The 99,080-nt window shown below is 63.0% G+C and carries 88 protein-coding genes and 3 pseudogenes; 40 read left to right on the top strand and 51 right to left on the bottom strand.

Features of this window, described 5'->3' with window-relative positions:
- Positions 1-364 precede the first annotated feature (364 nt).
- The 12 genes and pseudogenes from AB4Y44_RS16620 to AB4Y44_RS16565 all read left to right on the top strand — a co-directional run.
- Positions 365-547, top strand: a complete 183-nt coding sequence (locus tag AB4Y44_RS16620) for a hypothetical protein (protein ID WP_368700232.1) — start codon at positions 365-367, stop codon at positions 545-547.
- Positions 548-822: 275 nt separating this feature from the next.
- Positions 823-1,002 carry a hypothetical protein gene (locus tag AB4Y44_RS16615; RefSeq protein WP_342920136.1) on the top strand — a complete coding sequence of 60 codons (180 nt, stop codon included), beginning with the start codon at positions 823-825 and terminating at the stop codon, positions 1,000-1,002.
- Between the two features lie 924 nt (positions 1,003-1,926).
- Complete coding sequence (locus AB4Y44_RS16610; protein ID WP_342920135.1) at positions 1,927-2,358, top strand: hypothetical protein; 432 nt, start codon at positions 1,927-1,929, stop codon at positions 2,356-2,358.
- Positions 2,348-2,593 (top strand): hypothetical protein, encoded by a 246-nt coding sequence (locus AB4Y44_RS16605; RefSeq protein WP_342920134.1) that lies wholly within the window; start codon positions 2,348-2,350, stop codon positions 2,591-2,593. The genes AB4Y44_RS16610 and AB4Y44_RS16605 overlap by 11 nt, the downstream gene beginning before the upstream one ends.
- Before the next feature lie 106 nt (positions 2,594-2,699).
- A complete protein-coding gene (locus AB4Y44_RS16600) occupies positions 2,700-3,833 on the top strand; it encodes an amidinotransferase (protein ID WP_342920133.1) in 1,134 nt (377 codons plus the stop codon).
- Between the two features lie 480 nt (positions 3,834-4,313).
- Complete coding sequence (locus AB4Y44_RS16595; protein WP_368700231.1) at positions 4,314-5,834, top strand: efflux transporter outer membrane subunit; 1,521 nt, start codon at positions 4,314-4,316, stop codon at positions 5,832-5,834.
- A 15-nt stretch (positions 5,835-5,849) separates the two neighbouring features.
- On the top strand, positions 5,850-6,920 hold the full coding sequence (locus AB4Y44_RS16590) for an HlyD family secretion protein (protein WP_368700230.1): 1,071 nt from the start codon (positions 5,850-5,852) through the stop codon (positions 6,918-6,920).
- A complete protein-coding gene (rbbA, locus tag AB4Y44_RS16585) occupies positions 6,920-9,667 on the top strand; it encodes a ribosome-associated ATPase/putative transporter RbbA (protein ID WP_368700229.1) in 2,748 nt (915 codons plus the stop codon). The genes AB4Y44_RS16590 and rbbA overlap by 1 nt, the downstream gene beginning before the upstream one ends.
- Position 9,668: 1 nt before the next feature.
- Entirely contained in the window at positions 9,669-10,796 is a 1,128-nt protein-coding gene (locus AB4Y44_RS16580; protein WP_368700228.1) for an ABC transporter permease, read from the top strand.
- 159 nt (positions 10,797-10,955) lie between these two features.
- Positions 10,956-11,555 carry a LemA family protein gene (locus AB4Y44_RS16575; protein ID WP_368700227.1) on the top strand — a complete coding sequence of 200 codons (600 nt, stop codon included), beginning with the start codon at positions 10,956-10,958 and terminating at the stop codon, positions 11,553-11,555.
- Positions 11,556-11,607: 52 nt separating this feature from the next.
- A complete protein-coding gene (locus tag AB4Y44_RS16570; protein ID WP_368700226.1) occupies positions 11,608-13,584 on the top strand; it encodes a M48 family metallopeptidase in 1,977 nt (658 codons plus the stop codon).
- Positions 13,585-14,080: 496 nt separating this feature from the next.
- A pseudogene (locus AB4Y44_RS16565) lies at positions 14,081-14,299 on the top strand (MAPEG family protein); the annotation flags it as partial.
- 37 nt (positions 14,300-14,336) lie between these two features.
- Here AB4Y44_RS16565 and AB4Y44_RS16560 read toward each other — a convergent pair.
- The 12 genes from AB4Y44_RS16560 to AB4Y44_RS16505 are packed head-to-tail and all read right to left on the bottom strand — an operon-like array spanning position 14,337 to position 26,081.
- Complete coding sequence (locus tag AB4Y44_RS16560; protein WP_368700225.1) at positions 14,337-14,756, bottom strand: PaaI family thioesterase; 420 nt, start codon at positions 14,754-14,756, stop codon at positions 14,337-14,339.
- 29 nt (positions 14,757-14,785) lie between these two features.
- Positions 14,786-15,562 (bottom strand): enoyl-CoA hydratase/isomerase family protein, encoded by a 777-nt coding sequence (locus AB4Y44_RS16555; RefSeq protein WP_368700224.1) that lies wholly within the window; start codon positions 15,560-15,562, stop codon positions 14,786-14,788.
- A gap of 8 nt (positions 15,563-15,570) precedes the next feature.
- Positions 15,571-16,233, bottom strand: coding sequence for a 4-carboxy-4-hydroxy-2-oxoadipate aldolase/oxaloacetate decarboxylase (locus tag AB4Y44_RS16550; RefSeq protein WP_368700223.1), 663 nt, complete (start codon positions 16,231-16,233; stop codon positions 15,571-15,573).
- A 2-nt stretch (positions 16,234-16,235) separates the two neighbouring features.
- A complete protein-coding gene (locus AB4Y44_RS16545; RefSeq protein ID WP_368700222.1) occupies positions 16,236-16,916 on the bottom strand; it encodes an RraA family protein in 681 nt (226 codons plus the stop codon).
- Positions 16,917-16,958: 42 nt separating this feature from the next.
- Complete coding sequence (locus AB4Y44_RS16540; protein WP_342920122.1) at positions 16,959-17,612, bottom strand: RraA family protein; 654 nt, start codon at positions 17,610-17,612, stop codon at positions 16,959-16,961.
- Between the two features lie 42 nt (positions 17,613-17,654).
- On the bottom strand, positions 17,655-18,653 hold the full coding sequence (locus AB4Y44_RS16535) for a protocatechuate 3,4-dioxygenase (RefSeq protein WP_342920121.1): 999 nt from the start codon (positions 18,651-18,653) through the stop codon (positions 17,655-17,657).
- A 43-nt stretch (positions 18,654-18,696) separates the two neighbouring features.
- Positions 18,697-19,938 carry a CaiB/BaiF CoA transferase family protein gene (locus AB4Y44_RS16530; protein ID WP_368700221.1) on the bottom strand — a complete coding sequence of 414 codons (1,242 nt, stop codon included), beginning with the start codon at positions 19,936-19,938 and terminating at the stop codon, positions 18,697-18,699.
- A gap of 12 nt (positions 19,939-19,950) precedes the next feature.
- Positions 19,951-20,397, bottom strand: a complete 447-nt coding sequence (locus AB4Y44_RS16525) for a Zn-ribbon domain-containing OB-fold protein (RefSeq protein WP_368700220.1) — start codon at positions 20,395-20,397, stop codon at positions 19,951-19,953.
- A gap of 2 nt (positions 20,398-20,399) precedes the next feature.
- Positions 20,400-21,563, bottom strand: a complete 1,164-nt coding sequence (locus AB4Y44_RS16520; protein WP_368700219.1) for a thiolase domain-containing protein — start codon at positions 21,561-21,563, stop codon at positions 20,400-20,402.
- The gene (locus AB4Y44_RS16515) at positions 21,560-22,693 is read right to left on the bottom strand and encodes an acyl-CoA dehydrogenase family protein (RefSeq protein ID WP_368700218.1); all 1,134 of its coding nucleotides are present in this window, start codon (positions 22,691-22,693) and stop codon (positions 21,560-21,562) included. The genes AB4Y44_RS16520 and AB4Y44_RS16515 overlap by 4 nt, the downstream gene beginning before the upstream one ends.
- Positions 22,694-22,723: 30 nt before the next feature.
- Complete coding sequence (locus tag AB4Y44_RS16510) at positions 22,724-23,905, bottom strand: acyl-CoA dehydrogenase family protein (protein WP_368700217.1); 1,182 nt, start codon at positions 23,903-23,905, stop codon at positions 22,724-22,726.
- Between the two features lie 16 nt (positions 23,906-23,921).
- Positions 23,922-26,081 carry an acetate--CoA ligase family protein gene (locus AB4Y44_RS16505; protein ID WP_342920115.1) on the bottom strand — a complete coding sequence of 720 codons (2,160 nt, stop codon included), beginning with the start codon at positions 26,079-26,081 and terminating at the stop codon, positions 23,922-23,924.
- A 313-nt stretch (positions 26,082-26,394) separates the two neighbouring features.
- Between AB4Y44_RS16505 and AB4Y44_RS16500 the strand changes: the two genes are divergently transcribed.
- The 7 genes from AB4Y44_RS16500 to AB4Y44_RS16470 are packed head-to-tail and all read left to right on the top strand — an operon-like array spanning position 26,395 to position 33,060.
- The gene (locus tag AB4Y44_RS16500; RefSeq protein ID WP_342920114.1) at positions 26,395-27,138 is read left to right on the top strand and encodes a GntR family transcriptional regulator; all 744 of its coding nucleotides are present in this window, start codon (positions 26,395-26,397) and stop codon (positions 27,136-27,138) included.
- A gap of 38 nt (positions 27,139-27,176) precedes the next feature.
- Positions 27,177-27,557 (top strand): RidA family protein, encoded by a 381-nt coding sequence (locus AB4Y44_RS16495; RefSeq protein ID WP_254339357.1) that lies wholly within the window; start codon positions 27,177-27,179, stop codon positions 27,555-27,557.
- A gap of 60 nt (positions 27,558-27,617) precedes the next feature.
- Positions 27,618-28,622: an amidohydrolase family protein gene (locus AB4Y44_RS16490; RefSeq protein ID WP_342920113.1), complete on the top strand. Its 1,005-nt coding sequence runs from the start codon at positions 27,618-27,620 to the stop codon at positions 28,620-28,622.
- Positions 28,623-28,624: 2 nt separating this feature from the next.
- Positions 28,625-29,863, top strand: a complete 1,239-nt coding sequence (locus AB4Y44_RS16485) for a Rieske 2Fe-2S domain-containing protein (RefSeq protein ID WP_368700216.1) — start codon at positions 28,625-28,627, stop codon at positions 29,861-29,863.
- A 24-nt stretch (positions 29,864-29,887) separates the two neighbouring features.
- On the top strand, positions 29,888-30,877 hold the full coding sequence (locus AB4Y44_RS16480; RefSeq protein ID WP_368700215.1) for a 2Fe-2S iron-sulfur cluster-binding protein: 990 nt from the start codon (positions 29,888-29,890) through the stop codon (positions 30,875-30,877).
- 31 nt (positions 30,878-30,908) lie between these two features.
- Positions 30,909-31,712, top strand: a complete 804-nt coding sequence (locus AB4Y44_RS16475) for a crotonase/enoyl-CoA hydratase family protein (RefSeq protein ID WP_368700214.1) — start codon at positions 30,909-30,911, stop codon at positions 31,710-31,712.
- Between the two features lie 13 nt (positions 31,713-31,725).
- Positions 31,726-33,060: a 3-hydroxyacyl-CoA dehydrogenase NAD-binding domain-containing protein gene (locus AB4Y44_RS16470; protein WP_342920109.1), complete on the top strand. Its 1,335-nt coding sequence runs from the start codon at positions 31,726-31,728 to the stop codon at positions 33,058-33,060.
- 75 nt (positions 33,061-33,135) lie between these two features.
- On the opposite strand, the gene AB4Y44_RS16465 is transcribed toward AB4Y44_RS16470, so the two are convergent.
- From AB4Y44_RS16465 to AB4Y44_RS16435, 7 genes are all read right to left on the bottom strand, one after another.
- Positions 33,136-33,882: a GntR family transcriptional regulator gene (locus AB4Y44_RS16465; RefSeq protein WP_368700213.1), complete on the bottom strand. Its 747-nt coding sequence runs from the start codon at positions 33,880-33,882 to the stop codon at positions 33,136-33,138.
- Positions 33,883-34,306: 424 nt separating this feature from the next.
- Positions 34,307-35,701 carry a spinster family MFS transporter gene (locus tag AB4Y44_RS16460; RefSeq protein ID WP_368700212.1) on the bottom strand — a complete coding sequence of 465 codons (1,395 nt, stop codon included), beginning with the start codon at positions 35,699-35,701 and terminating at the stop codon, positions 34,307-34,309.
- A 101-nt stretch (positions 35,702-35,802) separates the two neighbouring features.
- Positions 35,803-36,765, bottom strand: a complete 963-nt coding sequence (locus AB4Y44_RS16455) for a fumarylacetoacetate hydrolase family protein (protein WP_368700211.1) — start codon at positions 36,763-36,765, stop codon at positions 35,803-35,805.
- Positions 36,762-37,535, bottom strand: a complete 774-nt coding sequence (locus AB4Y44_RS16450; RefSeq protein ID WP_368700210.1) for an HpcH/HpaI aldolase/citrate lyase family protein — start codon at positions 37,533-37,535, stop codon at positions 36,762-36,764. Before AB4Y44_RS16450 ends, AB4Y44_RS16455 begins: the two co-directional genes overlap by 4 nt.
- Entirely contained in the window at positions 37,532-38,437 is a 906-nt protein-coding gene (locus AB4Y44_RS16445; protein ID WP_368700209.1) for a VOC family protein, read from the bottom strand. Before AB4Y44_RS16445 ends, AB4Y44_RS16450 begins: the two co-directional genes overlap by 4 nt.
- A gap of 14 nt (positions 38,438-38,451) precedes the next feature.
- Positions 38,452-39,285: a hypothetical protein gene (locus AB4Y44_RS16440; protein ID WP_368700208.1), complete on the bottom strand. Its 834-nt coding sequence runs from the start codon at positions 39,283-39,285 to the stop codon at positions 38,452-38,454.
- A 124-nt stretch (positions 39,286-39,409) separates the two neighbouring features.
- Positions 39,410-40,678 (bottom strand): Rieske 2Fe-2S domain-containing protein, encoded by a 1,269-nt coding sequence (locus AB4Y44_RS16435; RefSeq protein WP_368700207.1) that lies wholly within the window; start codon positions 40,676-40,678, stop codon positions 39,410-39,412.
- A 208-nt stretch (positions 40,679-40,886) separates the two neighbouring features.
- Between AB4Y44_RS16435 and AB4Y44_RS16430 the strand changes: the two genes are divergently transcribed.
- Entirely contained in the window at positions 40,887-41,444 is a 558-nt protein-coding gene (locus AB4Y44_RS16430) for a carboxymuconolactone decarboxylase family protein (RefSeq protein ID WP_368700206.1), read from the top strand.
- An 85-nt stretch (positions 41,445-41,529) separates the two neighbouring features.
- Here the strand turns inward: AB4Y44_RS16430 and AB4Y44_RS16425 are convergent, their stop codons facing one another.
- From AB4Y44_RS16425 to AB4Y44_RS16395, 7 genes and pseudogenes are all read right to left on the bottom strand, one after another.
- Positions 41,530-42,309 (bottom strand): helix-turn-helix domain-containing protein, encoded by a 780-nt coding sequence (locus AB4Y44_RS16425; RefSeq protein ID WP_368700205.1) that lies wholly within the window; start codon positions 42,307-42,309, stop codon positions 41,530-41,532.
- A gap of 39 nt (positions 42,310-42,348) precedes the next feature.
- On the bottom strand, positions 42,349-43,638 hold the full coding sequence (locus AB4Y44_RS16420) for a Rieske 2Fe-2S domain-containing protein (RefSeq protein ID WP_368700204.1): 1,290 nt from the start codon (positions 43,636-43,638) through the stop codon (positions 42,349-42,351).
- 39 nt (positions 43,639-43,677) lie between these two features.
- A complete protein-coding gene (locus AB4Y44_RS16415; RefSeq protein WP_368700203.1) occupies positions 43,678-45,072 on the bottom strand; it encodes a spinster family MFS transporter in 1,395 nt (464 codons plus the stop codon).
- Between the two features lie 137 nt (positions 45,073-45,209).
- On the bottom strand, positions 45,210-46,352 hold the full coding sequence (locus AB4Y44_RS16410) for a porin (protein ID WP_368700202.1): 1,143 nt from the start codon (positions 46,350-46,352) through the stop codon (positions 45,210-45,212).
- Positions 46,353-46,432: 80 nt separating this feature from the next.
- On the bottom strand, positions 46,433-47,827 hold the full coding sequence (locus AB4Y44_RS16405) for a spinster family MFS transporter (protein ID WP_368700201.1): 1,395 nt from the start codon (positions 47,825-47,827) through the stop codon (positions 46,433-46,435).
- Positions 47,828-48,293: 466 nt separating this feature from the next.
- The gene (locus tag AB4Y44_RS16400) at positions 48,294-48,446 is read right to left on the bottom strand and encodes a hypothetical protein (protein ID WP_368700241.1); all 153 of its coding nucleotides are present in this window, start codon (positions 48,444-48,446) and stop codon (positions 48,294-48,296) included.
- 26 nt (positions 48,447-48,472) lie between these two features.
- Positions 48,473-48,628, bottom strand: a pseudogene (locus AB4Y44_RS16395) (LacI family transcriptional regulator); the annotation flags it as partial.
- Positions 48,629-49,264: 636 nt separating this feature from the next.
- On the opposite strand from AB4Y44_RS16395, the gene AB4Y44_RS16390 reads away from it, so the two are divergent.
- The gene (locus AB4Y44_RS16390) at positions 49,265-49,837 is read left to right on the top strand and encodes a cupin domain-containing protein (RefSeq protein WP_342920094.1); all 573 of its coding nucleotides are present in this window, start codon (positions 49,265-49,267) and stop codon (positions 49,835-49,837) included.
- A gap of 72 nt (positions 49,838-49,909) precedes the next feature.
- Here AB4Y44_RS16390 and AB4Y44_RS16385 read toward each other — a convergent pair whose 3' ends face one another.
- The 15 genes from AB4Y44_RS16385 to AB4Y44_RS16315 form a co-directional block, all read right to left on the bottom strand.
- Positions 49,910-53,065 (bottom strand): multidrug efflux RND transporter permease subunit, encoded by a 3,156-nt coding sequence (locus AB4Y44_RS16385; RefSeq protein WP_342920093.1) that lies wholly within the window; start codon positions 53,063-53,065, stop codon positions 49,910-49,912.
- A gap of 16 nt (positions 53,066-53,081) precedes the next feature.
- On the bottom strand, positions 53,082-53,639 hold the full coding sequence (locus AB4Y44_RS16380) for a GNAT family N-acetyltransferase (RefSeq protein ID WP_368700200.1): 558 nt from the start codon (positions 53,637-53,639) through the stop codon (positions 53,082-53,084).
- A 5-nt stretch (positions 53,640-53,644) separates the two neighbouring features.
- The gene (locus AB4Y44_RS16375; RefSeq protein WP_368700199.1) at positions 53,645-54,172 is read right to left on the bottom strand and encodes a GNAT family N-acetyltransferase; all 528 of its coding nucleotides are present in this window, start codon (positions 54,170-54,172) and stop codon (positions 53,645-53,647) included.
- Between the two features lie 37 nt (positions 54,173-54,209).
- Entirely contained in the window at positions 54,210-55,571 is a 1,362-nt protein-coding gene (locus AB4Y44_RS16370) for a TldD/PmbA family protein (protein WP_368700198.1), read from the bottom strand.
- Positions 55,571-57,007 carry a TldD/PmbA family protein gene (locus tag AB4Y44_RS16365; protein ID WP_368700197.1) on the bottom strand — a complete coding sequence of 479 codons (1,437 nt, stop codon included), beginning with the start codon at positions 57,005-57,007 and terminating at the stop codon, positions 55,571-55,573. Before AB4Y44_RS16365 ends, AB4Y44_RS16370 begins: the two co-directional genes overlap by 1 nt.
- Positions 57,004-58,635, bottom strand: a complete 1,632-nt coding sequence (locus AB4Y44_RS16360; protein WP_368700196.1) for an ABC transporter ATP-binding protein — start codon at positions 58,633-58,635, stop codon at positions 57,004-57,006. Before AB4Y44_RS16360 ends, AB4Y44_RS16365 begins: the two co-directional genes overlap by 4 nt.
- Complete coding sequence (locus tag AB4Y44_RS16355) at positions 58,635-59,747, bottom strand: ABC transporter permease (RefSeq protein WP_368700195.1); 1,113 nt, start codon at positions 59,745-59,747, stop codon at positions 58,635-58,637. Before AB4Y44_RS16355 ends, AB4Y44_RS16360 begins: the two co-directional genes overlap by 1 nt.
- Positions 59,701-60,756, bottom strand: a complete 1,056-nt coding sequence (locus AB4Y44_RS16350; RefSeq protein WP_368700194.1) for a microcin C ABC transporter permease YejB — start codon at positions 60,754-60,756, stop codon at positions 59,701-59,703. Before AB4Y44_RS16350 ends, AB4Y44_RS16355 begins: the two co-directional genes overlap by 47 nt.
- Before the next feature lie 8 nt (positions 60,757-60,764).
- Positions 60,765-62,588, bottom strand: coding sequence for an extracellular solute-binding protein (locus AB4Y44_RS16345; RefSeq protein WP_368700193.1), 1,824 nt, complete (start codon positions 62,586-62,588; stop codon positions 60,765-60,767).
- A gap of 232 nt (positions 62,589-62,820) precedes the next feature.
- Positions 62,821-65,577: a TonB-dependent receptor plug domain-containing protein gene (locus AB4Y44_RS16340; protein WP_368700192.1), complete on the bottom strand. Its 2,757-nt coding sequence runs from the start codon at positions 65,575-65,577 to the stop codon at positions 62,821-62,823.
- 285 nt (positions 65,578-65,862) lie between these two features.
- Positions 65,863-66,999 (bottom strand): tetratricopeptide repeat protein, encoded by a 1,137-nt coding sequence (locus tag AB4Y44_RS16335; RefSeq protein ID WP_368700239.1) that lies wholly within the window; start codon positions 66,997-66,999, stop codon positions 65,863-65,865.
- Between the two features lie 83 nt (positions 67,000-67,082).
- Entirely contained in the window at positions 67,083-67,511 is a 429-nt protein-coding gene (locus AB4Y44_RS16330; protein WP_368700191.1) for an ExbD/TolR family protein, read from the bottom strand.
- Positions 67,512-67,520: 9 nt separating this feature from the next.
- Positions 67,521-67,943 carry a biopolymer transporter ExbD gene (locus AB4Y44_RS16325; protein ID WP_028214230.1) on the bottom strand — a complete coding sequence of 141 codons (423 nt, stop codon included), beginning with the start codon at positions 67,941-67,943 and terminating at the stop codon, positions 67,521-67,523.
- Between the two features lie 10 nt (positions 67,944-67,953).
- Positions 67,954-68,865, bottom strand: a complete 912-nt coding sequence (locus AB4Y44_RS16320; protein ID WP_342920082.1) for a MotA/TolQ/ExbB proton channel family protein — start codon at positions 68,863-68,865, stop codon at positions 67,954-67,956.
- Positions 68,866-68,940: 75 nt separating this feature from the next.
- Positions 68,941-69,648 carry an energy transducer TonB gene (locus tag AB4Y44_RS16315; protein WP_368700190.1) on the bottom strand — a complete coding sequence of 236 codons (708 nt, stop codon included), beginning with the start codon at positions 69,646-69,648 and terminating at the stop codon, positions 68,941-68,943.
- A 1,283-nt stretch (positions 69,649-70,931) separates the two neighbouring features.
- Between AB4Y44_RS16315 and AB4Y44_RS16310 the strand changes: the two are divergent.
- The 9 genes and pseudogenes from AB4Y44_RS16310 to AB4Y44_RS16270 all read left to right on the top strand — a co-directional run.
- Positions 70,932-71,165, top strand: a pseudogene (locus AB4Y44_RS16310) (catechol 1,2-dioxygenase); the annotation flags it as partial.
- Positions 71,166-71,583: 418 nt separating this feature from the next.
- The gene (locus AB4Y44_RS16305; protein ID WP_368700189.1) at positions 71,584-71,988 is read left to right on the top strand and encodes a hypothetical protein; all 405 of its coding nucleotides are present in this window, start codon (positions 71,584-71,586) and stop codon (positions 71,986-71,988) included.
- 658 nt (positions 71,989-72,646) lie between these two features.
- Positions 72,647-72,943, top strand: coding sequence for a response regulator (locus tag AB4Y44_RS16300; protein WP_368700238.1), 297 nt, complete (start codon positions 72,647-72,649; stop codon positions 72,941-72,943).
- Between the two features lie 341 nt (positions 72,944-73,284).
- Positions 73,285-73,569, top strand: coding sequence for a hypothetical protein (locus AB4Y44_RS16295; RefSeq protein WP_342920079.1), 285 nt, complete (start codon positions 73,285-73,287; stop codon positions 73,567-73,569).
- A gap of 374 nt (positions 73,570-73,943) precedes the next feature.
- On the top strand, positions 73,944-74,897 hold the full coding sequence (locus AB4Y44_RS16290) for a hypothetical protein (protein WP_368700188.1): 954 nt from the start codon (positions 73,944-73,946) through the stop codon (positions 74,895-74,897).
- Positions 74,898-74,968: 71 nt separating this feature from the next.
- On the top strand, positions 74,969-76,768 hold the full coding sequence (locus AB4Y44_RS16285; RefSeq protein ID WP_368700187.1) for an alkaline phosphatase: 1,800 nt from the start codon (positions 74,969-74,971) through the stop codon (positions 76,766-76,768).
- Between the two features lie 514 nt (positions 76,769-77,282).
- Positions 77,283-77,555, top strand: coding sequence for a metal/formaldehyde-sensitive transcriptional repressor (locus AB4Y44_RS16280; RefSeq protein WP_028206235.1), 273 nt, complete (start codon positions 77,283-77,285; stop codon positions 77,553-77,555).
- Positions 77,556-77,564: 9 nt separating this feature from the next.
- Positions 77,565-78,872, top strand: a complete 1,308-nt coding sequence (gene dmeF, locus AB4Y44_RS16275) for a CDF family Co(II)/Ni(II) efflux transporter DmeF (protein ID WP_368700186.1) — start codon at positions 77,565-77,567, stop codon at positions 78,870-78,872.
- On the top strand, positions 78,832-79,047 hold the full coding sequence (locus AB4Y44_RS16270; RefSeq protein WP_368700237.1) for a DUF1289 domain-containing protein: 216 nt from the start codon (positions 78,832-78,834) through the stop codon (positions 79,045-79,047). Before dmeF ends, AB4Y44_RS16270 begins: the two co-directional genes overlap by 41 nt.
- 13 nt (positions 79,048-79,060) lie before the next feature.
- Here AB4Y44_RS16270 and AB4Y44_RS16265 read toward each other — a convergent pair whose 3' ends face one another.
- The 9 genes from AB4Y44_RS16265 to AB4Y44_RS16225 all read right to left on the bottom strand — a co-directional run bounded on the left by AB4Y44_RS16265 (position 79,061) and on the right by AB4Y44_RS16225 (position 88,622).
- Positions 79,061-80,056, bottom strand: a complete 996-nt coding sequence (locus AB4Y44_RS16265; protein WP_368700236.1) for a YncE family protein — start codon at positions 80,054-80,056, stop codon at positions 79,061-79,063.
- Positions 80,057-80,100: 44 nt separating this feature from the next.
- On the bottom strand, positions 80,101-81,342 hold the full coding sequence (locus tag AB4Y44_RS16260; protein ID WP_368700185.1) for an MFS transporter: 1,242 nt from the start codon (positions 81,340-81,342) through the stop codon (positions 80,101-80,103).
- A 260-nt stretch (positions 81,343-81,602) separates the two neighbouring features.
- Positions 81,603-82,787, bottom strand: coding sequence for a chromate transporter (locus tag AB4Y44_RS16255; protein WP_368700184.1), 1,185 nt, complete (start codon positions 82,785-82,787; stop codon positions 81,603-81,605).
- Positions 82,784-83,764, bottom strand: coding sequence for a chromate resistance protein ChrB domain-containing protein (locus AB4Y44_RS16250; protein ID WP_342920072.1), 981 nt, complete (start codon positions 83,762-83,764; stop codon positions 82,784-82,786). Before AB4Y44_RS16250 ends, AB4Y44_RS16255 begins: the two co-directional genes overlap by 4 nt.
- Positions 83,765-84,151: 387 nt before the next feature.
- Positions 84,152-85,801 (bottom strand): sialidase family protein, encoded by a 1,650-nt coding sequence (locus AB4Y44_RS16245; protein WP_368700183.1) that lies wholly within the window; start codon positions 85,799-85,801, stop codon positions 84,152-84,154.
- A gap of 604 nt (positions 85,802-86,405) precedes the next feature.
- On the bottom strand, positions 86,406-86,954 hold the full coding sequence (locus AB4Y44_RS16240) for an aspartate carbamoyltransferase (RefSeq protein WP_342920070.1): 549 nt from the start codon (positions 86,952-86,954) through the stop codon (positions 86,406-86,408).
- 318 nt (positions 86,955-87,272) lie between these two features.
- On the bottom strand, positions 87,273-87,494 hold the full coding sequence (locus tag AB4Y44_RS16235) for a hypothetical protein (protein WP_342920069.1): 222 nt from the start codon (positions 87,492-87,494) through the stop codon (positions 87,273-87,275).
- Between the two features lie 382 nt (positions 87,495-87,876).
- The gene (locus AB4Y44_RS16230) at positions 87,877-88,140 is read right to left on the bottom strand and encodes an HPr family phosphocarrier protein (protein WP_368700182.1); all 264 of its coding nucleotides are present in this window, start codon (positions 88,138-88,140) and stop codon (positions 87,877-87,879) included.
- A 35-nt stretch (positions 88,141-88,175) separates the two neighbouring features.
- Positions 88,176-88,622 carry a hypothetical protein gene (locus AB4Y44_RS16225; RefSeq protein ID WP_368700181.1) on the bottom strand — a complete coding sequence of 149 codons (447 nt, stop codon included), beginning with the start codon at positions 88,620-88,622 and terminating at the stop codon, positions 88,176-88,178.
- Between the two features lie 180 nt (positions 88,623-88,802).
- Here AB4Y44_RS16225 and AB4Y44_RS16220 point away from each other — a divergent pair, with 180 nt between their 5' ends.
- Both AB4Y44_RS16220 and AB4Y44_RS16215 read left to right on the top strand, forming a co-directional pair.
- Positions 88,803-89,147 carry a zinc ribbon domain-containing protein YjdM gene (locus AB4Y44_RS16220; RefSeq protein WP_342920207.1) on the top strand — a complete coding sequence of 115 codons (345 nt, stop codon included), beginning with the start codon at positions 88,803-88,805 and terminating at the stop codon, positions 89,145-89,147.
- 73 nt (positions 89,148-89,220) lie between these two features.
- Positions 89,221-90,057: a fused MFS/spermidine synthase gene (locus tag AB4Y44_RS16215; protein WP_368700180.1), complete on the top strand. Its 837-nt coding sequence runs from the start codon at positions 89,221-89,223 to the stop codon at positions 90,055-90,057.
- 20 nt (positions 90,058-90,077) lie between these two features.
- Here the strand turns inward: AB4Y44_RS16215 and AB4Y44_RS16210 are convergent, their stop codons facing one another.
- Complete coding sequence (locus AB4Y44_RS16210) at positions 90,078-90,275, bottom strand: ribbon-helix-helix protein, CopG family (protein ID WP_342920065.1); 198 nt, start codon at positions 90,273-90,275, stop codon at positions 90,078-90,080.
- Between the two features lie 509 nt (positions 90,276-90,784).
- Here AB4Y44_RS16210 and hyfB point away from each other — a divergent pair.
- The 8 genes from hyfB to AB4Y44_RS16170 all read left to right on the top strand — a co-directional run bounded on the left by hyfB (position 90,785) and on the right by AB4Y44_RS16170 (position 99,043).
- Positions 90,785-92,791, top strand: a complete 2,007-nt coding sequence (gene hyfB / locus AB4Y44_RS16205) for a hydrogenase 4 subunit B (protein ID WP_368700179.1) — start codon at positions 90,785-90,787, stop codon at positions 92,789-92,791.
- Entirely contained in the window at positions 92,785-93,735 is a 951-nt protein-coding gene (locus AB4Y44_RS16200; RefSeq protein WP_342920063.1) for an NADH-quinone oxidoreductase subunit H, read from the top strand. The genes hyfB and AB4Y44_RS16200 overlap by 7 nt, the downstream gene beginning before the upstream one ends.
- Positions 93,736-94,395 carry a formate hydrogenlyase gene (locus AB4Y44_RS16195; protein ID WP_368700178.1) on the top strand — a complete coding sequence of 220 codons (660 nt, stop codon included), beginning with the start codon at positions 93,736-93,738 and terminating at the stop codon, positions 94,393-94,395.
- A complete protein-coding gene (locus AB4Y44_RS16190; protein WP_368700177.1) occupies positions 94,388-95,851 on the top strand; it encodes a hydrogenase 4 subunit F in 1,464 nt (487 codons plus the stop codon). The genes AB4Y44_RS16195 and AB4Y44_RS16190 overlap by 8 nt, the downstream gene beginning before the upstream one ends.
- Positions 95,852-95,854: 3 nt before the next feature.
- On the top strand, positions 95,855-97,417 hold the full coding sequence (locus AB4Y44_RS16185; RefSeq protein ID WP_368700176.1) for an NADH-quinone oxidoreductase subunit C: 1,563 nt from the start codon (positions 95,855-95,857) through the stop codon (positions 97,415-97,417).
- Positions 97,417-97,926 (top strand): NADH-quinone oxidoreductase subunit B family protein, encoded by a 510-nt coding sequence (locus AB4Y44_RS16180; RefSeq protein ID WP_368700175.1) that lies wholly within the window; start codon positions 97,417-97,419, stop codon positions 97,924-97,926. Before AB4Y44_RS16185 ends, AB4Y44_RS16180 begins: the two co-directional genes overlap by 1 nt.
- Positions 97,927-97,997: 71 nt before the next feature.
- Positions 97,998-98,270, top strand: coding sequence for a hypothetical protein (locus AB4Y44_RS16175; RefSeq protein WP_342920058.1), 273 nt, complete (start codon positions 97,998-98,000; stop codon positions 98,268-98,270).
- A 170-nt stretch (positions 98,271-98,440) separates the two neighbouring features.
- Entirely contained in the window at positions 98,441-99,043 is a 603-nt protein-coding gene (locus tag AB4Y44_RS16170; protein ID WP_368700174.1) for a DUF1326 domain-containing protein, read from the top strand.
- Positions 99,044-99,080 lie beyond the last annotated feature (37 nt).

Genomic DNA, 99,080 nt, shown 5'->3' with positions numbered 1-99,080 from the left:
TCGGCCTCACAGCGCTTTAAAAAGGTTGATTCGCGTTGAAATTGCACAATGCGAAAGATTTAGCGGCAGTGGGCGCGTAAATCGTGGAAGGCCGCTGCCCGTCGAGGGGTATTTCCGCAACCTGCTAAGCCAGGGTACAGACCCATCAACCCTGCGCACAGGCTCCTGGTACGTTGGTTGAAGACTGCGTGCGACCTGCATGGGGTAATCGTGTGCGCCGATACCCCGGGATGTAAAACGATTGAATCGCACTCCAAAACAAACACGATTTGAGAAGGAGTTCGCCATGCAACACACGCGCAGTTTCACTCGCGGTCACTTTCGCGATTCTGCAGCGGCGTTCGTTTAAGGACAGAAGCCAATCATGAGCAACGTGAGATCACCAACTGCACCTTCGTTCCCTCACAAATTCCTCTTTGCGTGCAATCGCGATGGAGAGCAGCGCCGCACCCGGCTGGACGAACGTGCCAACGATTTCTTCGGAACCGAGGACCTGCTATCGCAGGCTTACGAAGATGCGGTGCATGTGGGAGTGATGGCTGACTAAACGATAACGATAGCGTGCCTCCGCTTCCTCGAAGCTTCTCGATTACCCGTGAGGTAATTGAATCGCGCTCTTGCGATCGCTAAGATTCCCCTGGATCCTCGGAAAAGAGGAACAAGAACGGTGCACTAGCTAGACAGGACGAGTGGTCAATCATGGAAAGACGAAATCAGACAGGCGAAACATCGCAGCGAATCAGCGAGAAAGCCGCCTTCGGTATCAAGTGGAAAGACATTGCGCGGGCCGTCCGTCGGCGGTCGATACGTTGGAGAGTTCAAATGGATGAACTGCATGATAAGGGGCTCTTTCATCCCCTGGTAGCAGGAGCCGCGATCTATCTCGCCGAGATCATGGCGAGTGTCGATTCGAGTATCGGTCGCGCGGTGATCGTGGTGATCGGCGGCCTCGCGCTTCAGATCTATCGCAAGCTCACGCGATGCAATTGCCGCGTCGAGTAACGCGTCGTGCGGAGCGCTTATGCGAGACTGTGATTCGGGCAGTCCCGAATGGCGATCGCGCTACGTATGTGCGGTATCGAACCAAATGACACCAATGCTTTGAAGGACCATCGGGTATTCCTCGCCCCATTCGAGCCGAAGGTGCGCTAGACGTGCACCTATCGGGCGGGCGGGTACTGACCTTCGTTCTCTCTACGTTTACAAACACCCGCTTCACGAGCACTGAAATCGCATCCAGTGGCGCAACTCAGTGAGTCGCAGGCGAAAAACGCACTTGCAATCGGGAAAGCTGCCGGATATAGGGAAACTGTGAGGCAATAGGCTGCCCTTTCAATCCAACGACTCACGGAAAATCCCGTCAATTTCGTAAAGAAAATGTCAGTCAGCAAGTAAAGATGCAAATTTTGGCTGCATATTACGGGCTCTGTTTCATAGCCGATCTCCAATTCAAGACCATAGGCTCAGGGTCCATCGTCCCGACAGAAAATTTATTCCGTGCTGGAAAATTCAGTCCGCGACCCCGAAAAATCGGATCTGGAAAAAATCGTCATTTTTTCATAGATTTTATTCACATTGCTCGAATTTGAATCGAGCGACACACCTGGCCTAGAAGGATGCATGCCGTTTATGCAATCCACATGAAAGACAGTGCTCCTTCGAATAATGGCAGAGTGGCAGTCGGCTCGATTCTCGCCATGGGCGGACTCGTGGCGGCCATCGCGCTCGTCGTCCTCAATGACCGACGCAGGTGCTGGCTGCTGTGACCCGGTTGGGCTGGAGTATCGCCGCAATCGTGGCAGTCCGTGTCCTCATCATCGCACTGACCTGTGTTGCATGGGGGATGATCGTTCGTCCCCTCATGAGAAGGGGTTTTGAACTGTTGAACTGTTCGTTTTCCTTCGCTGGGTGAGAGAGGCAATCAGCGTGTTCCTGCCTGTAGCGCCGGTCGGCGCACGGCTTCTGGCCTTCTCTGGCGTGCCCGCGGGCCCGGCCGGTGCGTCGATACTGGCGGACCTCCTGATCCAGTCGTTCTCCGGGTTGCTGTTCACTATCGCTGTACTTGTGCTTCTCGCGGCGAACGGTCGTGGGAGTTCCCTGACGGGTGGGCTGATGTTCGGAATCGTGTTCGGAATCGTGCTCGGAATCCTCGCCATTGGCGGTTTCTACGTGACACAGCGCGCTGGTTTGCTTGCGCCGGTCGAACGCGCCGTGCTTGCCGCTGCATGCTGGTCAAAGACAGGTTTCAGCGGCGAGCTGCAACTCCACGATAACCTGCAGCGCATCTACGAAAATGCTGTGGCGACCCTGCGCGCCGCCTGGCTTGCCGGAACAGCGGAAGTGTGGATTGGCCCTTGAATCCATGGGCGCCTCACCCGGCATTGTGGAAGCGATGGTGGTCGGGAGCCTCGGACAGGCCATGCGCGCTGCCAGCTTTCCTGTGCCGGGCGCGTTTGGCGTGCAGGAAGGAGGTTTTCTGCTGTTGGGTAAGGCGTACGGCTTCCCGCAGAGTTCGCCCTTGCGTTCGCGCTGTTCAAGCGGATACCCGACATTGTGCTGGGCCTTCTGCGGCTCTTTTTCTGGCATCTCGTGAAACCGTGCCGGCTTCTGTTGCCCAGTCATGCCTTATCTGCTAACGAGACCGCACGACAAGTTCTTCGGCAATCACGACTTCCAGAGGATCGGTGAAGGAGTCCAGAATGAATACCCCGTCGACAGCTTTCGCCGCGGCCGCGAGCTTCCACAGCCTGGCGCCTCCAAAACCGACGCCAGTCAATTCGTGGAATGAATGGGACCCGCTTGAAGAAGTGATTGTCGGCAGGCTGGATGGAGCGGTGATTCCTCCGCATCACGTCACGGTGACGTTCAACATCCCGAGCTTCACGGCCAGGCTTCACCGCTTTGTTGCCGGCCGACGCTATCCAAGGTGGATGATCAAACGGGCTCAAAGTGAACTCGACGGATTCATTCGCATCCTGGAGGAAGAAGGCGTCGGCGTTCGCCGTCCCGATATCGTCAATCACCGCGCCCGCTTTAGCACGACTGCCTGGTCCAGTCGCGGCTTCTGCGTCACCTGCCCACGTGACGGATATCTGGTCATCGGCGACGAGATCATCGAGACGCCCATGTGCTGGCGCTCCCGCTACTTCGAGGGCGACGCCTACCGAGCCCTCTTCAAGGAGTATTTCCACAAGGGTGCCCGCTGGACTTCGGCGCCGCGGCCGCAACTGACCGACGAGCTGTTCGACTACAGCTACCGTATTCCAGGAAAGGGTGAACCGCTGCGCTATATCGTCAACGAGTTCGAACCCGTGTTTGACGCCGCCGATTTTGTCCGCTGTGGTCGCGACCTGTTCGTCACCCGCTCGAACGTGACGAATCTGGCCGGCATCAACTGGTTACGGCGCCATCTCGGTGATGCCTTCCGTATTCACGAGATCGAAACCCGCTGCCGCCAACCGATGCATATTGACTCCAGCTTCAACCCGCTGTGTCCGGGAAAGGTACTGATCAACCCGGACTATATCGATAAGACCCGGCTGCCTGCGATATTGAAGACCTGGGACGTGCTGGTCGCGCCCCGCCCCGACCCTGTCGACGGCGTGATGTCGAAGATTTCGATGTGCAGTCCCTGGACCAGTATCAATACGTTGATGCTGGATGAGAAGCGACTGGTAGTCGACGCGTCACAGGTTTCGCTCATCAATGCGCTCAAGGGCTGGGGCTTCCAGCCAATTCCGTGTGCGTTCCTTAGCTATGGTCCGTTCGGTGGCGCGTTTCATTGTGCGACCCTCGATGTGCGCCGACGCGGCACGCTGCAATCGTACTTCTGAAGTGGCGGTCCTTGCGAAGATTGCTGCTGCCCGCGCACGGCGTCACAGGTTGCGCCCTGCGGCGACGCGCCGCGCACCCCTGCCGCAACACCGCGCAGCCTGCCACGACGCAGGTCAAGCTTCATGCAGGTTGCTAGCTACGGGTGTCATCAGGTCGCAGGCTGGGCACTTGTTACGCCATACCCCGTCAAACATATCGTGAAATCGCTCGCGATCCGGTTGAATGCACATGCAACCGGGATCGACGACCTTCGCGGCGTGCCCGTGCCGCATGGCGGACTCGCTCGTGCCCTTTGCCGCCTGTGCGCCCCGGCGAGCCGCGCAACCAATGTCCGACGGCCGCAGGTGCCCGGCACCCGCGCTCAGGTTTCGGTCCAACCGCACTTCGCGAACAGCGAGGTGCACGATGCCTCAGGCTGCATCGCGTTGATGCTGGTCCGCTACGGACGCCACAAGCTCACCCATAAGGAGAGAACAGTGATGATTGACCGCCAGAAACACCTGCGTTGGCCCGTCGTTGCCGCCAGGCAAATCCTTCTGGCGGTGCTCGTCGCCGTGCTGGCTGGGTGCGTGTCGCTTGCACCGCCCTTTGAGCAGCCGCCGCTGCCCGTCCCGTCCACATTCCCTGACGCGTATGGCAACCCTGCAACCGGTGGCGAAAACACCACCAGCGCCACCCTTGTCGGCTGGAAGGACTATTTCACCGACCCAACGCTCCAATCGCTCATTGGCGAAGCGCTCGACTACAACCGTGACCTGAGGCTCGCGATCCAGCGGGTGGAGGAAGCGCGCGCGATGTACGGCATTCGGCGCGCCGACCAGTTTCCGAGCATCGGCGTCTCCGCCGATCTTGCCCGCGCGCGCGTCCCCGCCGACCTCTCAGGCGTCGGCCGCCCCGTGACGGGAAACCAGTTTCAGGTCGGCGTGGGTCTCGCAAGCTGGGAGCTGGACTTCTGGGGCCGCGTGGCGAACCTCAAGGACGCAGCATTGCAGAACTACCTCGCGAGCGACGCCGCGCGCCAGGCCGTCACGCTCACTGTGATCGAGCAGGTCGCCAACGGTTACCTGAGCCTGCGCGAACTCGACGAGCGCATCATGCTCATGAATGCGACCATCGCGAGCCGGGAGAAGTCGTACCGTATCTTCAAGCACCGCTATGAAGCGGGCTCGACCTCGCGGCTCGATCTCAGGCAGGTCGAAACATTGTGGCGCCAGTCCGTCGCGCTCGGCGCCCAGCTCCAGCAGGAGCGAGCCACACGCGTGAACGCATTGCAGGTGCTGGTTGGCAAGCCGGTCGAGTTGCCGCACGAGGACGTCAGGCTCGACGACAACGCCGTGATGGCCGACCTGCCGGCGGGCCTGCCTTCAGACCTGCTCGTGAACCGCCCCGACATCGTCGCCGCCGAATTCCAGCTGCGCGCGGCCAACGCCAACATCGGTGCGGCGCGCGCCGAGTTCTTCCCGAAGATCACGTTGACGGGCTCGTTCGGCACCGCCAGCACGCAACTTGACAATCTGTTCACGGGACCAAGCCGCGCCTGGAGCTTCGGCCCGACCGTCTCGCTGCCCATCTTTGACATGGGCCGCCGCGAGGCGAACCTCGATGTCACGAAAGCGCAGCGCGACCAGGCCGTTACATCCTATGAACTGGCGGTGCAGTCGGCTTTTCGCGACGTAGCCGACGCCATCGCCGCGCGACAGTGGCTTGCCGAGCAGGTGGATGCGCTGCGCGCGACGCAGGAGGCGCAGGCCGAGCGCGCCCGCCTCGCGCAAATGCGCTACGACCACGGCGCCTCGCCGTTCCTCGAAGTGCTTGACGCGCAGCGCGACCTGCTCGCCGCGCAACAGCAACTCGTGGAAACACGGCGCGCGCTGCTTTCCAGCCGCGTTTCGCTCTTCTCGGCACTCGGCGGCAGTGGCTTCACTAACAATGTCGCCACGCCCACCCTCCCGCCAGCCACGCCTGCCTCACCTGCCGGTGGCGTGCAAAACCCATCCTGATCGAGGTTTCCCGTCATGCAGATTTCAGCCCGCAAACTCATTCCCGCCGCCGTCATCGCCATCGCATTAGCGGTGGGCGGCTATTTCGGCTGGCGCATGCTTGCGGATCGCGGTCCAGGCGCTGGCTTCGTAAGTGGCAACGGTCGCATCGAGGCGACCGAAATCGACATCGCCACCAAGCTCGCGGGACGTGTACGCGACGTGCTCGTGCGCGACGGCGACTTCGTGAGCGCGGGCCAGACGCTCGCACACATGCAGGTCGACACGCTGCAGGCGCAACGCAATGAAGCCGTCGCGCAACATCAGCAAGCGGTGAACACCGAAGCCAGCGCGAAGGCGCAGGTCGCCCTGCGCGAAAGCGATCAGCGCGCCGCCGAAGCCGGCGTGACGCAACGCGAAAGCGAACTCGATGCTGCGCGCCGCCGTCTCGCGCGTTCCGAAAAGCTCTCGAAGCAAGGCGCCTCATCGATGCAGGAACTCGACGACGACCGTGCGCGCGTGAAGAGCGCCCAGGCTGCGGTCGCCGCCGCGAAGGCCCAGGTCACTGCGGCCGCCGCGGCCGTGACTGCGGCGCGCGCGCAACAGACCGGCGCGGCTTCGGCCATTGCGGCAGCACAGGCCACCATCGACCGCGTTCAGGCCGATATTGCCGACAGCGATCTCAGGGCCCCTCGCGCCGGCCGCGTGCAGTTTCGCGTGGCGCAACCGGGTGAAGTACTCGGCGCGGGCGGCCGGGTCCTCAACATGGTCGACCTCGCCGACGTGTACATGACTTTCTTCCTGCCCACCAGCGCGGCGGGACGCGTGGCGCTCGGCCAGGACGTACATATCGTGCTCGACGCCGTGCCGCAGTATGTCATTCCCGCACGCATCACGTTCGTCTCGTCCACCGCGCAATTCACCCCGAAGACCGTCGAAACCCAGAGTGAGCGCGAGAAACTCATGTTCCGCGTGAAGGCGCAGATCGATCCTGAACTGCTGCAACAGCACCTCAAGTACGTCAAGACCGGCTTGCCCGGCGTGGCCTGGGTCAAGCTCGATGCTGATGAAGACTGGCCCGCCAACCTCCAGGTTCGGGTGCCCTGATGAGCGAGCCTGCTGTTCGCATCGAACATGTCAGCCTGCGCTACGGCAAGACCGTCGCGCTGCGCGACGTCACCCAGGACGTGCCCGCGGGCCGGATGGTCGGCCTGATCGGCCCGGACGGCGTGGGCAAGTCGAGTTTGCTCTCGCTCGTGGCGGGCTCACGCGCGGTGCAGCAAGGCACGGTCTGGGTGCTCGGCGGCGACATGGCGAGCAAGCAGCACCGCGACGAGGTATGCCCGCGTATTGCCTACATGCCGCAAGGGCTCGGCAAGAATCTGTACCCCACGCTCTCGGTCGAAGAGAACCTGCAATTCTTCGGTCGCCTGTTCGGTCACGACGCAGGCGAGCGCCGCCGCCGCATCGACGCACTCACGCGCAGCACCGGCCTCGACCCTTTTCTCGCGCGGCCTGCCGGGAAGCTCTCGGGCGGCATGAAGCAGAAACTCGGCCTGTGCTGCGCGCTGATCCACGATCCAGACCTTCTCGTCCTCGACGAACCCACTACGGGCGTCGATCCGCTCGCACGCTCGCAGTTCTGGGACCTCATCAACGGCATCCGCAAGGAGCGCCCTTCGATGAGCGTCATCGTCGCGACCGCCTACATGGACGAGGCGCAGCGCTTCGACTGGCTGATCGCGATGGACGACGGTGCGGTTCTCGCGACTGGCACGCCCGTTGATCTGCTTGAACGAACAACGACGGATTCGCTCGAAGAGGCCTTCATTGCGCTCTTGCCGGAGTCGAAGAAGCGCGGCCATCAGCCTGTGGAGATCGCCCCGCTGCAAGCCGACGAGCACGCGGAAATCGCCATCGAGGCGAAAGACCTGACGATGCGCTTTGGCGACTTCGTCGCGGTCGATCACGTCAGCTTTCGCATTCGCCGCGGCGAAATTTTCGGTTTTCTCGGCTCGAACGGCTGCGGCAAGTCCACCACGATGAAGATGCTCACGGGCCTGTTGCCCGCGAGCGAAGGCCACGCCTGGCTCTTCGGCCACGAAGTGAATCCGCGTGATCTCGACACGCGCCGCCGCGTGGGCTACATGTCGCAAGCGTTCTCGCTCTACGGCGAACTGACGGTGCGCCAGAACCTCGTGCTGCACGCACGGCTATTTCACGTGCCCGAGGCGCAGATCGAAGCACGCGTGAGCGAGATGGTCGAGCGCTTCGACCTGGCCGAAGTGCTCGACACGCTGCCTGAGAGCCTGCCGCTCGGCGTGCGGCAGCGCCTCTCGCTCGCCGTGGCGATGGTTCACAAGCCGGAATTGCTGATCCTCGACGAGCCCACCTCGGGCGTCGACCCGGTGGCGCGTGACAACTTCTGGCGCCTGCTCATCGCACTCGCGCGCGAAGATCAGGTGACGATCTTCATCTCCACGCACTTCATGAACGAGGCCGGGCGCTGCGACCGCATCTCGCTCATGCATGCAGGCCGCGTGCTCGTAAGCGATACCCCCGAGGCCATCAGGCAAAACCGCGGCGCGGCGACGCTCGAAGAGGCGTTCATCGCCTGGCTCGTCGACGCGGGCGCGGGCACCGAAGCCAGCGCGACAGACGAACTTGCCACGCTCGGCGAAAGCGCCGCGGAGAAAGACATCGCGAGCGCCGCGCACGCGACGCAGCGCCGCTTCAGCTTCCAGCGCGCGTTCAGCTACATGTGGCGCGAAACACTGGAACTGCGCCGCGACCCGGTGCGCGCCACGCTCGCGTTGGCAGGCTCGCTGCTGCTGCTCTTCGTGATGGGCTTCGGCATCAGCATGGACGTGGAAGACCTGCGCTTCGCCGTGCTCGACCACGACCGGACCACACTTTCCCGGAACTACGAATTGAATCTGGCGGGCTCACGCTACTTCGTCGAGCAGCCACCCATCGCAAACTACGGGGAGATGGACCGCCGGCTGCGTAGCGGTGAGCTTGCGGTCGCCCTGGAGATTCCGCCGGGCTTCGCGCGCGACGTAGCGCGCGGCAGGCCGGTTCAGATCGGCGTGTGGGTCGATGGCGCGAACCCGCAGCGCGCTGAGACCGTGCGCGGCTACGTGCTCGGCATGCACCAGGGGTGGCTGCTGCAACAGGCATCGCAGCGCCTGGGCACTGCCGTACAAGCGCCCGTCGCCATACAAACGCGCTTTAGGTACAACCCCGATGTGCGCAGCCTGCCCGCCATGGTGCCCGCCGTGATCCCCGTACTGCTGCTCATGATGCCAGCCATGCTCACGGCGCTCGCCGTGGTACGCGAGAAGGAACTGGGCTCGATCATCAACCTCTATGTGACGCCGGTCACGCGGCTCGAATTCCTGCTCGGCAAGCAGGCGCCCTACGTCCTGCTCGCGCTGCTCAACTTCCTGTTGATGACGCTGCTCGCCGTGACGGTGTTCGGCGTGCTAATCAAAGGGAGTTTCCTCACACTGCTCGCCGCCGCCGTGCTCTACAGCCTGTGCGCGACAGCCATCGGCCTGCTCGCTTCCACGTTCACGAAAAGCCAGATCGCCGCGCTCTTCTTCACGATGATCGGCACGATGGTGCCGGCCGTGCAATTCGCGGGGCTCCTCACGCCCGTTTCCTCGCTGGAGGGTGCGGGGCGCGTGATCGGCCAGATCTATCCGGCGAGCTACATGCTTACGATCAGCCGAGGCGTGTTCAACAAGGCACTGCATTTTGGCGACCTCTGGCAGTCGTTCTGGCCGCTCGTGCTCGCAACGCCCATTGTGATCGCCGTGACCGTCGCGCTGCTCAAGAAGCAGGAGACCTGACATGGGCCGTCATCTCGCCAACATCTATCGGCTGGGCGTGAAGGAACTCTGGAGCCTGGTGCGCGATCCCATGCTGCTGTTGCTCATCGTCTTCTCGTTCACGGCGATGATCTATTCCTCGGCAACGTCGCGACCAGAAACGCTCCACATGGCGCCTATCGCCGTGATCGACCACGATGTCTCGCCGCTCTCGCAGCGCATCATCGAAGCGTTCTTCCCGCCGCACTTCCTCGTGCCGACGCACGTCACACCCGCCGAGGCCGACGCAGGCATGGACGCTGGCCGCTATACCTTCGTGCTCAGCATTCCGCCCAACCTGCAGCGCGACGTGCTTGCGGGCCGTGCCGCCGAGGTGCAGCTCAACGTGGACGCCACGCGCATGAGCCAGGCGTTCACGGGCAACGGCTACATTCAGCAAATGATCGGCGATGAAGTGAGCACGTTCGTGAACCGCTATCGCGCGCCAACGGAGTCCCCGGTCGATCTCGCGGTACGCATGCGCTTCAACCCGAATCTCACGCAGGCGTGGTTCGGCTCGCTCATGGAGATCATCAACAACGTGACGATGCTCTCCATCATTCTCACGGGCGCGGCGCTCATCCGCGAGCGCGAGCACGGCACCATCGAGCACCTGCTCGTCATGCCCGTCACGCCCACTGAGATCATGCTCGCCAAGGTCTGGTCGATGGGACTCGTGGTGCTCGTGGCGGCGGCGTTCTCGCTCACCTTCATCGTACGCGGCGCGCTGCACGTGCCGATTGAAGGATCGGTTGCGCTCTTTCTCGCGGGCGCCGCACTGCACCTGTTCGCTACCACGGCGATGGGCATTTTTATGGCCACGCTCGCGCGCAGCATGCCGCAGTTTGGCATGCTGCTCGTGCTGGTCTTGCTGCCGTTGCAGATGCTCTCGGGCGGCAGCACACCGCGCGAGTCCATGCCGCAGTTCGTGCAGGACATCATGCTCATCGCACCGACCACGCATTTCGTCGAACTCGGTCAGGCTATTCTCTTTCGCGGGGCGGGCATTTCTGTTGTCTGGCAATCATTGCTCTGGCTCGCGGTGATCGGCAGCGTGCTGTTCGCATTCTCGCTCATGCGCTTTCGCAAAACCCTCAGTCAAATGGCCTGAATCCCGCGTACTGAGGATTTGATGCATTACGCTTAAATCTGCGCCGTACTTATATCAATGTCACGAATTGATTGAATTAAACGCCATTTCACTTATCCTGTTCCCATAGTGGCGCGATGGTCCAAACCAGCAGTCCTCTCATCGGAGGTCACGGCCAAAATGAGTCTCGCCATCATCATCCTGCTCGCGCTCCTGGGCGTCGGGGTACTGCTTGCTCTCTGGCTCATGGGCGTCTACAACGGGCTCGTGGTCGCCCGAAACCGCTTCAGGAACGCCTTCGCCCAGATCGACGTGCAGCTCAAACGCCGCTACGAGCTGATTCCGAACCTGATCGAAGCCGTCAAGGGCTACATGGGCCACGAGAGGGAGACGCTCGACGCTGTTATCAATGCCCGAAACAGCGCGATAGCGGCCGAACAGAAAGTCGCCACCAACCCCGGCGACCCGGCGGCCGTGAGGGAGCTTAACCAGGCCGAGACCCAGCTCGGTGGCACCCTGGGCCGGCTCTTTGCCCTGTCCGAGGCGTACCCGGACCTCAAGGCCAACCAGAACATGCTCGCCCTGCAGGAGGAGCTGACCTCGACCGAGAACAAGATCGGCTTCGCCCGGCAAGCGTTCAACGATGCCGCCACCGAGTACAACATCCGGCGCGAGGTTTTCCCGGCTGTCATGGTGGCTGGCATGTTCGGCTTCAAGGAGGCGGCGCTGCTCGAAACCGCAGAGACCGAGCGCTCAGCGCCCAAGGTGTCGTTCCGCTAGCCGGGAACCGCCATGGCTCCGTACGCTTCATGCTCTCATAGGCGCGCCGACCATGGCCACCAACTTCTTTGAGCAGCAGGATTCGGCACGACGCAAGACCCTCCAGCTCGGAGTCTATTTTGCACTGGCGGTCCTGATCCTGGTTGCGCTGGTGTACGGGCTGCTGGTGGGGTTCAGCATGTATGACGCCCACGCGCCGGTGCCCTGGTGGCAACCGGAGCTGCTTCTGCTTGCTGCGCTGGGGGTGGGCCTCGTGGTGGGCGGTGCCAGCGCGTTCAAGGTGACCCAGCTCGCGTCCGGCGGCCAGGCCGTGGCCCTGATGCTGGGCGGTGTCGAGGTGCCAGGCACGACCACCGACGCGCGACAGAAGCGGCTGCTCAACGTCGTCGAGGAAATGGCCCTCGCCGCGGGAGTGCCGGTGCCCCCCGTTTATGTTCTGGACGAGCCCGGCATCAATGCCTTCGCGGCCGGCTACGCGCCCGGCGATGCCGTGGTCGCCGTCTCCCAGGGCTGCCTCAACTACCTGACCCGCGACGAGCTGCAGGGCGTGGTGGCCCACGAGTTCAGCCACATCCTCAACGGCGACATGCGGCTCAATATCCGGCTGATCGGCCTGATCTTCGGGATCATGGCGTTGTCCATCATCGGGCGCAGCCTCATGTTCGCATCCCGCGGCCGCTCGTCGGGACGGCGCGACTCCCAGGGCGGCATGATGTTGCTGGGCCTGGGCGTGTTTGTGCTAGGACTGGTGGGAGCGTTCTTCGGGCGGCTGATCATGGCAGCAGTGTCCCGGCAGCGCGAGTACCTTGCTGACGCCAGTGCCGTCCAGTTCACGCGCAACCCCGACGGCATTGGCGGGGCGCTCAAGAAGATCGGCGGGCTGGCCGAAGGGTCACGCATCGAGAACCCCCAGGCCGCCGAAGCCGGTCACATGTTTTTCGCCAACGCATTCGCCGGCAAAGGGCTCGCCGGACTGCTTGCCACCCATCCCCCCCTGGTCGAGCGCATCCGCCAACTCGATCCCCAGTTCGATGGCCAGTTCCCGGAGGTGCAGCCGGTCGGTGTCGATCGGGAAGAACTCGAAGGTCCCCGCCCCGGCCGCGTCCCGCCATTCGCCGCGGCACCGACGTTACCGGGGCTTCCGCAGGTGCCGCTGCCCGTCCTGGGGCTCGCCGACGAGACAGCGTCCCGCGTCGGCCACATCGATCCGGAACTGATTAACTTCGCCCAGGGGCTACACGACGATATGCCAGACGTGCTCCGGCTCGCCGCCCGGGAACCCTTCAGTGCACGCGCCCTGGTCTACGCCCTTCTCATGGACCCGCGGGCGGACCTGCGGGAACGCCAGCTGAGCGGTCTGAGGACCGGCGCCGAGCCGCGGGACTTCGCCGAAACCTTGCGGCTCGTCGCCCCTGCCCAGGCTCTGTCGGACACACATCGATTGCCCCTCCTGGACCTGGCCCTGCCAGCCCTGCGGCAGATGTCGTCCCGGCAGCACCAGGCGTTCCGCGCCCAGGTGGAGGTGCTCATAAGTGCCGACCAGCGGCTGAGCCTGTTCGAGTACACGCTGCGCTGCGTGCTGCATCGGCATCTCGACGCCCAGTATCTGCCCCAGCGTCAGACGCGACCAGTACACAGCTCGCCGCAAAAACTGGCGCACCCGGTTGCGACTGTGTTGGCGCTATTGGCCTGGGAAGGCCAGGCGGAACCCGACCGGGCCGCCCGGGCGTTCGATGCGGGCATGCGCGGCTTCATTGGCGGCGACCACACCCACCGCTTGCCGCTCCGCGAGGAATGCTCCCTCGCCGGGTTTGACGCAGCGCTGCAAGCGCTCAATCAATCCATCCCGGCCATCAAGCGCCGGATGGTCGTCGGCTGTGCGGCCTGCATTGTGGCGGACCAACGGGTCACCGTCCGTGAATCAGAATTGCTCCGCGCCATTTGCGATACGCTCGACTGCCCGCTACCGCCGCTCGTCGCGGGGAACGCGCAATGGGCAATGAACGAGATGACATCCAGCGGTCTATGACAGATGCTACCGGGAGAACCAACGCTGGACTTGCACTCGAGGAGATGCAACCAGTGCCAGCGTGTCAGCACTGCGCGCCGGAACGATCGCCGCCCCTTGCCCATGATGGGCCGATTCCCGCGACGCCACGCGGCGCCGCGTTCGCGACCAGAATCAGTGCCGCGCCGCAAGTTGTGCATCAGACTGCAGCCGGCCACGCTGATGACGGCGTTTGGCTCGGCGTGGTATCACACGGCGCCGTCCGACGCGACGCTCGCCTTGCAGCTGATACACCAGTCGGCGTAGAAATCAATCATGACCGGCTGACCGCCTGATCCAGTTCGGGGTTTCCTGGGTGCACATGGGACAACGGGACATCCTCTTCGGAAGCCGTCCGGGTTGATGCGTCGGGCGTTCTTTGGCGCAAGCCCGAGAAGCGTCAGCGAAATGATGCGTGCCGCAGCTTCGAAATAGACACTGACCCGGCCGTGTGCGCTGTACGTCTCAGGAAATCGCGTACGTCCCCTCCCTTGCGGTGCTTTTTCTCTACCTGGGCACGCGCTCGCCTTTGCCTGCCACGCTGGCGCTGATGGTCGCCGCAACCGTGTGCCGCTGCCTCGAGGTGATCGGACTGCTCGCCTTTCGTACGATGGCCAAGCCCAATCCCGCGAGATTTCTCGGTGCGCTCGGCAAATATGCGGCCGGGATTCCCCTGAGTCTCGCGTTGCTGCGTTGAATCGTCGCGCCGCCTCGGACTGTCGCTGGGTCGGGCCTCAGCGCGCGACGACCATGCACACCGCCGTCGCCGTGGCGACGAGCTTATCGTCCTGCCAGAGTTCCCCGTTCACGTTACACACGCCGCGCCCCCTGCGCACGAGCGTCGCGCGGCCGATCAGCTTACCTGGCTTCGCGGGCCGCAGAAACGAGGTGTTCAGGTTCAGCGTCGCGCAGTGCTCGCCCTCGGCCAGCGTGGAAACGACGAGCGTCGCCGTTACGTCGTCGAGCATGGCGCACAGCATGCCGCCTTGTACCTGTCCAGCCGGGTTCAGGAATGCGGGCGCACCGACGTACTCCGCTTCGAGTGCATCGTCGGTGAACGAAACAAAGGTGCCGCCTAGCGTCGTGGTAATGGCCGGCAGTGAGCCATGCTCGCCGTAGACACGGGCAACCACCCGCTTTTCGTCGATTTCCATGGATGGTTTCCCTATTGGCGCTTCACGGATCATTCGCCACGAAAGACCGGCCTGCGCTTTTCCTTCCACGCGAGGGATCCTTCGCGAAGGTCGTGGGAAGCATCCACCCGCGCTACGTCGCGCTCGAATTCAGCCGCGTCGAGCGTGCCGTTCGCAATACGGTTCAGATGCTTCTTCATACCGAGCAGGGCAAGCGGCGCCATGTCAGTGAGTTCGCCGCTCAGCCGTTCAACTTCATCGGATAACGTTGCATGCGTAACGACCCTGTCGAGAAAGCCGCAGGCCAGCATTTGCGCGGCGTCGAGCGTGGCTGCGCGCAGCAGCAGTTGCTTCGCCACGTTCAAGCCAAGGCGCGAGACGTAACGCTGCAAACCGCCGCGGTAGAACAGCAGCCCGAGCCGCGCAGCCGGCACGAACATCTCACTGCTCTCCACGCCGATGCGAAAATCGCACGCAAGCGCAAGATCGGTCGCACCACCATAAACACCCCCGTTGATCGCGGCGATCGTCACGGGGCGCGCCTGCTCGAGCTCATCGGCAAGCGCCTCGAAACTCGCCGCCGCATTGTCGTCCGCCAGGCTGCCGATATTGAAGCCCGCGCAAAAGTGGCGGCCCTCGGCGCACAGGCGCAGCACCAGCACGTCGCGCTTCGTGTTCACGTCGCGGATGAAACCGCGCAGCGTGGCGAGGTCCTCCGGTTCGAGACGGTTCGCCCTATCCGGCCGGCGCAGCGTAATCGTCGCAATCGTGCCCGCGATGATGAGTTCGGGCGCAAGGCCCGGCGAGTGGGCGGGTTTCGAGGTCATGTCCGGGCTCAATGGAAGTTGTAGATCTGCATTGTCGTCTCCCCGGCCTCGATGCGCTTGCAGATCGCCGCTTCGTCGGCCTCGCGTTGCGCACCCTTCGCTACGACCTCGGCCGCGCGCGCTCGCGGAATCACCACCACGCCATCGCGATCGCCGACGATCAGATCGCCCGCGCTCACCGTCACGTTGCCGATCATCACCGGCTCGTTGATCCAGCCGATGGCTCCATAGTCCTTGCCGGTTCCGCGAATGGCAAACCCGCGCGAAAAGACCGGAAACCCGATCGACTCCAGCAGGTCGGCGTCGCGCACCGCGCCGTCGATCACGAGGCCCGCGAGCCCGCGCACTTTCGCGGCCGTCGTCATCACCTCGCCCCAGTAACCGTGCTCGTACACGCCGTTCGTGTAGACCACCAGCACGTCGCCCGGCTGCGCGAGCAGAATCGCGCGGTGCAGCCAGAGATTGTCGCCGCCGGGCGAGTGCACGGTAACGGCCGTGCCGCAAATCCGGAAGCCCGGCGCCACCGGCTTGATGGCGGCGGGCAATGCGCCGATCTTGCCGCCGGCTTCATGCAGCGTGGCTGCGGGCACGCAGCGCGCGTCCTCTACCACGCTCTTGTCGACGCGTTCTATCGCACTGCGAATCGTCGTGCTCGAATCGTGCTCTTTCATGTTCATTTCCCCCGCGTCTGCAACTGGTGATACTTGAACTGCTTGCGCGCTTCGTCAAGACGCATGCCACCACGGCACGCTTCGCGAATCGCTTCTTCCGCGTGATGGATCGTCTCCGCTGCTTCGAGCACGGCGTCTTCGTGCTCATGCGGAATCACGATCACGCCATCGGCGTCGCCGCGCAGAATGTCGCCGGGCTGCACGCGCGCCTCGCCGATATTCACAGGAATGTTGGTCGCTTCCACCTGCACGCGGTCTTTGCCCGTGCGCATCCAGTGATCGCGGCTGAAGATCGGATAGCCGAGCTTCAGGCACAACGCGACGTCGCGGCAGATGCCGTTGATGACCGTGCCTGCAATGCCGCGGCGGTGCGCGATCTCGGTGAGAATGTCGCCCCACACGGTCGCGTCTTCGCGGCCGCCGTTATCGAGGACGATGACCGCGCCTTCTGGCACGTCGTCGATATAGTCGCCCACCGTGCCGGGCGGATTGGCCGCGGGACCGTACTTGAGTGTCCATGCGCGCCCCGCGAGGCGGAAGTCCGTGCTGCGCGCCTTGACCTTGTAGCACTGGCCGTTGATGCCGAGTTTGTCGAGCGCGTCCGAGAGCGTGGCCGTGTCGAGCTTGCCGGCGCGCTCCACGTTGCGGTCGCTGCGCGTGGCGGGATTGTCGTTCGTCGTCATGGTTGGGGAATCTCTGCAGTGAGCTGGAAATGGGAGATGCGCTCAGGCGAGCATGTGTTCGTAGTTGCCGCCCATCACCTTGCCGGCCGGCGTGCCCGCGAGAATCGCCTTCGCCATCGCGGCTTCCTTCGCGACGATCGTCTCGGCGGTCTCCAGCACGGCATCGATGTCGGCTGCGCGGATGAAGATCACGGCGCTGTTGTCGGCCACGACATAGTCTCCGGCCTCAACCTGCACTTCCCCGATCTGCACCGGCACGTTGGTGCCCTTCTCGACCACGCGGCCACGCGCCGTGCGCGCCGTGGTCCAGCGGCTGAACACGGGCAGTTCATAGCCGATGGCTTCGTCGATATCGCGCACGTGGCCGTCCGCCACCACGCCCGCTACCTGGCGCACCTTGGCGGCGAGCGAGAGCAGGCCGCCCCAGCATCCGGCTTCCACGCCGCTGCGCTGCTCGACCACGATCACGTTGTCCGCGCCGGCCTGCTCGACGGCGGTGCAGCCCAGATGCACAGGCGGTCCCGGCGGCGCTTCGCCCGTGCCGAGCTTGACGGTGATCGCGCGGCCCGCAATGCGGCCCTGGCCCGAGCGCTGCGGCAGCCCGCTCACCACGCCGGGGAGTTTGAGTTTGTCGAGCGCGTCGGAGACGGCGCAGCAGTCGAGCCGTCGCAGACGCTGTACGTTTTGGTCAGCCATGTCGTTGTCTTTCCGTGAAAATCCTGTTCGAATGCGCGATGGTCAATCCAGCGTGTGCCACGCCGCGAAACACAGTCCCGTGCCGGTCAGCGCGGGACTGCGGTAGCCCGGTATGTACGAGACCCAGTCGAGCTCGAGCGACTTCACCGCTTCCACCGCGATGATCCAGTTGCGGATTTCCGAACTGCCCGCCTGCAGTTGCTTGGGGTCGAGGGCGGCGAGCCACGCGCTGTCCTTGCGGCGAATCGCTTCGATAATGCCGTTGTCGAGTTCCTCGTCCACCACGAAGTGCGAGAGGCCGCCCGAGGCGAGCACGCCCACGCGCAGGTCTTCGGGATAGGCCTCGATCAGTTCGCGCAACGCGGCGCCAAGCTGGATGCAGCGGCGCGGCGTGGGCTGGTTGGGCGGGTCGAATGTGTTGACGATCACCGGAATCACCGGCAAACCGGTGCCCTGCAGATAGCGGCGGTGAATGAACGAGAACGCGTGCCCCTCGTACTGGCCGCGCTCCAGACCGTCCATTGCCGCGATGTCGAAGTCGCGCTCGCAAAGCTCGCGGATCATCCAGCGCGCCATTTCCGCCTTGACGGGGTAGTGCACATCGGCGTCGGGTTCCTGGCGCATGGTGCGGGCGCGGGCGTACCAGCTGTCGTTGGGGCTCGTCTCGCGCTTCGCGTTGCGGATCGTCTCGCCATAATAGATCGCGAACGCCGGGTTGTTCGTGCTGCGAAACAACTCGGTCTGGTCGTCGCCCACCACGAACAACACGTCGAGCTTCGCAGCGCGAATGCGATCGCGCAGTTCATCCATGGCCGCTTCGGCCTGGTCGTAGCGTTCGCCCATTTTCTCCGGCGTGACCATCGCTTCGGCTTCGCTGGGCGCGCGCTCCAGCAGATCGCCGTAGCTGACGTGGTTGCCCGCCCTGTCGAAGTAATGCGGGTTCTTCGGGTCCACCGCGCGAAAACCGTGTTGCCAGTCTTCGCGCTGCGCCACCAGCATGATGCTGTGCGACGAGCCGAATGCGGCTACGAGGCGTGCCATTTCGTCTCCTTCTCCTGTACGTTGTTGCCCTGCGCGAACGTGTTCAAACCACGAACGCCGCGCGCCATTGTTCGATCTGCTCGTCCGCGTAGCCGAGTTCGCGCAGGATGGCCTCTGTATGCTCGCCCTGCTCGGGCGCGAGCCTGGGCGACGCTTCACGCGGATAACGCGAGAGGCGGAACGGCTGGCCCACGAAGGCCACCGCGCCCTTGCCGGGCAGCTCCACCGGCCACGCCATGCCGAGATGCTTGACCTGAGGGTCCTCGAACACTTCGTCGATGCGGTGAATCGGCCCGCACGGCACGCCCGCCTTGATGAGGACTGCCATCCATTCCTTCGTGGTACGAGTCTTGAACACTTCGCCCACGGCCCGGTTTACGGCGTCGCGGTTCGCCACGCGTGCCGGGTCCGAGTCGTAGCCCGGGGCGCGCGCGAGATGCTCGAGGCCGAGCGCTTCGCACAGGCGCGTCCACATCGTCTGCCCGATGGCCGCGAGGTTCAGGTAGCCGTCCTTCGTCCGGAACACGCCGGTCGGCACGGTCAGCGGGTGCTCGTTGCCCACCTGCTGCGGGACCTTCTTGTCCACGAGCCATTGCGCCGCCTGGAAGTCGAGCATCGCCAGTTGCGCTTCGAGCAGCGAGGTCTGCACCCACTGGCCCTCGCCGGACGCTTCGCGTTCGAGCAGCGCCGTGAGAATCGCCATTGCGCAGAAGTGGCCCGCGCAGAGATCAGCGATGGGAATGCCCACGCGCATCGGGCCTTCGCCGGGCTTGCCGGTCACGCTCATGAGGCCGCCCATGCCCTGCGCGATGGAGTCAAAGCCCGGCCAGTTCGCATACGGGCCGTCCTGGCCGAAGCCCGAGATGCTCGCGTAGACGAGGCGCGGATTGATCGCGCGCAGCGCGTCGGGGCCAATGCCGAGGCGGTCTTTCACGTCGGGCCGGAAGTTCTCGATGAACACGTCTGCGCGCTTGACGAGTTCGTGAAGAATCTCGCGGCCAGCGGGATCCTTCATGTTCAGCGTGAGGCTCTCCTTGTTGCGGTGCAGGTTCTCATAGTCGGCGCGGTTGTGGTCGCGCCCGCCGATCATGTCGTCGCCGCCGGGCGCACCGGGCGGAATTTCGAGCTTGATCACGCGCGCGCCCATGTCGGCGAAGAGGCGCATGGCCGTCGGGCCTGCGCGCACGCGCGAGGCGTCGATGATCGTGAAGCGCGAGAGCGCGCCTTTGCGGGCAGCCGCGTTTGCCTGGCGGCTTGCCTGGTAATCGTTGGATGCTTCGGTCATAGACGTTCTCCCTCAGGCCGGCGTGAACATCGCAACGGGGTAGCCGCCGTCGCTCGGCTTGAACGTCACCCGCACGCGTTGTCCGATGGCGAGCGCGGCCGGGTCGCAGTCCACGAGATTGGTGAGCATCGTCACGCCTTCGTCGAGCGTCACGTAGGCGAGCGTGTAGCGCGCGTCCTCCTTGCCCATCGTGCTATGCGAGTAAATCGTGCCCTGCCCGGCAGACTCGACCCACTCGGTGTCGGCGCTCAGACAGTGCGGGCAGATATCGCGCGGGTAGTAGTGCGTCTCGCCGCACGCGGCGCATCGCTTCAGGAGCAGGCGTCCTTCCTTCGCCGCCTCCCAGAACGGCAGCGCCTCGGGCAACAGACACGGCGGCGCAATGCGGCGCGGGCCAGCGGGCCTGGCGCCCTTCTCCGCGGCCTTCTCCACAGCGGGATTCTGATTAGTCGTACTCATCGTTAAACCCGTTCCAAAATGAGCGTTGCGGCCGTATGACGTGACCCGAGCGCGCCGCCGATGCCGTTGGCGAGCGCGATGTCGCAGTTCGGCACCTGCACGGCGGGGTGGGCTTCGCCGCGCAGCTGGCGCACGGCCTCGATCACCTTCGTCACGCCGCCGCGGTTCGCGGGATGGTTGTTGCACAGGCCGCCGCCATCGGTATTGAAGGGGAGCTTGCCCACGCCCGAAATCAGGCCGCCGTCCTGCACGAATCGGCCGCCTTCGCCTTTCTTGCAGAAGCCGAGGTCTTCGAGCTGCATGAGCACCGTGATCGTGAAGCTGTCGTAGAGCGACGCGTATTTGATATCGGCGGGAGTCACGCCGGCCTCTGCGAAAGCCGCCGCGCCCGACCACTTTGCCGCCGACCACGTGAGATCGATCTTGCCGCCTGCCGCATGTTTCGGCGCTTCGCCCGTACCGCGCACCTTCACGAGCGGACGCTCGAGCCGCTTCGCGATCTCGGGCCGCGCCACGATGAGCGCGCCGCCGCCATCGCTCATTACGCAGCAGTCCAGACGATGAAGCGGGTCGGACACCATCGGCGAATTCACGACGTCTTCGACGGTCACCACATTGCGCAGTATGGCGTGCGGGTTGTGCTGCGCATGATGCGAGGCCGCGACCTTGATCCAGGCGAGCTGTTCGCTCGTCGTGCCGAACTCGTACATATGGCGTTTCGCGACCATGCCGTAGAGGTTTTGCGTGGCCGGGCCGAACGGCAGCTCGAACTGCACGTCCGGTGCGTCGGGGTCAGGCGACTTGAGCGCGAGCGCCGCGCCTGCCGCACGAGGGCGGCCTGCGAGCGTAATCAGCGCCACGTTGCAGCGCCCCGCCGCGATGGCTTCCGCCGCATGCGCGACGTGGAGGATCGGCGCGGACCCGCCGCATTCGGTCGAATCGACGTGACGCAGCTTCAGGCCAAGGTACTCGGCAATCGTGGTGGTGCCGAGGCCCGGCGCGTCGCCCGCGCAGAAGTAGCCGTCGATATCGTCCTTCGTGAGGCCCGCGTCTTCCAGCGCGCCCCTCGCGACATCGGCGTGCAGGCGCGCGACGGAGAGGTCGTCGGCCTTGCGCGTGGGGTGCTCATAGGCGCCGACGATATACGCTTGTCCGTTCAGGCTCATGCGGCCTCCTGCGCAAGACGCTGCGCCGTGAAGCGGTTGAGATGCCATATCGCGTCGCCGTAGGTCAGGTTGATCACGAACATGCGCTTCGCGTAGTGGCCCGCGCGGCACTCTTCGGTCATGCCCATTGCGCCGTGCAGCTGGATCGCCCATTCGCCGGCGTTCTTGCAGGCGTCGCCGATGAACGCCTTCGCCGCCGACACGAAGCGGCTGCGGCGCGCGGGGTCGTTCTCGTCCACGGCCATGGCCGCGGCGCACGCCATCGATTTGCCCTGCTCCAGTGCGATCAACATGTCGGCGACGCGGTGTTGCAGCGCCTGGAACTTCGCGAGCGGCGCGCCGAACTGTGTGCGCGTCTTCAGGTGCTCCGCGGTCAGTTCGAGCAGCGTTTCGAGCGCGCCGACCGATTCCGCGCACAACGCAGCATTGGCGCGGTCGAGCGCCGCCTCGATGAGCGGGTAAGCCTCGCCCATCTCGCCGATCGCATCGGCCTTGCCCACAGCCACATTGGCGAAGCCCACATGCGCCGCCTCGCGCGCGTCGATCGTTTCGAAGCGGCGCAGCGAGACGCCTTGCGCTTTGGCATCGACGAGGAAGAGCGACAAGCCCTGCGTGTCCCCTCGCTCGCCCGAGGTCCGCACGGCCACCACGAAGGCATCGGCGATCGGGCCGTCGAACACGAGCGTCTTGGTGCCGTCGATGCGCCAGCCGTCGCCGGTCTCCTTCGCGCGCACCGCGATGCGTGCGAGGTCGTAGCGCGCATCGGCTTCGCCCACGGCGAGCGCGAGCACCTTTTCGCCGCATGCGGCCGCTTCGAGCCATTGCGAACGCTGCTGCGCGCTGCCCGCCGCGCCAATCAGAGCAGCGGCAGGCATGCCGCTCGAAAGCCAGCCCGCGCCGCCCAGCGCACGGCCCAATTGCTGCGCGACCAGCATCGTCTCCACCGCGCCATAGCCGCTGCCGCCCTGCTCGGGGTCGATGATGAGGCCGGTGATGCCGAGTTCCGCGAGACCCGCGCGGCGGCGCGCCGCGAGCGCCGCATCTTCGGCGTTGCCGCGCTGATGCGCGGGATATTCGCCGTCGCAGAAGCGGTGTACCGCGTCTTGCAGCGCGACGTGATCTTCAGTCAAGGAAAAGTCCATGTTTTATCGTGTCCCGCTTCAGGCGTTGAAGAACGCGCGGCTGATCAGGTTGCGCTGCACTTCGTTCGTGCCGCCGTAAATCGACAGCTTTCGCGCGTCGAAGTAATTGGCCGCGACGGCAATGAGTTCCTCGGGGCTCGGCGGCTCGTGGCCCGCCTGGTCGAGCAGCGCGGCTTCGTCGAACGCAATGCCTTCGGGACCGGCGATGTCCGCCAGCAGCGCGTAGATCGCCTGGCGCAGCTCGGTGCCGCGCACCTTGAGCATCGATGCCTCCACGGCGGGCAAGCGGCTCTGCTGGTTCGCGCTGAGCATGCGCAGGCCCGTGAATTCGAGCGCCATCAGTTCGATCTCGAAGCGGCTCACTCTCGCCTCGAAGAGCGGCTCGCTCGCGAGCCCTTGCTGCTTGCCGAGCGCCTTCGCTCGTGCAAGCTGCTGCTTGCACGAGCCGATGCCGGCAATGCCGGTGCGCTCGTGACCCAGCAGATACTTGCCGTACGACCAGCCCTTGTTCAGCTCGCCCACGAGGTTCTCGACGGGCACGCGCACGTTGTCGAGATAGACCTCGTTGAGATCGGTGCCGCCTTCGAGCATGCGGATCGGGCGCAGTTCCACGCCCGGCGATTTCATGTCGATGAGCAGGAACGAGATGCCTTCCTGCGGCTTCGCATGCGGGTCCGTGCGAACGAGCGCGAACATCATCTCGCACCAATGCGCGTACGAGGTCCACACCTTGTGCCCGTTCACGACGAAGTGGTCGCCGTCGAGAACGGCCGTCGTGCGTACGCTCGCGAGGTCCGAGCCCGCGCCCGGTTCCGTGAAACCCTGCGCCCACCACGTTTCGCTGCGGCGGATACCGGGCAGGTAGCGCGCCTTCTGCTCAGGCGTGCCGAACGCGTTGAGCACGGGGCCGAGCATATTGATGCCGCTCGCGATGATGCGCGGCGCGCCGCCTGTTAGCGTTTCCTCATCGAAAATGTAGCGCTGCAGCGGCGTCCAGCCCGGGCCGCCCGCTTCCTTCGGCCACGACGGCGTGATCCAGCCGCGCTCGTAAAGGTGCCTGTACCACTCGACATAGTCTGCGCGCTCCAGCCGCAAGCCCAGTTCGGCCTTGCGCTTGAGTCGCGGCGACAGGTGCGTCCTGACGAACTCGCGCACCTCGGCGCGGAACACTTCGTCTTCTGCGGAGAATTCCAGTCTCATTGCTTCATTGTCCTTATCAGTGGTGCGCGCCGCCGTGGCCGCCTTGCGAGCCGCAAACCACGAGCGCATCGAGTGCGAGCACGCGGTCGGGGTACGCAACGAGCGGGTTCACGTCGATTTCGGTGATCGCCTCGTTCGCGCGCATCTGCGCGCCGATCGCGGCCACGGCCCTGGCGATGGCGGCCACGTCCACGCCTTGCGCGCCGCGCACGCCGTCGAGCAGCGCCGCGGCCTTCAGGCGGCGCAGTTCCACCACGATGTCGTCTTCGGCCATGTCGGCGGGAATCAGGCGCACGTCCTTGAGCGCCTCGATCCAGATGCCGCCAAGGCCCACGAGCACGACCGGGCCCCACTCGGCGTCGCGCTTCGCGCCTACCACGAGTTCGAGACCGCGCGGGCCCATCGCCTCGACGAGCGCGCCGTCGAGTTCCAGTTCAGGACGATGCGCGGCCACGCTCGCATGCAGCTTGTCCCAGCCGGTGCGCAGCGCGGTCGCATCCGCGAGGCCGACCACCACGCCGCCCACGTCGCTCTTGTGCGGCAGGTCGCTCGCCTGCGCCTTCAGCACAACCGGATAGCCGATTTCGTCTGCAATCGTCAGTGCTTCGTCGAGCGTCTTCGCGAGACGCCCGGGCGGCACCGGCAGTCCGGCGGCGGCGAGCCATTGCTTGCCCCGGTATTCGGCATAGATGCCGTTGGCCGGCACGCCTCCTGGCAGCGGGATTGCGGGGGGCGGCGCGGTTTGCGCACGTTGTGCGCGCTGCAGCGATTCGCCATAGGCCGCCACGCGAGCGCACGCGCGCAGCGCGCGGTCGGGCGAGCGGAAGAGCGGCACGCCGCTTTGGGCAATCGCCTCGACAAAGAACGGCTGCAGCGCGTTGTTGTCGCCCATCACTGCAAGCACAGCGGGTTTGGTTGCGCGCGCAAGCGCCGGCACGAGGTGGTCCGCCTTGTCGCGCTGGGCGATGGGCGGGCCGCCCATGATCGAGAGCACGAGGCTGCCGATGTTCGGGTCAGCGAGCACCGTGTCGATCAGCTCGCCGATCAGCCCCGGATTGCGCACACCGATGGTCGTGTAGTCGAGCGGGTTGTCCGCCACGGCGAAGTCGGGCAGCAGTCCGGTGAGCTTCTTCAGGGTCGGCTCGGTGAGCGGCGGCAGGGTAAGGCCGATGTCGTCGGCAAAGTCGAGCGTGATGTTCTTCACCGCGCCCGATGCCGTCATCACGGCGGTGCCCGCAGCAGGGGGCACCGGAAAGCGCGCGAGGATGGTCGTGGTGTCGAACAGTTCGTCGAGCGAATCGACCACCACCACGCCCTCGCGGGCAAGCAGCACGCTCGCCGTGGCGTGGTCGCCCGCCAGCGCCCCCGTATGCGACTGTGCCGCTTCGCGCGCCCGCGCGCTCTTGCCCGGCATCAGCATGACGATCGGCTTGCCCGCCGCGCGCGCTTGGCGCGCCAGCGCGAGGAAGGTCTGAGGGCGGCGCACCTGCTCGGCGTAGACCGCAATCGCGCTCGTTTGCGCATCGGCGATGAACCAGGCGAGATAGTCCTCGATGCCCAGCACGGCTTCATTGCCCGTGGAAGCCGCCACTGTGATGGGCACGCCGCGCCCCATGAAGGCGTCGCGCAGATTCGCGGCCATGGCGCCGCTTTGCGCGACCACGCCCACGCCCTTGCGGCCCGCGCAAGGATACGGCGAGAGCGCCTCGAAAGTGACCGGCACACCGGCCTCGAAGTTGGTGAAGCCCATGCAGTTGGGGCCGATGAGCGCGATGCCCGCCGCGTTCGCGGCCTCCGTCAGCGCGTGCTGCTTCGCACGGCCGTCTTCTCCGGCTTCCGCATAGCCCGACGCGAAGATCACCGCCGCGCCCGTGCGCCGCGCGCCCAGCGTGCGCACGGCGTCGAGCACACCGGCCTCGGGAATGCAGAGCACGGCGAGATCGACGCCTTCGGGCAGCGCATCCACGCTGCTCACGCAGGGGCGGCCGTTGATCTCCTGGCTGCTGCGCGAGACGAGATGGACCTCGCCCGCGTAGCCGAAGCGCTCCAGGTTTTGCAGCACGAAATTGCCGAACGAGCGCGGGTCGGCGGAAGCGCCGACGATCGCAATCGAGCGCGGCTTCAGCACGCGGTCGACGGACAACACGCCATCGGCTTCGGAGAGTGACTTACTCATCAGGTCATGCCTCTTCTTGATTGGCGATCCCGGCGCTGGCTTACCAGGATCAGTTCGATTGGTAGCCATTCTGGCATACCAGAACTGCATTCTCAATACACCAGAGGTGGGTTTTGATGGGTAGTATTTTCCCCTAGCGCACTTGCCGGAGTCCGGCGCACTCCGCCTATGTTATTGATTTTTCGTGGTTTTTACCCAAACAAGGCCGCTATCCCGCAGCACGATGGGACGCATGACAAAATTACCATCTTGAATACCACTGGCGCGCCTTGGTATATTTAATCCACCCGACCACCGATCAACCCGCCCTTCCATGAAACCTGCAGTCGATCTGCCCGTCGAGCACCAGGGCGCCGCGCCCGACCTGCATGCTGCCGCACCGCGCATGCGAGCCAGTCTCGCAAACGACATTCGCGAGACGCTGCAGGCCGAGATCGAAACCGGCCAGATCGCGCCGGGTATGCCGATCGACGAGCGTGCGCTCGCGGCGCGTTTCAACGTATCGCGCACGCCGGTGCGCGAGGCGCTTCAGCATCTTGCGGCGCGCGACCTCGTGCTGATCTCGCCGCGCCAGGGCATCACCGTGGCGCGCCTGTCCATCGCGAAAGTGCGCTCGATGCTCGAATACATCGGGGAACTGGAGGCATTGTGCGCGCGCTTTTGTGCACGGCGCGCGAGCGACACCCTGCACGAAGCGCTCGACCGCGCGCTGATGGCGTGCCAGCAGGCCGCGGTGGAAGGCGATGCGGGCGAGTACGCCCGCGCCAACGAGGCCTTTCACGAGACCATTTACGACGGCAGCCGCAACGAGTGCCTGGCCGACCAGATCCGCGCGGCGCGCCGCCAGTCGGCGCGCTACCGCGTGGCCGACCTGCGCAACCGCAGCCAGATCAGCCGCTCGCTGCAGGAGCACTTCGAGATTGCCCGCGCGATCCAGGCCGGCGACGAAGCGAAGGCCGCCGACGTGATGCGGCGCCACGTTCCCGCGGGCACCACCGGCTTTTCCGAGTTCCTCGCGGCCGTGCCGCGTCATTTTTTCGACTTCGGCGCCGACTGAGAAGCCAGGTCGTCCTGAACAATTACCACGGAGACAACATGCCCCGCTCCATCGACGTCCCAGGCCTCGCGCACAACGCCCCGATACCCGTGGGCGCACGCGTCGGCAACGTGCTGTGCTCGTCGGCGATCGCCGGCAAGGACCCGGCGACCGGCAAGCTCGCCGCCTCGGCCGCCGACCAGGCACGCCTCGCGTTCGACAACCTCGAACGCTTTCTCGACGCGGGCGGCGCCACGCTCGCGGATGTCGTCAAGCTCGCCGTGTCCGTGAAAGACGACAGCGTGCGCGAGCACCTCAACACGCACTGGCTGGCGCGCTGGCCCGACCCGGCCCAGCGCCCCGCGCGCCATGTCGTCGTGCACGACCTCCAGCACGGCATGGTCCTGCAACTCGAAGTCATGGCCGTGGCGTCTTCCTGAGCGGTCCGCCAATTTCTCCAACGCAACGCAACGCATTCCCTCATTGAAAAAGGTCCCAACGTGATCATCGACTCCCACGCCCACGTCGTGATGCCGCCCGAGAGCTTCCGCTACATGGCCGAGCTGATCGGCGGGCGCGCCAACCCCTCCACCCGGCCCAATATTCCCGACGCCTCGGTGCGCAAGGTCGCCGAAGAACTCGTGCGCAGCATGGACTCGGTCGGCACCGACGTGCAGTTCATCTCGCCGCGCCCGTATCTGCAGATGCATTCGGTCAAGCCCGCGCGCGTGGCCGAACTATGGTCGCGCCACTGCAACGACCTGATCGCGCGCTTCGTCGCGATGTTCCCCGACCGCTTTCGCGGCGTGGCGGGCCTGCCGCAATTCATGAATGAGTCGCCGGAAGTGCGCGTCGTGGCCGAACTCGAGCGCTGCGTGAACGAGCTGGGCTTCGTGGGATGCCTGCTGAACCCGGACCCGACCGAAGGCGAAGGCCCGACGCCAGCGGGTCTCGGCGATCCGTTCTGGTATCCGCTCTATGAGGCGATGACGGTGCTCGACGTGCCCGCGCTGATCCACTCGGCCGGCAGCTGCAGCCCGCGCGAGTCGTACACGCTGAAGTTCATCAACGAAGAAAACATCGCGGTCATCTCGCTGCTCGAATCGGATGTCTTCCAGAAATTCCCGAACCTGAAGATCGTGGTCGGCCACGGCGGCGGTGCGATTCCCTACCAGATGGGCCGCTTTCGTTCGTGGGCCGTGCGCCGTAACCATCCGCAAAGCTTCGACGAACAACTGCGCAAGCTCTACTTCGACACCTGCAACTACTCGAAGGAATCGATCGAACTGCTGCTCAAGGTGGCCGGCACCGACAACGTGCTGTTCGGCACCGAAAAGCCGGGCACCGGCAGCTCGCGCGACCCGATCTCGGGCCGCGATTATGACGACATGAAGCCGGTGATCGAAAGCATCGAATGGCTCACCGAAGAACAGCGCCGCAACGTGTTCGAATGCAACTGCCAGCGCGTCTATCCGCGCGCGTTCCGTCACTATCAGGAAGCCTGAACATGGCCATGACCGCCGAAGAAAACGAGTTGCTCACGCGCGTCGAAAACGGCGCGCCGATGGGCGAAATGATCCGCCAGCACTACTGGATCCCGGCCGTGCCCTCGGTGAAGCTGGAGGCAGACGGTGCGCCCGTGCTGGTGCGCCTGCTGGGCAGGAACTACGTGGCGTTTCGCACGACCGACGGCAAGGCGGGCTTGATCGACGAGCTTTGCCCGCACCGCAAGACGTCGATGATGATGGCGCGCAACGAGAACAACGGCCTGCGCTGCATCTACCACGGCTGGAAAGTGAACGTGCAGGGCGAGGTGATCGAGGCGCCGAACCAGGTGGGCGACCAGGCGCAGTTCTGCAAGCGCGTGAAGACGAGCCAGTACGGCGTGGAAGATCGCGGCGGCATCGTGTGGGTGTGGCTCGGCAAGGGCGACACGCCGCCGCGCTTTCCCGACCTCCCGTTCACGCAGCTGCCCGTCGACCAGCGCTCGGTCACGAGCGTCGAAGTGCCGACGAACTGGGTGCAGGGCGTGGAAGCTTCGATGGACTCGTCGCACGTGGGCGTGCTGCACGAATCGACCACGCAGATCACGGCGGGCGGCGGCAACGAACGCATGCACATGACGAAGGCGCTCGCGCCCCGCCTCGAATTCGAGGAGCGCCCGTACGGCTATCGCTACGCGGCGCTGCGCGACCTGCCCGACGATAAGGTCTACGCGCGCGTGAACAACTTCGTGATGCCGTGGTACGGCATCATCTGCGCACCGGATGCGAACAGCCCGAGCACGGTGTTCTTCTCGACGCCCGTGGACGACGTCACGCACCGTGCCTGGTTCGTGCATTTCAACCCCACGCGCAAGCTCGGCATGACGGTGATGTCGGCCACGCCCGATGTCTGGAATTTTCCGCCGCTGCCGCCGGGCACGCGCGAAACCGGCTTCGGCCAGAACCGCGATCTCATGAGGCGCGGCCATGCCACGGGCTTCCATCAGCATCTGGGCACCGAAGACTTCGCGATGTTCCTGGGTCAAGGCCCGATAGCCGACCGCACCACCGAGCAACTCTGCTCCGCCGACGGCGCCGTGCTGCGCGTGCGCGCGCAACTGCTCAAATCGGCGCGCGAGTTCATGGCCGGCAAAACGCCCACGCTCGCGGACAGCCCCGAGCTGGACTATTCGCGTGCAATCTCCATTGGCGGCGTGCTGCCCGCGGGCACCGACTGGCGCTCGCTGGTCGAGACCGCCTGAACCCAGGTTGCCGGAATGACTTCGATGCTTGCTCCTCTGCTTCTCACGCTGCGCGTCGCCGCGATCGATGCCCCGACTTCGCTCATCAAGTCGATCACGCTCGAAGCCCACGACGGCGCGCTGCTGCCCGGCTTCGAGCCGGGCGCGCACCTCCAGGTCGAGATCCCGTCCGCGACGGCGGGCGGCGCGCCGCAGTGGCGCTCGTATTCGCTGATCCATGTGGACCCCGCCGTCGATCCGCGCGACGGCGTGCGGGTGTACCGGCTCGGCATTCGCCGCGAGGACGAGGGCCGCGGCGGCTCGCGCCACATGCACGCGCTGGCGGTCGGCGCGACGCTCTGCGTGCGCGCGCCCGTCAACCACTTCCCACTTGCCGCGCCACCGCGCGTGCTGCTCGTCGCGGGCGGAATCGGCATTACGCCGATCATCTCGATGGCGAGCGCGCTGGCCGCGCAGCAGCGCGACTACGCGCTCCATTTCAGCGGCCGCACGCGCGAGGCGCTGCCCTTCCTGGATGAACTGCGCGCGCTCGCGGGCGACAAGCTCACGCTGCACGCCGACGACGATCCCGCCACGCGCCTCTCGATCGACGCATTGCTCGACGGCGCGCAAGTGAACCAGCCGATCTATGTTTGCGGTCCGGCAGGCATGATCGACGCCATGCTCGCGGCGGCGCGCAAGCGCGGCTGGCACGAATGCGATCTGCACTACGAACTGTTCACCGAGGCCGCGCCTCAGGAAGGCGACACCGCCTTCGAAGTCGAACTCAAGTCGTCAGGCAAGCGGCTCACCGTGCCCGCCGACAAATCGCTGCTCGACGCGCTCATCGAAAGCGGCACGGACGTGATGTACGACTGCCGCTCGGGCTACTGCGGCCTGTGCACGACCAACGTGTGCAGCGGCGAGATCGAGCACCGCGACACCTACCTCTCCGGAGCGGAGAAGGCGGGCGGAAAGGTCATGCAGGTCTGCGTTTCGCGCTGCAAGAGCGGGCGCCTCGTGCTCGACCTTTAATACTTCTAACGAAATTGAAGCGGAATCCAGAATGAGCGAAATGCTGGTTACCTATGAACTCGATGGCCCGGTCGCGCTGATCGGGCTGAATCGCCCCGACAAGCGCAACGCCATCAACGAAGACGTGATCGCGCAGTTGCGCGCCACCGTGCTGCGCGCGGGCGAAGAGGCCGACGTTGGCGTGCTGTTCGGGCACGGCGGCAACTTCAGCGCGGGCCTCGATCTGCGCGAAGCGCTCGCGCGCGCGAGCGGCCAGAGCGCGCCGCCGCGCAAGCGCCGGCGCCATTCGTGGCACGAAGTGTTCGACATCATCGCGCGGGGGCCCATTCCATTCGTCGCGGCCCTGCACGGCGCCGTGGTGGGCGGCGGCCTCGAACTCGCCACCGCCGCACACGTGCGCGTGGGCGACACGACCGCGTTCTTCGGCCTGCCCGAAGGCCAGCGCGGCATTTTCGTGGGCGGCGGGGGCACGGTGCGCATCCAGCGCGTGATCGGCTACACCGTCATGGCGGATCTGATGCTCACGGGCCGCCTGCTCTCGGCCGAAGAGGGCTTGCGCGAGCACATCGTCACCTATGTCACTCCCGCGGGCGAAGCGCTCGCCAAGGCGAAGGAACTCGCCGCGAAGATCGCGCAAAACGCACCCGACACGAACTGGCGCATCACCAACCTGCTGCCGCGCGTGAACGACCTCTCGCACGAGGACGGCCTCTTCCTAGAATACATGAGCTCGAACATGGCGCGCTCGCCGGAGACCGCAAAGCGCCTCCAGGAATTCGTGGATGGCAAGGCGAAGCCGCTCGAACGTCCTGACGCTCACAAGACCAACGCATGAGGTGCACGAAACCATGAATGCAGCGAACGAACTGGATCCGCAGGAGGCAGCGGCGCGTGAAGCGGCGCTCGCGCATGTGAAGGCGGCCGAGAAAGCGGCCGCGCAGATTCCCGTCGGCAATGCCATGCCGCGCCCCATCGCACAGGCCGCCGTGATCGGCGCGGGCACCATGGGCGGCGGCATTGCCATGGCGCTGGCCGCCGCGGGCATTCCCGTCACGCTCATCGACGCGACCGCGGATGGCCTCGCGCGCGGCCTCGCCCGCATCCGCGACAACTACGAGAGCAGCGTGAAGCGCGGCAAGCTCGACGCCGCCTTGCGCGACGAGCGCCTCGCGCGCATCACGGGCTCCCTCGCGATTGCCGACGTGAAAGACGCCGACATCGTGATCGAAGCGGTGTTCGAAGACCTCGCGCTCAAGCAAGGCATCTTCCGCGAGCTGGACGTCCACGCAAAACCGGGCGCCGTGCTCGCCACCAACACGTCGGGTCTCGACATCGACGAAATCGCCGCCGTGACCAGGCGCCCCGCAGATGTGGTCGGCGCGCACTTCTTCAGCCCCGCCCACGTCATGCGCCTGCTCGAAGTCGTGCGCGCCGCGCAAACCGCCGACGACGTGATCGCCACGCTCATGGATCTCGGCCGCCGCATGGGCAAGGTATCGGTGCTCGCGCGCATTTATCCGGGCTTCATCGGCAATGCGCTCTTTCGCAATTACAACCGCGAAGCGCACTTTCTTGTCGAAGACGGCGCGCTGCCGCACGAGGTCGATGCGGCGCTCAAGGACTTCGGCTACGCGATGGGCATTTTCGCGGTGCACGACATGGCCGGCAACGATGTGGGCTACCAGACGCGCAAGGCGCAGATGGCGACGCGCCCCACCGACCGCCGCTGGAACGATCTCATCATGAAGCTCGTGGAGATGGGGCGCCTCGGCCAGAAGAGCGGCAAGGGCTGGTATCGCTATGAGCCGGGCAGCCGCGAACCGCAGCGCGACGAGGAACTCGAACGCTTCATCGTGGAAGAGTCGGCACGCCTAGGCATCGCGCGCCGTCCGATTTCCGCCGAAGAGATCGTCAAGCGCTGCGTGTACGGCATGATCAACGAAGGCGCGAAACTGCTGGAACAGGGCGTTGCCCTGCGCGCCAGCGACATCGACGTGGTGTACGTGACGGGCTACGGGTTTCCCGCGCATCGCGGCGGCCCCATGTACTACGCGGACCAGATCGGCCTCGCGAACGTCTACGAGGACGTCAAGCGACTTTACGAAGCGTATGGCTACTGGTGGAAGCCGGCGGCGCTGCTCGAAAAGCTCGCGGCCCGGAACGGCCGCTTCGCAGATCTTTGATCACGTCCCCTACCGCGCCCGTTTGGAGGGCGCGTTTCTCTGCATCGAGCGAGGCGGACCACCCGCCTCGCTCGATCATTCTTCGTCGTGCTCGCCGTTGAGCGGATCCGTCTCCACCGCGGCCGCCTCGCGCGAATGAACCATCGGCGCGTCGTTGAAAAACTCCGCGGGCAGTGTGGCGAGGAATTCCGAAAAGCCCGCGTCGCCGCCCGGCGAATGCTGGGCCATGACTTCCTCGGCGGTTGCCTCGTCGCCCGAGAGCAGCGCCTGCGCGAGGCGCTGGTGATCGGCGATCACCTTCTCGCGCCGGCTCGGCGCAAGAAAGAGCTTCGGACGGTAGCGCGAGATCAGGCGCCGGATCGCGCGGATCTGCTCGGCCAGGTAATCGTTGTGGCATGCCTGGCAGATCACTTCGTGGAATTCGGCGTTGCTGCGCGCGAAACGGCGGGCATCGCTCTGGTTCAGCGCTTCCACGCCTTCGTCGATCGTGCGCTGCAGCTCGACGCGCTGCGCGTCGTTCATGCGGCGAGCGGCAAGGCGCGCCGAAACGGCTTCCAGCTCGTGCAGGAGTTCGAGCATGTCGCGCAGCTGCGGGACCGTCATCTTGGTCACGAACACGCCCTGGCGCGGCACGATCTGCACGTACTGCTGCGCGGCGAGCTGCTGGAGCGCCTCGCGGATGGGCGTTCGCGAGACGTTGAAGCGCGCCGCGAGCGCGCGCTCGTCGAGCGCTGCGCCGGGCACGAGTTCGCCTCGCTCGATTTCCGATTCCAGGAGCGCCTTGATTTCGGCCGAACGGCTCAGTTTGGGTGGCTGACTCATTGAATGGCTGACTGTTGGGTTCGAAGGGCCGCGCTGGCGGCTCGGTACGGCCAGCGGCGTTCAAAATCCGTATCATACCTCGCAGGTATACCAAACGCCCAACTGTGTGTTACCCCAATGCGGCGCCTGCGCTGAAGGCGCTCATCGGGTCCCGCGCTTCGCACGCGGCAATCGGGGACAGGCGGCCAATGTCGTCGAACCGCATCTCGAGTTCGGTGTGGGCCAGCACAAGCGACGCAAGACGCCAAAAAGCCCGCTCCTGGCGGGCTTCCTGTGTCGGCATTCAATCAGCGACCCTAAAACAATGTGCGGAATTCGAGGGGTCGTTCGACTGTGCACCGTCGCATCACCCTGGCTCAGTGGCCTGGGTAGAAGTGCATGCTCGCTCTGGCGCTGACGGAATGCACGCCCCCCCGATTGGGCATCACTTGTTGCGAGACATGTGACGCGAGGCAAGGAAATAGTGCGCAGCCGACCATGCCAGCACGAGGCTCACAGCAAGCATCGCGTAGCGGACGCCATAAGCCGACGCACTGCGGCAAACCGCTCCGAGCGACCCCTGCAGGATCTCGGCCGCACCATGTGCGCCATGCGTATCGTGCGCTGCACACATCAAATGGTAGTTACCTTGCGCAAACAGGCGACCGGCAAAACGGTCGCTCAGAAAGCCAATCGCGGTCGGTCCCAGCCCCTGTCCAACCAGATTCATAAGGAGGAACACGAACGCCGAGGCAGTGGCACGCATGCGCGGCTCGACCACGCTATGTGCAATCGCGAACGTCGGTCCCGTCCACGTGCTGAGCGCGATCGTGGCCACGAAGAGCAGTGCGACGGCAGCCGGCCACGCGTTCATCGTGAACGCAGCGACGATCAGTACAAAGCCGGTCGCCGTACCAAGGGCCGGCACCCAGGCATACCAGCGCCGGTCCGTCGCACCCGCCAAATCTGCCGATATGCCGCCGAGCAAATTACCGAGGATGCCGCCGATACCGATCACGAGGCCGAAAGCCAGACCGGCTTGGGCAAAGCTCATGCCAAAAACGCGCACCAGATAAATCGGAATAAACATGTTGATGCCAAATTGCGCGAACCCGCCGATCACCGTGCCGAGCAGCATGTGTACGAAAGGCCGGCTATTCATCAGTACGGAAACCACCCGGCGCAACGGGGGCACCTGAGCCCCCGTTAGTTCGCCATCGTCCTCCGCCGCGCCACGCTTCGGTTCGCGAAGCGTGATCCAGGCCAGCAGGCCGAACACCAACCCGGGCAAACCCACAACGACGAACACCGGCCGCCAGCCCATGTGCTCCACCATCCAGCCGCCGCCGAGCGCGCCGGCCAGCACCCCGAGTGGCGCGCCAAGGCCGAAGATCGCCATCGCAATGGCCCGACGACGCGGCCCGAACTGATCAGAAATCAGCGAGTGCGCGGTCGGCAAACTGCCCCCCTCGCCGATCCCCACGCCGAGGCGGTAGAGCAGCAACTGCCCATACGCGCCGGCCGTACCGCACAGCGCTGTCATGGCCGACCATATCGCAACGCAAACGGCAATCAAGGTGACACGATTGAATCGATCGGCCAGCCGCGCAATCGGCAACCCGAGCACGGCATAGAAAAGTGAGAATGCCAGCCCCCCGAGCAGGCCAAGCTGCAGGTCAGTCAGACCCAGATCGATTTTCATTGCCTGCCCGACCACTGCGATGATGATCCGATCCACGAAATTCGATGCATAAATTAGCGTGAGAAGCAGCAGGAACCAACCGCGATACAAATTGCCTCCTACCCCCGATCCGGTGCGACTTGCTGCTATCTCGTTCATTGCATCGTCTCCAATAATCTTCCGATTTATGTAGTTATCCCAAGTTCTGAAAATTGGGTTTTCCGGCCGCTGGCACAGTAGAAAGGTGCTGTCCTACAGCATCAGCACGTTCTCCTCGTCACCCGATTGCGCAACACACCAAGTCCCTGCACTTCGAGTTCGACGACGTCGTCCTCCTGCAGAAATCGGCCGAACTCCAAACCGCAGCCATTGCCTACCGTGCCGCTGCCCAGGAATTCGCCAACATGCAATGTTTCCGATGCCGACACATGCGCGATCATTGCGTCAAAGCGGTGTTGCATCTCGCCGGAATATCCACGCCCCTGCTCTTCGCCATTGACACGCACCACCATCGTCAACGAATACGGATCCGTGAGTTCATCGGGCGTGACAATCCATGGCCCCATGGCATTGCCCGTATCGAAATCTTTGCCTTTTGCCGGCCCGAGCAGACCCGGCATCTCCAGGAACTGGGCATCGCGGGCGCTGAAGTCGTTGTAAATGCAGTAGCCAAAAACATGTCGAGACGCGCCACTGCGAGGGATGTCGCGACCCGCGGTGCCGATAAACACCCCGAATTCGAGTTCGTAATCTATCAGCCTCGAATAAGCAGGCCACTGAACGTCAGTATCCGTACCGATCACCGAGAAGCGATTGCCCTTGTAATACAAGGGCTGTTCGTACCATACCCTAGGCAGAGGGCCGGCTTTGGGGCCGCCGCCATTGCCGCTCAGACCGAGCCGGGATATCGCCTCCCCGCATTGCAGCAGATGTTTTTCAAAAACGGAGAAATCCCGCAATTGCGTGGGCACCGGTACGGGCGCCTGCAAACGAACCGCAGAAGCGGGATGAATCGCTTCGTCCACCGGGTGCTCGAGCATCCTGCGCGCGTGGTCGAGACCACGCTCACCCGCGTGCATCAGCGCCAGCATGTCGGCAAACCCGGCGTACGACGTGCCATGCAAGAAAGCATAGGCTTTATCAAGATCAATGACGTGGCCGCCATCGAGGCTCACTACACCAATGCGGCGCCCCGCCTCGCCGTCGAAAGTCACCAGTTTCATACAGGAGCGGCTCCGTTGAGCTGCTGACCGAGCGCCGCGGCGGCTTTGCCGAACATCAACGCATCGTTGCTGACCATCACGAACCTGAAGCCGCGTTCAGCCGCCTTGAGCGCAGTTGTGGCGTCTTGGGCCGCCGCGCCACAGGGCAGGTTGCGCGGCGCACATGCGGCCAGCAATCGGTCGACCAGCGACTGCAATTGCGGATCGCTGGCCGGCAGCCCCGTGGACAACTGAAGATCTCCCATGCCCAGGAAAACGGCATTGAGACCAGGCACATCCAGCACGACTTCGACATCCTCGAGCACCTGCCGGTCTTCGAGTTGCGCACAGCGCAGCAGCTCCTCACCGCCGATGCGCAAATACTCGCTCAGCGGCATCATGCCCCAGCGGCCTGCACGCGACGTAACGCCAAGGCCGCGCTGGCCTGCCGGATTGAATATCATGCGACTCATCGCAGTCCGAGCCTCCGCGGGAGTGCGCACCCGCGGAACCAATATGCCATCCGCACCGCTGTCGAGAAGCCGCTGATAATCATTGGAATCCTGGTCTGAAATGCGCACCAGGGCCGACATGCCTAGCCCCTGCGCGTGGGCGATCAGCCGGTAGACGGATTCAAGACTCAGCGGGGCATGCTCGGAATCGATGGCGACAAAGTCGAAGCCGGCAACCGCCAGCAGTTCCAGTGTCTCCAGGGTCGGCAACTTGACCCACGTGCCGAACAGACAGCGCCCGGCACGCTGCAAACGACGCACAAAACTTTCTCGACTCATGAGCGATCCTTCGTCGGGGTGGGCTTGCGATGGCCCCAGGCCAGGCCATCGCGCTTGAACTTGTCGGTTTCCCAAGTCGATTCATTGATGAAGCGCGTGCCGCAGGCGAGTTCGAAATCGAAGCCCTCCGGCGTCGCAACGTAGATCGACACCACGCCATCCAGGGGATGCGAACCGAGATCCCGGTTCAGCGCAACGCCCGCGTTGAGCAGACGGTCGCGCACAACACCGAGATGATCGAGTCCTGCGAGATCGGCCATCACATGCACCGTGCCAACGGGATGTCGCGGCATCTCGGCAAAGGCAAAACTGTGGTGACGCGGATTGCATCGGAGAAAATATACGCGCGAGTGCCCGTCCATCCAGGCGGCGTCGCTCAGCCGAAGCCCCATGGCACCCAGGTAAAACTTCAGTGTGTCCGATGCGTCGGACACGTTCATGGTCACATGGCCATTGCCGCAGGGCCCAGACTCAAAGCGCGTGCCCACCGGCGAATGGAACCGCTTGCGCAACGCAGAACTGGGCCCCCAATAAACTTCGTTGCGCACGCCGTCGGGATCGCGTACGGCGAACATATCTTCGACCTTGCGTGCGTCCTTCTCGTCGCGAGACACCTCTATCAGGGGCGTGTTATGAGCTACGAGACGCTTTCTGACCGCCTCCATGTCAGATGCGGTAGCCACCTCCCACCCAATAACCTGGACCCCGGGTTCGCCCGTTGCGACCAGCGCGAATCGATACTCGCGCTCCGCATCCGTGCGCAGTTGCAACTCACCGGGGGGAGCATCGACAACTGTGTCGAAACCGACGAGATTGGCAAACCGCTGCCACCAATCGAGGTCGTTTACACCGAGCCGGACATAACCGAGCTGGAGAATTTCGTTATCGCGTTGAATTTCCATTACCTGTCGCCTGTTCAGATCGGGTAGTCGGCCTCGTTGCACACCCAGCCAGGCTTCTCGACAAAATCGGCGCGCGGCGGCGAGAAAATATCGATCAACTGCGCCCACCCCTCACCGACGTCCTGGGTTGTATGCACTGCCTGCGCCGGAATGACGATCAGTGACGGGCTGCCCACCCCATGGTGACCATCGTCACGCCATGTCGACATATCGGATGTCCAGGGATAGCGCAGGTGATGAACAAAATTCCCCTGCAGCGCCAATGATGCCTGGTCGAAGTCACCATGCGCATGTGGCGTCATCTTGCGCGTGTCACGCCGAAAATCGCGAGGCACAAAGGCATTGATCAGCATGTTCGTCGAGCGGAACGGACGCGCCGGGCTGTCCGATTTCTTATGTTCATCCAGCCGGTAGTGGCGCAACCGGAAGCCACCAGGCGGCGCAGCCGGCGCTTCGTCGGCCTCCTGCGCAGGATGGTCCGCCGCATTGCTCGCGGCTGCCATCAAATCCACCGCTCGATGCGAGAAGATGCGCGTGACATAGCCGTCATCCTGCAGCGTTACACCGCTGCTTCCCGGCGGTACGATGACCAGCGAATCCCCTTCACCATCGATCGCCACATGATCTGCACCGGCCTGGACGATAGCCCGGATTCCATTGGGGACAAGCAACATGTATTCATCCGGGTTGTCGCTGCGCTCCAGACTCGAGTGCGCCATGGCGCGCGATATGGCAACTACGAACGTGCGTCCCCGTGACAGCCAGGTCGCGCTACCATCCGGACTCGTGACGCAGGCTGGGGTGTCATAAGGAGTACAAATACTGGCACTTGGAATTTGCTTGTTCATGGACACAATTGAAATCAGGTTGACCGAAAGGGACGTTCAACGCCGCCCCCCGCCTTCGCTGCGGCGGCCGACGAAAACGTGTGGATGACGCGCGTCGGATTGGCTGGCGACACGCAGAATTCACTCATTTTTGCGTTGCGAGAATACCTGATAGATCGCGGTGTTCCAGTAGCGACTGCCAGCTCTTGTCCGCTGAGAACAGACCGCCGAAAGAGACGATGTTTTTGTATTGCAGTGTTGCCCCCCGCGCCATCGTAGGCGCCTCCCCCGCCATGAATTCCCTGACCGACTTGAGGATGAGTTGGCGCACTCGTATCACGGCCATATCGGACGAACACAGGTTTTCCTTGCTCCGATCCAGTTGCGGCCCCTGACTCAGGAAGATCGCAAAGTCTTCGGTGGCGAAATGCTGAGGGAAACCCGAGAAATAGCCGCGTTTCATGAGGCTGCGGTTTTGGCCCCAGTTGCTCCTTTCATCACCAGGCGGCAGCGGCGGGAAGTTCATGACATCGGGAGAAATCGTGAACTGCGTGACACCGAGCGGTGCATGGAGATTGAAATGCACGAACCACGCACGATGGGTGTTGTCGTCCACCGGAACCGAAAAAAACACTGTCGACGGACCATCCGGCTCTGGCGCGGTGATGATTCCGTACCACGGCATCACGAAGTTGTTGACGCGGGCGTACTGGTTGCCGCCAGGCAGCGTTCGCACTGCAGCGTAGCGAAAGCCGTAGGGCGTGTCTTCAAATTCGAATTTTGGCTTTGAACTCTTGCTGAGATTGGCCCGTTCATTGTTTCCGCTCACGAGGGCCGTGAAACTCTGATGCAGTGCGCCGGCATGAGTGGTATCCATGGTGGCTTCCACTCCTTGCAGCCAGTTGCACTGCACCAGCGTGGATGTCACGAAGCGATGCGCCTCGGGCAGATAGGTAAAGGGGAGATCTGGGAAGACCGGCGGCTCACCCTGCCCGAACCAGGCCCAGACTATGCCGCCTGCTTCATGCGCCCGGTAGCGCGGCGACCTGATCGATTTGCAAAATTGCTCTTCGTTGCCACCATGATTTGGCGCTTCGATCAGTCGGCTATCGTCATCGACGCTAAACTTCCAACCATGAAAAATGCATCGCAGCCCATCGTGCTCGTTCATCGCCAGTGCCATGGATGCGCCGCGATGGGGGCACATCTTGTCGACAATGCCGATTTTGCCATTGCCGGCGCGATAGACGACGTACTCAATTCCCGTCAGCCTGGTCAGTATCGGTGCACCGCCCGGTTCCAGTGCCGCCGATGGGACGACCGGGATCCAGTAATGCTGGCGCAGCATCTCGCCGAGCGGCGCACCATGATCGGTACGCGTCAGGAGTTCGTTGTCTTCCCTTGAAATGGCCATTTTCCTCTCTCCTCCGTTTTAGTCCGGCTTTGCGTATTTTTCGGGAGGCGGACGGGAACATCAATTGGCACGAGTCCGCTTTCCGGCACGTGGAATTCAGTCCCTTCCGCCCTCATTCCGCTCTACAGAATCCTGGCGCAAAGCACTTGCCCCGCGCGTCCCGGCACATTCACACTGCGGATTCACTCGTTCATTCGTGAGGCAACTAATGTCGATCCAAATCGGTGAAACACCCGGCCGGCCCTACCGGCTGGCCCCCACTGACATGACGCAGGCCCAGGCGGATCTGGTGAGCCGCATACGCTCAGGCCCACGTAAGGACTTACCCGTCAACATGGAAATCTGGTTGCACAACCCCCAATTCGCTGAAGTTGCCAACCAGTTTGCCGAATATGTCGGGCATCTGGCACCCATGACACGACGCGTCAAGGAAATAACCATCCTCGTGGTTGCGGCCTACTGGAGTTCGGCGTTCGAGCAGTTCTGGCACGAACGGTTGGGAAGCAACTTGGGGCTGACGCGCGAACAATTGGAGAATTTGCGGGCGCGCAAATACACGTATTTCGATGACGAAATCGAGCAGACTGCCTATGAACTTGCGATCGGGCTGTTGGAGAAACGGAACGTGGATTACGCGCTATACCAACGGGCTATACGCGTGCTCGGGCACGGTGGCGTTTCCGATCTCGTTGGTCTTATCGGGCTCTACACGATGGTCGCGTTTTCGCTAGATTTTTACCGAGTGCCAATCCCGGATATTTCCTGAACAAGATGCGCTGGTGCGGCCGACCCGGGATGGATGGTGCGCGATAGCCATATTCCGAAAATTTCCCAGTCACAACGAAGCGTCTTCATTTCGCCCTGGAAATAGCGTCGCCATCGCGGTGATAGAAGCTTGCGGAAATCTCGTCGGCCGTTTCAAGAAGGCTGGGAAGCAAGCGTTCGATCGTGCTGCGCGTCATCAGTTTGCCGTAGGTGGTTATGCCTACGGCGGCTATTGCCGCGTTGCCCAGACAGATGGGTACGGCCAGCGTCGCAGAATCGCTTGCCATGCTCGGTTGGCGCACTGCCCATCCCTGAGCGACCACTTTGGCGATTTTCGATTCGAGTAACGCTCGCGCTACGTCTGGATTGGTCGCGCTGGCGTGCACTAGATCCATCACAATGCTCCGCTCCTGCGGACTGCACCAGGCAAGGTACGCCAAACCCATTGCCGAATTGTCCAGGCTCAACCGGTGTCCAACGGTCGTCGTATGTACGGCGACCGGACTGTAAGGCATTGTGCTGAATCCGACGACAAGTCCATCGTGCTCCCTGACGCCAATTGCGAGCGGCCATTTTATTTCCCGGGTGACTCTGATCGCGATAGGCGCAGCGACAGCGATAATCTCAGCCTTCTCTGTATAACCATCGCTTAACTCTCGGACCTTCCTGGTCAACGCATATTGCCCCCTGGCAACATCGACTTGAACATACCCCTCTGCCTGGAGAGTCGACAGAATCCGGAATAGAGTGGTTTTGGGCAGCGCCATTTTTTGGTGCAATTCATGCAGCGTCCAACGTTGTGCCGTATTCATCAATCGAAGCACGCTAAACGCACGTGCTACGGCGCGAATGTGGGTATCTTCCATAGATTACGTAGGCGCCTCCGTCGAGCCCATCGAACAACGTCATACCGCCACGGCTGCGCTCTCGACATCTTTCATCATCACTCCAGTGGCCGCTTCGCACGCGCGGCGGACTGCCTGGGGCTGCCCCGGATGGAACAGGAAGTGATGCAGTAGCTTGCTCCACTTGGGATGACGCTCATACTCGCTGCGAGGCAGGCTGTTCGCGAAGAAATCCCGCCAGTCACCGCAGGGCAACGCAATGCCCTGCGCGCCGGCAGGCTCCCGCAGCACGCCCTTCGGATCACGCCCCTGCGCTACGGCTTCCATGTCCCGGAAGTACTGTCGGCGAATCATCAAGATGCCCGCGTCGCTGGCGGCCAGGTTTTCACGGGTACGGTCTGCGATGCGCCCCTGTCCGCACCAGGCGATGATGTCCTGGTTGATCACGTGCGAACTAATCCATTGGCCGGTCCGAGGATCCGTGACCGGCGCGTGCCAGGTCGGGATGCTCTCCTGGACATAGGGCTCGGATTCGCGGGGCACGCGTATATACGACCAGGTCACATTGAGCGTATTTTCGTCGTCGATGGGCACCCGCCACTCGAAGTGATCCCCGAGGAAGAATCCGTTGGGCCAGAGACAGACACGACCAGCCGTCCAGAGCGGATGAGATTCGTCGGTATCCTCGGTCACACGGCGGTAGATGAAGCCGTGCTCGAATTCCTCGAACGCCACCTTGAGATGCGCCGGCGCATAGTCGCGCTCACCGCGCAGGCGACGTCCCCAGTTGGCGTGCATCCACTCGAAATGCAGCGGATCGATGGAATTTTCCTGGGTCTGCAGCCAGTTGCAGGGCACGTTCGCGAATGCCACCTGCACGAAGCCATTGCGCCAGTGGAACGGTTCCCAATCCGGAAGCTGCGGCGCCGGTTGAGGACCGAGATAGGCCCACAGCAAGCCGGCGCACGCGCGGACGTCATAGGCCTTCAGCCTGATCCGCTCACGCATGGTGCCCTGCGGCGCCACCAGATCCTGGTAAGGCTGCGCGACACACCGGCCACCATGATCGTATTGCCAGCCGTGATAGTTACAGCGCAGACCGCGTTCCTCGACAAAGCCGTACGCCAGGTCCGCACCGCGATGCGCGCAGTAGCGCTCCATCAGGCCGTAGTGTCCGCCCAGGTCCCTGTAGAGCACGAGATCCTCGCCAAGCAGGCGCACGGGCTTGATCGTCTCGCGCTCGAGTTCGTCAATGCCGGCGATCGGGTGCCAGTGCCGGCGCATCAACTCGCCCATCGGCGTGCCTGGCCCAACCTGAGTGAGCTGTCGATTCTGTTCTTCGGTAAGCATGATGATTTCGCTCGTATTGGTGAATGGACGACGTCTGGATCAACGCGATTTGTCGACGTGGCGCACGGCGCGAAAGTAGTGGAACGCCGCCCATAAGAGGAGCAAGCTCATAGCGAGCATCGCGTAGCGCAGACCTCTCGACGAGGCATCCGCACAGGCATGCGCGAGCGGCGAGTTCGCCACCGCCCCGAACGCACCATGAGCGCCATGCGGGATCCGGCAAACCTTCGAATAATCACCGTCCGTGAAGAGATGTGTGGCAATGCGATCGCTAAGGAATCCAATGAAAGTCGGACCTCCGCCCTGACCGATGAAGTTCATCATCAGAAACACGAACGCCGATGTCGTGGCGCGCATGCGCGGCGCGACGAGACCGTGGATCGCAGCGAATGTCGGGCCGTTCCAGGAACTCAGCAGGATCGTGGCGAGAAACAGCAGCCCCGCCGCGATATGCCAGTCGGACTGCATGAACGCGAGGGAGACTGGGACGAGCCCAAGCAGCGTGCCCCAGGCCGGCACCCAGGCGTACCAGCGCTTGTCGCTGGCTCCGGCCCTGTCGGCAATCCATCCGCCGAGGGTCGTGCCGATCGCGCCCCCAACGCCAATTGTGAGACCAAACGTCATGCCGGCCTGCGCTGCATTCAGGCCGAATTCACGCGTCAGATACGCCGGAATGAACAGGTTGATGCCATACTGGGCAAACGCACCGATTACCGTTCCCAGCAGCAGTTGCACGAACAACGGGCTACGCAAGAGGATCGCAGCGATGGTGCCCAACGAGGCATTGCGCTGCGCATCGACGGTGGAAATTCGGTCCATGGCACCGCGTTCGGGTTCGCGCAGGCTGAGGTACGCAATGATGGCGAGGATCAGGCCCGGCACGCCGACGACCCAGAAGGCCGGACGCCAGCCGAAATGCTGTGCAATCATGCCGCCGCCGATCGCGCCGCCGATCGCGCCAAGGGGAGGACCGAGGGCATAGATTGCCATGGCGGTGGCGCGGCGTCCCTCGGGGAACTCGTCCGAGATCAGCGAATGCGCCGTGGGCGTGCTACCAGCTTCACCGATACCGACACCAAGCCGGTACAGCAGCAACTGCGCGAAATTGCCCGCCATGCCGCACAGCACGGTCATCACCGACCATGCCGCAATCGACAGGGATATCAGCGTAACCCGGCTCATCCGGTCGGCGAGCCGGGCCATCGGGATGCCCAGCGTCGCGTAGAACAGCGAGAAAGCGAGGCCGCCCAGGACTCCAATCTGCAGGTCACTCAGGTTCATGTCGACCTTGATCGACTGCCCTACCACAGCGATGAAAATGCGATCGATGAAACTCGATGCGTAGATAAGGCTCAACATCAACAAGAGCCATGCACGATACCTCGATCCGCTCTTGACCCCAACAGCGGGCAGTGCTTTTCCGACGTTTTCCATGAACGCGTCGCCTCCAGGCGTCAATGGCGGGCATACAAACAAGCCAGCCTGAGCTACCTCATTTGCCAGATAGGATACCTAAAAAAATGCGCCGGATTCCAGGCTCTCATTCCCTTCACCGGCGCGCCGCGAAAACGTTAGAAGAGGTGGCGGATACCGACCTGCACAGCCAGCTGGTTGGCCGTGGTCGAAGCGTTGTTGCCGAACAGCGAGCCGCCCGGGCCCGGCACCGAGTACGGGGTCGAGACAAGGAAGTTGTCCGCGAACTTCTGGCCCGCGAAGGCGTGCTGCAAGACACCGAACACATAGACGTCGGTGCGCTTCGAGAGCCGATAGTCCACGCCCGCCGTGTAGAGGTCGTACTTGCCGAGCTTGTGCTGGTCCACGTACGTGAAGCCGCCGCCCAGCGTCAGCGCCGGTCCGAACCGGTAGCTCGTCCCCAGTTCGTAGGCGCTCACGGTCACTACGCCGCGCGGGCTTTGCGAAGCATTGGTGTAGGTGTATACGCCGTTGATCGACCACGCATCGGTCAGGCTATACATGCCGCCCGCCGCGATCGTATAGATCGATTGCGCATTGAGCGCGACCTGCGCCATCGTGCCCACGCCGCGCGCCGCGTTGCCGCCCTGCGTCTTCGTGTACGTGAGCGACCCCGAGTAAGGCGCGTTGAACGTGCCGGTCGGGCTGAACTTCACGCCCGCGCTGATCACGCGCGGGTTGCCCGTCGGCGTGCCCGCGAAGGCGCCTGGAATGTTGCTGAAGCCGTACATCACGCCCGCCGTGACGCCGTGCCAGGTCGGCGTTTCGTAGCGCACCATGTTGCTCACCGGCTCGCCCGCGAGACGATCGATGTCGTACGCCCCGTGGAACGCGTAGGACGGAGCGAACTGGGAGACGTTGGTGTAGTAAGAGACGTAGTCGTAGATGAAATCGTAATCGTAGCCGGCGATCAGCGTACCGAACGTCGTGCTCTGCAGCCCCACGAAAGCGCGGCGCCCGAAGAGCGCGCCGCCGTGGCTCGCGGTGCCCGTGTTCAGCGAAAAGCCGTTCTCCAGGGTGAAGATCGTCTTCAGGCCGCCGCCGAGATCCTCGACGCCGCGCAGGCCCCAGCGCGATGCCTGGTTGATGCCGTCATCGAGCTTGACTAGCGAGTGGCCGCCCGCGTTGTTCACATAGGTGAGGCCATCGCTGACGATCCCGTACAGCGTCACACTGCTTTGCGCGTGCGCGCCTCCCGCGATTGCGGCCGCTATCGCGCCCGCCAATACCTTCTTCTTCACTTGACGATCTCCGTGTGTACAGGCGTTGGCGCCCGTTTTTTATTGCCGGTCTATTTCCGTCGGCTGCCGACGGCTTTGAACTACTTGCTGCGAGAAAGATGACGTGAGGCGAGGAAGTAATGCGCGGCCGACCACAGCAGCACCACGCTCACGGCCAGCATGGCGTAGCGAATGCCGTAGGCCGAGGCGTCGTGGCACGCCGCCGCGAACGGCCCCTGCACCGCCGCTGCTGCGCCATGCGGACCGTGCGGGCCGCCCGCCGCGCAAACCAGCTTGAACTGGCCCTGCGTGAAGAAGCGCGAGGCAAGCCGGTCGCTCAGGAATCCTACGGTTGTGGGGCCGAGGCCCTGGCCCACGAGATTCATGAGCAGAAACACGCAGGCGGATGCCGTGGCGCGCATGCGCGGTTCGACGATGCCGTGCACGACGGCGAAGGTCGGGCCGTTCCACATGCTCAGCATGACGGTGGCGGTGAAGATCAGTGTCACGGCGGCGGGCCATTCCCCCAGAGTGAAGGCGAACGCGACGAGCGGGAAGCCGATCGCCGTGCCGAGCGCCGGCACCCAGGCATACCAGCGGCGGTTTCCCGCGCCCAACGAGTCGGCGAGCAGGCCGCCGAGCATGTTGCCCACAATGCCGCCCACGCCGATCACGAGGCCGAAGAGCAGGCCGGCCTGCGCGAAGCTGAGGCCATAGACGCGGTTGAGGTAGATCGGCATGAACAGGTTGATGCCGTACTGCGCGAATCCTCCGACGACGGTACCGAGCAGCATCTGCACGAACGCGCGGCTGCTGAACAGGACCTTGAGCACCTCGCTCAGCGGCGGTACCGCAGCCGCGGCGTGCATGCCACCCTCCTCCGCCCCGCCGCGCTTCGGTTCGCGCAGCGTGACCCAGGCGAGCAGGCCGAAGATGAGCCCCGGCAGGCCGACCACGAAGAACACCGGGCGCCAGCCCATGTGCTGGACCATCACGCCACCGCCGAGCGCACCGGCGAGCACGCCGATGGGCGGACCGAGCGCATAGATGGAGAGTGCGCTCGCGCGGCGGCGCGGGCCGAACTGATCGGAAATCAGCGAGTGCGCGGTAGGCGTGCTGCCCGCTTCGCCAATGCCGACGCCAAGGCGGTACAGAAGCAACTGCCAATAGGCGCCGGCCGTGCCGCACAGCGCCGTCATGATCGACCACGCGCCAATCGAAAGCGCGATCAGCGCGACGCGATTGAACCGCTCCGCTATGCGCGCGATCGGCAGGCCGAGCAGCGAATAGAAGATGGAGAACGCAAGCCCGTTGAGCAGACCCAGCTGCAGATCGCTCAGGTTCAGATCGATCTTCATCGCCTGACCCACGACGGCGATGATGATGCGGTCGACGAAACTCGATGCGTAGATCAAAACGAGAAGCAGCAGGAACCAGCTGCGATACCAGCCGGCTTCAGACCTGGCTCCCACGTTCTGGGCGGTCAGTTCCTTCATTTGTGGTGTCTCCGAGGTGAGCTTCAGGTAGCAGGTCGCTCGCCGCTTGTATGCCACAAAGCGTCTGTGGGATTTTTTATGGATTCTCTAGCATAACTTTTGGGCGCGCAAGAATAACTCGCGCCAAAGTCATCATCGTTTTCACTTAGGGGAACTCGTCTAATCAATGTGCCCGCTGGACACGGGACGAGTCGCGTCGGGCGCGAATGCCCGCGGGCCAATGCGATTGCGGCGGCGGGGCCGTCGAAGTGGCCGTCGACGGGACCGGCCACGCAAGCAGATGGGATGACTAGATGCAGGATACATCGATTCGTTGCTCACGCAACGAATTTGCCTTGCCCGAACCGCGAAAGCGTCGTGGCATATCGAGGGCCGGGCTCTGCCTTTATTCGATTGAAAGGCGCGCCCAAGCCTTGTGAAAGAGGAGAAACAGCGCGGCCCGCCCCAGGACCGCGCCCAACCCGGCTCACATGGCCGGGTCGATGGGAGGAGACGGCGGCGCGCCGCGCGCCTCGATAGCCTCGCCTGCCAGCAGGCACAGGTCCTCGCGGAAGTGCCCCGCCACGATCTGCACGCCCACCCGCACGTCCCTCAACCATGCCCGTAGGCGACGAGCCAAATGGCTTCGTCGCAGATCGGCCACCATCAGTAGAGGACGTTCTTCGCTTCCTGGGAGTCGAGGTTCGGTTTGTCGACCATGACTACACCGGTATCGACCAGCTTCGCGACGGGTTTGTGTTCGATGACGCCGATCACCGTCTGGACTCCCTTGTTTCCCATCTGCCACGACCCCTGAGCAGCCTCACGCAACAAGCAACGCTCAATGCAGAAGTCACGGGGCATGACGCGGCGGCGCAGGCCGCCGCGCTCAGCCGCGTACTGGGGAGCTCTCCGACCGCATCGCAGCGTCGATCAACGGACGCTGAGCCCGCACATGCGCATGCCTTCACCGCAACTGATCCCACGCATCGCCGACCCGGTGCTCGTGATCCACCATTTCATGGCTTGCGATTAACCGCAAGCGAACAAAGCGCTTTTCCATGTCGCCACTCTCTCAGTATTCCTCCATAATCGGAAACGAGACTCGAAAGGATGCTTGAAATGACGGATTCTTTTTAGCACGTTGCAGAACAGTGGTACGCTGCGGCTTTCATGCTATCGTTTATGAGCCGCAGACGGCGCGCCACGACAACGGCGCTTCCGTCAACTGGCGTCAAGGCATGATCGCCGACGTACGCAGGGGGAATTCGAATTGCAATCCCGGCGGTAATCGGCATATTCCATTACTTGTCGGCCGGTTTGTCTCTGAAATCGCAGGATATAGACCGTACCGGAGCAATGGAAATGAATGGAGACCCAAAGTGCACGACAAGATCGGGCTTTCGCCCAGTCCGGGTTTCGGATTAAAACATATTCAACAGACAACAATATTCCGTCATGGTTTCGAAACCCATTGAATCACTGAACGTCGTTTCCGTAGGCAGCAAGATTCGCGGACTGCGCCAGAGACAGGGCCGTACGCTCGATGACATCGCCAGCGCTGCGCAGCTCTCAAAGCCGTTTCTCTCGCAGGTTGAACGCGATCGCGCCACCCCCTCGATCACCTCGCTCGTGAGCATCGCGAAGGCGCTGGGCGTGCCGGTAAGCTATTTCGTCGATGCACCCACCGAAGCGGGCTGCGTGTGCCGTGGGCAGGATCTGAAATTTTTCGGCTTTGCCAATTCTGCCGACCTTTACGCACGCCTGACCAACCCGTCCGGCGGTCGCCAGCTCGAAGCCATTCTCGTGCGCATGCCGCCCGGCGAGCGCTCCAGCGAAGTCACCACGCACGCGGGTGAAGAATTCCTGCATGTGCTCTCCGGTGAAATGACCCTCACGCTGGAAGGACAGACATTCGTGGTCCGCGCGGGCGACAGCGCGCACTACGAATCGACAGTGCCACACGCCTGGAGCAATACGTCTGATCAGGAAACCGTACTGCTCTGGGTGGGCACGCCGCGTCTGTTCTGATTTCCGCCCACCCGCGCATTGGACCATCCGCCTGCTGCGCGGCGGCCAGTCAGCCATAGGCGCATGGGGAGGTCAGGGCGCCTCGGTTTCGGCCTCTTTCGTCTGCTGCGCTGTGTGCTCGCTTCGGCGCGGCGGTACCCGATGCACAGGTTTCGCCGCCACGCGCGATACCACCACGTAGTAGAGCACCGGTGTGAACACGATTCCAAGCAGCGTCGCCGCAATCACGCCGCCCAGGACTCCCGTACCGATGGCGTGCCGGCCTTGCGCGCCGCCGCCCTGCGAGAACGCGAGCGGCAGCACGCCGAGCACGAACGCCGCAGAAGTCATCACGATAGGCCGCAGCCGTTCGACGCTCGCGCCCACAACCGCGGCGCGCAACGGCAACCCGCCCGTGCGGCGCACGCTCGCGGCCTGCACGATCAGGATGGCGTTCTTCGCCGCAAGGCCGATTACGGTCACCATTCCGACCTTGAAGTAAATGTCGTTGGGCAGCCCGCGCACAAGCATCGCGCTCACTGCGCCGAGCGCACCGAGCGGAACGACCAGCAGCACGGAAAGCGGCGTGATCCAGCTCTCGTAGAGCGCCGCCAGCACCATGAACACCGCTAGCAGCGAGAGGCCGATGAGGAGCGGAGTCTGGCGAGCCGCCTGGACTTCTTCGAATGCGGCGTCGGTCCATTCGCCATACACGCCTTCGGGCAGAGCGAGCGCGAGCCGCGCCATTTCGGCCATCGCTTCGCCCGAGCTATGGCCCGGCGCCGCGCGCCCCGTCACGTCGAGCGACGGATAACCGTTGTAGCGGCTCAGCATCACGGGGCCGAGCGTCCAGTGCGTCGCCGCAATCGACGACATTGTCACGGTTGCGCCGAACGTGTTCTGCACAGGGAGGTCGAGCAACTGGCTGTCGTTCATGCGCGTGGGTGCGTCGGCTGCGACGATCACGCGGCGCATGCGCCCGCCCGCCGGAAAGTCGTCGACGTAGCTGGAGCCGAAGGTGCTGCCCAGCACGTCGGAGATGCGGTCGAACGATACGCCATACGCGTAGGCCTTGTCGCGGTCGACGTCGAGTTCCACGCGCGGCGCATCGGGCAGGTCCTCCGAGTGGATCTGCGCCACCACACGGCTGTTGCCGGCCGCCTCGATCAGTTGGTCGCGCGCGGCCTTCAACCCGCCCATGCCGATGCCGCCGCGATCCTCCAGCCGGTACGTAAAGCCCTCGGAGTGGCCGATGCCCGGCACCGCCGAAGGCAACATGGCCTGCACGTCGCCTTCGAGGAGGGTGCCGAATTGCGCGTTGAGCGCGTCGCGCACAGCCTGCGCGTCTATCTCGTCCTTGCCGCGCTGACCCCACGGCTTGAGTTCGACGAACGCCATCGCCACGTTCTGCCCGCTGCCTGCGAAGCTCCAGCCCACCACGCTCGTTACGTTGCCTACGGCCTGCTGCTTGCCGAGGATCGATTCCACGCGCTTTACCACGTCGAGCGTGCGGGCCTGCGTGGCGCCCGCGGGTAACTGAATCATCACCTGCAACTGCCCTTCGTCCTCGCTCGGCAGGAAACCCTGCGGCAGCCTCCAGTACAGCAGCGCCCCTAGCGCGCAGAGCAAGGCGTAGATCGCGAGCACGCGCGGGCCGCGCCGCAGCAGCGCAGCCACGAGCGCACGATAGCCGCGGGAGGCTCGTTCCGCTTGTGCCGTCAAACAGCGTTGGGGATACGGCACTCGCTTTGGCATCCTTAGCAAACTCGCGCAAAGGGCCGGCGTGAGCGTGAGCGCCATGAACGACGAACACAGCATCGACGCGATCATCGCCACCGCGAACTGCCGGTAGATGCCGCCCACGTTGCCGCTAAAGAACAGCATCGGCACGAACACGGCGGTGAGCACCGCCGTCACGCCGACGATCGCCCCGCCAATATGCTTCATCGCGGCGAACGTGGCCTCGCGCGGTGCGAGCGCACGCTCGTGCATCACGCGGTGCACGCTCTCCACCACGACGATGGCATCGTCCACCAGTATGCCGATTGCGAGCACCAGCCCGAACATGGTGAACACGTTGATCGACATCCCGGCCCAATACAGCGCCACGAATGCACCCATGAGCGTAACTGGGATCACCACCGTGGGCACGAGCGTGGAGCGCAGGTCGCGCAGGAACAGCCACATCACCGCAAAAACCAGCACCACGGCTTCGATGAGCGTGATCACTACTTCGTGGATCGCGACGCGCACGAAGTAAGCACTATCGAACGGAATCTCGATCGCCACGCCCGGCGGCAAACGCTTCGACACATCGGCCAGGCGCGCGCGGATCGCATGCGAGGTCTCCAGCGCGTTGCCGCGGGGCCCGAGATGGATACCCACGGTTGCGGCGGGTTTGCCGTTCAGCCGCGAGTAGAACGAGTAGTCGGCGCGGCCGAGTTCCACGCGCGCGATGTCGCGCAGGCGCACGAGCGAGCCATCCGTCTTCGCCTTCAGCACGATCTGTCCGAACTCGTCGGGCGTTTCGAGTTGTCCCTTCACGCTTACCGACTCGGTGATTTGCTGCCCATTCACGAACGGTGCGTTGCCGAGCGTGCCCGCCGTCACCGGCGAGTTCTGCGCGGCAATGGCCGCGTTGACCTCGGCGGCCGTGAGTCCGTATTCGCGCAGCTTCACCGGATCGAGCCAGATGCGCATGGCCTCGTCGGCGTCCCAGAGCTCCGCCGCGCCGACGCCCGGCGCGCGCTTGAGGTCGCGCAGGATGAAGCGGTTCAGGTAGTCGCTCAACTGCGCTGAATCGCGCGTGCCGTCGGTGGACGTGAGCGCGACGAGCATCAGGAACGTATTCGACGACTTCTCCACGTCGATGCCCTGCTGCACCACCTGCTGAGGCAGGCGCGCCTCGACCTGCTTCAGCCGGTTCTGCACGTCCACGAGGGCGATGTCGGGATTGGTGTCCGGCGTGAAGGTCACGTCGATTTCCAGGTCTCCCAGTGCATCGCTGGTTGTTTCGTAGTACTGCAGTCCCTCGGCGCCATCGAGGCTCTCCTCGATCACGCTCGCGACGTTGTTTGCCACCTCCTCCGCCGATGCGCCCGGATACTCGGCGCTGATGACGATGCGCGGCGGCGAGAGCTGCGGATACTGCGCGACCGGCAGCATGGGAATCGCGAGCACACCTGCCACCGTGACCGCGAGCGCGATGACCCATGCGAAGACCGGCCTGTCGATGAAGAAGAAGGGCACGCGCGGGTAGATTCGGTTACGAGGTCAAGGGGGAAGCGAACGATGGTGCTTCGGCGTAGCGCGCCATGTGAAGCGTATCGGCAAGCACGCCGTCGCGCATCGCGGCGCCGCGCGAGCGGCCCTCTACGACGAAGCCGGACTTGCGATAGAGCGCGATTGCGGCCTCGTTGTCTGCGAACACTTCGAGTTCGAGCCTGCGCAGGCCCAGCGACTGGTCGGCGCAGGCGATGATCGCCACCATCAGCGCGCTGCCTACGCCGCGGCGCTGCCAGGCATCGTGCACGCCGAAACCCACCGAAGCGCAGTGTGAGCGGCGCGGCTTCGCAACTTCGAGATGCGATTGCCCGACCACGCGTCCGTCGATTTCGGCACAAATCGTGATGCAGCCGGCTGGCCGGCTCTCATACCACGCACGCAGAGATTCGGGAGTGCGCCAGCCGCTCAATAGCGTGCCGTGGCGCACACCTGGCTGATTCATCAAGTCGGCGATCGCGTCGAAATCGGCGGGCTCACAGGTACGCACGCGAATCGCACCGGGTGATGGGAACGCGGGCGATGGTGTCGGGACATGCATGGGCATTACTCCGGGGCGAGAGGCAGCGGATCGTGCAGGCGCGCCATCAAGAAGAAGTCGGCGAGCACTCCGTCGCGCAATACGGCGCCGCGCAAACGTGCCTCGATTTCGAAGCCGCATTTTCGGTAGAGCGCTAACGCGGCCGCATTGTCGGTATAAGCGTGAAGTTCGAGCCGCCGCAGGCCGAGCCAGTTATCGGCGAAGTCCAGGATCTGCCCCATGAGGAACGTTCCGACGCCACGGCGCTGCCAGTCGTCGTGGACGCTGATGCCGATCTCGCCGACGTGCGCGCGGCGCAGCTTCTGCGGATGCAGTCCAGCCTCGCCCACGATGGTCTCGCCCACCCACGCGCCAATGATGACAGCTGGCGATACCACGCTCGCGATCCACTCGCGCGCGTGTGCGACTGAATCATACGGTGCGTCCGCATTGCCCCGCACGATTGACGGACTGTGCCGCAGCGCATGCAACGCTTCGGCATCGCCGGGGCGTAACGCGCGCACGACGATCCCCTCGGGTAAGCTCGACTGCATTCTTGTTTCCTTCGTGTTCGAGTCGTCAACAGGCACGCTACAGCGTCAGTTCAAACGACTTCACCAGCACCCCGGGGAGCTGCATGCCGCCCGTCGCGCGTTGGCCCCAGGTGTCTTCGGACAAGCGCAGTTCGGGCTGCGCACCGAGACGTTCGAGGCGCTCGCCCAGCAGGCCGTACAGACTGTCGTCGAAACGCATGGCATCTACCGGTGCAACGACACGCCCCTCCTCCACCCAGAACGTCGCAAAACGCGTCATGCCGGTCAGGCGGCAGCTCATGCGGTCCGAGAAGTTCACGTACCACAGGTTGCCCACGTAGAGCCCCGTGCCCAGCGCCGCGAGTACGTCCGCATCGGCGAGGTCGCCGCCCGGCATCGAAAGCGACGACGGCGCCTCGCTCGCCAGCGCACCGTTGGGTACGAGGCCATACTCTCGCGCCGTCCGTGCGTTCGCCAATTGCGCGACGCTCCTCCCCTCACGTACGAGCGGCACGCTTTCGCGCAAATAGCCGTCGTCGTTGAAGGCAGGAGTAATACCGAGGCCGAGGTCTTCAGTGATCGAGACGCGTGCGTCGAGTGAAAGCTCGCCGCCATGCAGCCGGTAAAGCGGGCTCTGCGATGTCGCCTGCGCGCGCGCCGAAAAGCCGCCCCACGCGGTAACGCCCAGCAGTTCTTCGAGCGCCGCCGGCGCGAGCCAGGCACGGTACCGGCCCGGCCCGAGCGCTCGCGGTGCGAGCGCCAGCACGGACAAGCGTGCCGCCGCCTCCTGCACCTTGCTGGCGAACTTCGCGTCGTCCCAGTTCTCGCCCGCATAAGTCGTTTTGACGGCGCGGCCGCCCGGATGATAGAGAGACCAGCTGAAGCAGAAGTTCTCGACTTCGTGCCAGCCACGGCTGCCGCAACTGGAGGCGAAACCGCGCGCGAGCATGCCGCCCGCATAGAAGCCCACGAAATCGAGGCCTCGCGCGCATTCAGCCACCACATGGATGAGCGCATGCGGATCGCGCAGCCGTCCCGTGCGCCGCGTCGAACGCTGCCACGCTGTCGTGTCGTAGAGCAGATGCGGATCATCAGGGGCGTCGCGCAGGCCCGAGCGAAGGGTCTGCAACGTGGCACCCACATCGCGCAGATCCTGATCGGCGTTGCCGCAGATGTCGAGCGTGGAATACGCCTGGCGAGCGCCATCGATCAGCCGGAGCGTGAGCCTGCCCTGCGAGACGAGGCCCATCTGCCGGACTTTGCCGCGGTTGAAACGAATAAAATCCGATTGCTCTCCGGCAAAGGAAGTGAGCGCCGTTTCACCAGCCAGCAACAACCCGTCGATCGCATCGGCGAGCATCATGAAATGCGAGTGCCAATCCACCGCCACACGCTCGCTTGCAAAGAGTGTGTCGTTCATCAGGCGCCTCCGAATACGTCTACGTTCCTGAAGACGCACGCGGGTGACGCGTGCCCCACACGAATCACCTGCGCGGGCTCTCCCTTGCCGCAATACGGCGTGCCGTAGACCTCGTGGGTGCTCGCGTCGCCTACGGCAACGAGACTGCGCCAGAAGCTCGCCGAGATCCCGCGATAATTAGGATGCTTGACGACCTGCGTGAGCTTGCCGTTCTCGATGAGCCGGCCGTATTCGCAACCGAACTGGAACTTGTTGCGATGGTCGTCGATCGACCATGACGTATTCGAAGTCATCAGAATGCCGTTTTCGATGTTTGCGATCATCTCGGCGAGTGTCTCTGCGCCGGGCTCGATGTTCAGGTTCGCCATGCGGTCGATAGGCGGGCGATTCCAGTTGGCCGCGCGCGAGTTCGAGACCCCTGGCAGCCCGGCACGCTGCTGCGAGAGCGCGCCGCCGAGCGGCCGCTCCAGCACGCCGTTTCGGATCAGGTATTGTTTGCTGGCCGAACTTCCTTCGTCGTCGAAGGCATAGCTAGCGGCTTCTTCGTGCAGCTCCGGGTCGAACGTCACGTTCAGCAACGGGGAACCGTACTGATAGCTGCCGAACATCTCCGGCTTCACGAAGCTCCAGCCAGCGAAGTTGCGCTCATCGCCGAGAATCCGGTCCAGTTCGAGTGGATGACCGATCGATTCGTGAATCTGCAGCATCATCTGGTCCGGCATCAGCAGCAGGTCGCGCGTGCCCGAGGGGCAATTCGGCGCCGCGACCAGTTGCAGCGCCTCGTCGGCCACACGGGCGCCCGCGCCACTGAAGCCGTGCCGTGCGAGTATCTCGATGCCTCCCTGCCCGAGCGCGCCGTGGTCGCCGGCCAGCGTTCGCACCTGGGTGTCGCCGTTGGCATGCGCGGCCACGCTCAGTCCTGGCATGAGGTAGCGAAAGCGCTGCTCGATACGCACGCCGTCGCTCGTGAGATAGAGCTGATCCGCGTGCGCAACGTGCATGCTCGCCACGCGCTCGACGATGCGCGCGTCGAGGTTCGCCGACGCGCATTCGTGCGCGAGCTGGCCGAGCCACTCGCGGCGGGTGGGAAGCGGCGCGTCGACGTTCGGCGAAGCGTAGCTGCCGCTCGCCACGGGCCGCGCAAGGCGGCGATGATCGATCAACGAAACTTGCGCACAGGCGAACGCCCGCGCCGTGGCGATGTCGAGCGCACGCTGGAGCCCCTCTGCACTGAGGTCGGCCGTCGCCGCATAGCCGGCGCCCGCACCGGCCCAGGCCGTCAGCATGGCGCCGCGCTCGCGCAGCGCACGCAGCGGCTGCGCGATGTCGTTGCGCACCACGTGGTCCTCGATGACTTCGTCCACCATGCGCATCGACCAGAAATCGGCGCTGCTCTTCAGCGTGCGCGCGCCCTGCACCCAACGCTCTTCGATCATGTGAACTTCTCCTGTAGCGCCGCCGGCTCGTCCAGCATCGACGAAGCCAGCAGCGATTGCGTGTAAGGATGAGACGGCGCGTGCAGCACGTCGAGCGTGTCACCCTGCTCGACGATACGGCCCGCTTTCATCACGATCACGCGATGCGCCATTGCGCGCATGACGGCCAGATCATGCGTGATGAACAAATAACTCAGCTTGTACTTCTTCTGCAAGTTCGTCAGCAGCGCGAGCACCTGTTTTTGAATCGAGACGTCGAGCGCGCTGGTCGGCTCGTCGAGCACGATCAGCTCCGGCTCGACCGCCAATGCACGCGCAATGGCGATACGCTGGCGCTGGCCGCCCGAAAATTCGTGGGGGTAGCGCTGCATCGAATCGGCGGGCAGTCCCACTTCCTCGAGCAGTGATGCAATACGCATGCGCCGAGCCGCGCCGTCGATCTCCGGCCTGTGCACGGCCAGCCCCTCCCCGACGATCTGTTCGATCGTCATGCGCGGAGAAAGCGAGCCGAACGGATCCTGAAATACCACCTGCATACGCGAGTACAGCGCGCGGCGCGCGCTCGTCTTGCGTTGCTCCGAAAGCGCGATGCCGTCGATGCGGATCTCGCCCGCCGCCGCGCCCTTCAGCCCGAGCACGGTGGCCGCGAGCGTCGATTTTCCGGAGCCCGACTCGCCGACGATGCCGAGGGTTTCGCCGCGCCGCAGACACAGATCCGCTTCGTGCAAGGCACGGAACGTCGAGTTGCCGAACAGCGAGCGCCAGCCCTTCGCGGCGGTACGGTAGTCCACGGCAAGGCGTTTCACTTCGAGAATGGGCGGCGCATCCACCGCGACCGGAGCCACCTCGCGACGCGGTTCGCTATCGAGCAGGCGCTGCGTGTAGGGATGCTGTGGGCTCGAAAAGAGCTCTGCGCTCGTGTTCGTCTCGACGAGGACGCCCTTTTCCATTACCGCGACGCGCTGCGCAAAGCGCCGCACGAGGTTCAGGTCATGCGTGATGAGCAATATGGCCATGCCACGCGCTGGCGCCTCCTGCTCCTGCAGGTCGATCAGCAGATCGACGATCTGCTGGCGGACGGTCACGTCCAGCGCAGTCGTGGGCTCGTCGGCGAGCAAGAGGCGTGGGCGGCACGCGAGCGCCATCGCGATCATCGCACGCTGGCGCTGTCCGCCGGACAGCTGATGCGGAAAGCTGTCGATGCGGCGCTCCGGTTCGGGAATGCCGGTCCGCCGCAGCAACTCGATACCGCGCTCACGCGCCGCGCCGGCGCTGAGCCCCTCGTGCAGACGCAGGCTTTCGGCAATTTGGTTGCCGATCGTGTACAGCGGATTCAGGGCGGTCATCGGCTCCTGAAAGACCATGGCGATATCGGCTCCACGAATGCCGCGCATCTCCTGCTCGGTTTTCTGCAGCAGATCCTCGCCGTCGAACAGCATGCGCCCAGTGAAACTTGCATGCTCGACGAGGCCGAGGATCGACAGCGCCGTCACGCTCTTGCCCGAGCCTGATTCGCCGACTAGCGCCACGCGTTCGCCGCGTGCAATCGAGAGATCCAGTTCGCGCACTGCCTGTTTCTCGCCGAAGCGTACGCTGAACCGCTCGATTTCCAGCAAAGGACGATTCATTATTTACCTCCGCCGAACGCCGAGCCACGCCTGCGCGTGTCGAGTGCGTTACGCAGAGCATCGCCCATGAACGTGAGCAGCAGCAGCGTAATGACGAGCGCCGCGAAAGCCGAGAGCGAGATCCACCATGCCTCGAGATTGTTCTTGCCCTCTTGCAGCAGTTCCCCAAGGCTTGGCGTGGGTGCCGGCACACCGAGCCCGAGGAAGTCCAGACTCGTGAGCGAGAGAATGGCCGCACTCATGCGAAAAGGCAGGAACGTGATGACCGGCGTAAGACTGTTGGGCAGCACGTGGCGCCACATGATCTGCCAGTTCGAGAGGCCCATCGTGCGCGCCGCCTTCACGTAGTCGAGCGAACGGTTGCGCAGGAACTCCGCGCGCACGTAGTCGGAAAGTACAAGCCATCCAAACATTGAAAGCAGGATAAAAAGCAGCCAAAGCGTAGGCTCGAAGATCGAGGCGAAGATGATGAGCAGGTAGAGATCGGGCATCGAACTCCAGATTTCGATGAGCCGCTGCCCAATGAGATCGGTGCGTCCTCCATAGAAACCCTGCACCGCGCCCGTCAACACGCCCAACGCGACGCCCGACACGGTCAGCGCCAGGGCCATCAGCACCGAAAGCCGGAAACCGTAAAGCAACCGCGAAAGCACGTCGCGGCCGAACTGATCGGTACCGAGCCAGTTCGTGGCAGAGGGCGCGGACGGATACGGTCGCGCCGCGAAGTAGTCGATCGTGTCGTAATGAAAATGATTGGGCGGATAGATCGCAAAATTGCCGTTCGATTCCAGACGTTGCCGGATATACGGGTCGAGATAGTTGGTCCTCGCCGGGAAGTCACCACCGAAGATCGTCTCCGGATAATCCTTCACGATCGGGAAATAGTATTGACCGTCGTAACGCACGACGAGCGGCCGGTCATTGGCAAGCACCTCGCCGAGCATGCTGATCGCAAACAGCGAGACGAAGATGACAAGGCTCCAATAGCCGAGCGGCTGCGCGCGAAAGCGATGCCACGTGCGGCGCCAGGGCGAGACCGACGGCGCGTGCGCAACGGCGGCGGTTTCAGCGGTCCAGGCGGTGGAACTGGATACGGGGGTCGACGAGGACATAGCAGACGTCAGCAATGAGTTTGGTTACGAGGCCAATCAGCGTGAACAGAAACAGCGAGCCCAGCACGACGGGGTAATCGCGGCGGATAACCGAGTCGTATGAAAGCTGCCCCATGCCGTCCAGTGAGAACAGCGTTTCGATGAGCAGGTTACCGTTCAGAAAGGCGCCAATGAACGCGGCGGGCAGGCCCGTGACGAGCGGAATGGCTGCGTTGCGCAAGACGTGTTTCCACAACACATCCCGCTCGGGCGCGCCTTTGGCCCGCGCGGTCAACACGTACTGGCGGCCGATCTCTTCGAGGAAAGTGTTCTTCGTGAGGATCGTGACGATCGCGAAGTTGCCGACCACCGAGGCCGTCACCGGCAGGACGATGTGCCACAAGTAGTCGAGCACCTTACCCGCGAGGCTCAGGTCCGCGAAGTCATCGGACGTGAGGCCCCGCATGGGGAACACCTGCCAGAACGAGCCGCCACCGAACAGCATCAGCAGAAGCACGCCGAGCACGAAGCCCGGCACCGCGTAGCCGGAGAGCACGAGTATGCTCGTCACCGTGTCGAATCGCGACCCGTTGCGCACCGCCTTGGCGATGCCGAGCGGCACGGATATCACGTAAGTTAGCAGCACTGTCCACAAGCCGAGCGTGGTGGAAACCGGCAGCTTCGAGCGGATTACGTTCCAGACGCTGTCGTGCTGGTAGTACGACTGCCCAAGATCGAACGTTGCGTAGTTCCTGAGCATGAGGAAATAGCGCGTGAGCGGCGGCTTGTCGAAGCCGAATTCCTTCTTGATCTGCTCGATCTGTTGCGGATCCACGCCCTGGCTGCCGTGATAGCCGCCGCCTCCTGCGCCGGTCTCGCCGCCGCGCGTCGCATTACCATGGCGCAGTTGCGCCATGATCTGCTCCACTGGGCCGCCGGGCACGAACTGCGTGACGACGAACGTGAGCGTGACGACGCCGATCAGCGTCGGCACCATCAGCAATAGACGTCGAAAAATGTAGGCGAACATGGTGATCCTCAGTGGACAGCCGCTTGCGCGGTCCGGGCGACCTGTGCGTTTTGCGGCTTGCGATACCAGTAGTCGATGATCCAGTCCTGGGCCCCGAACGATACGGGCACGACTGACGGATAACCGAGCGACGTCTTGTATGCGATGCGTGCGTTAGGTGGGTAGTACTCCGTCACGAGGTAGTACTCGTTCAGCAGCACACGATCGAGAGCACGCGTTGCCGCTTCGAGATCGTCGAGCGTGTTCGCGGCCTGCACCGCCTTCACGAGCGCGTCGACGGCCGGCGAGCGCACGCCCGGATAGTTTTCCGAGCCCACCTGCGAGGCAGCCGCGCTGCCAAAGCGGCGTTCAAGCTCCGCGCCGGGAATCGTCACCGGGCTGTAGAGCCAGGTGGTCATGTCGTAGTCGAAGTTGTCCAGGCGCTTCTGGTACAGCGCACTGTCGATTTCACGCAGATGCGCATTGATGCCCAGTGTCGCGAGGGCCTGCGTATAAGGGAGGATCACGCGGTCCATGCCCGGCTGGTCGTCGAGGATCTCGATGTTCATGGGCTCGCCAGCGGCATTGCGCAGCGCGCCGTCACGATAATGCCAACTAGCCTGCGCAAGCAGATCGCGCGCCTCGCGCAGATTGCCGCGCAGCGAATCGGGCGGCAGCGTCGTGGGCTGCCTGATCATCGGCCCGAACACTTCCGGCGGCAGGCTCGCACGCCACGGTTCGAGCAGCTTCAACTCCTTCTCGCCCGGCACGCCGGTCGCGCCGAAGGGACTTGCTTCGAAATAGCTGTGCAGGCGCAGGTACTGACCGTAGAACATCATGCGGTTCATCCAGTCGTAATCGAATGCGAGGGAAAGCGCGTGGCGCACGCGCACGTCCTGGAACATCGGCTTGCGCAGATTGAAGAGCATGCCCTGCATCTGTGCCGGTCCGTCCGGGAAATTGGTCTGTTTGAGCATGCCGTTACGGAAGTTCTTGCCCACATACTTGCGCGCCCATTGGGTCGCGCTGTCTTCCACGTGCACGTCCGCATCGCCGGCCTTGAACGCCTCGAGTTGTGTGTACAGGTCGAGGTAGAGCTTGAACGTGATGCGCTCGAAGTGGTACATGCCGCGGCGCGTGGGCAGATTGACCGCCCAGTACGCGGGATTGCGCCGATACGCAATCTGCTTGTCGTTCTTGCGTTCGGCGATCAGATACGCGCCGCTCGCTATGGGCGGCTCGTTCGAGAGCTGGTCGAACGGAACGCGCGTGCCGTCGGGTTTCATCCCCCACTTCGGCGAGAAGATGGGCAGGTCGCCTGCAATGAGCGGCGCGTCACGCTCCGCGCGACGGAACTCGAAACGGATTGTCGAGGCGTTCACCACGATCACGTTCTTGATCACCGAAAACTGCGCATTGAAGAGCGGCGAAGCCTGAGGGCTCGTGAGCGTATCGAACGAATATTTGACGTCGGCGGCCGTTATCGGATCGCCGTTCGAGAAGCGCGCAGCCGGGTTGATATGGAACGTCGCCGAAGCCAGGTCGGCCGCGACGTCAACGCGATCGGCGATCAGCGGATATTCGGACGCCAGCTCGTCCCAGCTGCGCTGCATTAGCGTGTCGAACATCAGATTCTGGATGTCCGGCGCGGGTGCGCCTCGCACGAGGAAAGGATTCAGCGAATCGTAACTTTGGAACTCATTGTAGTTTTCGAAACTCAGGACACCGTTCGAGGGCGCATCGGGGTCCGCGTAGTCGAAATGGGTGAAGCCGGCGGGATACTTCGGCTGGTCGTACTGCGCGAGCGCCGTAGCCGCTCGTGCCGGCCCCCCGGCAAGCGCACCCACTGCCATGACCAGTGCGCAAGCCGCACCTGACCAATGCGGCGACAATCGTGACAAGCTCAACTTCTTCAATCTCATCGTCTGTCTGCATGAGGACTTACACCGGCGCGTGGCCGATGCACGGTTCGTCTGTCCGACGTGGCAGGGGTTTGCCGCCGTCGCTCGCCACTACAGGAAATATTCGAGGCAGGCGGCCTTGGCCGCCTGCCTCATCAACTACCCACTACGTTGCACCGATCGCTCAGAACTTGTACGTCGCTCCGATCTGCGCGAAACGGCCGATATAGTTGTACAGCGACGTGTCGTAGCCGGTCTGGTCGAGCGCGCTGCTGGCAAAGATCGGATCGAACGGAGGCGTGCGGTTGAAGATGTTGTTGATGCCGCCGTAGATCGTCCAGTGCTTGATGCCCGTGTAGGTGACCATCAGGTTGAACTGGCTATACGAACCCACCTTGTCGGCGACCGGCGTGGGCGCGGCCACCGAAAGCGTCTGCGCGTACGGGCCCGTGAACATCCACGTAAGCGCCGCATTCCAGCCGTGATAGGCCCAGTCGAGCGTCGTATTGCCCTTCCAGCGCGGGAAGCTGCCGCCGAACGGCTGCGTGATCGTGAAGTTGTTGCCCGCACCGTTGATGGGACCCGTGGACTGCCCGAGCGTGAAGTCCTTCACGTACGCCCAGTCGGCCGTCAGCGTGAACGTGCCCACCTTCGTCGGCAACGCCTGGCGGAAGGTGCCTTCGAAGCCGTTTGTGTCGAGGTAGCCGAGGTTCTCGTACGGGAACACTTCATAAACCACCTGGCCCTGCGCATTCGTCACGACCTGCGACGGCGAAGCCGCCTCGCCGATGACGTGATCGACACGGATCTTGTACCAGTCGAAGCCGAAATCGGTCGTGCGCGTCGGCGAAGTCTGGAAGCCGAGGTTGATGTTGCGCGTGCGTTCAGGCTGCAGGTTCGGATTGCCCTCGGTGATCGTGGTGACCGTGCCGGTGGCCGACTGCTGGATACCGAGCGTCTGCGAAGTGCTGTTCTCGACGAATGTCGGCGCGCGGAAGCCGCGGTTATAGGAGCCGTACATCGTCAGCTCCTTCACGGGCTGATAGCGCAGGGCGAAGCGCGGCGAGAACGCACCCCCGAAGTCGCTGTAGTGGTCGTAGCGGCCCGACTGACTGAACGTCAGGTTGTGGATGATGGGCACGTCGATCTGGTAGTACACCGCCGCGACGTTGCGCTGGCCGTTGACGGTCTGCAGCATCGGGTTCGCCACGAGGCCCTGGGAAAACTCCGCACCCGGGTTAATGACTTCGCTCTGGTGCAGGAACTGGGCGCCGAAGCCGACACCGATATCGCCCGTTGGCAGATGGTACAGATTCGGCGTGGCGAGCGTTGCGTCAACCGTATCGAGCTTCGAGATGCCCTGGTTGTTCGCATCCATGTACAGGCCGTTCAGGCCGTTCGGCGTCGACGACGGATTGGCGAAGTTGAATGTGCCGTTCTGGTAGATGTTATTGAGCGTCGCAGCGTTGAGCTGGTTCGTGTAGGTATTCGAAACGTTGCTCTGCGAGTGGCTATAAGCAGTCGACCAGTCCCAGTCCCCATACTTCGGCACCGTGAACGAACCGCGAATGCCCGTGGACGCACGCCAGAAGTTCGCGTACGTCTCTTCTGCCACGGTACGCGGGAACGAATAGGTGAGCGGCGTGTCCACGCCATACGGGTTGTACGGGTTGCTTGCGGGAACGACGTTGTTGAACGGCGTCAGACCGACGCCCGGAGTATAGGTGAGCGTCGGGGTTTGCGGGCTGCCGACGATGTTGTTCCAGAGACCGTCGTTCGTGGTCGTCTGGGTGTAGCTTTCCCACAGATCGGCAAAGGCGGTGGTCGTGTCGTCGACCTTGAAGTCGGCGTGGACCTTTGCGCTCGCGCGAGTCGTCTCCGGCGCGATCGACATGCCGTTGGCGGTGTTGAACGCGCACACCGTGCCGCCCAGCCCAGCAGCCGCGCCCAGGAAATTGCTGCCGGCAGGATGGACGGAGCCGCCGTATGGGCACCCGCTCAACGCCTGTGCGGTGTTGGGCCCCGTTTGCCAATAGGACGGCGCGAGCAGCGAGAGGCCGCCCGGCTTGTTCGTGAAGTCCTGCGCCGCTGTGGAATCGCGGTCGGCCAGCGTCGAGCCCGCCGAGTGATAGACGCTCGCCGATGCGGTGACGTTGAAGCGGTCCGCATTGAGGTCGCCGAAGCCCGCCAGCACGCCGAACTTCGTCGTGCCGTTGCCGCCACCGTCGCTCACCGAACTGCCGTAGCTGCCGTCGAGTTGAAGGCCGCGGAAATCGTGCTTCGTGATGATGTTGACCACGCCCGCAATGGCGTCCGAGCCGTACTGCGACACAGCGCCGGTTTTCACGATCTCGATGCGATCGATCGCGTTGAGCGGGATGGTATTGAGGTCGAAGAAACTGTCGGTGCTGTTCGAATAGAAGGCGAACGGCGCAACGCGCTGGCCGTCGACGAGCACGAGGGTGTACTTCTCGCTCAAGCCGCGCAGCGCGATACCCGCCGCGCCGGCTGCGAAGTTGCCCGCCTGGCCTTCGCTCCAGCTATTGGCCGAGTTGGCCGAAACCGAGCGCAGATAGTCGGACACGGTCGTCGCGCCGCTATTCTGAATGTCCTTCGTGGTGATCGTTTGCACCTGCTGGAAGCCCGTCTTGTCCGATTGCCGGATCAGCGAACCGGTCACTTCGAACTTCTTCAGCTGCTTGACGGTGGCTTTGTCACCAGTCGTGGCGGCTGCGCCGCCCGTGCTGTCCGCACCCGTCTGCGCGCTCGCGCCCGACTGCTGCGCGGACGCTGGCGCGGTTGCATTATCCGCCGCGATCGCCGCGCCGCCGTTGGTCACGGGCTGGCTCTGCGCGAACGCCGGTACCGCAAACGCCGCTGAAAACGCCAATTCCGCCCAGATTATTCTTCGAATGGCAACAGCCAATGCTCTTTGTTTCACAGTTTCCCCTTCTCTCTCGTCGGTCACGTCTACTTCGTTATGCGAAGCAAGGTCTCGTGAACCCCCGCATTAGATTTGACGACGCTGTCGCATCGCGCCACTTTTTTTACCTGGATTCGCCCTCCCCAGGGCTCTTCCATTTACAGCCGACCACTTGCCCCCACAACTTCATGCTGCTTCACTTCCGTTACATCCACCCCTGTCGAGCCAGGCCGCGCCACTTTTTAATACGCATACCTAAGCACCCGTCGAGCTTGTAGGCGTTTTCGAGATTCACTTACGCGCTCACGGCTTCGACGCCACCACCACCCAGAGCTGCGCCAGATCAGCGCTGCCATCGTTGCCCTGTACCGCCTTGAAAGTCTGCACGGCTCGCGCTTTCTGCCCCGAGGCAAGATAAGCCTCACCTAGGCGCAGTCGCGCTAAATCCTGGTGATCAAGGCCGCCCTTCGCTATGAGCGATTCCATGGTCGCGAGACCTTGCTTCGCCTGCCCCGCATACACCTGATTGAACGCCGCATCGAACGGCGCGACGGGATTGGCCGGGTCGGGCGCGGTACTGGCGCGCTTCGCGGCCAGTGCCTGCAGGCGACGTTCGCGCTCGGCCCCGGCATCGTGGCCGAGCACGCCGGAGGCGAAACCCTGATCGATGACCTGCTTGCCTTCGGCCGTGGAGCCCGCAACGATCGCCAGTTGCGTCATCTCCATGTAGTCGTCGGCGCTCGCGAGCGAATCCGTTGCGCGACGCAGGCGATACGTGTCCAGATCGAGTGCGCCGAGATAGCCGGGCTTGCTGCGAATCGCGTGCAGCAGGTCATCCCAGTACGACTGCTTCGGGTGATAAGCCACGAGCTTTTCGAGCGCACCGCGATAAGCTTCCTGGTCGTTCGCATGCTGAGCGCAGGTGCCGAGCAGTTGCAGCTGCGCCTCGTCCGGCGCATGGCCGCTGCGTACCTGGGCTTCGACGCTCGCATTGAGCAGGCGCGTCGCGCTGGCGTAGTCGCCCGAGAGATAGTACGACTCGATCAGCAGCGTGGCCATCTGCGGGTCGCCGCCGCCCGCCTTCTGGTAGCGCTGCCCGACCTTGATCGCCTGGGCATAGTTCTTCTGCTGGAAGTAGATGCCCGCGAGCGCTGCCGCGGTGCGCTGCGCGTCCTCCCCCTTGAGCTGTCCGTTCGCGAGCAGCGATTCGTACGCCTGCGCAGCCACGCCGTTCTGGCCCGCCGCCATCGCCGCGGCGCCGCGCATCTCTTCGACCATGTACGTTTCGTACGGCGACTTGTTCGGAACAGCCGCAGCCTGCGCAATCTTGTTGAGCGCGTCCTCGTAGTGGTGCGCGCGGTACAGGGACTGCGCGTCGTTCAGCGGCTTCGCCACATCGGGACGCAGCGTGTCAGCTGCCCGCGCCGCTGTCGGCACCATGCTGAGCGTCGACAAGCCGCTCACTGCGAGCGCGAGCGCTGCCTGCCTGAATCGATAAGGAATGTTCATGGCTTTCGAATGCCTCACTGCATGTACTGTTCGTTGCCGATCAAGCCGATCTTTGTCGCACCTTCTCGCTGCGCTGCCGCCATCACTTCCGCCACGTCCTTGTACGGCGCCAGCCGGTTCGGACGCAGGTGAATCTCCGCCTGCTCCGGCTCCGCCGCGACCTGGGCAAACTTACGCTCCAGCGTCGCCTGGTCGGGCACCGGGGTGCCGTTCCAGGTCAGGGTCCCGTCGAAATCGATGTCGATCTGCACCACCTCCGGCTGCACGGCCGGCGGCGGATTGCCCACTGGCAGGTTCATCTTCACCGCGTGCATCTGGATCGGAATGGTGATGATCAGCATGATCAGCAACACCAGCATCACGTCGATCAGCGGCGTGGTGTTGATGTCCACCATCACTTCCGGTTCGCTGCTGCCGCCGCCCGACGATACGTTCATGCCCATAACCGCCCCTTAACCGCCGCGCGCCGGCGGCTCCGTAATGAATGACACTTTCGCGATTCCCGCCCGCTCGCACGAAGTGATCACGCGCCCGATGGCTTCATAGCGCGTCGCCTGATCGCCGCGGATATGCACTTCTGGCTGCGGCGTCTGGACGGATGCTGTCTTCAGACGTGCCAGCAGCGTCGGCGCATCGACGTGTTGCTCGTACCAGAAGAAGTCACCATCGCGATTCACCGCGATTTCGATGCTCTTCGGCTGCGTCTGCAGCGGCGTGACCGTCTGCTTCGGCAGCTGGAGCTGCACCGTATGCGTCACTACCGGAATCGTGATCAGAAAGATGATCAGCAACACCAGCATCACATCGACGAGCGGCGTCGTGTTGATTGCCGAGATGACCTCGTCGTCGCCCTCGCCTCCCACGCTCATGGCCATGGCGTGCTCCTCAGTCGGCCATGACGGCCGCGCGCGGCGCGCTGCGCGCGGCCCGCTTGCCGCCAGCCAGCAGCACCGTATGCAGTTGCGCGCCGAAGCCGCGGACACGCTCCATCACCGCCTTGTTGCGTCGCACGAGGAAGTTGTAGCCGAGCACCGCCGGCACAGCCACGCCCAGCCCGATTGCGGTCATGATGAGCGCCTCACCGACCGGGCCCGCGACCTTGTCGATCGAAGCCTGACCTGCAATGCCGATGGCGGTCAGCGCGTGATAGATGCCCCACACCGTCCCGAACAGGCCGACGAACGGCGCGGTAGAACCCACGGTGCCGAGGAACGCCAAGCCGTCCTGCAGGCGGTTCGACACGTTGGTGATCGCGCGCTCGACCGAAACGTCGATCCACGTGTTGCGGTCGACGGCTTCGAGCAGCGCTTCGTCGTGATGCTCGCCGGCCTCGATTGCGGTCTCCGCGATGAACCGGAACGGCGACGACTCCTCGAGCTGCTTTGCGCCTTCTGCGAGCGACGGTGCGCTCCAGAGCTGCTCGTCGGCGCTCTTCGCGCGACGATTGGCGCGGAACTGCTCGAAGAACTTGGTGATCATGATGTACCAGCTGCCCATCGACATCACCACGAGCAGCAACAGCACGAAGCGCGCGACGAAGTCGCCGTTCTTCCAGAGCGCGCCGAGACCGTACGGGTTCGTTACCGTCTCCGAGGTGGCCGGTGCGGGGGGCGGCGCCGGCTGGTCCGCGCTCGCGGCCGGTGCCGGCGCGGCGACCGCCGCAGTGGCGGGCGCCGACGCGACGGCCATGGGGGCGCTAGCCTGCGCGTTGGCAAGCTGGGGGGCGACAAAGGTATCGACCGTGGCGACGGCGATCAACATGCTTGCCGCGAGTGCGGCGTAGGAACGCTTTTTCATGCCTGCTCCAAATCATCCGTTGAACAACTAAAAATCCGGGTATTGACTCGCCACCCGATGACTGCAGTCCGCGCGTCAGTTGAGACTGAACGAGAACGGAACCTGAACGCGTACCGGCTGGCCCTGCGAAATACAGTCGAACTTCTTGACCGCGTTGAATGCAGCGGCATCCAGGCTGTCGTCGTTGGCCGACTGCGCCACTCGCTCGTTCGCAACGTGACCTTGCGGATCCACCACGAATTCAATGAGCACGTCGCCGGTCACGCCGTTGTCCTGTGCCTCCTTCGGATAGCGGATCGACGAACGGATCTCATCCGAGTTGGGACACACGACGCCCACTTCGTGGCTCACCGGCTTCTGCGCGGGTGCGGGCGGCGCAGGCGGTGCGGGCGGCGCGGTGACAGGCGCGCTGACCACGGGCGCGGCCGTATGCGCGATCGCTTGCTGCGGCGGCGCCTGCACCGGCACTTCGGGAGGCGGCACGAAAGGCGGCGGCGGCGGCGCGAATTTCGGCGGCGGCAGTTGTACGGTAGGCAGCGGGGGCGGCGGCGGCGGTGCGACGGGCTGGATGATCTTCGTTTCGATCGGACGCTGGATGATCTGCACGACCTTGTTGGCAAGACCATTGACCAACGCGTAGATGAGCACGATGTGCAAAACGATTACTGCGCCAATTCCGCCGTAGCGGCGCACAGGATTCTGCTGCGTACGCCCGAATTCGCGCGGGCGGCCCGGACCGCCCGACCGCGCGCCTTGAACTGACGCTCCCACTTGCACTTTCATCACCACCTTCGCTCCCTCGGCGCAGTACGCCCAATCCTGCCGCAGAAAACCCTCGTCACGCCATGATCACAAGTCGCGCGTGACAGAAACCAACTTGATGCGAAATTACATTCGCACTACGAATTAGAAAAGGTAGCCCATGCGCCAATTTCCTGGCCGCTCATGAGCCCGCAATGCTTCTTTGCTTATCGATAATCGATAGTTGTACTAACCCAATACATTTCGCTTCGGCACCAACGCGGCCGACTATCCGTCATTTGCCTTCCGCCTGAACGCCATCAGGGGTCTCGGACCGCCAGATCTATGTGTCAGTTTTGTTGAAGCGGATCGAAGATAGCAAAAAAAAATGCCGGTGAGAAAACTTTTTTTGATGGAGCAATATCATGTTTAGGTATTTGCTCTCTAATTGCGAATTCCGGCACCAATGTGGTTCAAGCGCTTTCTGTCGATCATCGTAACGGTGCAAATATTCATTAATTACAAAATCATTATTTAATGATTTCACGTTTACAGCGTTAATTCAGGCGGCTCTGATGGCGGCACATGCGAGCGTTTCGTGAAAGTGTGCAGATGTTGTCGCTCGCAATTTCCGCTAGCGGCGTCCACGGGAGCGGACGAGATCGGGGGGAGTCGACCGCGAAAAATCTATCTGGAGCGGCAAGGAACGGAAGAAAGGGGCACTGTCGGCGCTGTGCGACGACCGGTTGAAGGCGCAACGACTGTGGATTTCGGCTTATCCCTGGCGGCCCTGCAACAGCTCGTTGCACAAGATCAGATCCGCGCTTATGACGTGCTCCGCCGAACATGTAGGCATTGCGGCAGGTAACGGCGGATCAAGGATTGGCGTATCCGGACTTTCGCGACCGGCCTCGGCAAAGTAAGGGTGAAAGTGCCGAGAGTGATTTCCTGCTTGTGCACACCCGAGCCGTTGGACGACAACGATGACTCCACCGACCTACGATTCTCTGAATGTTCCGTGGAGCCACTTCCGCCGGCGCACCGGACGCCCGAAGTCACGTATCTGTGCGCCAAACACGGAGCATCCGTCTCTTATCGCGAAGCGGCCCGTCACGTCGCGTGAGTACCACTGCAAGAAGTGCGCATATTCGAAGTAATCGCTGGTCGCGTCGAACGCGATGGAAAATCGCACGACGATTTGTGTCTGCCATGCGGCGTTGTTCCGTTAATCGGGCATAGAGACAACATGGCCCCTGTGTTTTCGATCTCAGGCGATACGGACGGACTTCAACCTGCGCGGCGCGGTACGAACCGGCGAGAGCCAGCGCGAGCTGACGACGCAATTCAACATCGAAGGCGATCCGTTGATCTGGGACGATTTCGCCTACGCCACGCGTGAAGACCTGATTCCTCACGTCGTAGAAAAGACCGGCGGTACGGCGTTGGGCCTGAAGACCGACACGTACAAGGACATCGAATTCAACATTTCTCTGACCCCGCTGGTCCAGGGCAAGGATAACCAGATCGTCAATCGCCTACGCGCTTCAGCCACAGCGTAATTGGCCAAGCCGGCGGCGGCACCGCAACGCGGCCGCCGGTCAGTGTAGTGATTTATCCGCTGCTGCCCGCGAGACGCGTGCTAGCTGATGAACCGACGGGCGAAAGTCGGCCGTAGATGGCGTGGGATCGGGCGCTGCTGAAGCGCTCGCCTGCCGCCAGGCGTTTGGCGACTACGGAAGCGACATCCCGCCTGACGAGGCACTCATTGACGGTGCGAATGACCAGGTCGGATGTAAGGGAATGCTCATCGGAACCACGCGCCGTTTCGCATGACCGCCCGTGTTGAGGTCTGTCTCGGCCTCCCGCGGGCGTTTTTTAGGCTACACAGATAGCCTCGGCACATTTGTTTTTTTTGTCTTTTTTGGCCGGCGAAGCTCCAGCTATCCAGCTACCTTGGGACAAAGGAGACAGAGGGTGATGGCCATCCTTATCGACCCATATGCAACAACGATCAGAAAGATCAGGTGCAACGGCGACTACGAGCAAATATCCCGACTCATAGAATGCACGCTGTTCGATGCCGTGCTGCTACCCAACGGGGACGCGATCTACGTCGACAGCGAAAGGCTCCTCACGCCCATTGCGGAGCGGCGTTTCTGGGCCATTCGGAAGTTCTACCCGGGAGAGCTCTTTCCGGGTAAGGGCCTCCTGCTGGGCTCGGACAGTATTGGCAATTCCATCGCACCGCAGATGCCGATCGAGAAGATCAAGGTGCTCGTCACGTTCCTCCGAGAGGCGCCCTTGCAGGAGACGCCGCCTGACAGATCGCTCGCCACGCGCATAATCGGCGTTGCGCGCAAGCGGGCAAAGCTGTCCAGATGAGTGCTGGTGGGAACGTGTCGCGCCCGCTACGGAAGAGAAGGTCACCGGCGAGGCCTGTCACGGCTCGCACAAGGGTCTCGCTCACGGCGAACTGAAATAATATGGATTATTGTGTGAGCGGCGGAAGTTTTCGCCAGAAATGAAGACACTATGGCGATATTAGGATAACTTTAATTATCATGATGTGTTTATTTTTTCGTCAAACTTTACTATATAAAAACACACTGCAACCCGTTATCGGTCCCCTCCCCTACCGAACCAGTCAGCCTCCCGTAGCTCTCAACGCAGAGCAACTATAGTTGCGGATATTCCGTCGATAAACAAATGCATTCGCGCAAAGGCGACTACCCCTGAATCATCTTTCCAGGGCCGTGATGTAGCGGCTGAATGGCGGCGAATACGTGCGCCCCCTTCTGTAGAGCCGTCAGGATATCCAGGGTCTGGGAAAACAGGACGAGGCCAGCAACACACACGAACGTCGCACGCGAGCGGCCAGTCGATGCAATCTGCTCTGGACACACAAACACAGTTTCGCGGGCATCCCCCGCAGTCACCGTGTCCTGAAGGATCCGCAACTGATGGATGATCCTGGCCAGAAATATGAGCCCCTCGCTCTCATGCTGAAGAGTCGTTGACAAGCGTGCGAGGTCGTCAATAGATCCGGGCTCCCGGTACCGGCAGGGAAGCGCTTGAGGTTGCGGGACAGTTCCAGCCGGACATGGTCTTCCTCGACCTCCGTCTGCACCACATGTCGGGCCTGGATGTCGCGACGCAGCTCTCGGCCCGGCCGAAATCCGGCCGCCCGGTTCTCGTGGCCCTCACAGGCTACGGCCAGCCAGAGGACAGAGAGCGAACGCGCGAGGCAGGCTTCGATCACCATTTTGTCAAGCCCGTGCCGGCGGAGGACATCCTGAGCCCCGTCGCGCGCTTCAAGGAAACGCCGGATCCGTCTTGACCGGTGCTTGCGTGCTGCCGGCCTACCTGCAGGGAACGTGTCGCACGGCGTACGCGGGAAGCGACGCGCTTGATATGTACGACGAAAATAAGCTCTACGCCGAAACACGGAAACGTTTACTTTGTTGGGCGCTACGGTCACTGCGGTTGTCCGCCAGCGTATTCTCCGCTTTCCTCGCGTGGCTCACGGCTGTCCTTGCTGATGAACATCGCGCTTGCTACAAATGGAAATGGCGAGACAGTTCCCGCGTTTCGCCCGCTCGCCTGGGGCGCCTGACCTGGCATATCGACTCAGTCAAGGGATAGCTTCGATCCGTTTGAACCTGGGTCCCGGAGATCATCATGCAGTACGAGTACGGCGGCTGGATCATTGACGCAACGCCGGAATTTTTCCCCGGAAAATACCTTGCGCATGCACGTCTGACCCGGGTGTCGCCGGATGACGGCGAGGAACCGGAGTTGCATATTGAGCGTAATATCGCCTGTTTTGAGAGTAAGGACCTGGCAGTCCAGTGTGCATACCAGTGGGCAATTGCGTGGATCGACGAACGGGAGGGCGGTGTCGCCAGCGCGCAAGAAAGGCCGCTTGATCGCGCAACGCCATCCAGAGCGCAGCAGGTCCGGTAACGAGCCGGGCGCCCGTCGATCCTCCCGCAATCTGTCGCCTGGCTAACATTCGCCTCCAGGATCAGACGGTCCCCGGATCACGTCGACCCATCCTGCCCGATGGGCCGTTTTTTTTCTGCAACCGGCGCAACACCACGATGCCAGGGTCACCGAAGGCACCGCTGCCCGTCCGCGTAGACCGCATGTCGCAGCTGCACGGCTACGGGAAAGGCGACCCGACTGCCACGACGGACATGGAACTGCGTGGGATCCACCCGGCGCCAAAACCTGAATGCAAGTCTTTATCAACTGCCCGCAAGGCATGACCCTTGCGCGGAACCAGAAGAACAGGCATTGATTCGTGGATGGTGGCCATCCTAATTTTCAGGACGCTTATGTCCGGTTTTATCCAATCGGAAATTCATCGGTCTCGCAGATGCCACGCCGCAGCGCTGGTGCGAACGCTGGCCATACTTGCGGCAAGCTGTTCGCCGTGCGCGGAGCTGTCTGCTCAGCCAACTCCAACTGACAATGCCACCAGCTTGCGCGCCACCTACGAGAGCCTGAAACCACAACTCGACCATGCCGCGTTTCATCGCAGGCTGTATCTGGATTCCCGCGAGTCCCCCTCCACAGTCACAGGCGAAATCTACGCTGTGATGGACTACCCATTCGGGACCGTCAGCGATGTCCTCAATGACCCGATACAGAGCCCGAAGAACTGGTGCGATGTGTTGATCCTGCATCCCAATGTCAAGTACTGTCACGCCTCTGCCAGCAGCAGTGGCGACACGCTGACCGTATATGTCAGCCAGGAGGAAGTCGCTGCAGAACTCGCAGCCACCTACCGCCTGCAATTCGATTACGAACCGGCGACCACCAGCCCGGGATACTTCCAGCTAAAACTTCACTCCGATAGCGGGCCGCTGAACACCCGCGATTATCAGATCGTTCTGGAAGCAGCGTCGCTCGGGAGCGGTCGCACGTTCCTGCACCTGACGTATGCGTACAGCTACGGGGTAATCGGGCGTCTTGCCATGAAAGGCTATCTCGCAACTTTCGGTCGCGGCAAGGTCGGCTTTACCAACCTCGCCGATTCCTCCGCGGCAGAGCCGAAATTCGTCGACGGAGTGCGCGGTCTGGTGGAGCGCAATACCATGCGCTACTACCTGGCCATCGATGCCTATCTCGGTGAACCGTCGAGCCTACCGGACAATCGCGTCGACCAGCGTCTGAGCAACTGGTTCAGCGCCAGCGAGCAATACCCGCGGCAACTGCACGAAATTGACCGGCAGCAGTACATGGAGATGAAACAGGAGGAATGCCGGCGCCAACAGGCGCAACCGTAGGGGCTTGCCGCGCGCTGCCGCGGCGCCGCTATTTTCTGCCTGCATCCCTTGCATGTCGATCAGGAGGATCGATGGATCGCCGCTGTTTCCTCAAGTCATCGGCCTTTTTCACGATTGCTGCAGTCGGCACGGGCGGCGCTCCACCGCAGGTCAGGCCAGCCAGCGCAGCACCGAGAGGTCGCTACCGGTTTCCACAGGGCCTCGCCAGCGGTGATCCGCGCGAGCGCTCCGTCGTGTTCTGGACGCGGTGCGTGGCGGTGCCTGACGACGCAAGCAATCGCGCGGGAGGCGATGCGAGCACGATCCCGCTACGACTCGAGGTATCCACTCGACCGGACTTCCCGGCCCTCGTCGCTAGCGTACCGCTCAGTGCGCTGGCTACCTATGATTTCACCGTTCGCGCTAAGGTGACGGGGCTCTCACCGAAGACCCCGTACTACTACCGGTTCGTCGCAGGCGACGACAGCAGTGCCACGGGAGTCGCGCGCACGGCTCCGGATCCAGACGAAGCCAACGCCCGGGTTCGCTTCGCGTGGCTCAACTGTCAGGACTGGAGCGTCAACCACTGGGAGGCCATGAGCCTGCTGGTAGCCGAAAGCGATCTCGATTTCGTGGTGCATGTGGGCGACTACATCTATGAAACGATTGGCGGGGCGAGGCACGACGCTGTCGAAACGAGGCACCTGGCGTTACGATTTCCGGATGGAATGTCGCTTCCCGGCGGACGCGTTTGTGCCAATACGCTCGAAGACTACAGGACGCTCTATCGCACCTATCGTACGGACCCGCGCTTGCAGATGCTGCATCAGCGCCTGCCGATGATCGCAATATGGGACGACCATGAATTTTCCGACGACTGCTGGCAGGATCATGAGGTCTACACCAATGCGGAAAGGCAGGAGACGCAGCGCCGGCGCGACGCCAGCCGTGCGTGGGCGGAGTACATGCCCGTGGACTGGAGCGACGTACGCTTCGAACCGGAAAATCCGTCGTACAACAACATTCGCATCTACCGCGATTTTCGCTTCGGCATGCTGATGCATCTTGTGATGTCGGACGAGCGACTGTATCGCGACGACCATGTGGTGAGCGAGGCGGCCGTCGCCCGCGCGCACGGCCACGACCCGGTGCATGGCAACGACGCAGTCGGCTCGCGCTACTTCGTCAAGCAGGACGTGCTGCAGCGCTTCGAGGCCCGGGATGCCGCGCAGACTGGCCGCGCCCCGTCGATGCTCGGCCCGCAGCAAACACTATGGTGGAAGGCCACGATGAAGGGCTCGCCCGCCACCTGGAAGGTTTGGGGCAACGAGGTGATGCTGAACCGCCTCTGGGCGGTGATGCCAGGTGCGCCAATGACCCCTGCAGCACGCCTCGTGGTCGATTGCGACGCCTGGGACGGCTATCCGGCTCACAAGCACGATCTGCTCTCGTACCTGAAGGAATGGGCAATCCATAACGTCATCGCGATCACCGGAGACCTGCATGCGTTTCAGTGCGGCATCGTGCGGGACGATCCGGACCCCGCTATGGGTACCCCGGTGATCGTCGATTTCGTCTGCGCCGGTATCAGCAGCACATCCTTCTACGCCGACCTGAAAGCCGCATGGCGCGGCACGCCTCTCGCGTCGCTCACGGCCACCCCGGCGAGACTCGACGCCTTCCTGATGACAAACAACCCCGATCTGCGCCACGCCGACCACGACGCGCACGGCTACGCGTCAGCGACCGTCACGCCAGAGAGCTTTTCCGTTGTGTTCAACAAGGTGAAGCCGTTGAACCTGGACGGCACCACGCCGGCAGATGCCCTGCTCGACCGCACGCGGTTGACCGTGCAGAGGGATTCGGTCGACGTGCGTGTTGAGCGCTTCTAGCATCCATCGCTCGAGATCGTTGTGAAGGACGCCCGTGAAACGCAGCTACAGCGAGCTGGTTTCCGCCAGACACTCGCCGTCGCCGGGTCGCACCGCTTCAGCGCCCCGACGCAACGACGGTTCGCGTGGGCCTATTCATTCGGATAGTTATGCGCCGACGCGGCACAGGCTAGAGTAATCATAGAGGGTATCCCGGTATCCCTCGGTCTCCAAAGGAATTGTGCCCGCCCAGTGCGGGCATTTTTTTGATTCATGGCGGATTATCACGAAGCACGGCAAAGACGGCCCGAGTCGGACCAGTTCGAGTCGTTCTCGAACAATGCGGCGCAGGCATCGCAATGTCTCCATGGACGCGTAGTCATCGAGTTCGGACGCACCGTACCTGGCAGAATGCGGTCCTCTGGCCCCAAAGCTGCTCTGGCAACATTCCACACATATTCTGCGCAACCTGAATGTATACCCCCGTACCCTATCCATGGTAATATAGCCCCCTACCGTATTCAGGGGGCTAGCCGTGAGCCATACGATTCGCGAAAAACAGAAGCTACTCAACCGGGTTCGCCGCATCAAGGGACAGGTTGAAGCCATCGAGCGTGCACTTGAAGAAGAGCGCGGCTGCATGGACGTGCTCCAGCTCATCACCAGCAGCCGTGGCGCGATGAACGGGTTGCTTGCTGTGGTACTCGAGGATCACATCCGGACGCATCTCGTCGACGCGGAGCCGGACGACGAGCACGGCAGCGGCACCGAGCAGCTGATTGAAGTAGTCCACAGCTACTTCAAGTAAGAGGGAACCATGAGTCAATTCGAAAATGCTGCTTTCGGAGCGGGGCACGACCACATCTTTCTGGGCGCGGCCCATGAAGACAACGAGCGCAGGACGTGGATGGTCATCGCACTGTGCAGTGCGATGATGGTGGCTGAAATTGTTGGCGGAAGCCTTTTCGGCTCGCTGGCGCTCGTCGCCGATGGTCTGCACATGTCGACACACGCCGGCGCGATGCTGATCGCCGCTTTGGCATACACCTACGCGCGCAGACACGCGAGCGACAGCCGCTTCGTGTTTGGCACCGGCAAGCTGGGCGACCTGGCCGGCTTTACCAGCGCCATCGTGCTCGCCATGATTGCGCTGCTGATCGGGTACGAGGCCGTTTCGCGCTTTCTCTCTCCCGTGCCTATCCACTTCGGCCAGGCGATCCCCATCGCGGTTCTCGGCCTGCTGGTGAATCTCGCCAGCGTCTGGCTGCTCAGCGGCAGCCATCACGGCCACAGTCATGGACATGGCCACAGTCATGGTCACGGGCATGAACATGAAGACGAACACGGTCATGAGGAGGAGGCGCATCGCCTCCTCGGTAGCGCGGGCGTATTCGCTGTGTCTGTCTTCGAAGATGGTGTGCCGCCCGTTTTCCGCATTACGCCTGAAACGGCTTCTTCGAGGCTGACCACTGACGCGGTATCAATCACGACGGTTCGCCCCGACGGTTCCCGCCAGACCTTCACGTTTGCAGACCGTGGGAGCTATCTGGAGTCGAAAGAAGACATTCCCGAGCCACATGCATTCAAGGCCATTGTCAGCTTGCCCGATGGAGAACACTCAATCGAGTTCGAAGAACACGATCACAGTCACGACGAAGCGCATGCAGCGGCGAATCGCGATCACAACATTCGCTCGGCCTACATTCACGTCATCGCAGACGCGGCCGTTTCCGTGCTCGCGATCATCGGCCTCCTGCTGGCCCGTGCGTTCGGCTGGGTCTGGATGGACCCGCTTGCGGGCATCATCGGCGCCCTCGTCATTGCAAACTGGTCGTGGGGCCTGATGCGCGATACCGGACGCATCCTGCTCGACATGAACCCGGACCGGCGCATCGCCGAAAACGTCCGCCATGTCATCGAGGACAACGGGGACACCGTGCTTGACCTCCATGTCTGGCGCGTCGGCCCCGGGCACATGAGCGCGATCCTGTCGGTAGCCACCCGGGAGGCACAACGCAGCCCAGGCTACTACCACGAGGCACTCAGGCGTTTCAAGGATCTGTCGCATCTGACAGTCGAAGTGAATCCGCCCCGTACCGCGGGCCGTCAAGTCTCCTTGTATTGATCTGTGCGCGTTTGACGGCAAAACGGGGTTCTGCACGGGCTGTTATCGAACGCGGGGAGAAGCCCGCGACTGGAAAAAGATGACCGACCACCGGCGCCATCAGATCCTCAATGAAAGGCCACGACGGCAGGAAAAGCTGGGACGTGGAGCGACACAGGCGTCGAAGCACGACTGAACGGGCTCACACGCTATCGCGGCGCCATGATTCGCAACACCGGATGCCCGTCGACGTCCTTCAGCGGAAAGTACGACCGGTGTGTCGCTGCATCGACATCGACAACGTGCGCATTGGGTCCCACGTGCCCGTCGCCAATCTTCGACAGGCGTGACGCGTTCACGCTGAACATCGAGACGACGCCTGCCTCGCCGGCCACATAGACTGTGCGTAATGGTGGGTCGAACGCCAGGACATCCGGGGCGTCACCGACATCGAACGCCGAGACAACCTTCATCGAACGCATGTCGAGCACCAGCAGGCGATCGTTGCCCTCGCAGGCAATCAATGCGAGGCGAGATTCCGGGACGATGAGCAGCCCGTGATTGCCTTTCGCGCCCGGCAAATCGGTACGGGAAACGATCGCGTTGGTGCCTGGGTCGATTTCAACAAGCTGGCGTCGCGTCTGCACATTGACGAAGATGTGCCGCGACACCGGATCAAACTGCGAATTGCCAACTTCCCCGTCGAGCGGAATTGTTGCAACACGGCGGTTACCCGGAACATCGATCACGGTCTCCGTTTCCCCGGTCTCATCTGAAATATAGAGTCTGCGGATGTCAGGCGCATATGCCATGCCGTCGGGATAGACGCCGCCGGGTGTCCTGGCAATGACCATCAGGGTGCGCTCGTCGATTGCGACAATCTCGTTTGTGCCGGTCGCCGATGCATACACACGGGACAGTTCGGGCACTACGAGCACGCCATGCACAGACGAGATGCCGGGTATGCGCGCGACAACACGGAACACGAGTGTATCGAACACCACAATTTCACTGTCCCCGAGATGCGCGATGAACAGCAGATGCGTGCGAGGATCATAGCTTTCGTAGTCGAATCGTGACGCTCGCCCAGGCAGTGGAACGTCCTCGACGTGCTTCAGTGGCAGATTGCCGGTTGCTGCGTCATCCGCTCCATGTGCGACGCAACCAGCAACGCTACCGGCCACAGTCACGATTGCGAAAAGCATGCCGAAGAGCTGCGCAACGAAGCGACGGGATGCGCTGGCGCGATTCACGACGACTCTCTATCTAGCCTGATATGACGGAAAGCGGCGAGCACCGAGAGATCGTAGGCGATCTTGAGCACGCCGCACGCTATCAGTGGCGCGCCGAGCCATCCGGCTCCCAGCAGCCCTCCAGCGATCGTCGGCGCGACCGCCGCCGCGAGACTACGCGGTACCGCCGTAAAGCTCGCAGCGGCCGGTCGTTCGGATGGTGTCACCACCGCCATTACATAGGCGCTCCGGGTCGGCACATCGAGCTGCGACAGTGCGCTGCGCACAAGCAACAAGCCCAGGGTCAGTGGTAGCGTCGGCGCGAAGGCGGCAGCGATCAGGCTCACACTCGACGGAATGTGTGTGAACACCATCGTGTTGAGCAGGCCGATCCTTCGCGCGATCGGTGCGGCGGCCAGTTGTGAGCCTGCGCTGAGCAGCCCCGACCAGAAAAAGAACTGCCCTGCTGACGCGAGCGAAAGGCCAAAGCGCTGGATCAGCCACAGCGTGAGCAGCGAGTTCACGAGCAAACCTCCCGCAAACGCATCGACACTGAACAGTAGCGCGAGCCGCGTGACGATCGCGCGCGACGGGCCGAGCGGCGCCCGGGCAGTTGCCGCGTGCGCCTTACGCCTTGGCAGCCGGAGATACAGCAGGAAGACGACGAAGCCCGTGATTGCATAGACGATGAACATCGCGCGTATGACGACGAGTGCGGAAAGGTCGGAATGGGCTACAGCCCAGTCCGGTAATCCGGCGAGCAGCGCGCCTAGTGCAGCCGAGAGCCCACCCACGAGGCTGTAACGGGCGAAGAGCGCGGTTCGGACGTCGCCGTTGGCGGATTCGGCGAGACATGTGTGCTCAAGCGGCAGAAACAGGCTGACGTCACCCGAACTCGGGTTGAGCGTGCCGACAAACGCCACCACGAGCAGCGGCCAGAGTGACGACAGGAATCCAAATGCCAGGCCGGTTGCCGCCATCAGCGCGGCAGCGAAGAGCAGCAGCGCGCGCTGCGGGTAACGGCCACCCATCAAGCCGACAGCGATCGTCGCGACGGCAGAGCCCAGCAGTGTGGCGGTGCCGATCAGGCCAACCGTGAGCTTCCCGAAACCCAACGACAGCAGATACGCTGGCAGCAGTACGGCAATGAAGCCGTCGCAGATCCCGCGCAGGCTCCGTGCAACGAGCAGCAGCCTCGCGCTCCGGTCCACGCCCGCTGGAGGAAGCAGGATTGAGCGTGGCGCCCTGGCAGCAGTCATTTCAGTACCCGGGTATCCGCATCGACGTCGCGCCTGGCGCGTGCATCACGCCGTCGCGCGTGACGGCATCGCGGCTTGAAGTCTCATTGCAGCACTATCCCAATTGATGATGCTGAAAAGCTGGTTGACGTAGTCACTGATAGGCCAGTTCCCTGGTATGAATATGGGACAGCATCATTGCTGCACCGACTGCGACGGTATCGTGCAGAAAGGTACGTCGCGATTTCATAGGCATTCCTCGCGGTAATCCCGCACGCGGGTTACCAGGCGTGCAGATGGAGAACCGGATAGAGCACGAGGCCGATCAGGGCGGCTGCGACGACGATCACGGGCTCTGGAAGTTTCCTGAAGCGCCACAGCAGCAGCACGGTTGCAAGTGCGATCAGCGCGGTTGGCCAGTCGATGACCGAACGCCTGGCTATGACGACGACCGAACCCGAAATCGCCCCGACGGCAGCAGCGGTAATGCCATCGACAAACGCCTTCACGGCAGGCAGCCGCCCGTACTTCTTGAAGTACGGTGCGGGCAACACAGTGAACAGGTAGCACGGCAGAAACGTGCCGAGCGCGGCGACGCAGGCACCGGCCAGCCCTGCAACCAGATAGCCGATAAAACCGACTGTGATGACGACCGGCCCCGGCGTGATCATCGCAACGGCCACCGTATCGACGAACTGTTTGTCGTTGAGCCAGTGGTGCTCGGTCACGACGCCGCCGTAGAGAAACGGCACGATCGCCAGGCCCGAGCCGAACACGAACGCACCGGCCTTCGTGAAGAAAAGACCAATCTGGCCGAGCAACGGGAGATCCAGTCCGCTGAAGATGTCAGCAAGTGCGGGCGCCTGTGTCACGGCTAATGCGTTGACGCCGCCTTTACCCAGCCATCGAGGCGGAGAACGGCGCAGCCAGTTGACGATACCGCCCGCGATGAAGAGCCACGCGATTTCGGATTCTGTGACGACTGTTACCGCCGCAAGGGTCAGATAGATGATCCAGAGCAGCCGGTCCGCGCCGAGCGTCTTTGTCGTCAGCCTGTACGCGCTCATGGCAATGATGCCGACGACTGTCGCACCGACACCGTAGAAGACCGCCTGCATCCACGACAGTCCGCCGAAATGCAAATAGGCCCAGCCCAATGCGACGACCATCAGGAACGAGGGCAGCACGAATGCAAGTCCTGCGACCGTGGCGCCCAGAAGGCGGTAGTGCACGAAGCCGAGATAGATGCCAAGTTGCGCGGCAAGCGGGCCGGGCATCATCTGCGCCAGTGCCAGCCCTTCACGGTAGTCCGCTTCGGCAATCCAGCCTCGCTGCTCGACCAGATCGCGACGCATGTAGCCGACGAGCGCAACCGGTCCGCCAAAGCCCACAGTGCCAAGCTTCAGCATGTAAAGTGCCATTTGGCCAAGCGTGTAACTGGGCACGTGCGCGGTGGTCGTGCTCATTGGCGTTTTTCCGTCTCGCTGAATCTTTCGCTGGCCACGAAATGCGTGTACATCGAGTCGAGCACCGGGCTCATCGCGGCGAGCAGTTGGTCGTCGTCAGCCGCACGCTCGCGTGTCCCGGCCATGACCGCTTCAAACCCGATGGCTTCTGGCACGCTCGCACCACCTACGTCGAGCGCGTGGACCATTGCGCCCAGCCGCACTAGCGCCGGGTCCCTGTCCAGGCCGAAGCTCGCCAGCAGCACTTCGAACGTGACGCGGTCTCCAACATGGGTAAAGGCTGCACCATCGAAATCGAAGCCGAGCGCGTTGGCTGGGCAGGCGTCTGGCGACGGCAACCAGACAAAGCGCGCGTCGCGGTCGATAAAACGGCGGATCAGCCATGCGGTCGCCACCCGGTCGACCCACATGCGCCTGCGAGTCGCCCAGGTCCGCCCCTGATAATCCTCGACGGCTAGCGAACGGATTGCGCGGTCTGCTGCGTGTGGCTCGCCAGGCGAGAGCACCGTATCGACGTGCGCCACAAAATCCTGCCAGGCCGCCTCGGCACGCGTGGCCGCCTCACCTGGGAAGAAGTCGATGGCGACGATGGTCTCGTAGTCCTTGCGCAGGCGCCGCATCCCCTTTGTTAATTCGGCGGCGGACTGGCCCGAAACCGCTTTTCGGGCGTCGGCGAGTGTCCGGATGAGACCCTCGTACTCGTCGGTACGATCAAACAGCGCGCGAAATTCCGTGTCCTGCGACGCGTCCAGACTGGGCGCGCGCAACAGATGGGCCGTACCGCCGCTTTCGCTAATCGCGACCGAAAGTTCGCGCAGCACGCCCTCACGCTCTTCCGTGTAAGGCAGCAGGTAGATGCCGTCGCGCAGAACGGCGCAGCCCCGCGCCTTGAGTGCCCGCCAGAAGCGCATGCGCGCCGTCGCATTCTCGGTGGGCAGCGTCAGTACAAGGACCGACCAGGCCGATAATGATTTCATGTAGATTATGCTACTTCCTTGTAGCGGAATCTACAAGTTTACTTTTCTTCGATCAGAGCCCCGTCGAACGACGAGCGGCGTGACCGGACAGCGCGCTCTTGCGCGCGATTCCTGTCCAGCGCCGAAAGCCGTCAAGATGCATGGTGGAACGATCGACTGTTGTCCTCGAAGAAGCGTAGCTCTCCGCTTCACGCCCTGAGTCACTCAGTCAAGCTTTTGGAGGGGGAACCGTGAGGTTTGCAAGAAGGGGCGAGCCTCGCTTCCTCAGTGCGTTCAGGTAGATGCTCTCATCGTATCGCGTCCGCTCTGCCCATGCGTCAATGCCGATACCTTGTTTGCCCTTGATGCTCGGGCGGCGACTTCTCGTCCAGTCGCCGCCGCTTGCGCTCACGGCAATGTGATCTTGCGGGTGAATTCGGACGTCACGTTTGGACTCGTGGCGACGCCGAACAAGGGGTAAATAGTCTTGGCTCCGCTCGCGCTCAGGCCCATGTAGTCGCCGAGGAAATGGCCGCCACCCGCCAAGGGAGCATTAAGGATGTTGAACGAAGAATCGGTCAGCTTCCGTTCGTTACCCCAGTTCGCAGAGTTCGTGCACGAAGTAGCGGTCGAACAGACCACCGCGAAATAATCGGTGCCCTCGAACCCGGCAGGCGTGTTCGTGTCATTTCGAAAATCGTAGTAGGTCACCACAATCGTGCTGCCGTCGCCAGACGGCACTACCGCCGGAATGAAGGCCTGTTGACGACAGGGGTTCGTCGCGTTTGGCGGCGTCTTGTTGACCATCACCGGTTGTGACCAGGTCGCCCCGCCGTCATCCGACTCGCTGAATGCGATTCCGTCGATCGGGATCGACCCAGTGGGCGTAGTGCACTTCCCGGACGAAAAGCGGTCGTCCTGCCAGGCGAGATAGATTGCGCCCGAGACCGGGTTCACAGCGGCACTGTAGAGAATGGCGGCATCGCGTATCGGCTGCGCGCTGTCGGGGGCGACCACGCCGACGGACTGAATATCGTTGGCGAACGTCGGCCCCGACCAGCTCCCACCTTTATCCGAGGACTTGATATAACCGATGCTCAGGCCCGACGGCGTAACGTTGATCGCACTGAAGAAATCGAGCAGGGTCCCATCAGGTAACACGCGCACCATGTTATCGATTGTCTGTGCGTTCGTCCCCGGCTGGTAGATCGGTGCTGCTGCGCTCCATGTCACGCCATTGTCGGTGGACCGCGAGAAGAAACTCGGGCCGGTAAAGTTAAACTTGAAGACGGGGGCGCCACCTGCTGCAGCGTTACGCAACTGGCGGGCAATCGCGACACCATCGTTTTGCGCGAGCAGACGGGCACCTTCCTTCGTTGGTGGGAAGACGCTCAACTGATCCCAGACTGCGTAGACGTATTTGTTCGCGGTCGGATCCGCAGTGAGCGAGTTCTTGTCGTTGAGCACATGCGGCGAGTTGGTGCGGATCAGAGTAACGGGTGTCTGCCACGTCGCGCCGTGGTCACTGGAGCGGCTGACCAGCATCCCACTATTTCGGGCTCCGAATGGAGTCGTCGGCTGCGCAGGGTCCAGTACCAGAGAGAAGAAAAATGCCGTTCCGTCTTGCGCGAAATCTACCCAGGGATCGGAAGCGCGCCGAAATTTTCCTCCGGTGCAGGCGGTTACGCCGGATGGCACTGAATTGGACCAGGTGCTGCCTGCATCAGTGGAGACGACGCCTACCAGCCCGCGTGAACCGCCGTCGTCCCAGCGGTCCTGCTGGTGGCCGGCGAGAAGGCGGGAAGGATCGGTTGGATCAACCGCAACCCAGGGCTCGATCGAGGTGGCGGGATACAGGACGCTGCCGAATGCCGACTCCTGCGCGTGCACCTGGTCGGCAGTGCAACCACTAAACGGGTCGCCCGCGGCGACCTGGACAAGCGCCCCCAGCGTTTGCGCGTGCACGCCTGGTCCGACCGAGCACGCGAGCGCAATGACGCCACCGCCTGTCATGGTCTGAAAAGCAAACCGGGATAAGCGTCTGATATTGATTTTCATTCTGAGCCTCGCGAAAAAGGGAAAACGCCCGTGCACTGCCGGCTGTCCATCACCGGCGCCATGACTTCCGCACCTTGATCTTCCGATACATGTGAAAACGACTTGCCCTACCGCAAAACCAACGCTTGTTACCGTCCTCTGCGACACATGGCGATGCATCTACGGAAACACACTAGGTCGCGATAGCCGCATTTGTGTGAAAAATTCATTACGGATGCCAGTTCACCACGTGGCGCCCCCGTGTCTGTTGGCGTGGTATGAGGATTGCAGAACAACGGTCAAGCATGTATGCGCTTGCAGAAGCGTGGCGCCAGACTTCCATCAGCGGGCTGGACGGCATGAGCTGACCCAGTTATCGCGCTTCTCTCGCAACGTTATTTTATTCGGAATGCTTATTTAACAGGGACGGCGAAAAAACTGCGTTGCCGGATATGTCCAGCGAGTGTTATCGGTCGGCGTCGAAGCAAGTCAGAGGGTATCCCTCAAGCGACGCGGCAGCGACCGCGGTGAGCGGAAGCGAAATGAGAAGCAGATAGAGCCGCAACTGGACGACCGTCGCAGCGGTATTCATCCACATCAGTGGCATCCTGTTCGCCTGCGCGGCCTATTCTGCGGTCGAAGCGTCCATCGAATGATGATGCATCATGCCGGAATCGTGCCCCTCCATCGCGTCGTGGCCGTGATCGGACAACTGCGCATCAAACCATACGTGCAGTGCGGCGACGAGGCGAGGCTCGTCCGTGCGATACACGATTTCGCCGCCATTGGGCAAGTCACGATAGTCGATCTTCAGTTCGCCCGGCTGGGCTGTACGCAGGACAGCGAGGCCCGGCATATCGTTGCCATGGATCTGCTCCGGTGCTTCAAAGTCACCGGCGGCGAATTGATGCGCGATCCCGGCCAGATGCCCGCGGATCATGGCGACCTGCTTCGGATCATGATGCTTCGTGACGACCTGCTGGATCCCGCCGTCTGCAGTCTTCGTAAAGATGTGAGTGGTAGCGGCAAGCGAGAATGGCATCACCTTTGCGCCCTGTTGTGCAACATCTCGCTGGCGTGCCGTGACTTCGGCGATGGCGGCCGCGGAAAGAGCGGCGGCGCCGAGCAGAACGGCAGTCCATGCCACGATTACAATGGCTGAAGGGCGTTTCATCGGGTACTCCAGTCGAAAGTGCGCAAGGCGCCTGGCGTCAACATCCTGCTCAATCCATGACTGCAATCATACGGGGAGTACGCCGTTCGCAGGCGAGCTCAGCTTTCGCGCATCCGTTGTATACGCCACGTCATGGGCGACGCGGCGGCTGTCGTGTCCGCCGACGGCGATTTCAACCGGGAATAGCCCCGCGCCCGCGCACTGCTTTGCGGCAGGCCGCGTCACCTGAGAACGACGATGCTCTCTGCACCAGGCCGAATACGCAATCGAACCTCTCGTACAGGATGTACCAGGCAATCACTTCCGTGATGGGGGGACCTACTTCCGGCTTTTCAGGAATGCCCGTCCGGCAGCCGTAATCGCAATACTGGAGCGTGCACCGGATGGGTAGCTAACGAAGCCCGCGCTGATCAATTCCCGCGTGACCGACCAGCCGAGCGCCGGGGCGTCTCTCCCATAGCGAACTTCGGCGAGGCGTTCCAGTGCCCAGATTGAGGAAGCGGATAGGGTTTGCTCGTCTGGCGTGTCATTGTCGATCATTGCTTCTCCAAAGAATTCACGGGTACTTGTTGCGCATTGCGGGGCGCTACGCCATCAGTGGAAAGCCGACATTCCCTGTCGCGTCCAGTCGTAGCGCGCACCCATCCCGATGCGTACGGCTGTTTCCGCGAGGTCAGCGCCATGTTGCCCGGCGTGTTGATCTACCTGCTTAATCAAAGCCTCGAGTGACGGTAACGGGACACCGTTCTTCCACGCGCAAGCGCATCCGGCGCCGCGCGCAGCATGGTGCTTTGCATGCCGCGGCCGTCAAAGTACAGCGAGACGAGATGTTCGGATTCCATAACGACCGGGATATCCGGAGCAGCGCCTGGGCCACGGGCACGGATATTCGGGAGTGGCCAGTTGAACCGGGGCATGCGGTTCACCCCTGCTGTAGCAGCGGTAAAAGCGCGTGAAGTGCTGCCTCTTCGTCCGGGCCCGCGACCAGCACCTGAGCAGTGGTCCCGCCGCGCACCCGTAGTGCGTCGATTGCCATGCCATCCTTCGCGTTGCCGCGGCGTCCATTCGCGACCAGCAGGATGTCGCTTTCGAAACGGCGCGCCACATTGACGAATACCTTCCGGGCAGCGTCCGACCCATTCCGGTTCCACCCGGAACCGGCTTCAACATCCACAACGGTTGCCATGTTCTTTTCCAAAATCTCGGGACAGCTCCCTGGATTCAGTGCGAAATATCGATCTGGCAGTCCGTGAGAAACGCCCTGAGTTCGCCTTCCCACGTTGTGTCCTGCAGATCGATGCTGACGCCGGCAAGGCGCGTCATTTCGAGGTTCAGGTGAACCGCTTCAAGCGATCGCGGCCATACGGCCTGCGCAAAACACCGGCGCTCTACGTCCAGAAGGAGCCGTGGATGGTGCCGGAACCGCGCGCTGGCGACTGAGATCGCGTCCAGCACGTGCCGGGCCGATTCGCGCGGATAGACGAAGGCCAGGTGAATGCCGGCCGCCGCGAGTTGCTCACCAACGTCATGGAAGCGGTGGATCATCTGGAACCCGCGTTCGCCACCGCGCCCAACACCTACCAGGACCAGACCGCGGCTTCCCACGATTTCCTGCACGCGAACCAGGCGACGGTCAGGCGACAGCAGCGCTCCATCCAGATCGAACATGACGACATCCTCAGCGAATCCGCCCTCAAGTTCGCTGAAGGGCGGCGATCGTCATTATAATACAACAACAATATTATGTGCCTTACATTATAATGTTGTGTGCGCGAAAAGATGATCGCCTCCGGCGAAGCACGCATCTTCTTCCTGACTGACCCGAAACTGTTTTCACCGGAATCCGCAATGAACGCCGCCCCCGCATGCCCGCAATGCTCAATGGAAAACACCTACCCGGACGCCGCGTTGTATGTGTGCGCGGACTGCGGCCATGAATGGTCAGAGAGCGGGGGTGTGGAAACCGTGGGTGAGCCGGAAAGAGGCGTGGTGAGGGACGCAAACGGAAACGTCCTCTCAGACGGCGACACGGTGGTGCTGATCAAGGATCTGCGCGTCAAGGGCTCCTCGATCACGCTGAAGATGGGCACCAGGGTGAAAAATATCCGGATCGTCGGCGGCGATCACGAGATTGACTGCAGGACCGATACTGGCAACTTCATGCTCAAGGCCTGCTTCCTGAAGAAGTCCTGACCGGGAGGCCTGCAGCCGCGCGCGAAGCGCTGCGGTTTTTTACGCACTTGCCTGACTACGGGTTATATCGAGAATGGACGGCGACCAGACATCCTGTGACGCATTCGTCGAGTTCCTCTCGACGCCACTGAATGACAGGCGACCCTTCGTGCTGGAAACGCAGCACGCCGTGTCCCTGCACTTCGATCACTTTGCCACCCAGAGCTGCATGTCGCTTCGTGCGCCGGACAGGCTCACGCTCGGCTATACGCGCACGATGATGGGGTTCCTGCTGCTGCAGCCCGCTCCCAGGCACATCTGCATGATCGGGCTGGGCGGGGGCTCACTGGCGAAGTACTGCTATCTGCATCTGCCTGAAGTGGTGATCACTGCGGTCGAGATCGACCCTGAGGTGATTGCGCTGCGCGACGTGTTCAGAATTCCGGCAGACGACGCGCGCTTCAGGGTGGTGTGCGCCGATGGAGCAGACCACATCCGGAATGAGGGCGCCGCAGCCGATGTCATCCTGGTTGATGCCTACGTGTCGGGCGGGGTCGCGAGCCAGTGCACGGATATCGCGTTCTTCTCTGCCTGTCGCGAACGGTTGACAGAGACGGGCGTACTTGCGATGAATTTCACCGATGACGAACCCGCGCTGGACCTTTACGTTGAACGGCTGAAATCCGTGTTCGGCGCCTCATACGCATTGGTCCGATGCGGGGACGACAGCAATTTCATCGCTTTCGCCTGGAAAGGCAGAAGCCGTCTGCCGTCTTCGCGCGTCCTGCTCGATCGCGCCTTCTCGTATGCGTGGGCGGATGACCTGAGGCTACCGGTTACCGCCAGACGACTGAAGGGCGGCGTGAGCCTCGACCCGAAACGGTTGATCTGGCGTGAGAACGGCCACGCACACTGGGAGCATGGTGCGTGAACGTGCTGGCCCGGTGAGCTTCAGTCAGCGCTGCGCCCGACCCGCTTGCCTAGCGCGCTCTTCGTCTTGTAGGTCACGCCGTGACGTTCGAGATATTCGCGGATCAACTGCCGGACAACCTGCGAAGACGTCAGATCCTGCGCAGCACAGAGCTTCTCGAATGCCTCCTTCTTGGCGGGATCGATCAGGATGGTCAGACGCGCGGTTTTCGTTTCCATTGGGAGAGGCAGGAAAGGCAAGTATGATAATCGAATTATAATACACTCACGTTCAATGCCAATGCCCGCGCAAGCGCGCGAGGCCGTCCCGATAGTCACGACGCCCTGGACATTGATTCCCTGCACAAAGCAGTTCCGGTAACACTGCCGGGGCCCACGCACTACAGCCACTCCCCCGCTTCACGCTCCTTACGCAGACCAGCGTGCCCGGTTGCTGCCTGCGGAAACAGGCGAACACGTCGTCGGCGACAAAGGTGAGCGACAACCCGGGCCGACGGTTTGCGCTTGCACTGCGCCCACAGCGAGCCCTTCGGGCGCTGTGCGAGGCGTGCGCCAGCACACCTGGTGCATTGGCCTTTTCGGCTTCATGTAGCTCACATGATAACGTTATTATCATGGTCTGCTAGCCGTATGCATCTTTCGATGTAATATTATGCGCAGGACTGGTCCGGTGTGCCGGGCTCGGTCCATGCCCCTCGTTCAATCCGAGCGCACTGGAGACAATCCGGATGGCAAGCGTGCCTGGCGTCCATTTCGTCCTGCTGGTCGTGGTTGTCTGGCTCGCGCTCGGCGCGCTGGGCCTTGGGGTTCTGCATCGCACGAGGCTGGTCGCGCACAGCCTGTTTCCGCTCGGCGCGCTGGCTGGCTTGCTGCTGGGCGCGGCAGGTGTGGTTGGTGTCTTCGCCGAACCGTCCGCCATGCTGCTGCCGGTCGGCCTGCCCGGCCTTCCGTTCCATCTGCGCCTCGACCGGCTGTCGGGCTATTTCCTGTTCGTGCTCGGCGTCGTCAGCGCGGGGATCGGCGCCTTTTCCGCCGGCTATTTCCGCAAGGGCGAAGGGACCGCGCCCGGACTCATCTGTTTCGAATACCACGTGTGTATCGCGAGCATCGCGCTCGTGCTCATCGCAGACGACGCCTACGCGTTCATGGTTGCCTGGGAAACGCTGACGCTGTCCGCCACGTTCCTCGTCATGACCAACCACCGGATCGGCGAGATCCGCCGCGCCGCCTACCTGTACTTCCTGATTTCGCACATCGGCGCGCTCGCGCTGCTCCTGTGCTTCGGCATTCTCCAGGCGCGCACCGGCGACTACACCTTCGCCAACATGCGGGCTCAGTCGCCCGCCCCATTCTGGGCGTCGCTCGCGTTCCTGTTCGCGATCATCGGATTCGGCGCCAAGGCCGGCGTGTTCCCGCTGCATGTCTGGCTGCCGGAGGCGCATCCGGCAGCGCCGTCGCCCGTGTCGGCGCTCCTGAGCGGATTCGTGCTGAAAGCCGGCCTGTACGGCATGCTGCGTACCGTGTTCGACCTCCTGCACGTGCAGATCGCGTGGTGGGGCGTGCTGCTGCTCGTGCTCGGCGTTGGCACCACGCTGCTTGGCGTGGTGTTCAGCACGATCCAGGTCGACATGAAGCGCCTGCTCGCGTATTCGTCGATCGACAACGTTGGCCTGATGATCGCAGCACTCGGACTCGCGGTGCTGTTTCGTGCTTGCGGCATGCCGCTTCTGTCAGCCCTGGCGCTGACCGCGATGCTCTACCAGATTGCCGCACACGCGTGTTTCAAGAGCCTTCTGTTCCTGGGTACGGGCGCTGTGCTGCACGCCACCGGAGAGCGTAACCTTGGCAGGCTGGGCGGCCTGATCCGGTTCATGCCGTGGACCGCGTGGGCCGTGCTTGCGGGCGTCGCGGCCAGCGCAGGCCTGCCGCCGCTGAGTGGCTTCGTCGCGGAGTGGCTTCTGCTGCAGAGTTTCCTGTTCGCGCCGGGCTTGCCCAATTCCCTGCTCGCCATGACGGTGCCGATCGTGGCCGCGCTGGTCGCGATGTCGGCGGCGCTCGCCGGCTACACGATGGTCAAGTTCTTCGGCATCGTGTTCCTCGGGCAGCCGAGGGAAGCGAAACTGGCCCGTGCACGCGACGCGAATGTATGGGAGCGGCTCGCGTTCTGCTGGTTCGCCGCGGCCGGCGTGCTGCTCGGGCTGATGCCCGTTCAGTTCGTCAAGGTGCTGGACCCGGTCACGCGTGCGCTGGTTGGGAGGGGCGTCGCTGCGAACAACCAGGGCTGGCTGCTGTTCGCGCCGGTGTCCACTGCACGGGCGAGTTACATGCCCGGCGTGTTCGTGCTTTTCTTCATTGCCTGCTGCGCGCTTGCCTGGATCCTGGTGCGGCGCTTCTACCACGGCCGGCTGCGTCGCGCGGCGCCCTGGAGCTGCGGCTTTCCGTTCACGACAGCACGGATGCAGGACACCGCCGAAGGCTTCGGGCAACCGATCCGGGAGATCTTCGCGCCGCTGCTACGCGTCGAGCGGCAATTGCCATCGCCATACGATACGCAACCGGTCTACCGCGTGTCAGTCACCGACCGCACATGGTCCCTGCTCTATGATCGAATCGCGGCACTCACGCAGCGCACGGCACAATGGGCTGGCCGGCTGCAGACCGGCAGGATTGCCGTGTACCTGACCTACAGCTTCGCCGTCCTGATCCTGCTCCTGATGCTGGTGAGGCAATGGTGAGCCTGTCCGGCGTGATCTCGCAGGCCCTCGAGATTCTCGTGGCGCTTGCCGGCGCCCCGCTGCTCACGGGCTGGATCAACCAGTGCCGCGCATGGCTGCAAAACCGGCGCGCGCCATCCATCTGGCAGCCGTACCGGACGCTCCACAAGCTCTTCAACAAGGAATCGGTCGTCGCGCACAGTGCAAGTCCGGTGTTCCGTGGGGCCCCCTACGTCGTCTGGGCCGCGATGACGCTCGCGTGTGCGATCGTGCCCACGCTGTCGACTGAACTGCCGCTGTCACCTGCTGCGGACGCAATCGCGCTCGTCGGCCTGTTTGCGCTCGCGCGAGTCGCGTTGTCGCTCGCTGCGATGGACATCGGCACCGCGTTCGGCACGCTCGGCGCCCGCCGCGAGATGCTGATCGGCTTCCTCGCAGAGCCGGCTCTGCTGATGGTGCTGTTCTCTGCCTCGCTGATCACGCAGTCGACACAGCTCACGAACATCGTCGCAACGCTGGGCCGGAGTGAACTCACGATCTATCCGAGCCTGGCCTTCGCGGGTATTGCGTTCACGCTGGTGTCGCTCGCCGAGAACGCGCGCCTTCCGGTCGACAATCCCACCACTCACCTCGAGCTGACGATGATCCACGAGGCGCTGATCCTCGAATATTCAGGACGACACCTCGCGCTGATGGAATGGGCGGCGAGCCTGAAGCTGTTCGCGTACTCATGCATTGGACTGGCGCTGTTCGTACCTTGGGGCATCGCCGGGGCAGGCAGCCCGTTTGCGCTGCTGCTCGCGCTGCCGGTGCTTTTCATCAAGCTCATGGCGGGCGGTGCTGCACTTGCCGCGGTCGAAACCGCAAACGCGAAAATGCGCATTTTCCGCGTTCCCGAGTTTCTCGCCACCGCTTTCCTGCTCGCGGTCATCGGCATGCTCGTGCATATCCTGCTGGGGGCGTGAATGCACGGTTACGCGACGCAACTCATCAACTTCCTCGCGGCCGTGCTGCTCGCACTGTCGTTCGCGATGCTGAGCCAGCGCCGGATCCTCTCGCTGATTCACCTCTATACGCTGCAGGGCGTCGTACTCGTGCTGGCAAACCTGATCCTCGGATTCGTGACGGGCGATGCAAACCTGTACGTGTCCGCGGGCCTCACGCTCGTGCTGAAGGTCGGTGTGATTCCGTGGATCCTGTACCGGCTTGTGCGAATGCTCGACGTGCGGGCCGACGTCGAGCCGCTCATCAACATTCCGACGACGATGCTCATTGGTATCGTGCTCGTCATCATCGCGTTCACCGTCGCCTCGCCAATCAGCCAGCTCGCGACCTCGGTCGCGCACGGCACACTCGGGATCGCACTCGCGTGCGTGCTGCTGTCGTTCATGGCGATGATCACGCGCGCGAAGGCGATTCCCCAGGTGATCGGCTTCCTGTCGATGGAGAACGGCCTGTTCTTCGCGGCAACGGCCGCGACCAACGGCATGCCGATGATCGTTGAGCTCGGCATCGGGCTGGACGTGCTGGTCGGCATCCTGATTCTGGGCGTGTTCATGTTCCAGATCCGGGAGCAGTTCGACAGCCTGGACATCCATCACATCGAGAAACTCAGGGATGAGTGACGCCCACGTCGTGCTCGCCGTACTCGGCATTCCGCTCCTGGCCGCCGCATGCCTGGCGCTCACTCGAACGAGCCGTGTCGCACGGCACCTGAACGTCGCATTCAGCGTCGCGACGTTTGCTGCCACGCTCGTACTCGCGGCGCGTACCGTCGAACACGGCCCGTCGTTTGCGTTCGGTCGGGCATTTTTCGTCGATCCGCTCAACGTGTACCTCGTCGCGCTGACCGCATTCGTTGGCTGGACGACGTCACTGTTCTCGCGACCGTACATGCAGGTCGAAGAGGACCGTGCCCGGATGACGGCCAAGCGCATGCGCCTGTATCACAGCATGTACCAGCTATTCATCTTCGCCATGCTGCTTGCCCTGCTGACCAACAATCTCGGGGTACTCTGGGTCGCGATGGAAGCCGCCACGCTCGCGACCGTGCTGCTGGTCAGCATCTACCGCACAGCTGCGAGCCTCGAGGCCGCATGGAAGTACTTCATCCTGTGTGGAGTCGGCATCGCGCAGGCCTTGTTCGGCACAATCCTGCTTTACCTCGCGGCGAGCCGGCAGTTGAGCGGCGATGATGCGCTGCTCTGGACAAGCCTGGCAGCGGCCAGGATCCACCTTGACCGCAACATCGTATCGATCGCCTTCGTCTTCCTGCTCGTAGGCTACGGCACCAAGGTCGGACTGGTACCAATGCATAGCTGGTTACCGGACGCCCACGCCGAAGGCCCGACACCGATTTCGGCCGTGCTTTCTGGTCTTCTGCTGAACGTCGCGCTGTACGTGGTGCTACGCTGCAAGGTACTTGCCGATGGTGCCCTGGGCAATGGCCTGCCGGGGCGGCTGCTGGTCGGCTTCGGGCTCGTGTCGGTACTGGTTGCGTCGTTCTCGCTGTTTCGCCAGAAGGACGTCAAGCGGCTGTTCTCCTGGTCCTCGATCGAGCACATGGGGCTGATGACCTTCGCGTTCGGACTTGGCGGCCCGATCGCGACGTTTGCCGGGCTGCTTCATATGACCGTCCATTCGCTCGTCAAGTCGGCCATCTTCTTCACCGTGGGCCACGCGGCGCAGAAGGCAGGCACGCAGGCGATCGACGGGATTCGCGGGCTGCTGCAGGTCAGCCCGACGGTCAGCTGGGCAATGATGCTCGGCTCGCTCGCGATCCTCGGCCTGCCGCCGTTCGGCGTGTTTGCGAGCGAGTTCCTGATCCTGACGACCGCCATGAATACGATACCGTGGACGGCACCCCTGCTCCTGCTCGGCCTCGCCGTCGCTTTTGCGGCAATCTTCGCGCGCGTGCAGCGGATGGTGTTTGGTGGAACGACCACGGCAAAACCGCTCGAGCATCGCCCTGCCCTGCTGCCGGTCTTCGTGCATCTGGGCCTCGGGCTGATGCTCGGCCTCTATGTGCCCCCTTACCTGGCAACGTGGTATCGCCAGGCCGCAACGATGCTGGGGGGCTGAAGCATGCGACTTGACACGGTACAGATCGAAGGCGCGATCCGGCTGTCGCACGCAACGGGACAGATTCCGGCAGCCATCGTGGAGGTCAACGAAGCGCGGTGGCTCGAAGTCGCGCACATGGCGCACTCGCAGCAGAGCCGGCTCATCACGATGTGGGGCTGCGAAGCACCCGACGGGGGTTTTTCGGCAAACGCGGCGTACGAGTGCGAAGACGGGATCATGTGGGTGCGTCTTGCGACGGGGTGCAGCCCTCAGGCCGGTGGGAGCTTCCCTGATCTTGCCGCCATTTTTCCGTACGCGGCGCGCATGCAGCGCGCGATCTTCGATCTCACCGGCCTGCGGGCGCGTGATGCGCAGGACACCCGCCCGTGGCTCAATCACGGCAGCTGGCCCGATGACTATTTCCCGTTGCAAAGACAGGCATCAGGCGTCGAGACGTTCGAGTCCAGCGAGGCGGATTACCCCTTCGTGCAGGTCGCGGGAGACGGCGTACACGAAATCGCGGTCGGGCCGATCCACGCCGGCACCATCGAGCCGGGGCACTTCCGCTTTTCGGTCGTTGGGGAAAAGGTGCTGCGCCTTGAAGAGCGCCTGGGTTATGTGCACCGCGGAGTCGAGCGCCTCTTCGAACGAACGCCGGCCTCAAATGGCTATCGGGTCGCGGCACGGATTGCAGGCGACTCGACAGTTGCGTTTTCATGGGCATACTGTATGGCGCTTGAACAGGCGTGCGGTGTCACGGTGTCGAACCGTGCGTTGTATGTGCGCGCCCTCCTGCTCGAAAGGGAGCGGGTCGCCAATCATCTGGGCGACCTTGGTGCGCTCGGCAACGATGCCGGCTTCGCCTTCGGACTCGCACAGTTCTCACGACTCAAGGAGGACTGGATACGGATGAACGCGCACGCCTTTGGGCATCGCTATCTGATAGACCGGATCGTGCCGGGTGGCGCGTCAGTCGACATTCGTCCGGAGACAATAACCGCCCTGGTGAAGCAGTGTGACGCTATCGGGCGTGAAGCCCGCATCATGCGCAAGATCTACGAAGACCAGTCGGGATTGCAGGACCGGTTTGCTGGTGCCGGTCGGTTGACTGCCGATGTCGCTGGACATTTCGGCATGCGCGGCATGGCCGCTCGCGCCAGCGGTCATACATTCGATTTGCGCGCGGCCTTGCGACCCGCTCCGTACGACGATGTGTCCGTCAAGGCTGCAAGCGACGCTCGGGGCGACGTCGCGGCGCGCGTTGCCGTGCGATTTGCCGAAATCGACGAGTCCCTGCGCCTGATACGTGTACTGCTCACCAGCCTTCCTGCCGGATCCGTTGCCGTCGACGTGAAGCCGGTCTGCGAACCGTCGCGCGGGACGGGCTGGGTGGAAGGATGGCGCGGCGACGTATTTGTCGCGCTCGAGCTGGACGCACGCGATGTGGTTTCGCGCTGCCATTGCCATGATCCATCGTGGCAGGGCTGGCCAGCACTCGAGCACGCGATCATTGGAAACATCGTTGCTGATTTTCCGTTGATCAACAAGTCGTTCAACCTGAACTATGCGGGGCACGACCTCTGATGTGGCAGCTTATCCGGCAATTCGCGCGCTCCGGCCTTCCGGGCGAATCAGCGCCAACGGGGGACGATTCATGGCGACACGAGGAGCGAGAGATTCGTCGCGAAATACTCGATCTCCTCGGGCGAGCCCTATGCATCCGGCAGATCGACGCAGGCTCCTGTAACGGCTGCGAGCTGGAGATCCATGCGCTCAGCAATCCTTACTACAACATTGAAGGTCTGGGGATCAGGTTCGTTGCGAGCCCGCGGCATGCTGACCTGCTGCTCGTGACCGGACCCGTGACGCTGAACATGCAGGCGGCCGTGCTTGCCGCATATGACGCGACGCCAGCCCCGAAACTCGTCGTGGCGGCAGGAGAATGCGCATGCACGGGTGGCATATTTGCCGGCAGCTATGCCGTATGCGGCCCGGTTTCGTCGATCCTGCCGGTTGATGTGACCATCCCTGGTTGTCCACCACCACCCATCGATTTGCTGCGGGGCATCCTGACGGCCTGCCGGGCACGTTAGCGCAATTCAGGAAGATCGACATCCAGGCGGGTATGCGCCGTGCCGTACCTCCACATACCGGGACGCGCTCAATGCATGATGACGATTTCGAAGAATTGCGCGCGAGCCTCGCACTCGTGCGCCTGGCGTGGCCTCAACTCGTCACGATGTTCGGCTTCCTGTTTGCCGTTCTGCTTCGCTACCCGACGTGGTTTGTTGCCCTGTCCGTTCTTGCTGTGACGGTTTCGATCTTGCACGTCGCCATGAATGTCGCGAGAAATCCCGCCAGGTCGTTCGACTGCGCCCGGCGTACCCCATCGCCTCGTAGGCCCGGCAAGCTAGTTTGCGGACGTATATTGGTCTGACGTAATCACCTTGCTGGAGGCATGAAATCCGCTCTCCTTTGGCGGTTCCGACCTAGACTTGAATGGATTCGTAAGCTAGGCCCGGCATCCCGGAACCAATACTGACGCACGTGGATGTCCGGCCCGAATGTGAGCACTCTTGCCCATGACCGACGACGGAGGTGAACAAAATGGCCGAGACCTGGAAGGTTGCCGGTACGTACTTCGAGAGCTGCAATTGCTACGCCCCATGCAGCTGCGTTTGCCTCGGGCCGCCGTCGGATGGAGACTGCGCGGTGCTTATCGGTTGGCACATCGATCAGGGAACGTTCGCTGCCGTCACACTGGACGGACTCAACATCGCCCTCTTTGCATATTCGCCGGGCCATATGTTGCAAAACAAATGGAAAGTCGCGCTCTACCTTGACGAACGCGGCACATCTGAACAGCAAGAGGCGTTGGGCAAGATCTTTTCCGGCCAGGCCGGCGGCCCACTTTCGGCGCTTGGCCCGATGATTGGCGAAGTCATGGGCGTCAGGGCGGCCACCATCGATTACCAGCTGGACGGGAAGCGACGTAGCCTCCACATCCCCAATATCGCAGACATGGAGATCGAGGCCTTGTCTGGACAGGACGGTGGCGAGGTAACGATCAGCAATCACCCGTTTACGCCGGTCCCCGGGTTTGCGGCAGTGGTAGGAAAATCGAAGGAATTTCGCTTCACCGACCACGGCTTCACCAGAGAAGTCTCCGATCGCAACGGATTTTATTCTCCGTTCAACTACCATGGCTGAGCCTGGCTTACTGGTTGGGAGCGTGACGCGACGGCGG

This window comes from Paraburkholderia sp. BR10937 (assembly GCF_040965695.1).
Taxonomy (GTDB): Bacteria; Pseudomonadota; Gammaproteobacteria; order Burkholderiales; family Burkholderiaceae; genus Paraburkholderia.
Note: the sequence above shows the minus strand (reverse complement) of the source record. Positions and strands in the feature narration are given on the sequence as shown.

Excerpts from the sequence above, each read along its gene's own strand:
- AB4Y44_RS16525 (WP_368700220.1), bottom strand. The coding sequence starts at position 20,397 with ATGAGTACGACTAATCAGAATCCCGCTGTGGAGAAGGCCGCGGAGAAG.
- AB4Y44_RS16560 (WP_368700225.1), bottom strand. The coding sequence starts at position 14,756 with ATGGAAATCGACGAAAAGCGGGTGGTTGCCCGTGTCTACGGCGAGCAT.
- AB4Y44_RS16500 (WP_342920114.1), top strand. The coding sequence starts at position 26,395 with ATGAAACCTGCAGTCGATCTGCCCGTCGAGCACCAGGGCGCCGCGCCC.
- AB4Y44_RS16445 (WP_368700209.1), bottom strand. The coding sequence starts at position 38,437 with ATGGAAATTCAACGCGATAACGAAATTCTCCAGCTCGGTTATGTCCGG.
- AB4Y44_RS16620 (WP_368700232.1), top strand. The coding sequence starts at position 365 with ATGAGCAACGTGAGATCACCAACTGCACCTTCGTTCCCTCACAAATTC.
- dmeF (WP_368700186.1), top strand. The coding sequence starts at position 77,565 with ATGAGTCAATTCGAAAATGCTGCTTTCGGAGCGGGGCACGACCACATC.
- AB4Y44_RS16535 (WP_342920121.1), bottom strand. The coding sequence starts at position 18,653 with ATGGCACGCCTCGTAGCCGCATTCGGCTCGTCGCACAGCATCATGCTG.
- AB4Y44_RS16380 (WP_368700200.1), bottom strand. The coding sequence starts at position 53,639 with ATGCATGTCCCGACACCATCGCCCGCGTTCCCATCACCCGGTGCGATT.
- AB4Y44_RS16295 (WP_342920079.1), top strand. The coding sequence starts at position 73,285 with ATGCAGTACGAGTACGGCGGCTGGATCATTGACGCAACGCCGGAATTT.
- AB4Y44_RS16305 (WP_368700189.1), top strand. The coding sequence starts at position 71,584 with ATGGCCATCCTTATCGACCCATATGCAACAACGATCAGAAAGATCAGG.
- AB4Y44_RS16190 (WP_368700177.1), top strand. The coding sequence starts at position 94,388 with ATGAGTGACGCCCACGTCGTGCTCGCCGTACTCGGCATTCCGCTCCTG.
- AB4Y44_RS16365 (WP_368700197.1), bottom strand. The coding sequence starts at position 57,007 with ATGATCGAAGAGCGTTGGGTGCAGGGCGCGCGCACGCTGAAGAGCAGC.
- AB4Y44_RS16465 (WP_368700213.1), bottom strand. The coding sequence starts at position 33,882 with ATGAGTCAGCCACCCAAACTGAGCCGTTCGGCCGAAATCAAGGCGCTC.
- AB4Y44_RS16600 (WP_342920133.1), top strand. The coding sequence starts at position 2,700 with ATGAATACCCCGTCGACAGCTTTCGCCGCGGCCGCGAGCTTCCACAGC.
- AB4Y44_RS16520 (WP_368700219.1), bottom strand. The coding sequence starts at position 21,563 with ATGAGCCTGAACGGACAAGCGTATATCGTCGGCGCCTATGAGCACCCC.
- AB4Y44_RS16180 (WP_368700175.1), top strand. The coding sequence starts at position 97,417 with ATGTGGCAGCTTATCCGGCAATTCGCGCGCTCCGGCCTTCCGGGCGAA.
- AB4Y44_RS16415 (WP_368700203.1), bottom strand. The coding sequence starts at position 45,072 with ATGGAAAACGTCGGAAAAGCACTGCCCGCTGTTGGGGTCAAGAGCGGA.
- AB4Y44_RS16405 (WP_368700201.1), bottom strand. The coding sequence starts at position 47,827 with ATGAAGGAACTGACCGCCCAGAACGTGGGAGCCAGGTCTGAAGCCGGC.
- AB4Y44_RS16580 (WP_368700228.1), top strand. The coding sequence starts at position 9,669 with ATGGGCCGTCATCTCGCCAACATCTATCGGCTGGGCGTGAAGGAACTC.
- AB4Y44_RS16555 (WP_368700224.1), bottom strand. The coding sequence starts at position 15,562 with ATGACCTCGAAACCCGCCCACTCGCCGGGCCTTGCGCCCGAACTCATC.
- AB4Y44_RS16250 (WP_342920072.1), bottom strand. The coding sequence starts at position 83,764 with ATGAAATCATTATCGGCCTGGTCGGTCCTTGTACTGACGCTGCCCACC.
- AB4Y44_RS16390 (WP_342920094.1), top strand. The coding sequence starts at position 49,265 with ATGGTTTCGAAACCCATTGAATCACTGAACGTCGTTTCCGTAGGCAGC.
- AB4Y44_RS16350 (WP_368700194.1), bottom strand. The coding sequence starts at position 60,756 with ATGTTCGCCTACATTTTTCGACGTCTATTGCTGATGGTGCCGACGCTG.
- AB4Y44_RS16480 (WP_368700215.1), top strand. The coding sequence starts at position 29,888 with ATGCTTGCTCCTCTGCTTCTCACGCTGCGCGTCGCCGCGATCGATGCC.
- AB4Y44_RS16440 (WP_368700208.1), bottom strand. The coding sequence starts at position 39,285 with ATGAACAAGCAAATTCCAAGTGCCAGTATTTGTACTCCTTATGACACC.
- AB4Y44_RS16615 (WP_342920136.1), top strand. The coding sequence starts at position 823 with ATGGATGAACTGCATGATAAGGGGCTCTTTCATCCCCTGGTAGCAGGA.
- AB4Y44_RS16220 (WP_342920207.1), top strand. The coding sequence starts at position 88,803 with ATGAACGCCGCCCCCGCATGCCCGCAATGCTCAATGGAAAACACCTAC.
- AB4Y44_RS16175 (WP_342920058.1), top strand. The coding sequence starts at position 97,998 with ATGCATGATGACGATTTCGAAGAATTGCGCGCGAGCCTCGCACTCGTG.
- AB4Y44_RS16430 (WP_368700206.1), top strand. The coding sequence starts at position 40,887 with ATGTCGATCCAAATCGGTGAAACACCCGGCCGGCCCTACCGGCTGGCC.
- AB4Y44_RS16325 (WP_028214230.1), bottom strand. The coding sequence starts at position 67,943 with ATGGCCATGAGCGTGGGAGGCGAGGGCGACGACGAGGTCATCTCGGCA.
- AB4Y44_RS16540 (WP_342920122.1), bottom strand. The coding sequence starts at position 17,612 with ATGGCTGACCAAAACGTACAGCGTCTGCGACGGCTCGACTGCTGCGCC.
- AB4Y44_RS16420 (WP_368700204.1), bottom strand. The coding sequence starts at position 43,638 with ATGCTTACCGAAGAACAGAATCGACAGCTCACTCAGGTTGGGCCAGGC.
- AB4Y44_RS16425 (WP_368700205.1), bottom strand. The coding sequence starts at position 42,309 with ATGGAAGATACCCACATTCGCGCCGTAGCACGTGCGTTTAGCGTGCTT.
- AB4Y44_RS16570 (WP_368700226.1), top strand. The coding sequence starts at position 11,608 with ATGGCCACCAACTTCTTTGAGCAGCAGGATTCGGCACGACGCAAGACC.
- rbbA (WP_368700229.1), top strand. The coding sequence starts at position 6,920 with ATGAGCGAGCCTGCTGTTCGCATCGAACATGTCAGCCTGCGCTACGGC.
- AB4Y44_RS16245 (WP_368700183.1), bottom strand. The coding sequence starts at position 85,801 with ATGAAAATCAATATCAGACGCTTATCCCGGTTTGCTTTTCAGACCATG.
- AB4Y44_RS16575 (WP_368700227.1), top strand. The coding sequence starts at position 10,956 with ATGAGTCTCGCCATCATCATCCTGCTCGCGCTCCTGGGCGTCGGGGTA.
- AB4Y44_RS16290 (WP_368700188.1), top strand. The coding sequence starts at position 73,944 with ATGTCCGGTTTTATCCAATCGGAAATTCATCGGTCTCGCAGATGCCAC.
- AB4Y44_RS16225 (WP_368700181.1), bottom strand. The coding sequence starts at position 88,622 with ATGTTCGATCTGGATGGAGCGCTGCTGTCGCCTGACCGTCGCCTGGTT.
- AB4Y44_RS16215 (WP_368700180.1), top strand. The coding sequence starts at position 89,221 with ATGGACGGCGACCAGACATCCTGTGACGCATTCGTCGAGTTCCTCTCG.
- AB4Y44_RS16355 (WP_368700195.1), bottom strand. The coding sequence starts at position 59,747 with ATGTCCTCGTCGACCCCCGTATCCAGTTCCACCGCCTGGACCGCTGAA.
- hyfB (WP_368700179.1), top strand. The coding sequence starts at position 90,785 with ATGGCAAGCGTGCCTGGCGTCCATTTCGTCCTGCTGGTCGTGGTTGTC.
- AB4Y44_RS16260 (WP_368700185.1), bottom strand. The coding sequence starts at position 81,342 with ATGACTGCTGCCAGGGCGCCACGCTCAATCCTGCTTCCTCCAGCGGGC.
- AB4Y44_RS16265 (WP_368700236.1), bottom strand. The coding sequence starts at position 80,056 with ATGCTTTTCGCAATCGTGACTGTGGCCGGTAGCGTTGCTGGTTGCGTC.
- AB4Y44_RS16235 (WP_342920069.1), bottom strand. The coding sequence starts at position 87,494 with ATGATCGACAATGACACGCCAGACGAGCAAACCCTATCCGCTTCCTCA.
- AB4Y44_RS16285 (WP_368700187.1), top strand. The coding sequence starts at position 74,969 with ATGGATCGCCGCTGTTTCCTCAAGTCATCGGCCTTTTTCACGATTGCT.
- AB4Y44_RS16315 (WP_368700190.1), bottom strand. The coding sequence starts at position 69,648 with ATGAAAGTGCAAGTGGGAGCGTCAGTTCAAGGCGCGCGGTCGGGCGGT.
- AB4Y44_RS16375 (WP_368700199.1), bottom strand. The coding sequence starts at position 54,172 with ATGCAGTCGAGCTTACCCGAGGGGATCGTCGTGCGCGCGTTACGCCCC.
- AB4Y44_RS16335 (WP_368700239.1), bottom strand. The coding sequence starts at position 66,999 with ATGGTGCCGACAGCGGCGCGGGCAGCTGACACGCTGCGTCCCGATGTG.
- AB4Y44_RS16370 (WP_368700198.1), bottom strand. The coding sequence starts at position 55,571 with ATGAACGACACACTCTTTGCAAGCGAGCGTGTGGCGGTGGATTGGCAC.
- AB4Y44_RS16170 (WP_368700174.1), top strand. The coding sequence starts at position 98,441 with ATGGCCGAGACCTGGAAGGTTGCCGGTACGTACTTCGAGAGCTGCAAT.
- AB4Y44_RS16510 (WP_368700217.1), bottom strand. The coding sequence starts at position 23,905 with ATGAGACTGGAATTCTCCGCAGAAGACGAAGTGTTCCGCGCCGAGGTG.
- AB4Y44_RS16320 (WP_342920082.1), bottom strand. The coding sequence starts at position 68,865 with ATGAAAAAGCGTTCCTACGCCGCACTCGCGGCAAGCATGTTGATCGCC.
- AB4Y44_RS16455 (WP_368700211.1), bottom strand. The coding sequence starts at position 36,765 with ATGAAACTGGTGACTTTCGACGGCGAGGCGGGGCGCCGCATTGGTGTA.
- AB4Y44_RS16595 (WP_368700231.1), top strand. The coding sequence starts at position 4,314 with ATGATTGACCGCCAGAAACACCTGCGTTGGCCCGTCGTTGCCGCCAGG.
- AB4Y44_RS16230 (WP_368700182.1), bottom strand. The coding sequence starts at position 88,140 with ATGGCAACCGTTGTGGATGTTGAAGCCGGTTCCGGGTGGAACCGGAAT.
- AB4Y44_RS16460 (WP_368700212.1), bottom strand. The coding sequence starts at position 35,701 with ATGAACGAGATAGCAGCAAGTCGCACCGGATCGGGGGTAGGAGGCAAT.
- AB4Y44_RS16505 (WP_342920115.1), bottom strand. The coding sequence starts at position 26,081 with ATGAGTAAGTCACTCTCCGAAGCCGATGGCGTGTTGTCCGTCGACCGC.
- AB4Y44_RS16210 (WP_342920065.1), bottom strand. The coding sequence starts at position 90,275 with ATGGAAACGAAAACCGCGCGTCTGACCATCCTGATCGATCCCGCCAAG.
- AB4Y44_RS16435 (WP_368700207.1), bottom strand. The coding sequence starts at position 40,678 with ATGGCCATTTCAAGGGAAGACAACGAACTCCTGACGCGTACCGATCAT.
- AB4Y44_RS16360 (WP_368700196.1), bottom strand. The coding sequence starts at position 58,635 with ATGAATCGTCCTTTGCTGGAAATCGAGCGGTTCAGCGTACGCTTCGGC.
- AB4Y44_RS16330 (WP_368700191.1), bottom strand. The coding sequence starts at position 67,511 with ATGGGCATGAACGTATCGTCGGGCGGCGGCAGCAGCGAACCGGAAGTG.
- AB4Y44_RS16470 (WP_342920109.1), top strand. The coding sequence starts at position 31,726 with ATGAATGCAGCGAACGAACTGGATCCGCAGGAGGCAGCGGCGCGTGAA.
- AB4Y44_RS16200 (WP_342920063.1), top strand. The coding sequence starts at position 92,785 with ATGGTGAGCCTGTCCGGCGTGATCTCGCAGGCCCTCGAGATTCTCGTG.
- AB4Y44_RS16195 (WP_368700178.1), top strand. The coding sequence starts at position 93,736 with ATGCACGGTTACGCGACGCAACTCATCAACTTCCTCGCGGCCGTGCTG.
- AB4Y44_RS16240 (WP_342920070.1), bottom strand. The coding sequence starts at position 86,954 with ATGAAACGCCCTTCAGCCATTGTAATCGTGGCATGGACTGCCGTTCTG.
- AB4Y44_RS16475 (WP_368700214.1), top strand. The coding sequence starts at position 30,909 with ATGAGCGAAATGCTGGTTACCTATGAACTCGATGGCCCGGTCGCGCTG.
- AB4Y44_RS16485 (WP_368700216.1), top strand. The coding sequence starts at position 28,625 with ATGGCCATGACCGCCGAAGAAAACGAGTTGCTCACGCGCGTCGAAAAC.
- AB4Y44_RS16495 (WP_254339357.1), top strand. The coding sequence starts at position 27,177 with ATGCCCCGCTCCATCGACGTCCCAGGCCTCGCGCACAACGCCCCGATA.
- AB4Y44_RS16530 (WP_368700221.1), bottom strand. The coding sequence starts at position 19,938 with ATGACCGAAGCATCCAACGATTACCAGGCAAGCCGCCAGGCAAACGCG.
- AB4Y44_RS16550 (WP_368700223.1), bottom strand. The coding sequence starts at position 16,233 with ATGAAAGAGCACGATTCGAGCACGACGATTCGCAGTGCGATAGAACGC.
- AB4Y44_RS16345 (WP_368700193.1), bottom strand. The coding sequence starts at position 62,588 with ATGGCAGTGGGTGCGCTTGCCGGGGGGCCGGCACGAGCGGCTACGGCG.
- AB4Y44_RS16450 (WP_368700210.1), bottom strand. The coding sequence starts at position 37,535 with ATGAGTCGAGAAAGTTTTGTGCGTCGTTTGCAGCGTGCCGGGCGCTGT.
- AB4Y44_RS16185 (WP_368700176.1), top strand. The coding sequence starts at position 95,855 with ATGCGACTTGACACGGTACAGATCGAAGGCGCGATCCGGCTGTCGCAC.
- AB4Y44_RS16590 (WP_368700230.1), top strand. The coding sequence starts at position 5,850 with ATGCAGATTTCAGCCCGCAAACTCATTCCCGCCGCCGTCATCGCCATC.
- AB4Y44_RS16255 (WP_368700184.1), bottom strand. The coding sequence starts at position 82,787 with ATGAGCACGACCACCGCGCACGTGCCCAGTTACACGCTTGGCCAAATG.
- AB4Y44_RS16545 (WP_368700222.1), bottom strand. The coding sequence starts at position 16,916 with ATGACGACGAACGACAATCCCGCCACGCGCAGCGACCGCAACGTGGAG.